The organism is Nocardiopsis sp. NPDC101807 (assembly GCF_044766605.1).
In the GTDB taxonomy this organism is placed as follows: Bacteria; Actinomycetota; Actinomycetes; order Streptosporangiales; family Streptosporangiaceae; genus Nocardiopsis; species Nocardiopsis tropica.
The window spans coordinates 50,849-164,583 of the sequence record NZ_JBIWMK010000005.1 but is presented as its reverse complement, the minus strand read 5'-3'; the positions used below and the strand labels follow the sequence as shown (position 1 = coordinate 164,583).

The following is a 113,735-nucleotide window of genomic DNA, read 5'->3' as shown; positions in this document are numbered from 1 at the left end:
CGGTCCGCCGGCCCGGCGCAGGGCGACCCCCTCGGGCGGGGCCTGGGAGGAGACCACGTCGGTGCGGCCGATCAGCACGGTCTCCCGCTCCTCGGGCGCGAACCCGGCGGCGCGGAGGCGGTCGGGGAGGTCCTCAGGCCGGTCGTGCCCGTGGGTCTTCCACTCCACCGCCTCGCCGCGCGCCGCGAAGCGCTCCCGCTGCCGGGCGATCAGCCGGTCCAGTTCGTCCCCGCGCACGCCCAGGTCGGACGGAGCGGTGACGAGCCCCCGGCGCTGCCCGACCAACCGCGTCACCGGTCCGTCCCGTTCCACCGCCACCCCGCCGGGGAGGTCCGCGGGGGCGCCGCGCAACTGCTCGTCATAGGCCGCGAGCAGGCCTTCGATGTTCGTCACAGGCCATGACACCACGGGGCCGGCGGGCGCGGTCAACCCGTTTTCCGACGGGGACCCGGTCCACGGCGCCGCCCGGACGCACGTGTACGGAAGCACCGACCGGGTAGCCGGGACCCCGAGCGCGTGCGCCCGGGCGGGCGCAGGGGACGAGGGGGTGCGCAGCCATGGAGCGACGACGTGACGACGCCCGCGTGGACGGGGTGAGCGAGTTCGACGGCTACGACCGCGTGGCGGTGGTGACCGGCGCGGACAGCGGGATCGGGCGGTCGACGGCGGTCCGCCTGGCGCGCGAGGGCTTCGACCTCGGCATCACGTACCACTCGGACGAAGAGGGCGTCCGCCGGACGGCGTCCGAGATCGGGGAGGCCGGACGCCGGGCGGTGGTGCGCAGGCACGACCTCTCCGACCCGGTGGCCGGGTCCGAGGCCGTCGCCGAGCTGATCGGGGAGCTCGGGGGCGTCGGGGTCCTGGTCAACAACGCCGGGACCGGGTCGGACGAACCCCTGCTGGAGACGGATGACGAGCGCTGGCGCGAGGTCCTGGCCGTCGACCTGGACGGCCCGTTCCTCTGCTCCCGGATCGCGGCGACCCACATGCGCGACGCGGGACGCGGCGGACGCATCGTCAACATCACCAGCGTGCACGAGGAGTTCCCCCGGGTGAACGCCGGGGCCTACTGCGCCGCCAAGGGCGGCCTCAAGCTCCTGACCCGGGTGCTCGCCCTCGAACTGGGGCTGTACGGCATCACCGTGAACGCGGTGGCGCCGGGCGAGATCGCCACGCCCATGACCGGACAGCACGAGGAGCCGCCGGGGCTGGACACGCGGGGCGGCTACCCGATCTCCCGCCCCGGCCACGCCGACGAGGTGGCGGACGCCGTGGCCTTCCTCGCCGGGCGGGGGTCGTCCTACGTCACCGGGGCCTCGCTCTTCGTGGACGGGGGGCTCTCGCTGATGGGGCCCCAGGCGGGAGGGGCTCTCCAGGACGGCACCTGGCGCGCGGGCTGACGGCCCCGGGCCCGGCTCCTCGGCGCCCTCCCCGGCACGTGCCGGGGAGGGCGCCGTGCGTGGCGCCCGGACACGCCCCCGGAGGGCTCCACGGGACCGGACACCGGCGTCGCCCGACCGGACCGGAGGCGGGGACGGTGACCGCCCGCCCCTCTTCGTCCCGGCCCTTCCGGGAGGGAGGGCAGCCGTCGTCGGAGCATCCCCCGGACCGGAACAGGAAAAGACCTTCCGCGGAACGGGCACTCCGCACCGACGGCGCGAATAAGGACGGGGTAAAACCGAAAACAGGCGCGGACGGCATCCTGCCCACTCCTTCCAAACCATTGTAAGAACGGCATAAAAAGCGCTTCCTCCGGCGAGCGAAACACTTCCCACGACGGGAAGCACTGCCCTCCACCCCCCCTGGAGCAGGGAAGCAGTGTGCGCCACGCCACGAAAAACACCACTCCGAACACCGGAGGAAAACACGGAGCGTGACTTTGACGACCTTTACCAGGGAAAGCGCAAAAAATTTCGGTCCGCACTTTTAAACGCCGCTCCGGGGGAAGGAAGAAGGTCCACGAGGTTTTCCTCCAACCCTTCCGATCACCCGCCCGAACTGAATTCCCCACCGAAGCCGCCGGCGTTCTGTCCGGACCCGCCAGACAACCGGGAGCTCTCTTGCCGAACACCGTCACCGCCCCGAAGACGCCCCGAGCCGCCCGCAAGCGGACCCGTCCGCTCTCCCGCCCTCGCACGCGCACCCCCGGTGAGAACGCCTCCGCCGAGGAGCTGCTGGCCGCGGCGAGGCGCCTGGGCGAGGGCGACCCCCGCGCGGACCGGCTCCGAGAGCGCGTCGTGCTGCTCCACCAGCCCCTGGCCAAGAAGATCGCGCGCCGCTACCAGGGCCGCGGCGAACCGCTGGAGGACCTGTACCAGGCTGCCATGGTCGGCTTCACCAAGGCCATGCGCGGCTACGACCCCGCCTACGGCAAGCCGTTCGTCGCCTACCTGGTTCCCACGGTCACCGGAGAGGTCAAGCGCCACTTCCGCGACCACACCTGGGCCATGCGCGTCACCCGGACACAGCAGGAGGAGCGCAGCAAGCTGCGCAGAGTGTCCTCCGAGCTGCAGCAGGAGCACGCGCGCACGCCCACGACCGCGGAACTGGCCGAGAGGATGGACATGACGGAGGAGGAGGTGCACCAGCTCGTCCAGGCGTCCAACGCCTACCAGTGCCTGTCCCTGGAGGCGCCGGACACCTCCGGATCCGAGGAGGAGCCCATGCGCCTGGAGGACCACCTGGGCAGCGAGGACCACGGCCTGGAACTGGTGAACCAGCGCGAGAGCCTCAAGCCGGCCCTCGCACGCCTTCCCGAGCGCGACCGGCGGCTCCTGGGCCTGCGCTTCTTCTGCGACCACACCCAGACCGAGATCGCCGACCGGATGGGCTGCTCGCAGATGCACGTCTCCCGGCTCCTGTCCGGGGTGCTGGACCGGCTCCGCGCAGAGATGGGCGAGACGGCGCGGGCCCGCGCCTGAGCTCCGGGGCGCGGGCGGTGGCCGGGGGCGCGCGGGGGCCGCGCCCGGCCCCGCCCACGGCCCGGGGCGGCTCCCCGGACGGCCTCTCCGCGCGCACGGCGGGCCCGGCTCCGCCACGGCCTTCCGAGCGGTGGTTCCGCGCCGCTTCCGCGCACGCACGGACCAAGGACCGTGACCGTCTCGCCGGAGCCGTCCGCGCACCTCTCCCGCGCGCACGGCGGGCCCGGAGCACGGTCCCCGGCGTCCACGCCCCTCCCCCGCGCACGCGCAGCCGGCAGATCGCGGCGCGACACGCGTCCCCTCGCGCGCGTGCGCACGCGCGCGAGGAGGAGAGGAGGCGGGGGCCTTCGGGCCCGCGCCGCTTCCGGCCCGGCCTCCCCTCAGGCCCGTGGTCCTACGCCCGGGGGCGGGACAGCACGAAGAAGTACAGCAGCGCGGTCGCGGCGACCGTCGTCACGCACATCGGCACGAACGCGATCTGGTAGGACTCCGGCTCGTCCGGAAGCGCCTGGAGGATCGCACCCGCGGCGACCGTGCACAGCACAGCGGTCGTGAAGCCGCTCATGTTGACCAGGCCGGAGGCGACACCGGTGCGGCTGGCGGGGATGCCGTCGCGGGCGAAGTCGAAGGAGATCGTCGGCGCGAGGGTCTGGCCCACCGCGCTCACCGCCATCACCGCCAGCCCGGCCGCGACGGGCGCTCCCCCGGGCCACACGACCAGCAGCACCCAGCCCGCGCTCAGCACCGCCCCCAGGGTCAGGGCCAGCCACCGGCGCGCGCGGGGGCGCCGGCCGACCAGGAGGCCGACGAACGGGGCCACCCACAGACCTCCCGCCGCCAGAACGGTCAGGGTCAGCGCCGCGGTGCCCTCGGCCAGGCCGAGCCCGTTCACGAGGTACGGGTATCCCCACAGCACCATCATCATCGTGAAGGGCGCCATCACCGCCGCGTGGTGCGCCATGCCGATGAGCGGGCCGCGCGCGCGGAGGGCCTCCTTGAGCGCCTCCCACACGGAGATCGGGTCGGCGACGGTGGACCGTCCGGCCGCGTCGGCGGGGCGGTCGCGCACGACCAGCAGCACGAGGAGCGCCATCAGCGCGGTCAGGGCCGTGGTGGAGAGGAAGGCGGCCACCCAGCCGACCTGTCCGAGGGCCCACGCGAGGGGCGCCGCGCTCGCCACCTGGCCGATGCCGCCGACGACGCCGGTGAGGCCGCTGACGAGGGCGTAGCGCGCACGCGGGAACCACAGGGCGGCCAGCCTGATGACGTTGAGGAAGACGAGGGCGTCGCCGAGGCCGATGAGGAACCGTCCGGCGACCGCGGCCTCGATGCCGGGCGCGAGCGCGAACAGGCAGGACCCGGCCACCATCGCCACCATGCCCATGGCGAGCGTGTAGCGGGGGCCGAGCCGGTCGGCGAGGAGGCCCGCCGGGACCTGGAGGAGGACGTACACCAGGAGTTGGAGCATCGGCAGCAGGGACAGCAGCGCGGGGCCGACGTCGAACCGGGCCTGGGCCTCCAGCGCTGCGACGCCGAGACCGTTGCGGTGCAGCATCGCCAGGAAGTACCCGGCGACGGCGACCGCCCACACGATCCACGCGCGGGCGCCGCCCGCGGGTTCGGCGGGCGCGGTGCTCCCGTCCGGGGTAGTCCGGTCACCGGATGTCTGGGTCTGTGTCACTGGACGACTTCTCTCCGTTTTGTACGACCTTCCCAGTGTCCTCCAGAGACCGGGGCACCCCTTACACCGGGGTGACGGGGTGCGCAAAACCGGCCGATGCCCGCGTGCGCCGTGGAACCCGGCATCGGCAAGACCCGCGCTCGGGAGAGTCAAGAACGCGTAACCAGCAGGAAGTCACCATGAGTCACCAAAAGCACGCCATGAGTTGCCAAAACGGGTGAGACTCGCGACAGCCGGAACGGGACTCAGGGGCCTTCGCCCACCCCCCGCCAATCGAACTCATGTACAGAAAAACCCTTCTGACCAGGGAGTTCTTGGTTTTGCCCAGTCGATACGGTTTCGTTAATTGTGACATTGGTCACTCGTAGAAGCCTCGACTGCAAGGGGTGAGTTGCTGCTAGCATCCGGAGCGCAAAGAATAACTACGAGGTAACGACACCGTTCACACCTCACCAACTTTGTGGAGGGAACCCGCCAAGGTCCCAGGACGGGCGGAAACCCTCGAACCGCGGCGACTGTGGCCGCACCGAGCACACGGTCAGCACCGCGGCAACCGAGACCCACTGGAGACGACCTTGAGTCACTGGCGCCTGAACAATCCCCGGGCCTCCCGGGCGAAGTCGGCTCTCGCCAGACGAATCAAGCACAAGCCCCGCCACGCCTTCTGCGCCGAGCGCGCGATCACGGCACTCCTGGGCGAACTCGTCTCGGCCACACAGCGCCAGTTCTACTGGTCGGGCACCACCGAGATGGCCGTCATGTCGGTCCAGCGCGACGTCAACGTCTGGTGTCGCGACGGCCGCTTCTTCTGGAACGACCTGTTCCACGGCGGCACGGTCTCCCATCCCGCGAGCGACCCGGTCGGCGCCGCCGAGCTCCTCAACCCCTTCGCCAGGGGACCCGAGCCCGTCTACAGCCACGGTTTCGGCGCCGCACGCCAGCCGGTCGCCGCCTGACACCGCGCCCCCTCTCCCGCTCCGCCACCGCCCGGCCCTGGTCAGCCGTGCGTTCCTCACCCGCGGCGCTCTGGAAGACTGGGGCGGGGGGACACCTCGTGTCGCCCCGCGCAGTGAACAGAGCACAGTGAGGAGACCGGGAACCATGATCCTGATCGTCGTCAAGTACAGGGTCAGGCCGGAGGCCGTCGACCGCTTCCTCGACGAGGTCGCCGACTTCACCGCCGCCACCCGGGCCGAGCCCGGGAACCTGTGGTTCGAGTGGTCCCGCAGCGTCGAGCGCGACGACGAGTTCGTCCTGGTCGAGGCGTTCCGGGACGGCACGGGCGAGGCCCACGTCAACAGCGACCACTTCCGTGAGGGCCTGGCCCGGATGAAGCCGCTGCTCGCCGAGACCCCGCTCATCGTCAGCCGCTCCGTGGAGGGCGAGGGCTGGGACCGCATGGGCGAGCTCACCGTCGACGCCTAGGCGTGTCGGCCCCCCGCCCCCTCGGGCGGGCCGCCGGGCGGGTTAGTCTGCCGGTCGGTCATCCGACGAGGGGAAGGCGGTCCGTGGGCACCTACGTGGCGAGCGAGGATCGGTACGAGACGACGGAATACCGCAGGAGCGGTGACAGCGGGCTCCACCTGCCCCGCCTGTCACTGGGCCTGTGGCAGAACTTCGGCGCGGACCGCGACCAGGAGAACCAGCGCCGCATCCTGCGCAGGGCGTTCGACCTGGGCGTGTTCCACTTCGACCTCGCGAACAACTACGGACCGCCGCCCGGCGCCGCCGAGGAGAACCTCGGCCGCGCCCTGGCCGAGGACTTCGCCCCCTACCGGGACGAACTGGTCATCACCACGAAGGCCGGGTGGGTCATGGGCCCCGGCCCCCACCAGCGGGGCGGGTCGCGCAAGTACCTGCTCTCGTCGCTGGACCGGTCCCTGGCCAGGATGGGCCTCGACCACGTGGACGTCTTCTACAGCCACCGGCCCGACCCGGACACGCCGCTGGAGGAGACCATGGGGGCCCTCCACCACGCCGTGGTGTCCGGCCGGGCGCTGTACGCCGGCATCTCGTCGTACGGCCCCGCCGCGACCAGGGAGGCCGCCCGGATCATGCGGGAGCTGGGCACCCCGCTGACCGTGCACCAGCCGTCGTACTCGATGCTCAACCGGTGGGTGGAGGGCGGCCTGCTGGAGGCGGCTGCCGACGAGGGCATGGGCGTGGTGGCGTTCTCCCCGCTGGCCCAGGGCGTGCTGACAGCGCGCTACCTCGGCGGCGAGGTGCCACCGGACTCCCGCGCGGGCGTGGGCCGCCCGAGCTGGCGCGACAACATGCTGTCCGAGGAGGTCCTGGAGCGGGCGCGCGCCCTGGACGCCATCGCCTCGGAGCGCGGCCAGACGCTCGCCCAGATGGCGATCTCCTGGGTACTGCGGGACCAGGGCCCGCGCACGGTGACGACCGCGCTCATCGGGGCGTCGAGCGTGGAGCAGCTCGAACAGAACCTCGCCGCGCTGGACTCCCCCGGGTTCAGCGACGAGGAGCTGCGACGCATCGACGAGTGGGCCGTGGACTCCGACGTCAACATCTGGTCCGGGGCCACCGACTCCCGCCCGTAGGACGCGGGCCGGAGCCGGGCGGGGACGCCGCACCGTCCGGCCTCCCGGGGTGGCCCGGGAGGCCGGACGGGGCACGCGGTTCCCCGGGGGGACTCCCACTACGGCCCGTCCCCCGGCGGGGTCCCGGACGGTCCCTTTCCCGGCGTCGGGGAGCGGGCGCGCGCGTTCACCGGGTTTCGCGGCGAAATCGGACGCAACAGATCTTCGGATCCGCACCACCAAAGGGTGACATAAGTACACACACCCCCTGCGAACCGGTCGGAATCGTGCTCTATCAGCGATCTTCTCGGGTTACGGTGACTCCTGAGAAACCCCCGGCAGACGCACCGGACCGTCCTGGCGGACCCCGAGGCGTCCTCCGCCCCTGGCCCCCCAGAGGACCCATGCGCCCCCTCAACCCCGACGAGCCCACCCAGCTCGGGGAGTTCCGCCTCCTCGCCCACCTCGGCTCCTGCGGCATGGGCCGCGTGTACCTGGGCGCGGACACGCACGGGCGCCCCGCCGCCGTCACGGTCGTCCGCGCCGCGTACGCCGTCGACCTGGACTTCCGCGCCCGCTTCGCCCGCGAGGCCGCCCTCGCCCACCGGACGGTCAGCCGCTTCGCCCCGCCCCTCCTCGGCCACGACCTGTCCGCCCCCGTCCCCTGGACCGCGACCGCGTACGTCCCCGGGCCCACCCTGCGCGAGCTGGTGGAACGCACCGGCCCCCTCCCCCAGGCGGCGGCGGCCGTCCTCGCCCGGGGGATCGCCGAGGCCCTGGACACGGCCCACGGCGCGGGCGCCGTGCACCGGGGCCTCACGCCCTCAACCGTCCTGGTGGACGCGCACGGCCCCCGGCTCATCGACTTCGGCGTCTCCAGGGCCGTGGACGAGGCACGGCTCACCCGCCCCGGCGAGGGCGTCGGCTCCCCGGCCTACACGGCGCCCGAGCTCCTCTCCGGCGGCAGGGCCGCCGCAGCCGGAGACCTGTTCTCCCTCGGCGGAGCCCTGCTGTTCGCGACCACGGGGGCCGATCCCTTCGGGGAGGGGCATCCGTCGACCCTGCTGTACCGGGTCCTGCGCGAGCCGCCCTCCCTGGACGGGGTCCCGGGACCCCTGCGCCCGCTCGTGGCCGCGTGCCTGGACAAGCTCCCCGAGAACCGGCCGACCGCGCAGGAGGTCCTCGACCACCTCGGCGGACCGCTCCCCGAGGGGCCTCCCTCCGCCCCGTGGCTGCCGGCGCGGGCCCGCGCCGCGGTCGCCGCGGCCGAGGAGTCCTACCGCTCCGCGATCGGTCCCCGGGAGGACGGCCCCCCGGCCGCCGACCCCTGGGCCGCGCTCGCTCCGGGCGCCCGGCCCGCGCCCCCCGCACGCACCGCTCCCCGGCGGCGGGGCAGGGCCGTGCTGCGCGTCGCGGCCCTCCTGGGCGTGGCGGTCCTCCTCGCGGGCGCGGGCCTGTTCGCCGTCGCGGCCCCGGCGTGGGAGGCGGCCGGGGGGACCGGCGCCGCCCGCGACTGCTCCGCGTCCGGGAGCCTGGCCGCGAACCTCGCCCTCCCCGGACCGCCGCAGGTCATGTTCCCCCCGGGCGTGCCCCTCGAACTCTCGTTCTCCCCCGACGGCACCGTCCTGGCCGTCTCCCAGGTCGACCGCGTGACCCTGTGGGACTGGGAGCGGTCACGGCCCCTGGCCCGGATCGACAACGAGGCGGCCACGGTGCCCCCCACCCCGGCCGCGTTCAGCCCGGACGGCTGCCTGCTCGCCTACGGCACCCTCCACGGGACCGCCGTCACCGACCTGGACACCGGCAGGGCGTGGAACGTCGGACCGGAGCAGGCCGTCCAGTCCGTCGCCTTCAGCCCCGACGGCTCCTCGCTGGCCGTGGGCGTGCGGAGCGACCCCGGGGCGCGGTTCCTGCACCTCTACGAGACGGAGCGCTGGAAGCTGACGGCCGCCCTGCCCGGCTCCGGGAGCCTCGGCGCGATCCAGTACTCGCCCGACGGCACCACCGTGGCGGGCGGCGAGGTGGGCGGGGGCGTCGCGGTGTGGCGCGCGGGGGCCGAGGGCCTCGACCGGTTGGGCCTGGTCGACGAGCGCGCCCGGGTGGGCGCGGACGCCTTCGACATCCTCCCGGACGGCTCGGGCGTCCTCCTCATCCGCTCCGACCGCGTCCTGCTGGTCGAGCCGCACAACGAACGGGTCCTGCGCGAGTTCGTGCCCGACGACGAGGACCACTTCCTGGTCGACGTCGCCTACAGCGAGGCGAGCGGCCGGGTCTTCGCCGCCATGCTGGCCCCGGGCGCCGGCTCTGGCAGCACTATGGCGTGGGACTACGGCGACGCGGCCAGCGCCCGGCTCGGCCCGGACCTGCCCCGGCTCTTCCCGCTCGTCCTGTCCCCGGACGGGTCGCGGCTGGCCGGTCTGCGCGCGGACACCGGTGACCTGGCCGTCTACGACACCGACCTGTCGCTGCTCGGGGTGATCGGCGACTGACCGGGGCGGGCCGCCGCCGGCCACCCGTCCGGGCGGTCCGCCCACGGACCGCCGCATCGGCGGAGGAGCCCTCCGGTGGGGCGCTTCCCGGGGCGGGGGCGGGACCGCGCCGTCCGGGACCCGCCGGAAGGACCCGATTCCTCACGGTGCCGCCAGGGCGCTATAGCGTGAAACCCCGTGCCCGTACCCCGAGAGGACCAGAGGCCATGCCGGAAAACGTCAGCAGCCGCATCCGCGAGGCGGCCTCCGGCCGCCGCACCAGCCCCGCGCTGTCCGTCCTGTCCGACCTGGTCCGGAGCACCGGGGCAGCGGCCCGGTCCGCGACCGTCTTCGGAGACCCTGTGGCGTCGGGGGGTTCCACGGTCGTCCCGGTCGCGAGGATCACGTCCCTCACCAGCGTGGGCGGCGGTTCCAGCCGCCTGTTCGCCGCAGGAGGGGACGGCGCGGGTGGCGGCGGGTTCGTGCGCGCCCGGCCGGCGGGGTTCATCGTCCTCGACGAAGCGGGGGCGCGCTTCCACGGCATCCGCCAGCCGGTGACCATGCTCGTCCTCCCGCTCGCCGTGGTCGCCGGCCTCACCGCCGCGCGCATCGTCGGGGTCTCGCTGCGCGAGGCGCGCCGGCGCCGCAGCCTCCGCGCGCGCTGCGAACACGCCGCCGCGCCCCCGGCCGGGGGCCCCGTCCCCGAGGGCTCCGTCTCCGAGGGCTCCGTGGCCGGGGAGGAGCGGAACGCCTGACCGGTTCCGGCCATCTCCCCGCCCCCACGGCCGGCCCCGCGACCGCCGGAGCCGGAGGGACCGTGCCCGGGCGGGCCCCTGCGCCCCCGGGGGCGCGGGGCACGAGACCTCGTGCGGGCGCACCCGGGGCGGCGGCGGTCCGCCGCCCGTGTCCCCCGACCGGCCCCCTCGTCAGGAGCCGTTCACCGCGGCGAGCAGTTCCTCCGCCGCCAGGAGCGCGCCGTCGAGCATCGCGTCCGCGTCGCCCGATCCCGTGCGCGAGTAGTGCACGTCCACGAAGACCTGCCCCTCGACCGCCGTGACCTGCGCACTCCCCGCGTCGTTCTCGGAACCGGCCACGGCGAGGTCGCCGACGCCGAGGTCCGGGTCGGCCTCCTCCGCCGTGAGGTCCGGCGCGGCGCTGTCGGTGTAGGGGCCCTCGTGGATCTCCATGTCGTACCGGAGGGTGAAGCCGCTCAGCGAGAGCAGCATGCAGTTCATCCTCAGGCGCCGGTCGCTCTCGAGCGTCCCGGGGTCGGGCCGCCCGGTCGTGCCCGGTGAGTCGTCGCGCATGTCCTCCGCGCCGAGGAGCTCCTCCAGGACCTCCTCCGGGAGCACCGTGCACAGGTCGTCGGGGGCCATCTCCATCGGGTCGCGCAGCGCGATCTCCGCCTCGGCGGGCTCTTCCCGCACGTCAGCGGGCTCGTCCTGGACTCCGGCGGCGTCCGGGGCCTGCGGCTCCTCCTCTTCGGGGCCTCCGCAGGCGCCCAGCAGGAGCGTGAGGACGAGACCTGCTGCGGCGGCCGGGACGCGCTTCTTCGGTTCGGGCACGGAAGATCCTCTCGGGGCTGTCGGGTCGGCGGACACCCTAGCGTCCGGCGCGCACGTACCGTCACGCACCGTCCCCGAGCCCCGGTCCCGGCCGTCGGCCCGACCCGGGGAGGGGGCCGCGCCCCCGCCCCGGCGGGCGGCGGTCGGCGTCGCCGCAACCGCCTAGCCGGTCATCCGGGCGACGAAGGCGAACAGCCCCATCGCCCACGCGAACACCGCGGACATGCCGATGATGACCAGGATCTCGGTCCAGTTCAGGAGGCGGCGCAGCGAGGCCCGGGGCACGTCGGTCAGCCGCACCCAGCTCAGCACCCCGAGCACGATCCCGGCCAGGAGCACGATCAGCGGCAGCCACGGGCCCATGAACGGGTACTCGCCCACGACCGCGACGCCCGTGGCCCCCACGCCCAGCACCCCGGCCAGCCGCAGCGGCAGCACGTGGCGGATCCGGTCGAACAGCCGTGAGCGCAGCACCAGCAGGACCGAGAGCAGTCCGCCCAGCAGCAGGTCGGGCAGCCCCTGGGCCAGGGCGGCGAGGAGCACGGTGACGGCGCCGCCGCTCACCGCCGCGCCCAGCACGATCCCCAGCAGCAGGCGGTCGGTGTTGCCGTACGTGTCCTCGAACCGCTCCGTGGGCACCTGGCCCGAGCGCCCCACCTCGTAGTCGAGGCCGGACAGGCCGCCCATCACCATGGCGACGCGCGGCAGGGCCCCCACGCACAGCGCCAGGGCGATGCCCATGGACCGCACGCCCTGGACCGGCTCGGTGAAGATCCCCACCACGACGAGGACGGACGCGGCCACCGCGACGACCCCGAGCCCGGCGATGTAGGCCAGACCCGTCTCGTGCATGGCCCAGCCGATCACCGCGACCAGGAGCGCCCCGGAGAGCGCGAAGGCCGCCGTCACCAGGGGGTTCGTGCTCGTCACCAGGGTGGCGGCGAGTACCGCGGTGACGGCGCCCCACACACAGGCCGCCGCGAACAGCACGTGCGCGACGGCGGGCAGGGGCCTGCGCGCGGCGAGCAGCATGACGGCGACCGTGAACAGGGTCCCCACGGCGGCCACGCCCAGGTGTCCCGCCGAGGGGAGGAGCCGCATCATCAGCCCCAGGAGGACCAGGGGGCCGATACTGGCCACGAGAAGGCCGAAGGACAGCGTCGTCGACGGGTTCCAGATGCGCGCGGTGTCGTCGACCCTGTCCTCGACGGCGCCGCGGACGTCGTCCACGTGGGAGGGTCGGCTCGGTGCGGTGCGGCGGTCCAGCAGCAGGACGTCGCCGTCGTAGACCCCGGCGCTCTCCAGGGGTTCGTCAGGGTGCACGGGCGACCCGTCCACCGTGGTCAGGGACCAGGCGGCGGGCTCCGTCCGCTCCTCGTCGGGCGCGCAGACCTCGATGATGCGCGGCATCAGGGTCGCCACGGGGACGGTGCCGGGAAGCGCCAGATCGGCCCAGCGCTCCGGTCCGGTGACGGTGACCCGGCAGTATCCACTCACACCAATGGTTCCTTCTGTCGTCGTCGTGGGCGGCATTCGCCGCGAAGGGGGAGGACGGACGCGAATTAGGTGATTCGCGGGGTTCGCGAGATCATTCCTAGCGTAGTCACCCAGACACCAACCCCCGTAGGTGGACGGAAAGAGATCGCTGTGGCGACGAGACCTGTGCCCCGCCCTGCCCGCAGTGTCCCTCCTGCTCCCGGGAACACTCCCCTCGTCATCGCTGCCCCGCCGCAGCTGCCCGAGAACGCGCCGGCCTCCAGCTCGGGGGCGATGATCATCATGCCGATCATCACCGGTTCGGGTTCGCTCCTGATGTCCATCACCATGGGCCACCGCCCCCTGATGGCCGTCGCCGGCGTCATGATCATGATGGCCAGCGTGGTCGTCGGCATCATCATGTTCGTGGCCCAGCACAACGGCCCCCGCAAGCGGATACGGGAGCAGCGCGAGCGCTACGTCGACTACCTCGACCAGCTCCGCGAGATCGTGCGGGACGTCGCCTCCACCCAGCGCGCCGACAACGCGTTCCGCCACCCCGACCCTTCGCTCCTCACCGAGCCCGCCCGCTCGCGGACGAGGAGGTGGGAGCGGCGCCCCGCCGACCCCGACTTCCTCGACGTGCGCGCTGGCACGGGCACGCGCCCCCTCTCCCGGCGCCTCAGGCTCAAGGTCGACACCTCCTCCCCGCTCATCGAGTACGACCCCGTCTGCCAGGGCGCCGCCGACCAGCTCATCGAGCTGTACGCGGACGTCCCCGAGATGCCGCTCGTCGTCCCGCTGCGGGAGCACGGGGTGGTGTCGGTCGTCGGGGACCGCGAGGCGGGGCGCGGGCTGGTCCGCAGCATGATCGCCCAGATGGCCGCCTTCCACTCCCCGCACGACCTGCGCATCGGCGTGGTCCGGGACACCAAGCTCCGCGACCGGTGGGAATGGCTCAAGTGGCTGCCCCACAACACGTTCGACGACGCCCAGGACGGGCCGATGCCCGCCCGGTTCGTGGCCGCCAACACCGTGCAGGCCGGCGAACTGCTCGCCGACGAGATCGAGCGGCGCACCGTCGACCTCCAGCGGCGGCGCGGCAAGCCGCCGGGGCCCGGAACGCAGCGGCTCGTCGTGGTCCTCGACGGCGAGCACCAGTCGACCCTGTCCGGCCTGAACGCCGAACCCCCCGTCACCTCCCTCGCCGACCTGGGCATCCACGTCATCGCGCTGGTGGCGGACCGGCGCGAGGAGCCGGAGTCGGTGGACCTGCGCCTGAACGTCGACGCCGACGGCGCCCTCGCCGAGGACACCGAGCACCCGGGCGCCGACGACGACCCCGAGCGCACGCCGCTCCGGGGGACCGCCGACCGGTCGGACGTCGCCCACCTGACCAGCCTGGCCCGCATCCTGTCCCCGTACGGGATCACCGCCTCCGACGGCGACGACGCCATGCACGCCACCGTGGGCCTCCCGGAGATCCTGGGAGTGTCCGACGTCGCCCAGCTGGACACACGCCGCACCTGGCGCAAGCGCAGCACCGGCGACTACCTGCGCGTCCCCATCGGCGTGGGCCCCAACGGCAACGCCGTGCTGCTGGACCTGAAGGAGTCGGCGTTCGGCGGCATGGGGCCGCACGGCCTGGTGGTCGGCGCCACCGGTTCCGGCAAGTCGGAGATGCTGCGGACCATGGTGGCGTCGCTGGTCATCAACCACTCCCCCGAGTCCCTGGCGCTGCTCCTGGTCGACTTCAAGGGCGGCGCGACCTTCGCCGACACCGACCGGCTGCCGCACAGCACGGGGCTGATCACCAACCTGGCCGACGACGACTCCCTGGTGATGCGGTTCCGGGAGGCCACCTTCGGCGAGCTGACACGGCGCCAGCAGATCCTCAAGGACGCGGGCAACCTGCCCAACCTGCACGCCTACGAGGCGGCCCGGGAGGAGGACCCGGGCATGGAGCCGCTGCCGCACCTGCTGATCATCATCGACGAGTTCTCCGAGCTGCTCACCGCGCACCCGGACTTCGCCGAGCTGTTCGTGGCCATCGGCCGGATCGGCCGGTCCATCGGCGTGCACCTCCTCCTGGCCACGCAGCGGCTGGAGTCGGGCAAGCTCAAGGGCCTGGAGTCGCACCTGTCCTACCGGGTGGGCCTGCGCACGTTCTCGGAGGCGGAGAGCCGCGAGGCCATCGGCGTCGGCGACGCCTACCACCTGCCGCCCGAGCCCGGCTCGGGCTACCTCAAGGTGGACACCTCCGTCTTCGAGCGGTTCAAGGCCGCCATGGTCTCCCAGCCCTACGAGCCCCCGGCCGAGGAGGAGAAGGAGGAGCACGAACCCGTCCTCCCCCTGCTGTCCTACAACGGCCTCGGCAAGGTGACCGGCGAGGGCTCGCTGGTGGAGTCGCTCATGGCGTCGGTCCGCGCCAAGGGCGAGGAGCCCGGGCCCAGGAAGGACAAGCGCACCACCCTGCAGGTGACGGTGGACCGGCTGGTGGCCTCGGGGGCGGAGAAGGTGCGGCCGATCTGGCTGGAGCCGCTGCCCGAACTGCTCACCCTGGACACCGTCCTCACCGACCTGGGCGAGGGCGACGACCTGGAGGGCCCCGGGACCGAGCCCCCCGCCGCGGAGATGCGGGCGGTCCTCGGCCTGACCGACATCCCCCGCGAGCAGCGGGTCGTCCCCGCCGAGATGGACTTCACCGGGGCCGAGGGCAACGTCATCGTCCTGGGCGGGCCCCAGTCCGGCAAGTCCACGATGCTCCGCACGCTCATCGCGAGCCTGGCGTGGCGGTACCCGCCGGGCCGGGTGGGCGTGTACGCCATCGACTTCGGCGGCGGCGCGCTCCAGGCCATGGAGGACCTGCCCCACGTGGCGGGCGTGGCGGGCCGGGCCGACCCCGAGAAGGTGCAGCGGGTCCTGGTGGACGTGCGCGCCCAGCTCGACCGCCGCCAGCGGGTGTTCCGCAAGTACAAGCTGGACTCCCCCGCGGCGCTGCGCCAGGCGCGCGCGGACGGGAGGGTGGCCGGGAACGTGGTCGGCGACCTGTTCCTGATGATCGACGGCTGGTCGTCGGTGCGCGACACCTTCGACGAGGCCGACGAGGTCCTGATGGACATCGCGACCCGGGGGCCCTCCCTCGGCGTGCACACGGTGCTGACCGGCGCGGCGACCTCGCAGGTCCGGTCCCGGCTCCAGGCCCTGTTCGGCGGCCGGTTCGAGCTGCGGCTGAGCGACCCGATGGACTCGGGGATCGGCCGCAAGGTCGCCGACGAGATCCCCAAGGACACCCCCGGCCGCGGCATGACCTCGGCGGAGCACCACACGCACGTGGCGCTGCCCCGGGTGGACGGGGTCGCCTCGGACGAGGACGTCACCGACGGCATCCGGGACCTGGTCAAGCGGGTCGGCGAGCGGTGGCCGCAGAAGGCCGTCCAGGGTGTCAAGACCCTGCCCGCCAAGGTCGAGCTGGACGAACTGCTCAAGGGGCGCCGCGCCCCCCGGGGCCGCCGCGACGCCGAACTCGTGCTGGGCATGGCCGAGAGCACGCTCGCCCCCGTGGCCACGAACCTGGACCGGGACCCCCACCTGGTCGTGTACGGGGACCCGCAGACCGGCAAGACCGCCCTGCTGCGCGGGCTGGTCAGGCAGATCGTGCGCCGGCCGGCCGACCAGGTCGGCGTGGTCATGGTGGACTTCCGCCGCAGCCACCTGGAGCTGGTCCCGGAGGAGCACCTGCTGGCGTACTGCACGAGCGCGGAGCAGACCAAGGCGGTCGCGGCGAACCTGGCCGGGTCGCTCAAGGAGCGGATGCCGGGACCGGACGTCACCCCCAAGCAGCTGCGCGAGCGCAGCTGGTGGAAGGGCCTGGACCTGTTCATCGTGGTGGACGACATGGACATGCTGGGGGCGCGGTCGAACCCGCTCGCACCGCTGGCCCCGTTCATCCCGCAGGGCGCCGACCTGGGCCTGCACGTCATCGCGGCCAGGCGTACGGGCGGTTCGGCGCGGGCGATGTTCGAGCCGGTGCTCCAGGCGCTGACCGACATGGCCACGCCCGGCATGCTGTTCTCCGGCGACCGGATGGAGGGGCGCCTGGCCAACGGCACGGCGTCCAAGCAGCTCCCGGTCGGCCGCGCCCAGCTGGCGCGTCGGGGACAGCGCCCCGATCTGGTGCAGGTCGGCTGGAGCGAGTCCCCGGCGTAGGCCCCAGGAGCCCGTGCCCCGGGCCGCGCCGTGCGCGGCCCGGGCACGCGTGGCCGGATGCGGCCACCGTCACAGACCCGCCGCCGACCTGCGGGTTCGCCGACCCGGTGTGCCCGGCCGCGCACCTGTCGTGACATTCGTCCGGTTCAATGTCCCTCGCCCCTGGAACCGTGTGCCGGTACGGGCGCCACCGTTTCCACACGGCGGTGGAAGACCCGGAGGCCGAGCGGGGAGTGCTCCCGGCCTGCGATCGTGGCCGCATCCCCCAGGACGGCGAGAAGACACCTGAGAGCGACCTGGTTGACCATGAACAGAAGAACCGGCTGGTCCGCCGCGGCGGCGACCGCCGTGCTCCTCCTCGGGACGCCCGGATGCGGGATCCTCTCCGGCTCCGGCCAGCAGGCCCGGGAGCTGGCCGGACACGAGGTCGTCCACGAGATGTCGGGGGACGACCTGGAGGAGCTCGCGGTGCCGGCCACGGTCTCCGAGGCGTCGTGGGTCTGGGAGGGCCCGCGGGACGGAGAGCTCGTGGGGGTCCACCCCGTGCCCACCGGAGCGGTCCTGCACCTGAACGACGGCGTGGTGGGCCTGGACACCAGGACGGGGAAAGAGGTGTGGAGCTACCGCCTCCTGGGCTCCGAGGCCGAGGCCGCCGTCTCCCCCGACGGGACGTTCGTGGCCGTGAGCGCGGGCGGCTACCTCGTGCTGCTGGACTCCGGCACCGGGGTGGAGACGCTCGTGCTCGAACACGGCGGCGCCGGAACGGACCGGCTGGCGGTCCAGCACGCCGGCCTCGTGACCGACGACGGCCTGGTGACGGCGGGGGCCCGGGACGGAGGAGGGGTCGCCGTCTCCTTCGCCCCCTGGGACGACGAACCGGGATGGCGCGGCGAGCGCCTGCGGTGCCCCGGGGGCGCCGGGGACGCACGGGTCGAGGACGGCTTCCTGACGCCCAGCGGCGTCGTGGTGGTCTACGCGTGCGGCGGCTCCGACCTGCGCATGACGAGCCTCGACACCGCCACCGGGGAGGAGCAGTGGAGCCTGGTGCGGGGGCAGGACTTCGACGACGCGGCCGAGCACCCCGAACAGCTCGACGAGGAGACGTTCGCCGCCGCGGGCGACGTGGCCGTGCTCCAGAACATGGCGCTCATGCGCGGCACCCTCGTGATCGACACGGTACGGGGGGAGGTCCTGTCCGAGGCGCTCCCCTCCGGGCCGGAGGACACCGTGCTGCGCGTCCTGCCCCACGGCTACCTGGCGGTCCGCTCGGAGCGCCTGGAGAACGGGCAGTGGGAGGACCGCTTCGAGGTCAGGGACTTCTCGGGCTCGGTGAAGGACACCGTCGTCACGGACGAGAACAGTGTGGGAAGCACCGTCTCCGGCCAGCTCCCCCTCAAGGACTCCCTGCTCAAGCCGAGGTGGTCCGAGGAGGAGGACAACATGGAGGTCGCCGTCTTCGACTGGGACGCGGAAGGCCCCGGGGAGACGATCGCGCTTCCCGTCGAGGTCGACCTCGGCGGGATCGACAGCGTCTGGGAGGTCGAGGAGGCCCTGGGCCCGGGGACCTTCCAGGAGGTCCCCGGCGCCGTGCTCGTGCGCGAACACACACGCGGGGAGCCGGTCCCCCGTGTGGCGGGGCTGACGTGAACGCGCCGGAAGCGCGCGCCCGCGCACGCCCGGCGGCCGGCCGCGCCGTACGGCCCTCGCCGGGAATCGGCCACCCCTGCCCACCCCGTCCAGGACCGGCCCCGAGAGCCTGTTCCCACCACGGCTGGGCCGTCTCCCCCGCTTCACCGACATGACGTTGTACAGCAGCTGACACCGGCCGGGCTCCGACCACTTCTGAGCCGCTCCCCCGTCGCACGAGAAGGAGATCCACATGAGTACCGAGGCAGGCGCGAACCCGATCGAGGCGCAGCAGGGCGGTGAACTCGCCGAGACACTCGCCGAGGCGATGGCGGGCATCGCCGACATGTACGACCACCTTCTGGACGACGCCAGGGCCAGAACGAAGAACAGCGATGTGTCCAACGGGTTCAATGTGTTCAAGAATTCGACCTACCAATCATTTATCGACGTCCAGAACCACGGCATCCAAGTTGCCAACAACATCCAGAGCGGGGCCGGCAGCATCGCAGAAGCCGACTGGGAAAACGCAGAGGATTTCTCCCAGACCTGGCACGGGCACCGAGACATCAACTTCGACTAGGTTTCACAGTTTCAGTCCCCCGAACTCGAGATGAGCGATGAGCGTATTCACCATCGGCTTCACCCAGGACAAAATCGATGACTACACCCACACCGCCGATTCCCTGAAGGAAGAATTCGAGGTCCTGGAGGCCCGCCTCCTGGGACGGGCAAACGACCTGAGTGGAAGCTTCGACTCCGCAGCACAGCAGTTCACCGACATCATCGCCTGGAACATATCCTTCGCGGGCCAGGAAGACTACCAACTCTGGGTCGACGCCTCCACCAACATCAGATTCCTGGTCGGCGTGGCCGACAGGTGGTCCGAGTGCATCCAGGATTTTTGGGACGAGTACAACGCCATCTACGAGGCCTGGAGAGAGGCCAAGAGCTCAGCAGAAGGACGAGTCCCGGAAGGCATTACCTACATCAGCGCCCACAATCCCGAAAGGTCTCTTATCGATTGGGATGCCAACAGGGCCCGTGACCTGTATGACGAACTCTCCGAGACCCGGTCGAGTCTCCGAGAGCGGGCTCGACTGAACATGAGTCGACACGAAGAGCGCGCAGAAGAAATCGCGACCATGCTCAGCGAGGGCCCAACGGAAATCAACGTCCAAAAACTTGTGGACGGCGGGAACGCTGACTGGGGGTTCGCGAGCATCAACCCGTCGGAGTACCTGGACATCAACCAAGATCTCACTCCGGAGAGCGCAGAAGAAACCGCAGAGGAGTTGGCCCCTTACTGGTCCGGCGACAAGCCCCTGGACGACCGTTACCACGAACTCATGCTCACACTGAGCATGATCAGCCTCAATGCCAGGCATTCTCAGAACGAAGGCGAGAGGCTCGACAACGAGACCATCGATTTCCTTGAAACATTCTACACCCAGTTGGAACTGGAGGGGGGTGGGAGCCAGGCCGGAGTTCTTTCTGTCCCGGGGTGGATGGAGGGCGGCCACATGACCGACGAAGAGCGGGAGCATGCCCTCGGGATGCTCGGAGACGGTCTGCTCGTACTCTCCGACAACGAGCTAGGGGGCGGCTACGAACTCCTTCCCGAGAGCGTGAGAACGGCTTCCGAAGGGCCATTCCTCAGCACCGACCCGAACGACCCGGTCTACCACATGTCCACTTATCAGGAGGACGCCCAGGCACTGGCGCAATTCCTTTCCCACACCAGTGATGAACTCGAGGGTGGTTACACCCTCTCAACCAACCTCACCATGTCCACCGGCTCCTACAACTACTTCTGGGGCAGTCAGGTGGAAGGTGGTTGGCTGACTTCCGAGGAGCTCGCCGCGCTCGTCGACGTGGGGACCCGGAACGAGGACTCGAACTATTACGTGCTCACCGGAGACCACCCCCAACCCGTCCCGGAGCTCGGACTCGACCACCATGACTCCTTCCGGGAACAGGCAGTCCAAGGACTTCTCTCCTATGAGTGGCACGACCAGGGAGCCACCGCACGCCAGCTGACCAACTGGATCGCTGAAGACTTCACGAGCACCGACGAAGAAAAGGTCATACGAGCAGGGAACGGTTTTGCCGGTTTCATGGAGATCATGACCGACCCCGACGTGTACGAGGCTCTCACCAAAACCGGCGTGAACGTCACCGAAGGGGAAAACGACTACGCCGACGCCTCCTTCACCCAGTTCAACGGGGAACTCGCGGACAGCCTGGCGGACGTCTTCGACGCCCACATCTACAGCTTCGCCAACGGCGACATCTACGACATCGAACGCGAACCTGTCGAGGGCATCGGCCAGTACGAGCACGACACCGGTCTGGTACAAATGGGTCCCCAGGAGCGTGCGATGTACATGCAGTACCTCATGGGCAACGATGAGTCGGCCGGCCATGTGGTCAACTCGGTGGACTTCTACCAGCAGATCGAATCCATCGCCTATCTGGAGTCCGGCGACTCTCCCAGCAGCGCTCGCGGCACCGGCCAGCTGCAGGCTCTTTTGGAGCAGGCGCTCGAAATGGAATCCCAGAAACGCACCGAAGACCTCGATTACCAAATCGAACGCAGGACTCAGATCGCGGATTTCATCGTCGGTGAGGCCGGCAGCCTCTCGGAGAAGATCCCCGTCATCGGCACTGCCGTGGCCAAGGGCATGGAACTGGGTCAGGAAAGCATCGTACAGGCCATCATCGATGGCGAATACGAGGTCTCTCCGCGCTTCCCCACCTACACCACGGACGAGCACATCGAACGCACCTTCAGTCTGGAGACGTTCGACTTCGTCAGCCGAACCCACCCGGGGGAACTGAACAAAATTACAGACCTCGACGACCTGCGCACACTGGTGGACGGCGGCGCATTGACCATCGAAAACAACGGGGGACCCGTCGACTCTGATGATATCGACGATGATTTCTTCTTCGATGATTCCGTCACACTCAGAATCGAGAAGGACCCCAGCGAGTGGTCAGCCAATGAAATGGTAGAACTCGACACCATGGACAGTGCCATCAGGAACGTTCTGAAGAAGGTCGACATAACGGTCGGCGACGAGGAGGCCAGCGGCGCCTCGTACGTCGCTGAGTTCGTTCCCGACTACACGGGCGCTTACAATGCAACCCGAGATTTCTTTGCCAGCCAGGCACCGGAGGAGGAAGCCAACTGAAGTTTGGCGAAATCCGACCGTCCCGCCGATCCCCTGTCCTGGCTCGACACACCACGGAGTACCCGTTGTCCCACCGCAAACACCGGTTGCCCATCTTGTCGGCGGCCGTTCTGTCCTCCCTGATCCTCGCCGCGTGCACGCCGGGGGACGCCGAAGCACCCCCCGGCGAGCCCGCCCCCGAGGAGAGCTCGTCCCCCGAGTACATCCCCTACTTCTGGGTCGAACGTGAGGTACGGGTGCGCACTCTCGACCGCATGATGACCGAAGGCGACCCGCAGGAGGTCGTGGACAACACCGGCGACCTCGTCGAGCGGCTGTTCGCCACCGGCATCGTCCAGGAGGGAGAGGACGGGTACCGCGTGGAGTTGGACAAGGACGAGTGGACACCCGAGGCCGTCACCCTCGTCAACCGCTTGGACTCCGCTCTGGCCGCAGCTATGGAGGGCAATGAGGTCGCCTGGTGCGGAGAGCCCGTCGCAGGGGACGAGTTCGTCGAGGGCTACACCGACGAGTTCTGGGAGGCCTACGAAACGGCTGAAGAGTACGAGGAGAGCATCACCGACTACGTCGACTGCGGCACAGGCGAGTTGAACTGATGACGGGGCCTCTTTCGACGACACCTCGTCAGGGCGGGAGGGTCGGTCGCCAGCGGCCTCGGACGAACGGATCCGGCCATGGACCGCGCCCCCGTGACGCCGACCACCGCGTCGGCGGCCGCTCCGGGGGGCGCTGCCGCCCCGGCGCCCGTGTCCCGGGCGAACCCGGTCCTGGATGCGCTGTCGGGAAACGAACCATGACACCCTCGGAGTGATCCCACCCTTCTGCCACCGCCCCCGTGCACCTTCCCCGACCTCCGCCACCGACCTTCCCCGAAAGGCAGCTCCATGCGGCGTTCCCCCGCCCTGACCCCGGCCGTGTGCCTGCTCGCCCTCGCCGCCCTCACCGCCTGCACGAACACGTCCGGCGGCGCCGACGGTCCCGCCGAGACGGTCGAGGACCTGGCCGAGGAGGGGCTGACCGGGCTGGCCCTGCTGCACCGGGGGTTCGAGGGCGGCGACCCGGAGACCGACCAGGTCCTCGTGTTCCACGACCCCGCGACGGGGCAGCCGCTGCACCGGATCGCTCTCCCCGACGGGGCGGTCGACCCCATGGCCCCGTCGGTCCCCGTGCACGCGCAGTTCTCCGAGGACTGGGCGTTCTTCGCGTACGCGACCACGGAGCCCAACGCCGTGAACGTCGCCGTGCTCACCGACCCGGAGGACGCCGGGCAGGCCGACGTGGAGGAGGTCTCCTACCAGCCGGTCGAGACCGTCGCCCCGGCCGCCGGCGAGGTCCTGTCGCAGCCGGTCATCCACGGCGACCGGCTCTGGTTCGTGTCCGACAACGAGCAGGACGGGGCCCCGCCCCAGGTCCTGTCGGTGCCGTTGGACGCCCCCACCGGCACCCCCAACCAGGAGGGGAGCCTCGCCCTGGGCGAGGCCCAGCGGCCCAGTGACTGGACCCTCACCCCCGAGGGGGCCCTGCACATCCGCAACAGCGTGCAGACGCAGCAGATGAACGCCTCGGGCGGGGGCAGCCTCGTGGTGCGGCAGACCGACGGCAGCGTGGTGAACGCGACCCTCAACGCCGACGGCGGCCAGTGGCAGACCTTCGACGGGGCCCCGGTGTGGGGCGAGGGCACCGCCCTCCTGCGCCCGGACACCGCGGGCGGCGCCGACACGCCGCCGGGGGCGTACCTGGTGACGGTCGAGGGCCAGGGCCACCGGGCGACACGGCTGCTGGAGGAGGCCGACGGCCCGGTCGAGCAGTACGCGCCCGCCCCCGGGCGGGAGGCCGTCCTGCTCCAGACCGGTGAGTCCTGGTACCGGGTGGATCTCGCGGACGGCTCCGTGGAGGGGACCGCCGAGGCCTTCCCGCGCTTCCACGACGCGTCCATGGACGGGTGGCCCCTCGCGGTCCGCTGGGCGACGGAGCCGGCGGCCGGCGAACCCGGCGCCGCCCCCTCCGAGTCCCCCTCCTCCTGAGGCCCCCAGCGCATCCCCGCACGTGGCCGGAAGCGGCCAGCCGCCTCCGCCTCCGCCCCCGGTCGGACCGGGGCGGGGGGCCGGGAAACCCCCGTCCGGGGTGGATCGATGCGCCTCCGGTCCGCCGGGCCCCGCGGGAGCAGGGTTCCCCTGCCCGCCGCCCGAGGTCACGAGACGCGCACCTCCGTTGACCGAGAGGTGAGATCCTTACTATCGTCCGTATCCTCCCCTTCCTCCTGTGACCACACGCTTCCCCGTGCGAACAGGGGCCGGAGGGCGAACCCCACCCGACTTTCCGGAAAGGTCCAGATGTCGCACGTCGGTCTTGAAAACGTCAACAGCCTCTCCACCGGCGGTGAGCAGCTCGGGCAGGAGTCCGACGGCCTCCGCACCCAGATGAACCAGCTCATCCAGGACATGGTCAACGACGCCGACTCCCTCCAGGGCCAGGCGCTCACCGACTTCCGCCTGGCCCGCGAACAGCTGACCGAGCGCTTCGACGAGCTCATGACCTGGTGCAGCCAGAACGGCATCAAGCTCAACGAGGGCCAGCAGGAGTTCAACGTCACCGACACGGACTCCAGCGCCGAGTACTCGCAGGCCGGGAACGACCTCGGCGGCCTCAGCCGCCCGGTCAACGTCTGAGCCCCCGTACCTCTCCCCGCTCCTCCCTCCAGAAAGGCTTTCCCCCATGGGTTCCCAGTTCGACGTGTACGGCGACGTCGCCGGCCTCCAGGGCCTGGCCGAGGACCAGCAGGCCCACCTGGGCCGCTTCTCCGCGATCATGAGCCAGATCAACGAGCAGTCGGAGTCGACGGTCAGCCAGTGGGAGGGCTCCGGCAGCGCCCAGTTCCAGGCCAAGGCGTCGGAGTTCGACACCCAGTTCTCCGAGGTCAACTCGGCCTTCGCGAAGGTGATCGCGGCCACCAGCAACACCGCGGACAACTACGGTCGGCTGACCAAGTACCTCGACGGTCTGTTCTAGTAGGCTGAGCGGCGATGTCCTCCCCGACCCCGACGTCCCCGCCGGCCTCCCCCGATCCGGACCCGCAGCTCCCCGAGGCGTTCCACTACACGCCCAACGAGGAGAAGTACGTCCTCCAGGCGGACGCCCTGCGGCACCGGCAGCTGCGGTCGGCACTGCTGTACGGGTCGAGCCGCTACTGGCGCCGCAGGCAGCAGGTGTGGCCGGCGGTGATCGGCGGCCTGATCCTGGTCGCGCTGATCTGCGGGGTCATCGCCCTCGTCGGGGCCTTCGGCCGGCAGCAGGAGGTCAACGAGGAACGCGGGTGGGGCAACACCACCCGTCAGCAGATGATCCAGAGCCCCCTCACCGACGTGTCCCCCATCCCGTAGCACCCGTGACACCGGTGCCTCCGGGCCCAGCCCCCCTCCGCCCGAGAGGCGGGGGAAACCCTCCACCACGAACGCCACAAGGGGGTCGCCCTCCCGTGTCCGGCTCCGAGCACGCCCCCTGGGCGCCCGGGTACGACACGTCCGCACTGCTCCACCAGGGGCGGCGCGCCCGGATCGTCCGGGCGACGCGCTCCACCAGCGGTGCCGACGTCGTGCTCAAGGTCCTCCCCGAGGCCCTGGGCCGTGCCGAGCTGAACCAGCTCCGCGACCTCGCCGGGGTGCCCGGCGTGGTGCCGCTGCTGGACGCGGGGACCACCGCCGACGGCGACGTGTTCGTGGTCCTGCCGTTCTACCCGGACGGCTCCTTCGGCGACATGCTCGTCCGCAGGGGGCCCGCGCCGGTGCAGGAGGCCGCGGCCGTCGCCCGGAGCGCGGCGGCGGCGCTGGGGGCGATGCACGGGCGGGGCCTGCTGCACAACGACGTCTGCCCGGGGAACATCCTCCGGGCGGGGCGGACGCCGGTCCTGACCGGTTTCGGCTCGGTCCAGCGGTCCGGTGAGGCCCTGCCCCCGCCCGCCCCCGGCACGGAGGCCTTCCTGCACGCGGCGCCGGAGGTGCTGCGCGGCGAGGCCCGCACGCCCGCGACCGACGTCTACCAGCTGGCCTCCACCGTCTGGACGATGCTCGCCGGGCACGCGCCGTTCTCTCCGACGGACGGCGGCCCGTTCGACGCCCGGACGTACGCGGAGCGGGTCCTCTCGGAGGAGCCGAGCCCGGTCCCCCGGCAGGACGTCTCCCGCAAGCTGCGCGGCGTGCTCACCCGTGCCCTGGCCAAGCTCCCCGAGGAGCGCTTCCCGAACGCGTCGGCGTTCGCCGCGGCGTTCGAGCAGGCGCGCACGGCCCGGTCCGCCGCGCCGTCGGCCGGTTCCACCGGCGGCCAGGCCCCCCTCCCGGGGACGCGGGAGCCGGCGGGCGGCGCGGCCGTCCCGGCGACCGGACCCCAGGCGCCCCCGTCGGGACCGCAGCCCCCGGCCGCGCAGTGGTTCCCCAGCGGCCCCCAGACCTCGCACGCTCCGGTGGCCCCGTGGACCACCGGGCCGAACACCCCTCCGCACGCCCCTGCGGTCCCGCACACCGGCCCGCAGGGCTCCCACGGCGCACGGCAGGCGCCCCCCGCCTCCCCCGGGTCGGACCCGGCCCCGCCCAAGGCCCCCGAGGCTCCACCGTCCGGCCCACAGGTCCCCGCCACGGGACCGCGTGCCCCCCTCTCCGCGCCCGGCGGAGCACAGAACCCCTATTCCGTGCCCTCCGGACCCCAGGCCCCTCCTGAGGTCCCCTGGGCCCCAGGCGACCCGACGGCCCACCGCGCACCCTCCGGACCGCACACCCCGCCGAACGCCGCGCCCACCGGTCCACGGGCACCGCAGGCCGACGCCGGGCAGACCCCGTACCCCGCGTACGCACCGTCCGGCCCACAGACCCCCCACGGTGTGCCCTCCGGGCCCCAGGCCCCTCCTGAGGCCCCCTGGGCCCCAGGCGACCCGACGGCCCGCCGCGCACCCACCGGGCCCCAGGCCCCGCCGGCCGCCCAGCACGGACCCGCGGCGCTTCCCGTCGCTCCCCCGCCGGCCACGGGCCCGCACGGCACGCCTCCGGGCGGCGCCCGCCCCGCCACCGGCCCCCAGTCCCCTCCGGAGCGGCGTGCGCCGCTGCGCCGCCCCACCGGCCTGGAGGGGAGCAGGCTCCCGGCCCTCGACGCCGGCGGCACGGCCGAGATCATGATGGCCAAGATGCGCGGCGAGGAGATCTCCCCGCTGCGCGCCTGGTCCCGGCTGGAGGGGTGGACCGGCACCGCCGAGTCCTCCTTCCTCCCCGTGGACCGGGCCCCGGACGAGAAGGACGACGTCCCCGTGTGGTCCCCCTCCCAGGACGGGGAACGGAGCCAGGGGCGCTGGCGCCGCCACCTCCACATCGGCGTCACCGTCTGCGGCATCCTGCTCGCCACCAGCGTCTCCGGCGTGTTCGCCGCGACCGGCCCCGAGGAGCCCGCGGTGACGGCGGCGGCCGAGGAGCCCGAGCCGGAGGCCCCGGCCGAGGACCCCGCCGCGGACGAGGTCGTCGCGCCCGAGGCGCCGCCGGAGGTCTCCGCGCCGTCGCAGGTGCTGTTGTCCGACAACTACGGCTCCGTCGAGCTGGCCTGGACGGACAACAGCGGGGGCACCGCCTCGTTCTTCGTGTTGGGCGGCCCCCGGGACCACCCCCCGGCCACCCTGGCCAGGACCGGTCCCGGCGTGGTGTCCGCCCAGGTCGTCACGGCCGTCGCCGCGGTCGAGTACTGCTTCACCGTGGTCGCCGTGGACGGCGCGTCCGCCCCCTCCGACGAGGTGTGCACGACCCGCGCCGCGGACCGGGCGGAGGCCGAACGCCTGGAGGAGGAAGAGGAGGAGCGGCAGCGCGAGGAGGAGGAGCGGGAGGCGGAGGAGGAGGCCGAACCGTCGCCCTCGCCCAGCCCCCCTGCCGCCGACTGACCCCCCGTCCCGGCGGGTCCGGCGGCACCGCGCCGCCCTGCCCGACCGTCCGCCTGTGACGGGGGGCATACCGGGCGAGAACGTCCTCGGATAGCGTTTGCTGACTTCAGCCGCGCGTCTACTCTGGGAGCCGTCCCTTGTCCGGGGTCATCATCGGGTTCGGCGTCATCGCCAGCATCGTCGTCATCGGCTACATGCTGGGACGTCTGCCCATCCTGGGCCCGGGGGCCAAGGAGGTCCTCAGCAAGCTGGCCTTCTTCGTGGCCGGCCCCGCGCTGATGTTCACCATCCTGGCCGACACCGACCTGTCCCTCCTCGCTTCCGGTCCGGTCCTGGTCAGCGCGCTCAGCGTCGCCCTGGTCGCCGTCCTCTTCATCGCCGTGGGCGCGGTGCGGCGCTGGGGCGTCGGTCTGACCACGGTCGGCACCCTGTCCGCCGTCTACGTGAACGCGGGGAACCTGGGCATCCCCATCGCCGCGTACGTCCTCGACGACGCCTCGCTGGTCGCGCCCATCCTGCTCATGCAGCTCCTCTTCCTGGCTCCGGTGGCCCTCACCGTCATGGACCTGAGCCGGGGCGAGGTCCGCGGGTTCGGCCCGGTGCTCCGCCGCGCGCTGGGCACCCCCTTCCGGAACCCGGTGGTGATCGCCTCCCTCGCGGGCGTGCTGCTGTCCCTGTCCGGCTGGGAGCCGCCCGAGCCCCTGTTGGAGCCCTTCGAGCTCCTCGGCGGCATGGCGGTCCCGGCGATGCTGCTGGCGTTCGGCATCTCCCTGCACGGCGGGGGCCTGCCGGGCCGGGGACCCGACCGGGCGAAGGTCCTGTTCGGGGTCGTCCTGAAGTCGGTGGTCCTGCCCCTGACCGCGTGGGCCCTGGGCGCCCTGGCGTTCGGGCTGACCGGGCCGTCGCTCTTCGCCGTGGTGGTGCTGGCGTCGCTGCCCACCGCCCAGAACGTGTTCACGTACTCGGTCCAGTACGAGGTCGGCGAGAACATGGTGCGCGAAGTGGTGCTGCTGTCCACCTTCCTCACCGTCCCCGTCCTGATCGCGGTCGCGTTCCTGCTCGGCTGAGCCTCCCCGCCGGGCCCGGCGGCCGTCCGCGCGGTGCGCCCGGCCGGACGCCGGCGTGAGGCGCCGCGGCTCGGCCCGGCCGCCCGGAGCGGCGTCCGCGGGCCCCGCCACCGCGTGGGCCGCGCGGTGCGCACGCCGTCCCGGCGCCTGCCGCCCCCTCCCCGGTAGTGCTGGCTGTAGTACGGGAACGCCCGGACGCACCAGTGTTCCCGGGAGCCCGGAAACCTAGGTTCGAGGGGTAGGAAGACCACCTCCCGGGAGCACACATGCAACGAGTCCCCCGCGCCCTCCCCCTTCTGGCCGCGCCCCTGATGATCGCCGCCGCGCTCCTGCCCGGCGCGGCCCCCGCCGCCGCCGCGGTCGGAGCCGTTCCCGCGGCCGAGCCCGTCCCGCTGACCGCCGAGAGTGCCCGGGAGTTCGTCGACACCCGTGTCGCCGAGCTCCTGGAGGAGCACGGCGCCCCCGGGGTGGCCGTCACCGTCGTCGGCGGCGGGGAGCAGCTTGCCTCCGCCTCCCACGGCTACTCCGACCTGGCCGAGCGCACCCCCCTCGACCACACCGCCCAGGTCTTCCCCCTCGCCTCGGTCTCCAAGTCCCTGACGGCCGCGGCGGTCCTCACCCTGGTGGACAGCGGGGAGATCGACCTCCACGAGGACGTCAACGCCTACCTGCCCGAGGACGCCCGGCTCGCCACCGACGGCATCACCATGCACCACCTGCTCACCCACACCGCCGGCTTCGAGGAGCTGGTCGACATCCCGTTCGCGAGCGACACCGCCGCGCACCTCACCCTGGACGGGGTCGCCCGCACCAGGGAGCCGGAACAGCTCTACGAGCCGGGCCGGTTCCCCGCGTACTCCAACCACGGGTCGGGGCTGGCCGGGTTCATCGCCCAGGAGGTGAGCGGGGTCCCCTTCGACGAGTTCGTGGAGCAGGCCGTCCTGGGGCCGCTCGGCATGGCCGACAGCGGGTTCGTCCAGGTCCACGAGGCCCGGGGGTCCCTCGACCTGCCCTCGTTCCACCTGGCGGACGGCTCGGTCCCCGAGGACCTGCACGTGTCCGCGACCCCCGCCGGCGCCGCCCTCGCCACGACCGACGACATGGCCCGGTTCATGCTCGCCCTGCTCGGCGGGGGTGAGCTCGACGGCGAACGGGTCCTGCCGGAGAGCGTCCCCGCTCTGATGACGGACCGGCAGTTCGAGGTCCACCCCGAGCTGGCGTCGATCGGCTACGGCACGTACCAGTGGCGCGGCGGGGACTCCCCCGTCGTCGGCCACGGCGGGGACCTGGTGGGCATGCACACCGGCTACACGCTGGTCCCCGCCATCGGCGCGGGCCTGTTCGTCGCCGTCAACGGCGACGACACCTCGCCGGAGACACAGGCCAACCCGATGCTGGACCTGCGCATGGCCGTGTCCTCCGCGTTCTCCGAGACGTTCGCCCCGCAGGCCCCTCCGGCCGGCGAGGCCGACCCGGGGGCCGACCTCGGCCCGTACACGGGCAGCTACATCACCAGTCGGCGCGCCGGGAGCGGACCGGCCCGGCTCAGCGTCCTCCTCGACAACATGGTCGTGCGGGACGGCGGGGACGGGACGCTCTCGGTCGGCGGCGGGATGGCCCTCGACGACCGCTGGCTCCCCGCGGGGGAGGGCCGCTTCGTCGCGGAGAACGGCGGGGACGAGCTGGTCTTCCTGGAGGAGGACGGCGAGGTCGTCGCCCTCGCCACCGGCTCCAACCCCACGCAGGTCTACGAGCGGACCACGTTCCTGACCAGCCCCCTCACGCACGGCGTCGCCGCGGCGGCCTCCCTGCTGGTCCTGTTCACCGCGTTCGTCCAGTTCCGCCGGGCCCGCGACCGGTTCACCGTCGTCGCCCGGGTGCTGGGGTCGCTGACCGCCCTGGCCTGCTACGCCGGCGTCGGGATCCTCGCGTACGGCCTGTTCGTCGCCCCCCACAAGGTGGAGGAGTGGATCTTCGGTGGGTCCCTCATGCTGACCGCGCCCCTGGCCGCCGCCGTCCCGCTGGCCCTGGCCACCGCCGCCGTGGCCGCGACCGCCTGGGCGCGGGGGCGGCTGAGCACGGCCGGACGGGTCCACCTCTCCCTGGTCGCGGTGGCCGCCGCCGTGTTCGTCGCGGTGGGCGCCCAGTACGGCTTCGTGTGGGGCCTGTCCTGACCCGGCCCGGGCCGCGGGGCCGCCGGACCGGCGCCCGGCTACCGGGATCCCGCGTGTCGGCGGGCCTCCCGGGGGAATACTGACGGTGCGGGCCCGCCCCCTCCCCCTTGGGGGGCGGGTCCTCCTCGCGGGAAGGGGCCGGTGCGCTCGCGCGCACCGGCCCCTCACCTGTGCCGTGTGCCCGCGGCCGGATGCCTTGCCTCCCGGGGGGCGGCCGCGACCGTCCGGTCCCGGGGCGCCCGAACCGGCCGGGGGCCGGGTCGGGCGCCGCGCGGGGGCGGAGCCTAGCCCCAGGCCAGAGCGGTCAGCTCGGGGTCCTCCAGCGCGGTGCCGATGTCCCGCAGCACCTTGGAGCCCAGCTCGCCGTCGACCAGCCGGTGGTCGAAGGACAGCGACAGCGTCGTCACCTTGCGGATCTTGAGCTCACCCTTGTGCACCCACGGCATGTCCCGGATCTGGCCGAAGGCGAGGATCGCGGCCTCGCCCGGGTTGAGGATCGGGGTGCCCGCGTCCACGCCGAACACGCCGACGTTGGTGATGGTGACGGTACCGCCGGACATGTCGGCCGGACTGGTCTTCCCCGCCCGCGCCGTGTCCGTCAGCCGCTTGAGCCCCGCCGCCAGCTCCGGCAGCGTCATGGCGTCGGCGTCCTTGACGTTGGGCACCACCAGTCCGCGCTCGGTGGCGGCCGCGATCCCCAGGTTCACGTAGTCCTTGACCACGATCTCCTGGTTCTCCTCGTCCCAGGCGGCGTTGATCTCCGGGTGGCGGCGGACCGCCATGAGGAGCGCCTTGGCGACCAGCAGCAGAGGCGACACGCGCACGTCGGCGAAGTCGGGCCGCGCCCGCAGGCGCGCGACCGCCTTCATCGTCTTCGTGACGTCCACCTGGAGGAACTCGGTGACGTGCGGCGCCGTGAACGCGCTGCCGACCATCGCGGCGGCCGTGTGCTTGCGCACCCCCTTGACGGGGATGCGCCGCTCGCGGGCCGACCGGTCCGCGGGGGCCGCCGGAGCGGCCTCCGGCTGCGGCTCGGCCGGCGCCGGGGCCCGGACGGCCTCAGCCGCGGCGCGGACGTCGTCACGGGTGACGATCCCGCCGTCGCCGGTGGGCGCGACGGACCCCAGGTCCACTCCGAGGTCCTTGGCGAGCTTGCGCACCGGGGGCTTGGCCAGCGGACGGCCCGCGGGGCCGGACACCGGGGCCGGGGCCGGGGCCGGGGCCTCGACCGCGGCGGGGGCGGGCGCCGGAGGCGCCGCCGACGGCGGCGGGGGCGGTGACGACGGGGCGGGCGGGGACGGGCGCCGGCGGGCGCGGCGCTGTGTGGGGGCCGCCTTCTCGCCGTAGCCGACCAGAGGCTTCTCCCGCACCTCCGTGTCCTCGCCGTCCTCCGCACCGGACGCGGAGCCGCCGGTGCCGTCGTCCACGGTGATGATCACCGCGCCGACGTCCACCGTCTGGCCCTCCTCGGCCAACAGCTCCCGCACCGTGCCCGCGAACGGGCTCGGCAGCTCGACGACCGCCTTGGCCGTCTCGATCTCGCAGATCATCTGGTTGACCTTGATCTCGTCACCCGGCTTGACGTACCAGCTGAGGAGTTCGGCCTCGATCAGCCCCTCGCCGACGTCCGGCAGCCTGAACGACTGCACGCCGTCGACGGCGGGCGCACTCTTCTGAATCGCCATGTGCTTCGGTTTCCCCGATCCCTAGTACGCGAACGCCCGGTCGACCCCGTCCAGAACCCGGTCGAGGTCCGGGAGGTAGTACTCCTCCAGACGCGACTGCGGGTAGGGGGTGTCGAAGGCGGCGACGCGGATGACCGGCGATTCCAGGTGGTAGAAGCACTCCTCGGTGACGCGGGCCGCGATCTCCGCGCCGGGGCCGCCGGTGAGGACCGCCTCGTGGGCGACGACCAGGCGCCCGGTCCGGCGCACCGACTCGACCACGGTCGGGTAGTCCACCGGGGAGAGGGAGCGCAGGTCGATGACCTCGATGGAGTGCTCGGTGTCGGCCTCGGCCGCCTGGAGGGCGGTCTTGACCATCGGGCCGTAGGCGAGCAGGGTCACGTCGGTTCCGGGCCGGGCCACGCGCGCGGCGCCCATGGGGACGGCCTCGGCGATGGAGGCCCCGGTGTCGACCTCGGACTTCTCGTAGTAGCGCCGCTTGGGCTCCAGGAAGACGACCGGGTCGTCGGAGCGGACGGCCTGCTGGATCATCCAGTAGGCGTCCTCGGGGTTGGCCACCGAGACCACGCGCAGGCCGGAGGTGTGCGTGAAGTACGCCTCCGGGGACTCGCTGTGGTGCTCGACGGCGCCGATGCCGCCGCCGTAGGGGATCCGCATGACCACGGGCATGCTAAGCGTGCCCGCCGAACGCCTGCGCATCTTGGCCAGCTGGGTGAAGGTCTGGTTCGCCGCCGGGAAGAAGAACCCGTCGAACTGGATCTCGACCACGGGGCGGTAGCCGCGCATGGCCATGCCGATCGCGGTGCCGACGATGCCGGACTCGGCGAGCGGGGTGTCGATGACCCGGTCGGCGCCGAAGTCCTTGTACAGGCCGTCGGTGACCCGGAAGACGCCGCCGAGCCTGCCGACGTCCTCGCCCATGACGAGGACCTTGGGGTCGTGCTCCATGGACGCGCGCAGGCCGGCGTTGATGGCCTTGCCGATCGTGAGGCTGGTTCCCATGGCCTAGCGGCCCCCTTCCGCGCCGGCGCTCTCGAAGGAGGCCAGGTAGTCGGCGAACTCGGACCGCTGCCGGTCGATGTGGACGTTGGGCTCGGCGTACACCTCGTGGAAGATGTCGAGCGGTTCCGGGTCGGGCAGCGCGCGGCACTCGGTGCGCACCTGCTCGCCGATGGCCTCGGCCTCGGCGTCGACGGAGGCGAAGAACTCCTCGTCCGCGAGGCCGTTGAGCTCGAGGTGGCGGCGGACGCGCAGGATCGGGTCCTTGGCCTTCCACTCGTCGAGTTCGGCGGAGGCCCGGTAGCGGCTGGGGTCGTCGTTGGTGGTGTGGGCGCCCATCCGGTAGGTGAACGCCTCCACCAGTGTGGGGCCGTTGCCCTCGCGGGCGTTGTCCAGGGCCGCGCGGGTGACGGCGAGGACGGCGAGGACGTCGTTGCCGTCCACGCGCACGCCCGGGAAGCCGAACCCGGCGGCGCGCCGGTAGATCGGCACACGGGACTGGCGCTCCAGGGGCTCGGAGATCGCCCACTGGTTGTTCTGGCAGAAGAACACGACCGGGGCGTTGTTCACGGAGGCGAAGTTGAACGCCTCGTTGGTGTCGCCCTGGCTGGTGGCCCCGTCGCCGAAGTAGGAGATGACGGCGGTGCCGTCCTCGCCGAGGGCGCCGTCGCGCTGGACGCCCATGGCGTAGCCGGTGGCGTGCAGGGTCTGGCTGCCGATGACGATCGTGTACAGGTGGAAGCCGTGCTCGTGGGGGTCCCAGCCGCCGTTGGTGACGCCGCGGAACATGCCGAGCAGTTCCTTGGGCTCGATGCCGCGGCACCAGGCGACGCCGTGCTCGCGGTAGGAGGGGAACGCCATGTCGTGGGGGCGCAGCGCCCGGCCGGAGCCGATCTGCGCGGCCTCCTGGCCGAGCAGTGAGGCCCACAGGCCCAGTTCTCCCTGGCGCTGGAGGGAGACGGCCTCGCTGTCGACCCTGCGTACGAGGACGAGGTCTCGGTAGAGCGCGCGGATCTCCTCCGCGCCGATGTCCAGGGGGTAGTCGGGGTGCCCCGTGAGCTCCCCTTCCGGTGTCAGGAGCTGGATGAGCTCCGGTTCCTCGTGCGCGGTGGTGTCCGACACGTCGCTCCTCGGGTTCTCGGGGCCGGGTTCGCGTGGGTGAACGCTGATCGGCCGTTTCACGGTCCGTCTCACCCGGGGGTGGTGGGTGAGGGCGGACAGCCCTCCCCATATCGTGACAGACCTCACTATGGAGAGCGCAAGCCCTCGGCGTCACCTTTTACGCTGTGGGCCCCATGATCCACGACGGCCGGCCGACCCGATTACCAGGGCTTCCTAGCATGTACAAGGTCTTCCAACAACTTTGTGGACGCTTGTCGGAGCGGGGCGCGCGAGGCCCGGACGGGTCCTCCGTTCGGGTGTGTCGGAAGAGGCGGTACGGACCGGTCGGGGCTCGGACGGCGCCGCAGAGGCCCGTGGGCGACCGGCGCGGGGCGACAGCGGAGGGAACGCAGGCCGGCGGGGCGCGGGGTGGTCGGCGCAGGGGGCGCGGGGCGCGGGCCTCCGGAGCGTGGAGAGGGCGCGCGGGCGGGTCCGCGGGAGCGGCGGTCCGAAGGTCGCCTGGGGGGCCGGGGCCGTTCGGGGCCCGGCTCGCCGGCCGGCGGGGACGGCTCGTCGGCGGCCGTCGGCGGTCGTCGGCGGTCGGGCGACGGGTCGGTCCGCCCGGCGACGGCGGCGCCCCGGCGGGCATGCGCGCCGACGGGGCTCGGACCGGGCGGCTCACGGCCGGGACCGGCCACGGGTGACGGGTACGGGGGACCGAAAAGACCTCGGGGCGGGTTTGCCGGCCCGCCCCCGACCAGGGTCCTCGGTGCCGCGCGCGGCCTAGTCGGCGGCCTGCGCCGGAACGCGCATGCCGCGGTCGCGGGCGTAGTCGGAGAGCATCTCGCGGAGCTGGCGGCGGGCCCGGTGCAGGCGCGACATCACCGTCCCCAGCGGGGTCCCCATGCGCTCGGCCACCTCCTTGTAGGCGTAGCCCTCGATGTCGACGAGGTAGATGACCTCCTGGAACTCCTCCGGCAGGCGGGCGAGCGCCTGCTTGATGGCGGAGTCCGGCAGGTGGTCCAGGACCTCGTTCTCGGCGGACCGCATGCCCGAGGACGTGTGCGCCTCGGCGGCGGCCAGCTGCCAGTCCTTGATCTCGTCGGTCGTGTCCTGGCGCGGTTCGCGCTGCTTCTTGCGGTAGCTGTTGATAAAGGTGTTGGTCAAGATCCGGTACAGCCAGGCACGCAGATTCGTACCCGCACGGAACTGGTGGAAATTGGCGAACGCCTTCGCGAAGGTCTCCTGCACGAGATCCTCGGCGTCCGCCGGGTTGCGGGTCATCCGCAGCGCCGTGGGATAGAGCTGGTCGGCGAACGGCGTGACCTCGGTGGCGAAGTCCAGCGTCTGGTCCTCGCTCCCGGGTCCGCCGGTCGTGGAGGCCTGGTCCATTTCGATAGTCGTCAAGATTCCCCCTCCGTGACGACCGGACGATTACTTCCACACTGTTAGACGCCACCACGTGCTCTCAATGATGACATCAATGCGCGTGATACGAGTCACGAACGTACCGAAAACGTCCCCGGCACTGTTAAGCGTGCGGTAAAAGCCCGGCGTGCCGCCTGGTCAGAACCTGGTCCCGAGCCATACCCGTTCCCGCGTGCCGTACGCTTGCGTCGCCCCCTCCGGCCGGTCCGGTGGGTGTGGCCCGCCAGCCGCAGGCACATGCGGCACAACCGTTTCCTTGTGGAGGACCCTGTGGCCCGCGTCGTTGTGGACGTCATGCTCAAGCCCGAGATCCTGGACCCCCAGGGCCAGGCCATCGCCGGGGCCTGCCCCCGTCTCGGCTTCGAGGGGATCGGCCAGGTCCGCCAGGGCAAGCGCTTCGAGGTGGAGGTCGAGGGCGAGGTGGACGACGCCAGGCTCGCGGACGTCCGCCGCCTGGCCGAGACCCTCCTCGCGAACACCGTCATCGAGGACTTCGAGGTCCGCGTCGAGGCCTGAGCCCCCGGCCCGCCTCCCGTGAGATCCGGCACACCGGACACCGGCGTCACGCCGGCGACCGGCCCGGACCTCGGAAAACGGGTGGCACCGAGCAGGCCCCGAGTGTCCCGGGTGTCGGAAGTGTCCATAAACCACCAGTCGCGTCCCCAGGGGGCGCGGCTGTTCGTTTTACTCCGGCCGCCCTCGGGAAGGTTCTTTACCGTGCCGGGCTGCATACGACAACGGAGTACGAGAGGTTTACGGATGGACACCGTTTTCTCGATCTCCCTGCCAAGGCAGGCGTACACGGTCTCCGTGGTACGCGACGTCCTCGGCACCTTGCTCGACAGGGCCGGCCTCTGCCGGAGCTGTGCCGACGACGTCCTGCTGGCCGTCTCCGAGGCCAGCGCCAACGCCATCGACCACGGCGGGCCCGCCCGCGACTACGTGGTCGAGGCGGAGCTGGGGGGACACTGGTGTGAACTGCGGATATCCCACACCGGCAGGGCGCCGGACCCCGAGGCCGTCGCCGAGCGGTTCACCACGGACAACATGCCCCTTCCGGGTCTGGACTCAGAATCCGGAAGGGGCATCCTACTGATGCGGTTCCTGATGGACGAGGTCGCCTTCGAGGGGGAGCCCCGCACGACGGTCCTGCTGCGCAAGCGGGTCGCCCTGTGCGACGAGGCGTCGGCCGCGGGCCACGTCCCGGAGGCGAGGTTCGCCCTGCTCTGAACCAGCCGCACCCCGCGCACCGTCCGCGCGGGGTCCGGTGCGTCCGGAGCCGATCCCCGGGCCCGTCGGATGTGTCGCACACCACGCCGCGGTCCCGCCCCCGCGCCCCGCGTCGCGGTCGGCGCGGGAAGCCCCCCGCCGTCCCCGCACGGGGCCGGTTCCTGTGGGGTCGCACACGCGGACCCCCGTCCCGGTGGTTCCCACTGGGAGGATCACACAGGAGCGGGCCGCCCGGAGGGGGTGACCGTCGTACCCGAGCACAGGTGAGCGGGTACGCTGCGGAGTGCGGAAGCCCCCGCCCCCGGTTGGCGGGGCCAGGCACCGGCATCTCCTCGCCGAACGCTCCCCGTGTACGCGGGGGCGGATCCCAACCTCTCGGAGTGTGCTCATGACAGCCCGTGTGGGCGTCGTCACCTTCCCCGGCTCCCTCGACGACAAGGACGCCGCGCGCGCCGTCGCGCTGGCGGGCGCCGAACCCGTCTCGCTCTGGCACGCGGACGCCGACCTCAAGGGCGTGGACGCGGTCGTCCTGCCCGGCGGCTTCTCCTACGGCGATTACCTGCGCTGCGGCGCCATCGCCCGGTTCGCGCCGCTGATGTCCGAACTGGTCCCGGCCGCCCGCTCGGGCGCGCTGCCGGTCCTGGGCATCTGCAACGGCTTCCAGATCCTCTGCGAGAGCCACCTGCTCCCCGGGGCCCTCACCCGCAACGCCTCGCTGCGGTTCGTCAACCGCGACCAGGTGCTCCGGGTCGAGAACGCCGGCACCGCGTGGACCGGCGACTACACCGAGGGCCGGGAGATCCTGGTCGTCCTGAAGAGCGGCGAGGGGAGCTACGTCGCCGACGAGGCCACCCTGGACGAGCTGGAGGCCACCGGCCGCGTCGTGGTCCGCTACGTCGGCGGCAACCCGAACGGGTCCCGCCGGGACATCGCCGGGATCACCAACGAGCACGGGAACGTCGTCGGCCTGATGCCGCACCCCGAGCACGCCGTCGAGGCCCTCACCGGTCCCTCGACCGAGGGTCTCGGCTTCTTCACCTCGATCCTCAGCCACATGGCCGCCGGTTCGCCGGTGAACGCCTGACCCGCACACCGAACAGGGGACGGTCCTCGCGATGATGGCGCTGCTGCGCTCCCGAAACACGATGTTCATCCTCGCCGCCGTGGTCATCGTCGGCCTGGTGGTCTCGGCGGGGCTCGGCCTCTTCAACGCGATCGGCTCCGCCCCCACCGCTCCCGCGGCCCCGCCGCAGGGCCAGGGGCAGGAGGGGCAGGGCGGACAGGGCCCCGCCCCCGACGCCCCGCCGGACGTGGACGTGCTCGGACAGGCCCCGGCGGGCCTGTCCTACGTCTCCGACCCCGAGGCCGACGTGTACTGCGAGCAGAGCGAGTGCGTCCGCCTCGTGATGGTCCTGACCGAGGACGGCGAGCTGCCCGAGGACTCCCGCGAGTCCGTCGAGACGGTCCTCGCCCACCTCGCCGAACACGGGTGGGAGGAGCAGAGCCCGCAGGAGGCTCCCGAGGGCCAGGCGTTCCTCACCGACGGCGACCACCTGCTGGCCGACACCTCCTCCCACGACACGGCCGACGCCTCCGCGATGCTGATGCTCGGCGACGCCGAACAGGCTCCGGCCACCCCCTGACCACGACCTCCCGCGCCGGTCGGCGGACGCCGCGGCCCGGCCCACATCCGCACATCCCGAACGGAACCACGCATGTCTGAAGTACCTGGCCTCGACACCGTCGCCGTGGCGCACGAGAACCCGGACACCCCGCAGCCGTACGCCGAGCTGGGCATGGCCAAGGACGAGTACGAGCGGGTCAGGGAGATCCTGGGACGCAGGCCGACCTCCGCCGAGCTGGCGATCTACTCGGTCATGTGGAGCGAGCACTGCTCGTACAAGTCGTCCAAGGTGCACCTGCGCCAGTTCGGCGAGAAGGCCCCCGAGAACGACGCCCTCCTCGTCGGCATGGGCGAGAACGCGGGCGTGGTGGACGTCGGCGACGGCCGCGCGGTCACGTTCAAGATCGAGTCGCACAACCACCCCTCGTACGTGGAGCCGCACCAGGGCGCGGCCACCGGCGTGGGCGGCATCGTCCGCGACATCCTCACGATGGGCGCCCGCCCCGTGGCGGTGATGGACGCGCTGCGGTTCGGTCCCGCCGACGCCGAGGACACCAAGCGGGTCCTGCCCGGCGTGGTCTCCGGCATCTCCTTCTACGGCAACTGCCTGGGCCTGCCCAACATCGGCGGGGAGATCGGCTTCGGGGCCGGCTACATCGGCAACCCCCTGGTCAACGCCCTGTGCGTGGGCGTCATGAAGCACGAGGACATCAAGCTGGCGCAGGCGCCGGGACCGGGCAACAAGGTCGTGCTGTTCGGCTCCACGACCGGCCCCGACGGGATCGGCGGCGCCTCGGTGCTGGCCAGCGCCACGTTCGACGACGAGTCCCACGCCAAGCGGCCCAGCGTCCAGGTCGGCGACCCGTTCATGGAGAAGCTCCTCATCGAGTGCAGCCTGGAGCTGTTCGAGAAGGACATGGTCGTCGGCATCCAGGACCTCGGCGCGGCCGGCGTCTCCTGCGCCACCACCGAGCTCGCCGCGGGCGGCACCGGCGGCATGAACATCCGGTTGGACCGCGTGCCGCTGCGCGACCACCGGCTCACCCCCGAGGAGATCCTCATGAGTGAGTCGCAGGAGCGCATGATGGCGATCGTCGAGCCCTCCAAGATGGAGGAGTTCCTGGCGGTCTGCGACAAGTGGCAGATCCTGGCGACCGAGATCGGCGAGGTCACCGACGTCACGGCCGAGGAGGCCGCGCGCGGCGGCCGCCTCGTGATGACCTGGCACGGGGAGACCGTGGTGGACATGCCGCCCCGGACCGCCTCCGACGAGGGCCCCGTCTACGAGCGCCCGTACGCGCGCCCCGCCTCGCAGGACGCGCTGCAGGCCGACGACGCCGCCGGCCTGGCCCGGCCCGGCACGGACGCCGAGCTGCGCGAGCAGCTGCTGCGCGTCCTGGGCGCCCCCGGCGTGGGCGACCCGACGTGGGTCACCCAGCAGTACGACAGCTACGTGCGCGGCGACACGGTGGTCTCCACGCCCCACGACGCCGGGATGATCCGCATCGCCGACGACTCGCACCGGGGCGTGGCCCTGTCCACCGACGGCAACGGCCGCTTCACCCGCCTCGACCCGTACGCGGGCACGCAGCTGGCGTACGCGGAGGCGTACCGCAACGTCGCGGCGACGGGCGCCCGCCCGCTGGCCGTGACCAACTGCCTCAACTTCGGCTCGCCGGAGGACCCCGGGGTGATGTGGCAGTTCGCCGAGTCCACCCGGGGCCTGGCCGACGCCTGCCTCCAGCTGGGCACCCCGGTCACCGGCGGCAACGTGAGCTTCTACAACCAGACGGGCGACGTGGCCATCAACCCGACGCCGGTCATCGGCGTGCTCGGCGTGATCGACGACGTGCGCTCCCGGCTGCGGACCGCCTTCGGCTCCGAGGGCGCCCGGGTGTTCCTGCTGGGTGAGACCCGGCCCGAGTTCGGCGGGTCCGCGTGGGCCGACACGATCCACGACCACCTGGGCGGGCTGCCGCCCCGGGTGGACCTGGCCGCCGAGGCCGCGCTGGGCGAGGTGCTGGCCACCGCCGCCGAGAGCGGACTGGCCGACGCCGCGCACGACCTGTCGGACGGCGGCCTCGGGGTCGCCCTCGCCGAGTCGGCGATGCGCGGCGGCCACGGCGTGCGGGTGACCGTGGACGGCGACGTCTTCACGGCCCTGTTCAGCGAGTCCGGCGCCCGGGCGGTCGTCGCGGTCCGGCCCGGCGAGGAGGAGGCGTTCGTGGCGCTCGCCGGCTCGCACGGCGTCCCGGTCGAGCAGATCGGCGTGGTGGGCGGCGACTCCCTGTCGGTCACCCACCCCGGCGGCGCCGTGGAGGTCCCGCTGGCCGAGCTCCGCGAGGCCTACGAGGCGGCGCTGCCCGCCCTGATGAGCGGCGTGTAGCCACGGTTCCGCGGAGGCGGGGGCGCCTGTCGGGCGTCCCCGCCTCCGCGTCCCGGCCGACCTTCGGTCACCGGCTCCCAAGGAAATCCTCCAGGGGTCTGCTCGTGCGTGTACGGGCTTCCCGACAGTCGGCGGCGCGTCCGGAAGTGCCGGGTCGGGGGAGGGACCCGGCGGTCCTGGGGTAGGACTGGTGGAGGGGGGTGGTGCGATATGCGACGAGGCAGGTTGAAGGGCCCGCTCGGCAGCCCCGAGCGCCCTGCGAGCGCGCTGGGGTTCCGGCTGGTCCTGGCCGTGTTCGGCGCCCTGGTGATGCTGGTCGGCCTGGTCCTGGCCCTGGCCTGGGACGCCGAGGCGTGGCTGGTCGTCCTGCTGGTCGCGGGGTTCGTCGGCACCTGCGTGAACGTGTACTGGGTGGACCGGCGCCTGAGGTACGAGCGGCCGCGCTCCTGACCGTCAGCCCCGGGCGCCCTGCGCCGGGGAGAGGGTGACGGCCACCGGACGGTGGTCGGAGTGGGGCAGGTCCGGGTTGGCGGGGTCGGCCGCCTCCAGGTCCCCCGTGTGCAGGATGTGGTCGATCTGCCGGTCGGAGCCGGTCTCCCCGGAGAGCGTGGGGAAGGGCCGCGCGCCGGCGAACGCGTCGGTGAGCCCGTGTTCCGTGAGCAGGGGCCAGGCGGTGCTGCCGGGTTCGACGTTGAGGTCTCCGGCGACCACGACGGGGGCGCCCCGGTTCCGGGCGTCGAGGGCGATCCGGGCGATGTCGCGCAACTGCTGCCGCGAGCCGTCGTCCCCGAAGCCGTGATCGCGGGGCTGGACGTGGGTGGAGACCACCGTGACCTCGGCGCCCTCCCAGTCCACGGTCACCTCCAGGGCCTGCGCCCCCGTGGGGCCGCCGGGCGTGAGGCGGTGCGTCCTCTGCCGGGAGACCGGCAGGGAGGTGAGCACGGCGTCCCCCCAGAACGGCCCGTCGGCGGGCCCCCAGTAGGCGGTCATGCCGAGTTCCGCGGCGAGCATCGACAGCCCGTCGTGGCCGCCGTTGAGCATCCACCCCCGGTCCACCTCGCTCAGGGCGACGATGTCGGGGGCGAGGCCGCGCAGGGCCTCGGCCTGCTCGCGGACGGCGAGGCGGCCGTCCATGCCGTAGCCCATGCGCACGTTGTAGGCCGCGACCCGGAGGCCGTCGCCCGGGGCGTCGACCGCGGGCGCGGGCGCCGCGGTCAGGGGGTGCAGGGCCGTGGTCGCCAGGGTGAGCGCGCCCACCCCGGCGACGGCGGCGAGCGGGCGCCGGGCCGGGGCCCGCCGGGGCTCCGCGGCTGCCCTGCGGGGGGAGGCCGCGGCGGCGGCGAGCACGGCCAGCGCGACGAACGGGACGTACCCGTTGGGGGCGTACAGGTCGTAGGAGGCGTAGAACGCGAAGACCAGGACCGCCAGCAGCAGGAGGCCCGTCGCGGCGGACAGCCCGGTGCGCGTGGCCGTGGCGCCCGCCGCGACGGGGCGCACCGCCCAGCCCGCGCACGCGGCCAGGGCCCACTGGCCGACGAGCACCGCGACCAGGGCGGGTGCGGCCCCCGTGCCGGGCGCCCCCGGGGAGGAGGCCGCCCACCAGAGGCAGAGCAGGGCGGCCAGGAGGACCGCGAGCACCGTCCACGGGCGGCCGGAGAGGGCACGGGGATGCAGTGCGGCGGCGACCGACAGCACGGCGGCGGTGGCCACGGCGGCCGCCCCCAGGGGCGACTCCGCGAGGGCCTGGCCGACCGCCGGGTTGGCCGTGTGGAGGCCGCTGAGGAAGAGGAGCGGGCCGAGGGCGAGCCAGGCGCGGGCCGGGGCCGGGCGGGCCGGGGAGGGCGCGGTCCCGCGGACGCGGAAGAGGAGGAGGGCGAAGAGGGCGACCTCCGCGGCGGCCGGCCCCCACGCCACGGGGGCCGGCCGCCACACGAGGTCGACCGTGCCGACGAGGGTGTGGACGACCGCGCTCGCGGCGACGCCCGCCACCACGCCGGTCATCACCCCGGCGCCGCGCAGGCGGCCGTCGACGGCCGACGCCGCCGCCGTGCACGCCAGCCACACGGTTCCGGCGCCGACCGTGGCGGAGGCGGCGTAGAGCTGGGCGTCCCCGCCGTCGGTCGCCTGGAGTGCGAGGCGGCCCGCCGCCATCAGGCCGGCGGCGGCGAAGGCCGTGGTCGCGGGCGGCACCACGCGCGCGAGGAGCACGAAGGGGAACGGCGCCAGGAACCAGGCCAGCGCGTACGCGCCCATCAGCGCGGGGCTGGTGGATCCGGCCTGCCCGAACAGGGTGATCAGCGACGGCAGGAACACCCGGAGGGCGTCCAGGAACAGGACCGTCCCCACCGCCGTGGCGACCCGGTCCTGGCGCATAGCCCTCCGCTCCTCGACGAACATGAGCGATTCTCATGTCTTGCGCCCGGCGGGGCAAGGGGGGCGGAGCGGATCTCCGCGGACCGGCACGCGCGGCGCCGCCGGGCGGGGCGGCGGGCCGGGGCCCGTCCCGGTGAGGGCGGACCGACGGGGCGGGGGCGCCCCCCCCCCCCCCGGGGGCCCGGCGCCCGGCGGGCAGCGGGCCGCCCCGCCCCACCGGAGGCACGGGAACCACCCCTCGCCGGTACCCAGCAACAACAGACCGGCGGCCTCGGTGGGGTCGAGCCCCTCCTCGGCGATCATCCGGGCGACCTCGTTCTGCTGCCCGTTGGTCCACGTCCAGTTGTCGAGGAACTGGTAGGAGGGCTCGTCCGCCTCCACGAACCCGGTCCGGAAGATCTTGTTCATGTCGTAGACCGGGTAGTCGCAGGGCACCCACTCCAGGTCCTCGTCGCACCCGGGCTCCCACGCGGGGAAGTCGACGCGGACCAGTTCCAGCTCCTCCTGGAGCCACTGCGGGTCGTAGAAGTAGAAGAGCACGGGCTCCTCCTCGGCGTAGCGCCGCCGGACCTCGGTGATCTGCGAGGCCTCCGATCCCGCGAAGACGATCTCCAGGTCCAGGCCGAAGGCGTTGATCATCCCCTGGTCCTGGGTGACGAACCCGGGGGCCCCGCCCAGGAACTCCCCCCGGTCCCCGGTCTCGGCGGTCCGGAAGAGGTCCGTGTGCTCCTTCAGCCCGTCGACGGCAGCGATCTCGGGGTACTCGTCCACCACGTAGCCGGGGACGTACCAGCCGATGCCGCCGACGTTGCCGTTGGGACCGCCGTCGACCACGGTGCCGTTGCCGTCGGGCCCGTAGAGGTCCATGAGGTCCTCGTGGCCCCAGTTCTCGACGATCACGTCCAACACGCCCTGGTCCAGGGCCTGCCACGACGGCTGCTCGTCCGTCCGGACCAGCTGGACGTCGTAGCCCATCTCCTCGCGGAGGATGTACGCCAGCACCTCGGCGCTGGCCTCGTAGCCCACCCAGCCGTTGAGGGCCATGCGGACGACGCCCGGGTCCCGGGCGATCTGGTCGGTGCGCACCGCGCACGAACCCGTCGCGGCCAGGGCGAGGCCGACCGCGATCCCCCTCACGAGGAGGGAGGCGCGGCGCGGCGCGCCCGGTCCCCGCCGAGCGGACCGGGAAGCGGTGCGGGCTCCCGTCCCGAACAGCTCCCGGACACGGGCGGCGAGCGGGCCCCGGGGCTCCTGTCTAGGCACGGGGTGTCCTCCTTCCCTGCGTCAGGCGGTCCAGGAACAGGCCCAGGCAGACGATCGCCAGCCCGGACGCCAGGCCGAGGCCGAGCTGGTTCTGCGCCAGGCCGAACACCACGTCGAAGCCGAGCGAACCGGCCCCGACGAGGGCGCCCATGACCACCATGGACAGCACCAGGATGATCCCCTGGTTGACGGCGAGCAGCATCGAGCCGCGCGCCATGGGCAGCTCCACCTTCGTGAGGAGCTGCCACCTGGTGGACCCCTGGGAGCGGGCCGCCTCCAGGGTCGGGGCGGGTACGCCCCGGATGCCGTCGTCGACCAGGCGGATCACCGGCGGCAGGGCGAAGACGACCGCCGCCACCAGGGCCGGGACGCGGCCGATCGTGAACAGCGCCACCGCCGGGATCAGGTAGACGAACGGCGGCAGGGTCTGCATGGCGTCGAGGACCGGCTTGAGGATCACGGCGAACAGGTCGCTGCGGGACATCAGCACGCCGATCACCACGCCGAGCGCGATGGTCAGGGCGGACGCCACCAGCACCTGCGAGAGCGTGTCCATGGCGTTGTTCCACACGCCCAGCAGGCCGACCACCACGAAGGCCAGGCCGGACACGACGCCCGCCCCGAAGCCGGAGAAGATCCACGCCAGGGCCGCCGCGGCGAGCGTCACCAGCCACCAGGGCGACCCCGTCAGGAGCGCGCCCAGCGGGCCCAGGACCCAGTCGAGGGTCCACGTCCCCAGCGCGGCGGTGGCCGGACCGATCGTCGCCTGGACGGCCTCGTAGGCGGCGTTGACCGGGGCCGCGACGTCGACCGCGGCCTCGCGCGGCCACCCGCGCACGCCCATGAGCCGCGCGACGGCGACCACGGCGACCGTCAGCGCGAGCCCGCCGCCGAGGAGGAGCGGACGGAGCCGCTCGGGGACCTCCGGGGCGCGCGCGCCGTGGCCGACCGCGCCCGTCACACGGTCCAGGGCGATGGCGAGCATGACGATCGCCAGGCCCGCCTGGAACGCCTGGCCGACGTTCACCTTGGAGAGCGCCTGGTAGATCGCGTCTCCCAGACCGCCCGCGCCGATGACCGACGCGATGACGACCATGGACACGGCGAGCATGATGGTCTGGTTGACGCCGAGCAGGATGGTGCGCCTGGCCAGGGGCAGTTGCACCTTGGTGAGGACCTGCCACGGTGTGGACCCCAGCGACGTGGTCGCCTCGACCGCGCCCCCGGGCACCTCGCGGATCGCCAGCGCCGTAATCCGGACCACCGGCGGGAACGCGTACACGGCGGTCACCACGGCCGCGGCCGGGTTGCCGATGCCGAACAGCAGCACGAACGGCAGCAGGTACGCGAACGCGGGCATGATCTGCATGAAGTCCAGCACCGGGCGGACGCCCCGGTGGAACCGGTCGCTGCGGCCCGCCAGGATGCCGAGCGGGATGCCGAACAGCAGGGCGATGAACACCGACGTGATGATCAGCGCCAGGGTGGTCATCGATTCGTTCCACAGCCCGGTCAGCGCGAACACCCCGAAGGCGGCGAGCACCAGGAGCGCCACGCGCCACCCGGCGACCCGCCAGGCGGTGAGCACTCCGAGGACCGTCACGCCCGGCCAGGTGAGGAAGTCGAGGAACTGGTCGATCAGCACGACGGCCGACCCCAGCCCCACGGACACGTAGTTGAGGAAGTACAGGAACAGCGGGCTGTCGTTGCGGTTGACGACGATCCACCCGTACACGCCGTCGAGCCACGCCATGAAGGCGTCCCCGACGACGGTCGGGAAGGGGCCCGCCCACGCGGGGCCGCCCAGCGCCCGGGTCGCCCAGTACCCGGCCACGAGGACGGCGACGACCGCGGCGGCCTGCGCCCACGTGTTCCGCAGGAGGGAGGGCCCTCCTCGCCCGGCACCGCCCGGGGCGGCCTTCCCCGCGCCGGCGGCGGGACGGGTCACGGCGGCCATGTCACCCACCGCTCCCGGCCGCGCCCGGCCCGCCGTCGCCGCCGAGGTCCGCGACGTGGCTCGCCGACGCCGGGTCGGTGGCCCCCTCGGACAGCTCCTCCGACGTCTCCCCCTCGATGGCGGCGGCCGCCGCGGCGTTCTCCAGCTGGTCCTCCGCGATGGCGCGCAGCACGTCGTCCCGGCCCACGTAGCCCAGGAGGGTGTCGCCCTCCACGACCCGGACCGGCGCGGTGCTCGCGGCGAGCATCGGCAGGACCTCCGCCAGAACGGTGCCGGGTTCCGTGGCCGGTCCGTCCGTGCGCTCCCCCGGGAAGGGCTCGCGCACCAGCCACCGGGCCGTCAGCACGGTGGTGCGGGCGACGTCGGCGGTGAAGTCGGCGACGTAGGCGTTGGCGGGGCGCCCCACCACCTCCTCCGGGGTGCCGACCTGGACGAGCTCGCCGTCGCGCATGATGGCGATGCGGTCGCCCAGCTTGAGCGCCTCCTGGAGGTCGTGGGTGATGAACACCGAGGTCTTGTCCAGCTCCCGCTGGAGGCGCACGACCTCGTTCTGCATGTCCCGGCGGATCAGCGGGTCCAGGGCGCTGAAGGGCTCGTCGAACAGCAGGACCTGCGGGTCGACGGCGAGCGCGCGGGCCAGGCCGACCCGCTGCTGCATACCGCCGGAGAGTTCGCCGGGCCGGGAGTTCTCGTAGCCCCCCAGGCCGACCATGTCGATCATCTCGCGGGCCCGCGCGTAGCGGTCGGGGCGCGGCATGCCCCGCACCTCCAGGCCGTAGGCCACGTTGTCGATGATCCTGCGGTTGGGCAGCAGCCCGAAGTGCTGGAAGACCATCGCCATCCTGTGGCGGCGCAGCTCGCGCAGCCGCTGCGGTCCCGCCTCCCCGATGTCCTCGCCGTCGAGGAGCACCTGCCCGGAGGTGGGCTCGATCAGCCGGGTCAGGCACCGGATCAGCGTGGACTTGCCGGAGCCGGACAGGCCCATGACCACGAAGGTCTCCCCGGTCCGCACGTCGAAGGAGACGTCGCGCACCGCCACGGTGCAGCCCGTCTCGTCCTTGACGCGGTCGCGGTCCGCGTGCTCCAGGTCCGTGCCGATGACGCTGTCGGCGTTCTTGCCGAAGATCTTCCACAGGTGGCGCACCGAGAAGGTGGTGTCGGGGGCGCCCTCCGGCGGGACGGCCGCCTCCTCCGCCCGCGTGCTCATCGGCCCTCCCCTTCCCCGGCCCGCCCGTCCTGCCGGATCAGGTCGGCGGCCCGCTCCCCGAGCGCCAGGACCATGACCATGGGGTTGGGGGTGGGGAGGGTCGGGAACACCGAGGCGTCGGCGACGCGCAGTCCGCGCAGCCCCCGGACGCGCAGGCGCGGGTCGACCACGGCGGTGTCGTCGGAGGCCGCTCCCATGCGGCACGTTCCCGCGGGGTGGTAGACGGTGTGGGCCGCGCGGCGGCCGTACTCGGACAGCTCCTCGTCGGTCGTGACGGCGGGGCCGGGGGCGACCTCGCGTCTGATCCAGGAGCGGAACGGCTCCGCGGCGGCCACCTCGCGGGCGATCCTCAGGCCGTCCACGATGGTCTTCTCGTCGTATCCCTCGGGGTCGGTGAAGTACCGGAAGTCCAGGGCGGGCGGGACCGCGGGGTCCGCGCTGGTGAGGGAGAGCTTGCCGCGCGAGCGCGAGCGGGGGACGTTCGGCGTCATGCACACCGCCCAGCCGTCGGGCGGCGACTCGTAGCCCAGCCGCTTCGTGTTGTCGTCGAAGGGGATCTGGTAGATGTGGAACATCAGGTCCGGACGCGGGTCGCCGTCGTCGCGCCGCACGAACAGGGCCGCGTCCGAGTGCATCACCGTGTTCTGCGGGACCGGCCGGTCGGTCTCCCACATGATGATCGACTCGGGGTGGTCGAGGAGGTTCTCTCCCACGCCGGGCAGGTCGTGGACGGGTTCGACCCCGACGGCGCGCAGCTCCTCGGCGTTGCCGATCCCGGAGAGCATGAGCAGGCGTGGCGTGTCGACCGCCCCGGCGCACAGGACGACCTCGCGGCGGGCGTTCACGGTGAGGCGCGTGCCGTCCGCGGCGGCGGCGCGGACCCCGGTGGCGCGGTCGCCGTCGAGGATCAGCCGGTCGACCCAGGTCTCCAGCATGACGGTGAGGTTCTCCCGCACGTCCATGATCGGGTGCAGGTAGGCCACCGACGCCGACGAGCGGTGGCCGGTGTAGGGGTCGTAGGCGATGGACAGGAACCCCGCGCCCTCGGCGAAGCCGCCGCCGTGGGAGGTGAGCGCGTTGAAGTCCTCGACGACCGGGACGTCCGCGGCCTCGGCGGCCGAGGCGACCCAGTCCCGGACCATGGCGTTGCGGTCCTTCTCGGCGATCGGGACGATGTTGCACCTGATGCGGTCGGCGTAGGACTGCACGGTGGCGTTGTCCCAGCCCTCGGCGCCCGCCGCGACCCAGTCGTCCAGGTCCTCGGCGAAGGGCCGGAAGCTGATGAGCGTGTTGTGCGAGGAGCACCCGCCGAGCACGCGGGCCCGGGAGTGCAGGATGTGGGAGTTGCCGCGCGGCTGCTCGACGGTCGTGTACCGCATGTCGAGGTCGCCGCCGAGGACGCTCAGCCAGTCGCGGAGCCGGAGCACGTGGTCCAGGTCGCGGTCGTCGGGACCGCCCTCGATGAGGCACACGGTGGTGCCGGGGTCCTCGGTGAGGCGGTTGGCGATCACCGAGCCCGCCGTGCCTCCGCCGACGATCACGTAGTCGTAGGTGGTCTCTGTGGCCACGGTCCGATTCCTCTCGTTGTCTCTGGCCCGGGGGATGCCGGGGAAACCGACCCGTGCGGGTTCCGTCGTCGTGCGGACGCGGGGCGGGACAGCTCTGCGGGGGTGGGGCCCGCCGGCGCCGAGGACGGAACGGCGCCGGCGGGCGTCGGGCGCCCCGGGGGGCCGGGGCAGGGGCGCCTCAGCCGAACCAGCGCTGCGGTTCGGGCGCCAGGTTGCGGTAGATGTGCTTGGCCTCGCGGTACTCGTCCAGGCCGGCCGGACCCAGCTCCCGGCCGACGCCGCTGCGGCCGAAACCGCCCCACTCGGCTCCGGGGAAGTAGGGGCCGTAGTCGTTGATCCAGACGGTGCCGTGGCGCAGGGCCGCGGCGACGCGCTCGCCGCGGGCGGTGTCACCGGTCCACACGCCCCCGGAGAGCCCGTAGTCGGTGTCGTTGCCGAGCTCGACCGCCTGGGCCTCCGTCTCGAACCGCTCCACGGTGACGACCGGGCCGAACACCTCGGTCTGGACGATGTCCATGGACCTGTCGCAGTCCACGAACACGGTGGGCCGGTAGAAGTAGCCGTCGGCGAGCCCGGGGTCGTCGGGCCGCCTGCCCCCGGCGATGATCCTGGCGCCCTCCTCGACACCGCGCGCGACGGCGGCCTCGACCTTGGCGCGGTGCTCGGCCGACACCAGCGGGCCGCAGCGCACCCCCTCGTCCTGTCCCCGGCCGATGCGGATGGCCTCGGCCCGGCGGGCCAGCTCGGCGGTGAAGGCGTCGTGGATCGTGTTGTGCACGATGAGCCGCGCGCCGGCGGAGCACACCTGCCCGGAGTGGAAGAACGCGGCGCTGAGCGCGTAGTCCACGGCGGTGTCGAGGTCGACGTCCGGGAAGACGATGTTGGGGTTCTTGCCGCCCAGTTCGAGGGCGATCTTCTTGACGGTCCCGGAGGCCGCCGCCATGACCCGCCTGCCGGTGGCCAGGCCGCCGGTGAAGGAGACGAGGTCCACGTCGGGGTGCTCGGAGAGCGGTGCGCCCGCGTCGGGGCCGCTCCCCGTGACCAGGTTGACCACGCCCGGGGGGACGCCCGCCTCGGTCGTGAGCTCGACCAGCTTGGCGGTGGTGACGGGGGTGATCTCGCTGGGCTTGACCACCATGGTGTTGCCCGCGGCGAGGGCGGGGGCCATCTTCCAGGAGAGCTGGAGCAGCGGGTAGTTCCAGGGGGTGATCATGCCGCAGACGCCGACGGGCTCGTGGACGACCTTGCTGTGCACCCCCTCGGGCGCGGAGACGAGGCGGCCCGCGTTCTTGTCCGCGAGTCCGGCGTAGTAGCGGAAGACGGCGGTGACGTCGTCGACGTCGATCCCGCCCTCCTCGATGGTCTTGCCGGTGTCGAGCGACTCCATGACCGCGATCTCCGCGCGGTCGCGCTGGAGGAGGTCGGCGATGCGGTCGAGGACGCGCCCCCGCTCCCCTGCCGTGGTGCGGCGCCACTCCCCCGTGTCGAAGGCGCGCCGCGCGGCGGCGATGGCGTCCTCGGCGTCGGCCCGGCCGGCCTCGCTGACGATGGTCAGGACGGAGGCGTCCGCCGGGTCCAGGACCTCCCGGACCCGGCCGTTCCGCGCCGCGCGCCACTCGCCGTCGATGTACAGGCTCGTGGCCGTCGCCGAGCCCGGTTCGGACAGGTACGGCACGGAAGGCAAGGTTACGTAGGGTTCGTTCACGGATCCGGTTTGCCCAAGATGCGTACTCACAAACTGCCTCGTCTCATAAGACGCACACGTCACCACGCCCCTACACCCCCGACTGGGCTGGAAGAACTCCCCAGCCTTCGGGGACGGCCGTCGGCACGCCTCGCGCCACCCACAGGCAAGTAACTACGCCGCGTGACGGCAGTCCTCGCGACGAACACCCGGACCTGGGGAATACCGGCCACAGTCTTTGACGTACATTGAGGTGTACCTAAGTGGGTTCGTCCGCACTTCGGCGCTCTCACGACACGGCCCGCACCGGAGCCGCGCCCCACCGCGCAACCCGTGAGGAAGCATGCTGCTCGAACAGGAACGCCGCGACGTCTGCCTGACCGCCCGCGCCCTCGCCGGCGGTTCCGGCACCGCCCCCGGGGAGGCGGGAACCGTCAGCGTCCGCAGCGGCGACCTCGTCGTGGTCACCCCCCACGGAGTCCCCCTCGACCGGATCCAGCCCGCCGACTGCCCGGTGATGTCGCTCGACGACCGGGTCCTGGAGGGGCGCCGCGACCCCGCGGCCGAGGCCACCCTGCACATCGGCGTCCACCGCCGCGCCGCCGAGGGCGGGCGCGACGTGACGGCCGTCGTGAACGCGTTCACCGCCGACACCGTCGCCGTGTCCTCCGTGCTCGCGGAACTGCCGCCGATCCACCACCGCGCCGCCGCCCTGGGCGGGGCGATCACCGTGACCCCCTACACGACCTACGGCAGCGGCGAGATCGGCGACCTCGCGGCCAAGGCGCTCAAGGGCCGCGACGCCGCCCTCCTGGCCGACCACGGCGGGCTCGCCCTGGGCCGCGACCTGGCGCACGCCCTGGAGAACCTCCGACTCCTCGACTGGCTGTGCGCCGCCTACGTCAGGGCCCGCCGGATCGGCGAGCCCCGTGTGCTCTCCGAGGACGAGCTCGCCCAGGTGCGCCGACGCGACGCCTACGGGTGGGCCGGCCCCGACGTCTGGTAGCCGCCGCGCCCTCCGGGCACCGCCGTCGCCGGGACCGGACCCCCTGGGGGGACGGTGCGCATCGGCCGCCGGAGCCGGTCCTGTCGCCGCTTCGGCGGGGCCGCGCCGTGACCGGGCCCACGCGAACCCGGTGCGGATACTCCGTGACATGCCGCCCGGAAACGCCACAATGGTGGGGACGACCAACCCCGGCCGGTGGGAGGCTCCATGCGCTGCAGCTACATCAGGCTCCTCGTCAACGACTACGAGGCCTGTTTCCACTTCTACTCCGAGGTCCTCAGGCTCCCCGTCCTCCGAGGGGACGAGACCAGCCGCTACGCCGAGTTCGACGTGGAGTCGGGGACCCGGCTCGCCATCAACCAGCGCGAGGTGATGGCCGAGGCCCTGGAGACCGACACCGCCGACCCCGCCCTCCCCCACCAGGACCGGATCGCGGTGATCTTCGAGGTGGACGACGTCGACACGACCGCCGCCAAGCTGGTCGCGGACGGCGCCCGCCAGGCGATGGAACCGCGGGACTGGACGGCCTGGGGCGTCCGCGCGGCGCACTTCCGCGACCCCGACGGCTACCTGCTGGAGATCAACCAGCCGCTCCTGCCCGACCTGGCGCTCTGACCCCGGACGCCGGTCCCCCGGGAACGGCGTCCGCCGGAACCGGACCCGCGACCGGCGTGCGGCGCCGGACCGGCCCCTCGGGGGCTGCCGGCCCGCCCCCTCAGCGGACGATGTGCTCCGTCAGCAGCTCGTTGACCCGGTCCGCGCGCTCCACCCCCAGGAGGTGCGCGGCTCCGGGGACCACCTCGAACCGGGCGTCTGCGAGCCCGTCGGCGAGCCTGCGCCCGTGGCCCGGGGGCAGCAGCGGGTCGTGGGCGGCCGACACGACCAGGGTGGGCACCCGCACGGCGGAGGCCAGGTGGCGCTGGTCCAGCTTCGCGACCGCGTCGCACACCGAGGCGAACCCGCCGGGGTCGAGCCGGCCGAAGTCCTCGGTGAACCTGGCCACGACCTCGGGGCGGTCCTCGGCCATGTCGGGGGTGAACCACGGCCGCATGACGTCGGCGGCCACCGACTCCAGGCCGACCTCCCGCACCCGTGAGGCGATCCGGTCCCACCTGTGCATGACGGGCGTGCGCGGGGCCGGCGCGAGCAGCGCCAGGCGGTCCAGGCTCCGCGGGGAGTTCGCCGCGATCCACACCAGCAGCGCGGACCCCAGCCCCGCGCCGACGGCCGACACCCGTGGGAAGCCCCTGTCCTCGAGGAGGCCGAGCAGGTCCAGGGCCAGGTCCGCCACCGTGCAGGGCCCCGCCGGGGCCGGTGAGGAGCCGTGGCCGCGGTGGTTGACCCGCAGGACCTGGAGGTCGCGGGTGAGCTCCGGCATCTGCGGCTCCCAGACCGACATCGTCGTGCCGAAGGGCGGCACGAGCAGGACGACGGGCGCGTGCCTGGGGCCGTCGATTCGGTACTGGAGCGGGATCAGGGCCATGGAACCTCCGGGTCGCCAGAACGCCAGGTTATCCGGTGTCCTCCCGAGGGGCCCAGGAAAGCCCCCGCCTACCGCGGCAAGTGGAGGACAGTACTTGACCTCCATGGTTCCTAGGGTGATGACCACGAGCTCCGGTGCTACGGAAAGCGGTGGTCATGATGGTGACGGCGACGAAGACGGTCCTGGACGCCGAGCGCGCGTCCCTCCTGCGCACCCTGGGGGAGCAGCGCGACTTCCTGCGCTTCGCCCTCCGGGGGCTGGACGACGAGCAGGCGGCGCGCCGCACCACGGTGAGCGAGCTGACCCTCGGGGGGCTGCTCAAGCACGTGGTGTCGACGGAGCGCAGCTGGGTCGACTTCATCCGGAACGGCCCCGCGCCGACGGAGGTGGACTACGAGGACCCGTCCACCTGGCAGGAGCACGCGGACAGCTTCCGGCTGCTGGACGGCGAGACCCTCGCCGGCGTCCTGGAGGACTACGAGCGGGCGGCCGGGGAGACGGAGCGGCTGGTGGCCGACCTGCCCGACCTGGAGGTCTCGCACCCGCTCCCGAGCGCGCCGTGGTTCCCGGAGGGGGCCTCATGGTCGGCCCGCGACGTGCTGCTGCACATCATCCGCGAGACCGCGCAGCACTGCGGCCACGCCGACATCGTCCGCGAGGGCCTGGACGGCCAGAAGACCATGGGCTGACCCCCGGCCCCAACCGGCCGCGGACACGCGACACGCCCTTTCATGGTGATGTACATGGTCTATGCTCAACATGTACATCACCATGAAACGGAGTCCGACATGAGCCTGACCCAGGTCGACATCGACGACGAGGCCCTGCGTGAGGCCATGAGACTCTCCGGCGCCTCGACCAAGAAGGAGACGGTCAACCTCGCCCTCAGGGAATACGCGGCCAGACACCGCCGCATAGCCGCCCTGGAGCACTTCTCCGCCCTCTCACAGGACTGGGACTACGAGAGCTGGCAGAAGAGGCGCTCCGCGGAGAAGGGGGGCGGGGAGTGATCAGGTACCTGATCGACTCGTCCGCCCTGTGGCGGATCCTGAGGGACCCGAAACACCGGGACGCCTGGCGCGACGTCGTCGTCGAGGGGGCGGTGGGGTCCTGTGCCGTCCAACGTACGGAATTCCGCCGCTCCGCACGCAATCTCGACGAGTACGAGCAGTTCAACGAGATGTTCGGGATCCTGCACCCGGACGTGCCCACGCCGAAGAGCGCCTGGCAGTGGGTGGAGTCCGCGCAGTACCGGCTCCTCCGGGGCGGCGCGCACCGGGCGATGTCCTCGGTGGACCTGCTCGTCGCCGCGACGGCGGCGCACCACGGTCTCGTCGTCCTGCACGACGACAACGACTTCGCGACGGCGGCACACCACCTCACCGACCTGCGCGAGCGATCCGTCCGGAACACACCCTGAGACCGGCCGCCGACACGCGACGGGGCGGGACCGCCGATCGGCGGTCCCGCCCCGGAAGAAAGGTGGCGAGGGTCGCTCCCGCATCCCCCCTCAAAGTACGGAAGCGACCCTCGCCTGGGAAGCGGCCAGCGACTCCTCCCCCCGGGAGTCGCGGCCTGTAAGGTCTGCCGCGGATCGATCCTGTCGTTCCGCGTTGATGACGACACTACCCACCGCAACCTCGAAGAACAACCCTCAGTCACGAGAAACTACTTAAAGTGATCGTCATTGCTGGGCAGGCCGCAGCCCAAGGGGGCCGGGGCATCGTCAACCAGGGGTCATGACGGCCGACCCGGAGGCCGCGCATAGCCTGGACCGGTGAGATCTCCGCTCCTCAGCCCTCGCTGGCTCGGCATCCACCTGGTCGCCCTGCTGGTCGTCCTGGTGTGCGCCACCGGCACCTCGTGGCAGTTCGTCCGCGCCTTCGAGCCCGACCGGGAGGTGATCACCAACCCGGTCGAGGACCTGGCCTCCGCGCGGCCCGTCGAGGACCTGCTGGAACCCGGCGCGTACATGCACCCGGACTCCTTCGCGAACCAGGCGGTCGAGGCCACGGGCCGCTACGACACGGCCGAGCAGCTCCTGGTGCCCCGGGTCGTGGACGGGGTCCTGGGGCACGACGTCATCCTGCCGCTGGTCACCTCGGACGGCAGCGCCGTCACCGTCAACCGGGGCTGGGCCGAGGAGGGGCAGGACGTCCCCGAAGCGCCCGGCGGCGAGGTCACCGTCACGGGCTGGCTGCTGCCGCCCGTCGGGGCCGAGGGGGTCGTCCCCGTCGAGGTGTCCGAGGGGCAGGTCGAGCGCATCGCGGCGTCCGTCCTGGTCCAGGAGTGGGACCACCCCCTCTACGAGGGCTACGTCACCCTGCCGGGGCAGGACCCGGCCACGGACTCCCTCGTCCCGGTGCCGCCGCCCGAGCCGCCCACCGAGGTCGAGGTCAACTGGCGCAGCCTCAGCTACACGGTGCAGTGGGCGATGTTCGGCGTCTCCGCCGTGGTCTTCTGGTTCATCCTCGTGCGCCGGGAACTGGCGGAGGCCCGCTCCCGGCGGGAACGGGCCTCCGACGGGGAGGAGCAGGAGGCTCAGCCGGCGGTCGCGGGCTCCTGATCCCGCTCGCCCGCGGCGGCCTCCTTGGCCTGCTCGGACCTGACGATCTTGTGCTCGACGACGAACCCGACCACGGGGACGGTGCCGGCCAGGGCCACGCCGAGGGTGCGGGCGGCGCTCCAGCGCCGGTCCAGCGCGACCCACAGCACCGCGAACACGTACACCATGTAGATGTAGCCGTGCGGCATGGCAATGAAGAGCATCAGCGGCGACTCCGGGCCGAACCAGTGCTCCAGCCCCTGCGGCGCCGGCATCAGGGAGAAGCGGGCCGTCTCACCGACCAGGTACTTGGCGGGCATGGCCACGAAGGTCAGCCCGATCAGGAAAACGCCGGTCACGTACGCGAGCACCCTGTACAGCCCGAACGACACACGCCTCTTGTCCACCGCTACCTCACACGCTTCGTCAGACTTCCGCCCCGAGGAGGGTCGGGGTCCCTCCTCGAGGCTAAACGCTGTCCGCGGCCACGGGCCCCCGGGGTGGGCGAGGCCGGACAATCTCACATCGCCGCAGGTCAGCTCTTGTTGGACGTGCGGTCCGGGCTGCTCCACCGGCCGTCGGAGTCGGTGGTCCACGCCTTGGAGACCATGCGCAGCGACAGGTAGGCGTCCACCAGCCTGATGGGGAAGAAGAACAGGCCGTACAGCAGGTAGGACGGCCGCCGCCGGATCACGGTCAGCAGGCAGGTGAGCATGTAGTCCGGGACGAAGAGGCCGATCGCGAGAGCCGTCAGCGGCAGGAGCGCCGACACCGCCGTGAAGGCCTCTCCGAAGAACGGCAGCGTCCCGAAGGGCTCACCGCCGAGCGTTCCCACGAGCACGAACACCCCGAGCAGCGCGGTGAGCAGCAGGACCAGGGAGACCAGCACGACCTCGACGACGTAGAGCGCGAGGAACGCCCAGAAGACGCTCGGCCAGACCCCGTGCCTGCGGATGGTCTGCCAGAAGCCGAGCGTCCACCGGCCGACCTGCTTGTAGTAGTCCCCGAACGTGAAGGGGTCCTGGCTGTAGGCCTTGGTGTCGGGGTTCATCGAGATGCGTCCGAGGCGCTTGTGGTGGACCTCGAAGGTCATGTTGAAGTCCTCGATCACCAGCCCCGGGGGGTTGACGTCGATCTCCCGCAGAGCCTCGCTGCGGTAGACGCTGGCGAAGCCCGGCACGATGAACGCCGTGTTGGCGTGCCGCCAGGTCTGCCCGAACCGCATGAGGTACTGGAGCATGAAGTACAGGCGGTCCCGGTAGGCGGAGATGGTCCTGCCGACGAGGGTCCGCTCCTGCGGCTTCCACTCCGAGACGACGAAGCCCGCGACGGCGGCGACCGACGGGTCCTCCAGCTGGCGCCTGGCGCCCTCCACGTACCCCGGGTCGAGCTCGGTGTCGGCGTCCAGGATGAGGACCCCGCCGTAGTTCTCGGTCAGGGAGAACTCCTCGATGACCGCCTCGATGGCACCGGCCTTGCCCCGGTTGGTGAGCAGTTCGAGCACGTTGACGCCGGTCCTGGCGGCGATCTCCGCCGTGGCGTCCTTGGAGGAGTCCGAGACCACGTAGACGTCCCAGCGGTCGAACAGGCTCAGCGCCGATCCGATGGCCGCGTGGATGACGGGTTCCTCGTTGTGCGCGGGGATGACGACCGCCAGGGAGATACCGGGGTCGTCGCCCGGCGCGGCCCCGGGCCGCCCGGGGTCGCGGCGCCCCGCCGGGCGGAGGGGGCCGCCCGGTCCGGGGGGACCGGAGTCGGGGGCGCCCCCCTCGGAGGCGCCCGCGCCGACCAGGACCCGCTCCGGCGGCGCGGCCCCGACCGCCCGGTCCCGGCGGGCGCGCGGCCGCACCACCGCGCGGACCGAGTCCTCGCCCAGGCGCAGGAGGCCGGCGGCGGTCCACAGGAGGAGGTTGGCGCCGAACGCCAGCCACAGGAACACGTAGCCGAACGCGCCCAGCCCCGCGGCGGCCGCCATGTCCGCGGCGAAGGCGAACCAGTAGACGAAGAGTGCGACGGCGAGGACCAGGGCGATCAACCCGGTCAACAGGCCACCGATGAAACGCGCGATACGCACAGCCCTAGGACCCCTCCGAGAGATATCGGTTTTCGGACCGACATTAACCCGCAAATCCAGCGTTAGGTTGACGCCCTACGGCACTGAGGGGTTGACCCTGGTTCGCGTCCTATGTAGGCCACGCAAATCGTATACACGGGCTTGCGTGAGGTGGTACCCATTAGAGGATATTTGCGAGGAGGACCGGGGCGGCACGGTACGCACTCCGGTTTATACCGAGCTACCCGAAAACTCGGACAATCCTCACCAAAGGTGCCCTCGGAGAGAAGGAGAACGCTCGGCGTGATCGGCGGCTTACCCTCCCCCTCGCCTGATCCGACCCGCGGCAAGCAGGACAGCAGGCCCAGGAACAACACTGCCAACAGCAATAACACCGAGGCATCCGACCCGGTCATGCGCGTGTCCCTCCACCAGCCGCACTACCTTCCCTGGCTGGGCCTCCTCGACAAGATCGACCGTTCCGACCTTTTCGTCGTCCTGGACACGGTTCAGTTTGAACGACGTGGTTGGCAGAACCGAAACTACGTCGCGGGACGTGACAAGCCCGTCCTGCTCACCGTGCCGGTCAACCAGGGCAACCGCGATGATCGCATACTGGACAAGCGCATTGACAACGGGCGCCAATGGCGGATCAAGCACTACAAGGCACTCTCGGAACACTGTTACCGCAGAGCGCCGTACTGGCGCGAATACCGCGACGAGATCGCCCAACTGTACGAAACGGAGTGGGACGGCCTCGCGGAGCTCGCCACGGAGACGACCCGCATGCTGATGCGCTGCTTCGGGATCGACACCCCGGTGCTGCTCGCCAGCGAGATCGGGGACTTCCCGGGGCGCAAGAGCGAGCTGCTCGCCCAGATCTGCGCCAAGACCGGCGCGGACATCATGCTCTCGGGGGACGGCGCCAGGGACTACCTGGACACCGGGGCCCTGCGCCGCTACGGGATCGGCGTCGAATGGCAGGACTTCCGGCATCCGGTGTACCCGCAGCACCTTCCCGCCGGAGCCGGCTTCGTGCCGCGCCTGTCGGCGATCGACCTCCTCCTCAACGCCGGTCCGGACGCCCTCCACGTGCTCCGGCGGGCACGGACCCGGAGCTGACCGCGTGTCGGCACGCGGGTCGGCGCCGCTCCCGCGACCGCGGGCACGGGACCGCTCCACGGGTTCGGGACAACCACGATCGCCCCCACCTCGGCAAAGGACGGCACACCGGCATGACGACGGACTGGTCCCAGGAGCGGATCCTGGTCTACGCCCCCCACCCGGACGACGAGACGCTCGGTTGCGGCGGCCTCATGAGCAAGGCCAAGAGCGCCGGAGCCGAGGTGTTCGTCCAGTTCCTCACGGTCGGGGACACCGCCGACCAGTCGCCGAAGGGCTTCTCCACCGCCGAGGAGCGCTACGCGGAGATCAAGAAGGTCTCGGACCACTTCCGCTGGGACGACTGGCACATGGCCCTCCCCGGCGACGCCCACCACCTGCGGCTCGACACGGTCGCCCGGGTGGACCTCACCCGGCTGATCGAGCGGGAGAGCCCCCTGTCGGTCGAACGGCTCCGGCCGACCGTGGTGCTCGCGCCGCACCGCACCAGCTACAACCAGGACCACCAGGCCACCGCCGAGGCCGTGCACACCGCCCTGCGCCCCTCCGACACCGCCCTGCGCCACCACCCGCGCCTGGTGCTGGCCTACGAGGAGGCCGCCGACCAGTGGCGGTCGGAGCCGGTGGCGCCGCCGAACCTCGTCGTCGAACTCGACGAGTCCCAGCTGGCGGACAAGCTCCACGCCATGGAGCTGTACGGCTCGCAGAGCCACAGGCACCCGCACACGCGCTCCGAACCGACCCTGCGCAGCCTCGCCGTGCTCCGCGGCATGCAGGCCGGGGTCGCGCTCGGGGAGGGGTTCCACGTGCTCCGCTGCCTGGCCTGACCGACCGGGCCCCGGCCCGGTCCACGCACTTCTCCGACACGCGCCCCGCTCGCGCAACGCTGGAAGCACCTCAACGCACACCGCTCGTAGTGGAGGGGAAACCATGAAGGCTGTAGTGACCGGAGGGGCCGGGTTCATCGGCTCTCACCTGTGCGACCACCTGGTCGCGCAGGGACACCGGGTGACGGTCCTGGACGACCTGTCGACCGGTTCCGCCGCGAACCTCTCCCGGGTGGAGGGCTCGCCCGGGTTCCGCTTCGTGCGCGGGGACGTCCTGGACAGGGAGCTGGTCGACGCGCTGGTCGCGGAGGCGGACACCGTGTTCCACTTCGCCGCGGCCGTCGGCGTCTACAACATCGTCGACAACCCGCTGCGCTCCCTGCGGATCAACCTGCACGGGACGGAGAACGTGGTGGAGGCGGCCGTCGCGCACCGCGTGCCGTACATGATCGCGTCCACCAGCGAGGTCTACGGCAAGAACGACGCCGACGGGCTCAAGGAGAACGACGACCGGATCTACGGCTCCGCGACCAAGAGCCGGTGGTCCTACGCCGCGGCCAAGGGGCTGGACGAGCTGATCGCCTACGTGCACGGGACCGAGTCCGGCGTCCCGTGCGTCATCGCCCGCTTCTTCAACGTGGTCGGCCCCCGCCAGACCGGCCGCTACGGCATGGTCGTCCCCCGCTTCGTCGACCAGGCGATGGCCGGGGAGCCGATCACCGTGTACGGCACCGGGACGCAGCGCCGCTGCTTCGGCTCGGTGTTCGACGTGGTGCCGGGCCTCCTGAGACTGATGGAGACCCCCGAGGCCTACAACCAGGCCGTCAACCTGGGGGGCCACGAGGAGATCTCGATCAAGGGGCTGGCCGACCGGGTCGTCGAGCTCACCGGTTCCGCGAGCCCGATCACCTACATCGACTACGAGGAGGCGTACGGGGAGGGCTACGAGGACATGCAGCGCCGCTACCCCGACACCTCCCTGGCCGGACGCCTGGTCGGCTACCGGCCCGAGCGCGACCTCAACGACATCATCCGGTCGATCGTGGAGCACCGGAGCACGGCGCCGCCCGTGCCCGCCCCCGCGTAGGAACCCGGCCGACCCGGCACGGGGCGCCTCCCCGCCCCAGCCGGCTCCGACGCAGGACCCCGGACACCGCGCCCGGGAGGGGTGGCCGCCCGCTCCGGCGGACCCCCGGCGCGCAGCGCGCCCGCGGAGGGATCAGGAGTGACGGCGCCGGACCCCCGCCGACCAGCCCGACCAGGGCATAGGGACAGGACGCCGGGACAGGCCCCTCAGGAGCCCGCCAGCACCGTCAGCACCAGGACCGCGCTCAGTGCGAGCACCGACGAGCACAGGAGCGCCATCGCCCACGGCCTGGCGACGGACAGCGGGGGCCCGCCCGTCCCCGGGTCCCGGGTGCCGTAGCCGGTCCGGCGCCAGCGCCACCACAGGTGGAGGCCGAGCACGGCGCACATGAGCAGCAGCGCGGCCGCCGTGGCCACGCGCACCGGCGGGGACGCCTGGAGGACGCTGTCGACCTCGTTCGTGAGCGAGCCGCGCATGAACAGCAGGCCCACCACGGCGAGAAGGATGAGCGTCCGCTGCCACGACAACAGGGTGCGTTCGGGCTGCAGCCCGGGGTCGTCGCGGTCGACGGGCGCGTTCACAGGAGGTTGCCCAGCAGGACGAGGGCGCACACCAGTCCCACCGCGAACGCGGTGACCAGGGGGAGCAGGCTCAGCCGCAGGGTCCCGCCACGGCTCATGATCCTCTGCACGCGGTACCAGCGCAGCGGCGCGTAGACCGTGATGACCCCGGCGAGCGCCGCGAGCAGCAGGCCGACCGCGGTGCGGGGCCACTCCGCCCATCCCAGGGGAAGCAGGTGCAGCACCGCGACGGCTCCGGCGAGGAGGGCCAGGGACGTCCTGACCCAGGCGAGGAAGGTGCGCTCGTTCGCGAGGGTGAACCGGTAGTCGACGTCCCGCTCCCGGGCGCCGCCCCCGGGCGCCGCATCGTCCATGACGGCCACCCCCGTCCACCTGGCGCTCAGCGCGCTCCGTCCCCGTCAGGACACGGCTCCCCGCGAGGGATCCGCGCCTCTCCGACCGACCCTAGCCGCCGAGCTCCTTTCCTCCCAAACAGGTATGCAACACGTGTTGTGTCGGAAACCTCTTGTCATGGACACGGGTCCGTGGCCCCGGCGACGCATGCGGAACAAACGAGTGGGCACGACCGCTGTAGGACTGAGAGATGGCGGTTGGCCGACGGTCGACACCAACCAACGAAGAGATCAGGAGACCACGTGCCCACGGTCGAGCTCACCAAGGACAACTTCGCGGAGACGCTGAAGGACAACGACTTCGTCCTCATCGACTTCTGGGCGGACTGGTGCGGTCCCTGCCGGCAGTTCGCCCCGGTCTTCGAGAAGTCCGCGGACACCCACACCGACATCGTGCACGCCAAGGTGGACACCGAGGCGCAGCGCGAGCTGGCTTTCGAGTTCAAGATCCAGTCCATCCCGACGCTGATGATCGTGCGCGAGCGCACCGTCATCTACAACGAGCCCGGCGCTCTGCCCTCCGAGGCGTTGGAGAGCCTGATCACCCAGGCCAAGGAGCTGGACATGGACGAGGTGCGCCAGAAGATCACCGAGCAGGGCGGCGACGCCCCGGAGTAACCGGGCGGCACCGGGAAGACCCCGCGCCCGGCCCTCCCGCGACGGCGGGAGGGCCGGGCGTTCGCGTGCCCGGGCACGGGACCGCCACGCGCACGCCCTCCTTCGGTGACGGGAGGGCAACGTTCCGCGTTCGGAACGCCTCCGAGTTCACCGCCCACGTTCACCTTCGCCACGAGGATCGTTCACTCGGCCTTCATGTGGACGGATTTGCATGGTATTCGACCGCGCTCCGCCGGTTCTGCCCCCCATGACCGCGCAAGCACCGTCCGACCCGGAAGTGGACCCATGTCTGTCAGCAACACCGCGTCCCCTCGCGGCACCGATCGCGGCACCGAGTCCGGTCGCGGCGTCGCACCCGACACCGTCCGTTACAACCGCGAGGTCCCCGGTCTCGGAGACCCCGTCTTCGACGTCTCCGGCCTCTCGATCCACTACGGGTCCAACAAGGCCGTGCGCGACGTGAACCTCAAGGTCGGACCGCGCCAGATCACCGCGATGATCGGCCCGTCCGGCTGCGGCAAGAGCACCGTCCTGCGGACCCTCAACCGGATGAACGACCTCATCCCCGGCGCCCGCATCGAGGGGCGGGTGACCTACCACGGCGAGGACCTGTACGCCTCGGAGGTCGACCCGATCGAGGTGCGCCGCCGGATCGGCATGGTCTTCCAGAAGCCCAACCCGTTCCCGAAGTCGATCTACGACAACGTGGCCTACGGTCCGCGCATCAACGGCGCCCGCGGCAACATGGACGACCTGGTCGAGGAGACGCTGACCAAGGCCGCTCTGTGGGACGAGGTCAAGGACAAGCTCAAGGAGAGCGCGTTCGCCCTCTCCGGCGGCCAGCAGCAGCGCCTGTGCATCGCGCGCACGATCGCGGTGAACCCCGAGGTGATCCTGATGGACGAGCCGTGCTCCGCGCTCGACCCCATCGCGACCCTCAAGATCGAGGACCTGATGTACCAGCTGGCCAGTGAGTACACCATCGTCATCGTGACCCACAACATGCAGCAGGCCGCGCGCGTGTCCGACCGGACCGCGTTCTTCACCGCGGGGGTGGACGACGCGGGCGACCGCTACGGCAGCCTCGTCGAGTACGACGAGACCACCACGATCTTCAGCAAGCCGTCCGACCAGAGGACCGAGGACTATATCGCTGGTCGCTTCGGCTGATCGGCCCCGGCCCCGGCCCCCAACGGCGCGACCAGCGATGGTGGGCCGCTTCGGCTGATCGGCCCCGGCCCCGGCCCCCAACGGCGCGACCAGCGATGGTGGGTCGCTTCGGCTGATCACCCTTGGCCACCCGACCAGCGATGGTGGGTCGCTTCGGCTGATCGGCCCCGGCCCCCCCAATGGCGCGGCCAGCGACGGCGGGCCGCTCCGGCTGACGGCCCCGGCCGTCCGCGCCGGGGACGGCCGGCGATCGCGGTCCGCCCGGGCGGCCGGCGACGGGACGGCCGGACCGGCCGCGACGGGGCCGCCCCTCTCCCGCACCTTCGACGAAGTGGACCCCCATGCCCGCGCTCACGCCCTCCGCGTCCGTCCCCTCCCCCACCCCGGGTGCCCTGGGCGAGGCGGACCCGGTCGAGCGCCCGGACCGGTGGGAGGGCCCGCTCCGGGTCCTGCTGGTCGAACCGGAGTCGGAGCAGTCCCACCAGCTGGTGCTGTCGCTGAGCGGCCACGACGTGGACATCACGGTGTGCGTGGACGGTGCGGAGGCACTGCTGCGGGTGGGGATGATGCGTCCGGACACGCTGGTGACCAGCGCGACCCCGCCCGAGGTGGACCTGGAGACGCTGGTGCGGGTCACCCGCCGGGCGACCGAGATCCCGATACTCATCGGGGTGGGGCCGGGTGACTCCCAGCGGGCGATGAGGGCGCTGGCGGCCGGTGCGACGGCGTGCGTGAGCCGCCCCTACCGGATCCCCGAGCTGGCGGCCCTGCTGCGCGGTTCGCTCCCCGGCGCGGACGGGGGCGGGCCGGACAGCGGGGCGTCTCCGTCCGCGCTCCGCTCGGGGGCTCTGGAGCTCGACGCCCTGGGACACCGGCTGTTCGTGGACGGCAACCCGGTCAACCTGGCCCTGCGCGAGTTCGGGATCATGGACTTCCTGCTGCGCAACAACGGGCGGGTGGTCAGCCGCGAGGAGCTGTGGGCCGAGGTGTGGCACAAGCCCCTGCCTCCGGTGAACAACACGATCGCCGTGCACATCCGCCGCCTGAGACACAAGCTGGGCGACTCCGAGGCCCAGCCCCGGTTCATCCACACGGTGCGCGGAATCGGCTACCGACTCGATACCGCGAATGGTGGCTGACCAAAGACAAAAAGTTACCGAAGAACAACCAGGGTCCTCCAGCAGGCGCCGGAGCGACCCATTGTTCATGTAGGCGTCACTTCGCCGATCGACACACGCGAAGGTGAACCCGGGGGCAACCGGACACGTCACCTTCCTTGCCGGTCGGCCACGGCGGAACCCGCGCAAGAGTCGGCATACCCGCAGGTCATCACCGTGAGTCTCGGGTACATGACAGAACCCGACAACCACGGAAACACCCCGCCGTTATTAAATGGTTACCCCCATTCACTCCGCATTCACCCTCCTTCTACCAACCGGCCTCCATTTCGATGTCAGCGCGACTTTCTGCGCGCTTACTGTCGTTTCACGTCAGCCCCGACAGCGGTGATTCAACGAGGAGAACTACGACATGCGCAACGGGCGTTCCAAGCTCGCCGTCCTGGCGGCCATCCCCCTGCTCGCCACGGCGTGCGGTGGCGGCGGCGACGCGGCAGGCGACGGTGCAGACGGTGGTGGCGGCGATCTCAGCGCGCAGCTGACCGGCGCCGGTGCCAGCTTCCCCGACCCCCTGTTCCAGGACTGGATCTACGAGTACTCCAACGGCGTCCAGCCCGGGGTCAGCGTCAACTACCAGAGCGTCGGCTCCGGTGCGGGCGTCGAGCAGTTCCTGGAGCAGACCGTCGACTTCGGCTCCTCCGAGGAGTTCCTGGGCGAGGAGGACCTCGCGGCCGCCGCCGAGGCCCGCGGCTGTGAGGCCGTGCAGTTCCCCGTCGTGTTCGGCGCGGTCGTCATCGCCCTGAGCAACCCCGACCTGGACGGCCTCGTCCTGGACGCGGAGACCCTCGCGGGGATCTACTCCACCGAGATCACCACGTTCGACGACCCGGCGATCGCCGAGCTCAACCCGGACATGGACCTGCCGGGCGACGAGATCATCCCGGTCCACCGCTCCGACAGCTCCGGCACCACCTACGTGTTCTCGCACTACCTGACCACCGAGGTCGAGTCGTGGGCGGACGAGTACGGCGAGGGCAAGGAGCTGGACTGGGCCGACGGCCTGGTCGGCGGCCAGCAGAACGACGGCGTCGCGCAGGGCATCACCCAGAACCCGGGCGGCCTGGGCTACGTGAACCAGTCCTTCGCCCAGGAGGCCGACCTGGCCGTCGCCCACATCGTCAACGAGGACGGCACCCCGATCGAGCCGACCCTGGAGTCGACGATCGCCGCCACCGGCGAGGCCGAGATCCCGGACAACTTCCAGTTCTCGATCGACAACATCGGCGGCGAGGGCTACCCGATCGCCGGATCCAACTGGATCTTCACCTACACCTGCGGCTACGACCAGGCCAACGCCGACGCGATCATCGACTTCTGGACCTGGGCCCTGACCGACCAGGGCGCCCAGGACCTGGCCGGCGAGCTGGGCTACGCCCCGCTCAACGAGGAGCTGACCGAGCGCGTCATCACCGAGCTGGAGAAGACCAACTCCGAGAACGGCGGCGGCGACGCCGGCGCCGAGGAGGAGGCCGACGCCGGCGCTGACGAGAACGCCGACGCCGGCGCCGAAGAGGACGCCGAAGCGACGGAGTAACCCTCCGGCGGGGCCGGGGTACCCGTTACCCCGGCCCCGCCCCTCATCCCCTCCGTCCCGAGGCGCCGGGGCGGGCCGCTCTCCACTCCCACGAAAGCCACAGAGGAGAAGCACATGTCCACCGAGGCCCCCGAGGCCCCGCAGGCCCCCGAGGACCCCCGGCGGGGGACGCTCACGTCCGGCAAGGGGCGCCTGGCAGACCCGATCTTCAAGTGGGTCGTCGCGGCCTGCGGCACCATCGTGCTGGTCATCCTGGCGCTGATGGTCATCCGGACCACGACCGAGGCCTGGCCCGTCTTCGCGAAGGAGGGGTTCTTCGGCTTCCTCATCGGGGAGGAGTGGACGGCCGGCGGCTCCCGCACGGAGATCACCGGCACCTACGGCGCCTGGCCGTTCATCTACGGCACCCTGATCACGTCGGTGATCGCGATCGCCATCGCGCTGCCGCTGTCGATCATGGTCGCCGTCTACCTCACCCACCTGGCGCCGCGCCGCATCGCCAAGCCGCTCTCCTACACGGTCGAGCTGCTCGCCGCGGTGCCCAGCGTCATCTTCGGCCTGTGGGGCCTGCACTGGTTCCTGCCCAACGTCATGCGGCCGTTCTTCGAATGGCTCGAAGGCACGATGGGCTGGTTCTTCCTCTTCGAGGGCCCGGTGCGCGGCGTCGGCTACCTGCCCGCCGGCATCGTCCTCGCCATCATGATCCTGCCGATCATGACCGCCATCATCCGCGAGGTCGTCGCCGTCCAGCCGCTGGAGCAGCAGATGGCGGCCTACGCGCTGGGGTCGACCCGGTGGGAGGTCATCACCAAGGTGGTCCTGCCCGCCAGCTTCTCGGGCATCGTGGCCGCCGCGATGCTGGGCCTGGGCCGCGCCCTGGGCGAGACCATCGCCGTGCTGATGCTGATCGGCGGGTCCCAGGGATGGGGCGCGAGCCTGTTCGGCACCGGCAGCAGCATGGCGTCGCACATCGCCGCGACCTTCGGCGAGTCCTCGCCGGAGACCAGGACCGGGCTGATGGCGATCGGCGTCGCCCTGTTCCTCGTCACGATGATCGTCAACATCCTGGCCCGCGTCATCGTGTGGCGCCTGGGACAGTTCACGGGAGACGCCGCCGTATGAGCACCACGACCACCACCCCTCCGGCCGCACGGCCCGCCCCGCTGAGCCAGCGCCCCCCCGGCTCCGGGTTCCGCAGGTTCAAGAACCGCTCCGCGACGGTGGTCCTGACCGCCGCGATGGTCCTCGCCATGATCCCGCTGGTCCTCATCATCTTCGAGGTCACCCGGCGCGGCATCGGCGTGGTCAACCTGGACTTCTTCACCCAGACCGAGCCCCCGCCCCGCCGCGAGGGCGGCGGCTACGCGGCCGGTTTCGTCGGCACGCTGTACATCATGGCGCTGGCGGTCCTGATGTCGATCCCGTTCGGCATCGCGACGGCGGTGTACATCGTGGAGTACGGCCCGAACAGGCTGACCTCCTCGATCCGCTTCTTCACCGACGTGATGACGGGCATCCCCTCGATCTTCGTCGGCCTCTTCGTGTACGGCCTGCTGGTGATCGGCTGGGGCGGGATGGGCTTCGGCACGTTCGTGGGCGCCGTGGCGATCGCGGTGATGATGCTGCCGATCGTGACGCGCTCGGCGGAGGAGATGCTCCGCCTGGTGCCCAACGAGCTCCGCAACGCCAGCTACGGCCTCGGCGCGCGCAAGTGGCAGACCATCGTGCACACGGTGCTGCCCGCCGCCGCGCCCGGCCTGACCACCGGCTCGATGCTGGCGATCGCCCGCGGCATCGGTGAGACGGCTCCGCTGCTGCTGACGGCCTTCGGTTCGGGCCTGATCGTGACGGCCGTGCAGGGCTCGCCGCAGGGCGCCGTGCCGATGCAGCTGTACCGGGGCGCCGCCCAGCCGTTCGAGGCCGGCGTCGACCGCGCCTGGGGCGCGGCGCTGTGCCTGTTCGTCCTGGTCGTGCTGTTCACCATCGTCGCGCGGTGGATCGGCTCGCGGGCGTCCGTGGGCTCCCGGTAGGCCGGGGGACAGGGATCCAGGGGCCGCGCCGGTGTGCGCGGCCCCTTCCCGTGTCCGGGGCGTCCGGCGCTTCCCCGGAGCGCCGGGCCCCCGGTAGCCTTTCGCCGAACACACCCCGACCCCTGGAGCCACCGATGCCCACCACCGAGTACGCGGCCACGTTCGCCCTCGTCGACACCGACGGCGACGGGCGCATCTCCGCCCAGGAGCTGGCGTCCCTCATGCACAACCTCGGCGACGAGTGCACCGAGGAGCAGGCCGCCGAGGTGGTCCGCTCCATGGACGGCGACGGCGACTCCCGCATCTCCCTGGAGGAGTTCGCCCGCTACATGGCGCGGAACAAGGCCTGAGCCCCCTCGCCGCCGGGGCCGGCGCGGGCCGCGCCGGCCCCGGCGGACCGGTCACGGGGCCTTGGGCCCGCTGACCAGGTAGACCACGTCCGGCACGCTGTGCGAGACCGTCACCTCCATGACCTCGACCTCCGCGAAGTGCCCCCGCAGCAGGACCTCGAAGCTCTCCACCTCGTTGGCGCTCCAGAAGGCCAGGACCCCGCCGGGCGCCATCAGGCGGGCGAGCTGCTCCAGGCCCGCCGCCTCGTAGAGGCGGTTGTTGTTCTCGACCACCGTCCAGTCGGGCCCGTTGTCGGTGTCCAGGCAGATCACGTCGTAGCGCGGGGGCTTCTCCTTCGCCGACGCCGCCGCCAGCCACGCCACGATGTCGGCGTTGTGCACGCGGCACCGCGGGTCCCGGTGGACGTACTCGGCGGCCTCCCCCAGTTCGCCGTCGTGCCAGGCGATCACCTGGGGTTCGAGTTCGACGACGTCCACGAGCGCCACCTTGGGGTTCTCCAGGGCCTCCCTCGCAGAGAAGCCCACGCCCAGCCCCCCGATGAGGACGCGGGCACGGGAGCGACCGTCAGGGAGGGCCGCCAGGCCGGCGCGCACCATCTCCCTCTCGGAGGTGCCGTCGCGGGTGTCCATGAGGAACACCCCGTTGCTGTAGATCTCGTAGTGGGCCCCCACGCGGCGGAGCACGAGGTCGCCCCCGGTCTCGCCGGTCACCCTCGCGAGGGTGACGGCACCGTCTTCCAGTGCGGAGAAGTCCGTGGAGGGGGCGGTGTCCGGGATTCGCTGGTTCATCTCCACATTGTGCCCGTGCCGCCCCCGCCGCCGTACTCCTCCGCACCGGTGAAGGCCCGGGCGCCCGGAAACACGTGTGACGGGAAAGTTCCCCCGGTGTTGAATCCGTGATCCAATCGGTGTCTTTGTGACGCCGGTTACAACGCCTCCCCTGGGCACGATGGTCGCTACCAGACCACCGGATCCTCCCTGGTGGTTGCCAGTCAGAAGAGGAGAATGATCGGATGTCCTCTGTTCCGATCAGTAGGCGGGCGGCGCAGCCGCCCAAGCCGAAATGGACACCCCGGAGCATCGCCCTCTGGATCGCCGTCGCCCTCGTGGGAGCACTCGCGTGGGGTGTCATCGCGATCAACCGGGGCGAGGAGATCTCGGCCGCCTGGCTGATCTTCGCCGCGCTCTCGTCCTACGCGATCGGGTACCGGTTCTACGCGCGGTTCATCCAGTACAAGGTGCTGATGACCGACGACACCCGGGCCACCCCCGCGGAGCGCCTCAACAACGGGGCGGACTTCCACCCGACCGACCGCCGGGTCCTGTTCGGCCACCACTTCGCGGCCATCGCGGGCGCCGGCCCCCTGGTCGGTCCCGTCCTGGCCGCCCAGATGGGCTACCTGCCGGGCACGATCTGGATCATCCTCGGCGTCATCTTCGCCGGCGCCGTGCAGGACATGGTGGTGCTGTTCTTCTCCACCCGGCGCAACGGCCGCTCGCTCGGCCAGATGGCCCGCGAGGAGATCGGCCCGGTCGGCGGCATCGCCGCGCTGGTCGCCGTCATGGCGATCATGGTCATCCTGCTCGCCGTGCTCGCCATGGTCGTGGTCAACGCGCTCGCGGAATCCCCGTGGGGCTCGTTCTCCTTGATCATGACGATCCCGATCGCCCTGTTCATGGGGGTCTACCTCCGCTATCTGCGGCCGGGCAAGGTCATGGAGACCTCCGCCATCGGCGTGGTGCTGCTCCTGCTCTCCATCGTCGGCGGCGGCTGGGTGGCCGAGCACGCGGTGCTGCGCGAGGTCTTCCTGTTCACGCCGAACGAGCTGACCTTCGGCCTGATCGTCTACGGCTTCGTCGCCTCGGTCCTGCCGGTGTGGCTGCTGCTGGCCCCGCGCGACTACCTGTCGACCTTCATGAAGGTCGGCGTGGTCGTGCTGCTCGCGGTGTCGATCCTCGTCGCGATGCCGAAGCTCCAGCTCCCGCAGTTCACCGAGTTCGCGTTCAACGGCCAGGGCCCGGTGTTCGCCGGTTCGCTGTTCCCGTTCGTGTTCATCACCATCGCCTGCGGCGCCCTCTCCGGCTTCCACGCCCTCATCTCGTCGGGGACCACCCCGAAGCTCATCGAGAAGGAGGGCCAGGTCAGGATGATCGGCTACGGCTCGATGCTGACCGAGTCCTTCGTGGCGATCATGGCCCTGATCGCGGCCTGCATCATCGACCCGGGCGTGTACTTCTCGATGAACATGCCCGCGACCGCCCTGGGCGACAGCGTGGAGAGCGCCGCGCAGGTGGTGAGCCAGCTCGGCTTCACCATCGACGCCGCGACGCTCCAGCACACGGCGGACCTGATCGAGGAGGACTCGATCCTCGCGCGCACCGGCGGTGCGCCGACGTTCGCCCTCGGCGCCGCGTACATCTTCTCGGAGGTGTTCGGCGGGGACGCCATGATGGCGTTCTGGTACCACTTCGCGGTCATGTTCGAGGCGCTGTTCATCCTCACCACCGTGGACGCCGGCACCCGGGTGGGCCGCTTCATGCTCCAGGACACCCTGGGCAACGTGTACAAGCCCATGCGCGACCCGAGCTGGAAGCCCGGGGCGTGGTTCTGCAGCGCGGTGATCGTGGCCGCGTGGGGCTACTTCCTGTGGGCGGGCGTCAACGACCCGCTCGGCGGCATCAACCAGCTGTTCCCGCTGTTCGGCATCGCCAACCAGCTGCTGGCGGCGGTCGCCCTGGCGGTGTGCACGACGCTGCTGATCAAGTCGGGCCGCGCCAAGTACGCGTGGGTGACGCTGGTTCCGCTGGCGTGGGACGCGGTGGTCACGCTGACCGCCAGCTACCAGAAGGTGTTCTCGGCCGACCCGAAGATCGGCTTCTTCGCCCAGCGTCAGCAGTTCTCCGACGCCCTCGCCAACGGGGAGACGAGCGTCGGCGCCATCCAGGGGGAGGAGGCGATGCGCCAGGTCGTGGTGAACACGACCGTGGACGGCGTCCTGTCGGCCCTGTTCGCGCTGCTGATCGTCATCATCCTGGTCGACTCGGTCCGGGTGTGGATCAAGGCGCTGCGGGCCCCCGACGGTACGCTGCCCCTCACCGAGGCCCCCTACGAGGAGTCGAAGATCTGGGCGCCGTCGGGCCTCATCCCCACCAGGGAGGAGAAGGAGTTCTCCGAGCGGCTCGCCGCCGTGGGCGCCGAGGGGACGGACGGGGACGCCGGGGGCGGGTCCCCGGAAGCGAAGAAGGAGTAGGGCATGCGGGCACGCTCGGAGTTCGGGGCGAACCTGGCGCGCGGCCTCCGGGAGGCGTGGCAGATCGCCCGGGGCGTCGTGGGCGAGAGGGCCTACGAGATCTACCTGGAGCACCACGCCCGGGAGCACCCGGGCGAGGAGCCGATGACCGAGCGCGTCTTCTGGCGCCACCACACGGACAAGGGCGACACCGACCCCGGTGCGCGCTGCTGCTGAGGCGCCGGTCCCGTGAGGGCCCCGGAACCCCCTGCGGGTTCCGGGGCCCTCGGCGTCGGGAGGAGGGCCCTCACCGGCGCGGCCGGGATCCGGGCGGGCGGGGGCACGGAGGTCCGGCGCCCCGCGGGCGCCGGGGTCAGTCCTTCCAGGAGGGGCCCCAGCCGGAGCTGTCCGAGACGCCCTCGGGGAGCGGGTCCATGTGGACGGCGCCGGGGGGCGCGGCCGCCGCGTGCGCGGGGACGGTCCGGGCGCTCCGGTCCTCGTCCCCCTCCCACGGCGGAACGGACGCCGGGGACCCGCCCGCGACGTCCTCACCGGGCCCCTGGGGGTCACCCCACGACCCGTGCGGGGCGGGGACCGTGCGCTCGTCCGCCGACGCGGCCCCCTCCCACCCGTCGTCCCGCGAGTGCCGCGCGGCGCGGGCCGGGGCAGCCGTCCCCGGGGCCCCGGCACCCGGAGCGCGGTCGGGCCCCCCGTGCTCCGGGAGGGGCGGGGGCGCGAAGTCGTGCTGGTACGCCTGGGGCACGCCCCACGGCTCCGCCGGGCTCGGCGGAGCTCCCGGCCCCGGTGAGGGCGCGGGCGGCGGGGCGGGGAGCAACGGGTGCACCACGCCGCCGGGCGGGTGCGCCCGTTTCCACCACTCCGCCCCCTCCTCCGGGGACAGCTCCTCCTCGACCCGAAGCCAGCCGTCGATGTGCGGGTGGCGGCGGCCGGTCCGCCAGCTGTGCGGGAGCGAGATCGGCTCCAGCACCACGGCGCGCTCGCCGTCCACGACGGGGACCGCGCCCGGGGCCGCCTCGCGGTCGACCCAGGTACCGCCGACGCCGACCAGGTCCCACTGGCCCTCGACGATCGAGGTGCGCGGGTCGTCACGGAGGTCGGTGGCGGAGGCCACCCACTCCGGGAGCGGGCGGCGCCCGGGAACGGCGAGCCCCTGGTCCCCGATCAGCGCGTCCTCCAGCAGGGTGTGCAGCTGGAAGTTGTCCGAGACCCCGTCGAACCGGACCCGGAAGACGCGGGCGGACTGCCGGTGGAGGACCACCATGCGGTCGGCCTCGGCCATGTGCAGCAGTTCGGCGATCTCGCCGTACTCCTCGACGTGCGGACGCAGCTGACCGGCGATGACGATCAGCTCCCCCAGCGTCCGGGGGTCCTCGCGCAGGGCGGCGCGCACGCCGGGGTCGCACAGCATCGTCTTGGCGGCCAGGCCGTAGCGGTGCGACACCCACCAGCCGGTGGTGGCGAGGGGCGCCAGCTGTTCGAGCTCGGGCGTGACGCGCTCCTCCGAGGCCTCGCTGACCTCGCTGGGGTGGGGCGGGGCGTCGTCCCCGGTCTTCTGCCACACGTGCAGGAAGACCCCCGCCAGCTTGCCGTACTCGGCGAGCTGGCGCATGACCTCGACCCCGGCGGGCCCGGCGGGGACACCGCTCTCCACCAGCGCCCCGCAGAGCAGGGCGATGTCGGCGGCGACGCCCGCCGACCACTGGTGGGCGCGCAGGGTCTCGGTCAGCACGGCGAGGCCCTCGACCCGGGCTTCGGCGGGAACCCGGTCGGCCAGTCGGAAGACCGCGCTGACGGCGGCGCGCAGCTGGGAGGGCTGGTTCTCGGCGGCTTCGGCCACGGCGCTGACGGCACCGCGGAAGTCTTCGATCATTCGGGCATCCTGACACAGACCACCGTCAAGCAGACTCGGCGGCCTCCACCGTCGCGCCCGCGCGGCGTCCCGCCGCCGCTCAGGGGGTCCGGCTCACGCACCGGGCCCCGCGACGGCCGTCGCGGGGCCCGTGTCGGACGTGTGCCGCCGGAGGGCTCAGAGCCGGCAGGCGTATATGTCCGTGACCAGGATGGCGCGGGCGCCGAGCGTCCACAGGTCGTCCATGATCTGCTGGGCGGCCTTGCGCGGCACCATCGACCGGACGGCGACCCAGCCCTCCCGGTGCAGCGGGGAGACCGTCGGCCCCTCCATGCCCGGGGTGAGCGCGACCGCGTCCTCCAGGTGCTCGGCGTGCACGTCGTAGTCCATCATCACGTAGTCGCGGGCGACCAGGACGCCCTTCAGGCGGCGGATCAGCGTCTCGATCTTGGGGTCGTCCCCGGCGCCGGTCGGCCGGATGACGACCGCCTCGGACACCAGGATCGGCTCGCCGAAGGTCTCCATGCCGGCCTGGCGCAGGGTGGTCCCGGTGGAGACCACGTCCGCGACGGCGTCCGCCACGCCCAGCTGGACGGAGCTCTCGACCGCGCCGTCCAGGTGGATGACACGGGCGTCGACGCCCTTCTCCGCGAGGTGGGCGCGCAGCAGTTCGTCGAAGGAGGTCGCGATGCGCTTGCCGTTGAGGTCGGCCAGCGTCATGCCCGCGCCGTTGGGGGCGGCGAACCGGAACGTGGAGCCGCCGAAGCCCAGCGCCAGGACCTCGTCCACGGGCGCGCCGGAGTCCAGCAGCATGTCGCGGCCGGTGATCCCGGCCTGGAGGATGCCCTCGCCGACGTAGACGGCGATGTCCTTGGGGCGGAGGAAGAAGAACTCGGTGTCGTTCTCCGGGTCGACCATGACCAGGTCGCGGCTGCTCTTGCGCTGCCGGTACCCGGCCTCGCGGAGCATCTCGACGGCGGGTTCGGAGAGCTGGCCCTTGTTGGGCACGGCGATTCTCAACATGTCGGGCATGTTCATGGCTTTCTGTGGGCTGTGCGTACGGGTGCGGAGACGTCCGGGCCGGTACGCGCCGCGGCGGGCGCGAGGACCGACCTACAGATGCTTGTAGACGTCCTCGAGCCGCAGGCCACGGGCCAGCATCAGAACCTGGAGGTGGTAGAGGAGCTGGGAGATCTCTTCGGCGGCCTGCTCGTCCGATTCGTACTCGGCGGCCATCCAGACCTCTGCGGCCTCCTCGACGACCTTCTTGCCGATGGCATGGACGCCGGCGTCGAGCTGGGCGACGGTCCCGGACCCCTCGGGGCGGGAGCGCGCCTTCTCGGACAGCTCGGCGAACAGCTCTTCGAAGGTCTTCATGGTGTCTTTCCTCGACCGACAGATGCGGTACCAGGGTAGGCGCTCCGGAGGCCCGGCGCCGCACCGGCCCGGGGATGTCTCAGCATGTGGGCGGCGGTTTTCGCCACACCGCACGCCGGCCGCCCCCGCCGCCGCCTCACGAGACGCGCCGGGCGGTGGCGCGTACGAGCGGTTTGGGCAGGAATCGGAGGATGCCGCTCGCGGCCTTGTACTGTCCGCCGGGAACGACGCTGGGGCGGCCCGCCGCCCAGGCGACGAGCGACTCGCGGACGACCTGGTCCTTGGGGACGAACGCGAACGCGGGCAGACCGCTCTTCTGGACGCCCAGGGTCATGTCGGTGCGGACGAAGCCCGGCAGGACGACGGTGACGTGCACGTCGTGCCGGGAGACCTCGGCCGCCACGCTCTCGCTCCACAGGGTGACGAACTTCTTGCCCGCGCCGTAGACGGATCCGCCGGGGTTCGCGGCGATCTCGCCCGCGAGGGAGGACACGTTGATGACGCCGAGCTTGGTCCGGGTGTCGCCGGCCTCGCGGCGGGCGATCTGTACCGGCAGGACCGCGCGGGCCAGGTGGAGGACGGCGCGCACGTTGAGGTCGAGCATGGAGTCGATCTCGTCGGGCTCCTGCTCGGCGAAGGTCCCGCCGTCCCCGCGCCCGGCGTTGTTGACCAGCAGGTCGACGGGGGGCTCGGCCCCGCTGCCGTCGGCCCGGAGCCGGGCGACGACGGGGGCGAGGCCCTCGTCGGTGCCGAGGTCGGCGGCGAGCGGCCGGGCCTCCACGCCGTAGCGGTCGGTGATCTCCGCGGCGAGCGCGTCGAGGAGGTCTCCGCGCCTGGCCACCAGGACGAGGGAGTAGCCGCGTTCGGCCAGCCTGCGGGCGTACTCCTCACCGATGCCGGTGGAGGCTCCCGTCACCAGGGCGGTCCGGGTGCGGGCGGGGGGCTCGGGGGACTTCACCGGTTCGCTCATACCCCCAGGGTAGGGCGTTGCGGCGCGGGGCCCCGGGGCCCGGTCCGGGTCGCGCGCGCACGTGCGGGGCGGGCGGCCGGGGGGTTCCCGGTTCCCCGGTGTGGTTCCGCACACCCCTGCCTGACCTGGCATTCCTCCGGAAGGCGGTCGCGTCGCCTCCCCCTCGGGGCGCCGGAGGCGTTAGCGTTCGGGTATGTCCGAAATCCAGAGCCCTGCCGGACCACTTTCCTCTCTCAGGCTGGAGGAGCGCCTGCGCGACACCAGGCTGTTCTTCAGCCAAGCGCTACGCACGTTCCACGCGACCGGTTCGATCCTTCCCAGCAGTGCCGCGCTGGCGCACTCGATGGCGGAGTACGTCCGCAGCCGCCCCGTCCCCGACAAGCCCGTGCGCATCCTGGAGGCGGGCGCCGGGACCGGTGCGATCAGCCGGGGCATCGCGGCCGCGATGATCCCCGGCGACACCCTGGACCTGGTCGAGGCCAACCCCGAGTTCGCCGCCCATGTCGAGGAGCTGCTGAAGAGCGACCCGGTCATGTCGCCGGTCGCCGACGCCGCGACGGTGCACGCCAAGCTCGTCAACGACATGGGGAAGGACCGCAGGTACGACGTGATCGTGTCGGGCCTGCCCTTCGCCAACTTCACGGCGGACGCGGTCCGGGAGATCCTCGACTACTACTTCGAGGTCCTCGAACCGGGGGGCACCCTCTCCTTCTACGGCTACCTGTACACGAAGGAGGTCAAGGCGGTCATCGCCCGGCGCGAGGACTACCTCCGCCAGGCCCGCACGAGCTGGCTGGTCCAGGACTGGATCGACCGGTACGGCATCCGCTCCGACAAGGTGTTCGCGAACGTCCCGCCCGCGTGGGTGCACCACCTGCGCAAGCCCGGGAAGACCGGCTGACCCCTTCCCGACCGCTCCGTCCACCGGGTCCGCCGCAGCCGCGGCGGGCCCGCTTCCTTGTGCGGGGCCGCCCGCGGCGGAGGCCGCACGGGGGATCCGGTGGCGCGGCGGGGCGGTCACCCGCCCCCGATCCGCCCGACGGCCTCCCGCACGTCGTCCACGAGCCGCCGGTCCCTCAGGGCGTCGCGCCAGCCCGCGTCGGTCCAGCTCGGCAGCGCGCTGCGCCCGGAGTCCCGGAGCGCGCGCAGCAGCGGCAGCGCCTCGGCCGCAGGCGGCCCGATCCGGCCCAGCAGCCGCACCGCCGGAGGGCCGACGCGGGTGGCCGCCCACGTCGTCAGGACACGGTTGCGCGGGGAGAGCAGGCACCGGAGGGCGAAGGGGGTGTCCCCGGTGGTGCTCCACAGGGCGCTCAGGGCGCGCGTCTCCCTCAGGCAGCCCGTTCTCAGGTGGTCCTCCAGGTGGTCGCGCAGGAGGGGGGCGAAGCCGTCCGCCGGAGGGCCGATCCCGTCCAGGAGCGCCTGGACCCGCTCGTCCCGCACGAGCCGCCGGCTCGGGGGCCCGAGAAGGTCGAGGGCGGCTCCCGCGTCGCCCGTGAGCCGGTGGTGGGCGCGCGCCGCCTCCACCCCGCCCGAGGCCGGGACCCGGTCCGCGTGGGCGGCTGCGGCCGGACCGATCCCGGCCAGCACCCGCAGGGCCGCGTCGGCGAGCCCGCGGTCGTCGAGGAGGGCGGCCACGTCGTCGGCCAGCGGCGCCGCGGCCTCCCCCCACCCCGCCAGGGAGCGGAGCACGGCCTCCGTGTCCGCGCCCCCGCTGCGGAGCCGCTCGCGCAGGAGCGGCAGCAGGACGTCCGCGTGCGCCGGGAGCCGGCCGAGGACGTCCTCCAGGCCGGGCCCGGAGGTGTGGTGCGGTCCGCCCCGGCCGAACCCGAAGCGGGGCCGGTCGGCGCGCGCCAGGAGCAGCGCGGCGGCGCGGGCGTCGCCGACGAGCGCGAGGGTGAGCAGCGCCGTGTCGGCACCCTCCCCGTCCGCCTCGGCGAGCGCGGCCAGGCGGTCCGCGCAGGGCCCGGCCGCACCGCCGGCCACGGCCAGGAGCCGGAGGCTCCAGGTGCGGACGCCGGGGTCGGGATCGTCGAGCAGCGCGCCCGCCGGCCCGGCCCACCGCTCCCCGGCCGAGCGGTACTCGGCGACGAGGTCGCGCGCGAGCCGCACGGCGCCGAGGCGCACCGGGGCGCTCGGGTGGTCGATCAGGGCGTCGACGATCCGCTCCCTGCCCGGCCGGTCCCCGGCGAGGGCCTGCGCGACGAGACGGAGCCCGTACCTGACCCGGAGGGCGTCGCCCGTCGGGGCGAGGGCGGCGACCTCCAGCCACAGCTGCCTCCCGGCGGCGGGGCCGCTCCCCTCACCGGCGACGCCCTCCAGGACCAGGGGCAGGGGGTCCTCCGGGACGAGGGCCGGGGACGCGAACGCCACCACCATGCGCTCGTCCAGGTCCCCGCGCTCCCCGCGGTCGAGGAGCCAGGACCTGATGTCCGGCGGGGTCGGCCCGGGGTGGTCGCCCGACAGCCGGACGGCGCGCGTCAGCAGCCGGAGGCGGGTCCGCCGGTCGGCCGGCCCCCCGGCCCCGGTGTCCGCGCCGTCGCGTCCCGGTGGCGCCCCGGGGCCCCCGGCGGGGTCCTGTGCGCCGTCCGCGCCGTGCCCTCCCTCCCCACCGCCCCCGACGGCCTCCCAGCGGTCGCGCAGCGCCCGGAGCAGGCGGGGCGCCGCCCGGGGCTCACGGGCGAGCGCGTCCACGGCGAGCAGGAGCACGGACGGACGGGGGTCGCCGAGGAGGGCTTCGACGCGCGGCCCCTGGTCGGCCCACGCCGCCGGCCACGCGGGGTCCAGGTGCTCCGGCCGGACCCTGTGGGCGAGGTCCGCCAGGTCGGCCACCAGGTTCAGCGCGGCCACGCGTGCCCCGTCCGGACGGTCGCGGTCGGAGGCGATCCGGACGAGGAAGGGCAGCAGCGCGGGGACGGACGAGGTGAGCACGTCGGGTTCGGGGACGGCGACCCACAGCCGCACCGTGGTGTCGACGCGGTCCGCGATCTCCTCGACGGCGTCGACGGCCTCCTGCTCCGAGGGGTCGAACGCCTGGACCAGCAGGTCCGCGATCCCGGTCGCGGCCCCGTCGAGGTCCTCCAACGTGTCCCACGGCACGCCGTGCACGTCGGCGGCCCAGGTGAGGGGGTCGGTCATGGCGGTTTCCTCCGTGGCGGGGGCTGGTCGGGGGAGCGCGCGCCCCGGTCGCGCGGCGTCCCGCACGACAGAGTGACACATTTGTGACCTGCCCCACTTAATCGTCATGCACGCAGACCCTTGGTGCGCGGGTAGTCTCGCGTTGACTTCCCAAGGGGCGGATCTTTGCGACTGGCATGACCAGATTGCCCGCACACAGGCTAAAAGTTCCTGAAATCCGGCTCAAGACCCTTGAAGTTCATTCCGCGCCACAAGCCCCGGATCTACCTTCATCACACCAGTCACGTGTGAACCGGAAGCATGCTCGCGGAGCCCTACATTTCACCCATTTCCCCAGGTCATCGTGGACCGACGGAGGAGGCAGCGTGACGCTCACCCAGGCGGTGGAGACGGCCCAGGAGACGCCTGAGGGCGGCAACGTCCCCGAAGGCATGTCCGTGGACGTCCGGCAACGCGTCTCAGCCCTGGCCAGAACCTCACGCCTCCTGGTCGCCTGCGACTACGACGGCGCCCTGGCCCCGTTCGACCCCTCCGACGGCGCGGGCGCCGCCAGGCGCCGCCCCGTCCCCGAGGCCGTCCGCGCGCTGCGCGACCTCGCCGACCTGCCCGGCACGGTGTGCGCGGTCATCTCCGCCCGCCCCCTGCGCGACCTCGCCGCCCTGTCCCGGCTGCCCGCCGAGATCCGCCTGGTGGGCGCCTACGGCACCGAGTTCGACACCGACCTCACCATCGAGCCCGACAGCCTGGAGACCGGCCCCGGCGCCCCTCCGGCCGACAAGGCCGCCGCCCTCGGCCTGCTCCGCGAGCAGGTCGAGGCCACCGCCACCCTGTACATCGGGGGCGGCGAGGGCGAGGAGCCCGTGTTCATGCAGCTGACCGGCGCCGACGCGGGCGTGCGGGTCGGCGCGGAGCCCACGGTGGCCTCCCACCGGGTGGCCGACACCCCGGCCGCCGCGTCCCTGCTGTCCGCGCTCGCGGCCGAGCGCCGCTCCTGGGTGTTCGGCGAGCGGCCCACGCCCATCGAGCGCATGTCGATGCTGTCCAACCAGGCCTCCGTGGCCCTGGTCGGCCCCGACGCGCGCCTGCTGTGGTTCTGCCACCCCGAGCCCGACTCCAACGCCCTGTTCGCGGAGGTCCTGGGCGGGCGGTCGGCGGGCGTGTTCGCCATCGCGCCCGCCCACGGCGGGCGCCCTCTCGGCCAGCGCTACCTGCCCGGCACCATGACGGTGCGCACCCGCTGGTCGCGGATGGACGTCACCGACTACCTCGCGCACGGCACCCCGCGGGGCCGCACCGACCTGGTCCGGGTGATCAGCGGCGTCACCCCGGCCACCGTGGAGTTCGCTCCCCGCCCCGACTTCGGCAGGGCCCCGGTGAGCATGTCCGTCCAGGAGAACGGCCTCCTCGTGGAGGGCGCCGACTTCCCGATGGCGCTGTACTCCCCCGGCGTCGAGTGGGAGATCGACCAGGACGACGCGGGCGACATCGCCCGGGCCGTCGTGCACCCCCGCTCGGAGAGCCCCGTGGTGCTGGAGCTGCGCTGCGGCACCGACTCGCTCGTGCCGGGCACGCTGCCCGAGTCCGAGATCCAGCGCGCGTCCGGCGAGCACTGGTCCGCGTGGCTCGACGGCCTCAGCCTCCCCGAGACCGCCCGGCAGCTGTCGGCGCGCTCCGCGCTGACGCTGCGCGGCCTGTGCACGCCCACCGGCGGTGTGATGGCCGCAGCGACCACGTCGCTGCCGGAGGAGATCGGCGGCGTCCGCAACTGGGACTACCGGTACTGCTGGCTGCGCGACGGCGCGCTGACCGTGCAGGCGCTGGTGTCCCTGGGCTCGACCGCCGAGGCCGAGGGCTTCCTGGACTGGGTGCACGGGGTCGTGGACTCGCTGCCGAGCCCCGAACTGCTCGCGCCCCTGTACTCGCTGCGCGGCACCTCGCTGGGACCGGAGGAGGTCATCGAGTCGCTGTCCGGCTACGCGGGATCGCGGCCGGTCCGGATCGGCAACCTCGCCGACCGGCAGGTGCAGCTGGACGTGTTCGGCCCCGTCGTGGAGCTCATCACGCGGCTGTCGTCGGTGCGCGGCGCCCTCGCGGACCGGGACTGGAACCTGGTGCGGGCGATGGCCGAGGCGGTGGCCCGGCGCTGGTTCGAGCCCGACCACGGCATCTGGGAGGAGCGGGACGAGCCCCGCCAGCGCGTGTACTCCAAGGTGATGTGCTGGGTGACGCTGGACCGCGCCCTCTCCCTGGCCGGTGCGTACGGCCGCGAGGCGGACCCCTCCTGGCGCGAGCTGCGCGACGAGATCGCGGCCGAGGTGCTGGAGAAGGGCTGGAACGAGGAGGCGGAGGCCTTCACGACCGCCTACGACGGCACCGACCTCGACGCGGCGTCGCTGCACATCGGCCTGTCGGGGCTGATCGACCCGGCCGACGAGCGGTTCCAGGCGACCGTGACGGCGGTGGAGGCGGAGCTGCGCAGCGGCCCGACCGTGTACCGGTACCACCGCGAGGACGGCCTGCCCGGCGGCGAGGGCGGCTTCCACCTGTGCACCACGTGGCTCATCGAGGCCTACCTGCTGACCGGGCGGCGCGCCGAGGCCGAGGAGCTGTTCAAGCACCTCGTGGACGCCGCCGGCCCGACCGGGCTGATCCCGGAGGAGTTCGACCCGGTCACCGAGAGGGCCCTGGGGAACCACCCGCAGGCGTACTCGCACCTGGGCCTGATCCGCTGCGCCCAGCTGCTCGACCGCCTGTAGGCGGACGACGCGCGTACGAGGGGGCCCGACGGCCGACTGTCGGGCCCCCTCGCTATGTTCCGGCCATGGCGGAATTCGTGTCGGCGGCAGGGGCGTGGCCGGGCTCGTGGGCCCGGGACGAGGCCGTCCCGGGGTCGCGCGCGGCCGCGCACGGCGCGCACCCCCTGCCCCCGGCCGTACTCGCGGAGGGCCGCGGCGCGAGGGCCGGACGGCGCGTCCGCGTCCGGGGCGTCGTGGGCGGGCGCCCGGACCCGCGCGGCGCGGCCCCGGTCGGCGCGGCGCCCGGCGCCTGAGGGGCGTCCGCTCCGCCCGCCCCGGGGCGGGGCACGACAGGGGCGCGCCCGCGCCCCCCGGGGAACGCGGCGGAGCGGCGGGGCCTGCCGGCGGGAGCGCCCCCGGCCCCGCGCGCCGCATCCGCGGACGCGCCCGCGGGAACCCCCGGCCCGCGCGCGGGACCGCCGCCCCCACCCCGATCCCACCCCGGCTCCGCGCGCACCCGTCGCGCGGACGGAGAACCTGGAGGACGACGATGTACGCGATTTCCCTGGACGGCGAGGGCTCGGAACTGCGCCCGCTGGAGCCGTGGCGGGCCGAGGAGTTCCTGGAGCACATCGACCGGGGCCGGGAGTTCATCGGCCGGTTCGTCGGGCTGGCGGACGCCGTCACGGACCTGGATTCGAGCCGGAGGTTCCTCCAGGGGTACGCCCACAAGGCCGCCAACGACACCGGGCGCCTCTACGGCATCTGGACCGGCGGCGAGCTGGTCGGCGGGGTGCTCTTCCGGACGTTCGACACGAGATTCGGCGTGGCCGAGGCCGGCTGCTGGCTGGAGCCGTCGGCGGCGGGTCGGGGGCTGGTGACCCGCGCCTGCCGCGTGATCATCGACTGGGCGATCGAGGAGCGCGGCATCCACCGCGTGGAGTGGCACGCCGCCTCCGGGAACGCGGCCAGCATCGCCGTGGCCCGCCGGCTCGGGATGACGAGGGACGGCGTGCTCCGGGAGAGCTACCCGTACAGGGGCGAGCGGCACGACATGGAGGTCTGGTCCGTGCTCGCCCCGGAGTGGCGGGCGGCCGGCCGGACCCCGTGAGCGGCGCCCGGGGCGGCGTACGGCGTGGTCCGGGCCGCGACGGAGCCTCCGCCGGGGGCACGACGCGGCCGGGGGCCGGTCGGTCCCCCGCCGGCGCCGGGGCGGGCGCGGCTCAGACGAGGAGCACGGCGAGCAGGGCCACGGCCAGGAGCACGACGTAGGCCGCCGCGTGGACGCGGTCGGGGATGCGGCCCACGACCCGCCGCGCGAGGGCGATGGTCGGCAGCGACCCGGCCAGGAGCGCGGCGACGGCCACCGCGTCCACGTAGCCGACCTGCCCGGACGCGCCCCCCGCCGCGTCCGCGCCGCCCGCCAGGGCGTACACGGCCGTGCCGACGACGGCGACCGGGAGGCTGAGCGGGTTGGCCATCGCGGTGGCGTAGGCCATGGGCAGCCCCCGGCGGCGCAGGAGCGGGACCGTCAGCACGCTTCCGCCCACGCCCAGACAGCCGGCCGCGGCGCCGATGCCGACCCCGCCGACCGTGGTGGTGACCGGCCCCAAGCCGCGCGGCTCGGCGCCCGGCCCCGTGAGGAAGCCCTTCCGGACCACGCTGTCCGCGATCGTCACGGCGAGGTAGGCGGCGAAGAGGAACCGCTGCACGGTGTCTCCGACGGCGAGGGCCCCGGCCGAGCCGAGGAGCGCCCCGAGGCCCACGTAGAGCGCCAGCGGCCACAGGTACTCGCGTCTGAGTCGGCCCGCCCGGTACTGGGCCACGGTCGCGCCGAGGGAGTTCACGACCATGACCGCGGTCGAGGTGGCGACGGCGACGTGCATGGGGTCTGCGTCCGCCCCGCTCTGCGCCTGGGCGAACGCGTACACGACCGGCACGGTGACGAAGCCGCCGCCGAACCCGAAGAGCACGGTGGTCAGACCGGTCAGGACGCCGAACGCGAGGAGGGGGAGGACGTGGTCGATCACCCGCTCCACGCTAGGGGCGCGAGCGCTGTCCGGCATTCGACGGAACGACGTGTTCCTTCGCGGAACGGACGACGCGGGTAGACTCGCCCGCGTGCGGAACACCCCTGTGGACGAGGTGGACGGGATCGACCGCCCCGTCCTGGCCCTGGGCACCGACTACCCCACCGGCCACGTACTGGAGTTCCACCGGCACCGCCGTGTCCAGTTCCTGTACGGGGCGACGGGGGTGATGCGGGTGGAGACGGCGGACGGCTCCTGGACGGTTCCGCCCCACCGCGCCGTCCTCATCCCCGCGGGGACCGGGCACCGGGTCACCATGACGGGTGTCAGCACCCGGAGCCTGTACGTGGAGCCGGAGGCCGTGCCGTGGTTCCCCAGGACGTGCCAGGTCGTGGACGTCTCGCCGCTGCTCCGCGCGCTGCTCCTGTCGGCGGTGGACATGCCGCCGAGGTACGACCCGCACGGCCGCGACGGTGCCCTGGCGACGCTGCTGCTGCACGAGATCAGGGGGCTCGTGCCGCTTCCGCTGGACCTTCCGCTCCCGGGGCACGCGGGGCTCCGGTCGCTCTGCGAGCGGTTCGCGGCGGCACCGGTGATCCACGAGCCGCCCGCACGCTGGGCGGAACTGCTGCACGTGAGCGAGCGCACCCTGCACCGGATGTTCCTGGCCGGGACGGGGATGGGGTTCGCGCGGTGGCGACAGCGCGCCTGCGTGCTGCACGCCCTGCCGCTCCTGGCGCGGGGCGTGCCGGTCGCCAGGGTCGCCTCCGACCTGGGGTACGCGAGCCCGGCGGCGTTCGCGACGATGTTCTCGCGCGTTCTCGGGGCGCGTCCGCGGGACTTCCGCCCCGCGCCCGGGTGAGCGGAACGCCCCGCACCTCCCGGGCCGGCGCTCGGTGGGCCCCGTCCGGGCGGGGGTTCGAGCCGCCCGGATCCGAAGTCCTGCTGCGGTGCCGGCCTTCGGTACCGGACGGCTCGGGCCCGCCCGTCGGCCCCTGCGGGGACGGTGCTCCCGCAGGGAAGAAACCTGGTCATCCAGGTGCGGAAATGCGGGGGCACGAGGGTTCCGGGGCGTCTGGAGAGGAAACATCCTAGGCGGCCACGTCGGGTGATGACCGTGGCGCTCACGGTCCCCCACGCCTCGGAAGGAAGCCCCCCATGCCCCCTCCGGTCCGCGGCGCACGGCGCCGGCGGTCGCCGCCGCCCCCACGGGCACGCTGCTCTCCCCCGCACCGGCGTCCGCCGCGGTGCCCGGCCGCGACGCGTACACACACGCGGACGCCCCTGGCGTCGGGATCGCCGCCTGCGGCAACCCCGTCGGCCAGGGGCAGACCCTCCGCGCCGCCGCCCCCTGCGGCCGGGCACCGGCCGTGAAGGGCGCGTGGGCCCCGGTGGGACCGGGCGGCCGCGAGGCGTCCCGGGGCAGGCGCACCCGGTTCAGCAGCGGTGTCGGCGCGATCGGCGTGGACGAGCGCCCGACCTGAGAGACAGGGCCGCGCCACCGGACGGGGCAGTCTGGCCGACCACCTGACCAGTGAGGTGCCAGCCGCCCGGAGGACGTCCGGAGTGCGGTCCGGCGGGTCGGCCCCTACTGGGGCGGGGGCCGACCCGCCACCCCGGCCTCACCCGTGCCCGGGCGGGCACGGCTGAGGCCGGGCGGGCACGGCTGAGGCCGGGGCCCGCACGGACGCGCTGCGCGGCACGACGCGCGATCGGCGGGGGCGGTACGGAGGCGGCGCGAGGCCGATGGAACATCACCGGACAAGGCCGCGTATAGGGTGCGGCCATGCATCAATGGCCCCCTCATCACCAGTACCAACACGGCTACCACCAGGGGCCGCCACCCCCGGCCGGGCTCGCCGGGACCCCGGTCTGGTTCGACGCCCGCCCGTTCCAGCAGGTCAAGGAGAACGTGTGGGTCGACGCCGCGGGCGACGCCGTCGTCCTCGACCGCTTCGACACGGCGCCGAACCTCCCCGCGCCCCTGGAGGACGTGGCGGCCCTGCGTGCCCGGACGAGCGCCAACACGGCGCAGGCCGGGATGGGGCTGGTGGACCTCGACGTGATCGGGCTGGACGGGATGGCCGCCATCCGGCAGATGGTCAAGGGCGCCCACCCCCATCAGGAGCGCGGCACGGCCTATCTCGGGACGTACACGATCCCGAGGGCGGGCTCCAGTGTCGTCGTGAAGGTCCAGTGCCTGGAGGGGCAGCCCACGGGCGTGCGGGAGGCGTCCGTGCTGCCGGGGTTCCTTCAGCGGTACAGGGGCGGCGCGGCCTCGCCGGACGAGGCGATGGCGGCCTGGGCCCAGCACCCCTACGCCCACGGGGTCACGGGCGGGCTTCCGCGCAACCACGCCGACGACCCCGCGTGGGACCCCCACTTCCCCGGACACCCGCTCTCGCGGGCCCGGCGACTCCTGGGATCGCTGGCGTACTCGATCAGGATCGACGCGGCCTTCAAGGCCCAGCCCGCGTTCTGGCCCCCGTACTGACGGACGGCCGTCCGGCGCCGGGCACGGGGACGGCCCCGTCGCGCGAAGGCGCGAAGGAACCGCCGGTTGATCACCCAAAGGGACCTTCTGGACACACCGGGTGGTCTACAGTGCTGTGTGCCCCCTGCCGCGGTGACGCGTCCGACGGCCCGCCTCCGCACGCTCCCGGCGTCGCACCTCGTCCACGGGCGGTCCCCCCGCCGTGCCGGACCGGTGCCTGCGGGCGCCCGGCCCGCAGGTCGGCCTGGACGCCCCGTCCGGTCGCCGGGGCCGCGGAACGATCGAGGAGGACGAGGATGCACGTGATCGGGGCGGGTCTCCCGCGCACCGGGACGACGTCGATGAAGGCCGCGCTGGAGCGGCTCGGCCTCGGACCCTGCCACCACATGTTCGAGGTGCTGGCCTCGCCGGAGCTGGCCCGGCGCTGGGCCGGCACCGTGCCGCCCGCGCCCGAGGGCATCGACTGGGAGCACGTGCTGGAGGGGTGGCCGTCCGGGGTGGACTGGCCGCTGTCGTTCTTCTGGCGCGAACTGGCGGAGGCCTACCCCGACGCGAAGTTCGTGCTCACCGTCCGCGACCCGCACCGGTGGTACACGAGCATGCTCACCACCATTTTCGAGCTGACGCGCAAGGCCTGCGCGGAGGACGCCGACGCCCGGGTCCCCCTGGAGTTCCGGCGGATCCGGCCCCTGCTGGACCACATGTGGCAGGCGACCTTCGGCGTCCCCTGCGGTGCGGTGCCCTCGGAGGAGGTCGCCGTCGCCGCCTTCGAGCGGCACGCGGAGCAGGTGAGGGCCGGACTCCCGGCCGACCGGCTCCTGGTGTACCGGGCCGGGGAGGGGTGGGAGCGGTTGTGCGCGTTCCTGGGGACAGAGGTCCCGGACGGGCCCTTCCCCCACCTCAACGACACCGAGGCGATGCTCAGGCAGCACGAGACGTGGTTCGGCGGCGCCACCGCCGTCTGATCGCACGGAGAGGGGCGGGGCGGCGACCCCCGGCGGAAGCCGCCCCGCGTCCGGGGCCGGGCTACGCGGAAGGCTCGGCGATGGCCGCGACGAGACCGCCGTCGATGACGAGGTCCTGGCCGTTGACGTAGGCCGCGTCCTCGGAGGCGAGGAACGCGACCGTCTTCGCGACGTCCTCCGAGGTACCGAGGCGGCCCGCCGACACGGCGGCCACGACGTCGTCGTGCTCGTCCTCGGGGATGGCCTCGTGGAACATCGGGGTGTCGATGTAGCCGGGGCTCACGGAGTTGACCCGGATGCCCTTCGGGCCGAGCTCCGCGGCGAGGGTGTGCGAGAGGTTGTGCACCGCCGCCTTGGTGGCCGCGTACAGGGAGGCGCCGGCCATGCCGCGGTGCAGCGTCCACGACGCGTTGATGACGATCGCCCCGCCCTCCGCGAGCAGGGGCAGGGTCTTCTGGACGGTGAAGAACACGCCCTTGAAGTTGATGTCCGCGACCCGGTCGAACTCGGCCTCGGTGATGTCGCCGATCGGCATGAACGAGCCGACGCCCGCGTTGGCGAAGACCACGTCCAGCCGCCCGAACCGGACCTTGACGGCGGCGGTCAGCGTATCGAGGTCGTCGAGGTCCGCCGCGTCGCCGCGCACCGCGAGCACGCGGTCGCCGCCGTCGAGCTCCTTCACCGCGGCGTCGAGACGTCCCTGGTCGCGCCCGGTGATGACCACCCGCGCCCCCTCGTCCAGGAACCTGCGCGCCGCCGCCCGGCCCATGCCGCTCGTGCCGCCGGTGATGAGTACGGTCTTGCCGTCGAATCGTGCAGTGTGGTTCGTCATGGGTACGAGCGTTCCAGTACCCGTGCGAAGCGAACAGGGCTCGTTTATCCGGGGTGTGCGACCACCAGGCTCGGTCCCCCGCCCGGCCCCGCGCCCCGGGACGGCGCGGCGCGCGTGGACACCGCGTCCGTCCCCGTGCCGCCACCCCCGGAGCCTGATGTTTCCCTGCAAGGAAATGCTACGTTGCATAACCACATCCGGAAAAACTGGCGTCGCGAAACACTCGAATTTTTCACGGGCTTTTCCGCGAGACCGTTGCCTTGGGCCGACATCCAACGCAACACCCCCCGTCGTACGCGTTGCAACGAATGAGCACCGGGCGCTAGGGTGGGCACCCCCACGGACCACGGAGGAGCCCGCGATGCCGGGAGGCAGACTCACCCAGCAGGAACGCCGGCAGATCGCCCTGGGGCTGGCCGAGAACCTGGCCTACGCCGAGATCGCCAGGGGCCTGGACCGCCCGACCTCGACCGTCACGCGCGAGGTGATGCGCAACGGGGGCCCCACCGCCTACCGCGCCGACCTGGCCCAGCGCGCCACCGAGCAGCGCACCCGCCGCCGCAGGAGGACCGCGTCCCCGGGGGCGCAGGCGCCCCCGCAGGCCCACGGACGCGACGCCGATGCGGTGCGCGCGTACGAGGAGGCGTTCGCCACCGTCTTCATGGAGGCGGGTCTGCCCAAGATGACGGCCCGGGTACTGGTCAGCCTCCACACCGCCGACTCGGGCAGCCTCACCGCCGCCGAACTCGTCCAGCGCCTCCAGATCAGCCCGGCCTCGGTCTCCAAGGCGGTCACGTACCTGGAGGGCCAGGGCCTGCTCCGCCGTGAACGCGACGAGCGCCGCGAGCGCTACGTCGTCGACGCCGACGTCTGGTACCAGTCGATGATCGCCACCGCCCAGGCGCACACACACCTCATCGCCGTCGCGCGCCAGGGCGTCGGCGTCCTGGGCCCCGACACCCCGGCCGCCGCACGCCTGGAGAACATCGCCCGCTTCGTCGACTTCGTCCGCGAGAACATCATCCGCGCCGCGGAGCAGGCCCGCGAGGTCCTGCACACCAAACCCGAAGCGGACACCTCCGACGGCGCCGCCGCGCCGGCCCCGGGCCGCGACTAGAAGGCCCCGTCACCGGCCGGCGGCGGGGCCGGGGGTCAGGTCGAGGTGTTGACCGGGGCACGCTCCAGCAGGGCGAGCCGTTCCTCCGTCCCGGTGCCCGGACGCGGGTTGTGCAGCTCCAGGGTCCAGTCCGGGCGGTCGGCCACCGTCAGGGTCGTCTTGTCGAAGACCAGGTCACCGGCCTCGGGGTGCAGCACCGCCTTCACCGTCTGGACGTGGTCGCCGACGTCGTGGCGCGCCCACAGTTCGGCGAAGTCGGGGCTCACGGTGCTGAGGTCGTCCACGATCCGGCCGAACTCCGCGTCGTCGGGGAACCGGGCCGCGTCGGCGCGGAAGGCGGCGACGACGTCCGGCGCGACCGACGCCCAGTGGACGTGCATGGCGCGGTAACGGGCGTTGGTGAAGAACGTGACGAGGCAGTTGTGGTCGGTGTCGCCGTAGCCGAACGCCGTCCGGGCCGCGCCGTTGAGGACGAGCAGGTTCCAGTAGCGGTCCCGCAGCATCGCCGGGCGCGGCGTCCACGCCTCGATCAGGTTGCGCAGCTCGGGGGTGACGGAGGTGGCCCGGGGCCCGTCGTCGCGCGGCGGGTTGACCCCGGCGAGCGTGTACAGGTGGATGCGCTCGGGGCCGTTCAGGCGCAGCGCCCCGCTGATCGCGTCGAGCACCTCGACGGAGACGTTGATGTCACGGCCCTGTTCGAGCCACGTGTACCAGGAGACCCCGACCCCGGCGAGGACGGCGACCTCCTCGCGCCGCAGACCGGGTGTCCGGCGTCGGCCACCGGCCGCCATGCCGACGTCCTCGGGGGTGAGCCTGGCCCTGCGGGTACGCAGAAAGTCGCGGAGCTGGTCGCGGCGGGTCCGGGCCGCTGCGGGGGTTTCGCTGGCCATGCGTCATGGTAACCGGGCCGTTCCGGGCCGTTCCGGGCAGTGCCGGTCGGCCGGTGGCCGGGGAGCGGGGGCGGGGCGGCCGTGGGCTCGCGCCCACGGCCGGTGCGGGTGCGGGGGCGGGGGTCAGTCGAAGAGCTGCTCGGGGCTCCGGACACGGACAGCCTTGGTCACCCAGCTCTCCAGGGCGGCCAGATCGGAGCAGGACTCGATCCGCTCACGGACCTCGTCGGAGACCGTGAAACCGCGCGCGACCAGAACGGTGATCACGCTCTGGGCGACACCCTCCTCCCGGCCCTCTTCACGGCCCTCCTCCCGGCCCTCCTCGCGGCCGAGACCGACGTACTTCCGGGCGAAGTCGCTCTGCCATTCGTAGGTGTCCACGGACATCAAGCCCTCCAGGTCCTTACGGGCGGCCTCGTTCAGACCGGCCAGTACGTCGTCGAGCACGGGCCCACGGCCGATGCGGGCGTCCACCCGACCGTCAGTCGAAGAGCTGCTCGGGGCTCCGGACACGGACGGCCTTGGTCACCCAGTTCTCCAGGACGGCCAGATCGGAGCAGGACTCGATCCGCTCACGGACCTCGTCGGAGACCGTGAAACCGCGCGCGACCAGAACGGTGATCACGCTCTGGGCGACACCCTCCTCGCGGCCCTCCTCCCGGCCCTCCTCCCGGCCGAGACCGACGTACTTCCGGGCGAAGTCGCTCTGCCATTCGTAGGTGTCCACGGACATCAAGCCCTCCAGGTCCTTACGGGCGGCCTCGTTCAGACCGGCCAGTACGTAGTCATAGTAGAACGCGCGGTGTTCGGGAGCGGTGGATTCCAACGCCTCCACCACGGCTTTCAGGGTTCCCGGCTGGGTGTTGCCGTGCGCGTAGGCGGAGAGCACGGCCAGCTCGGGCAGTGCGCGGGCCTGTTCCAGGTCGGTGACCACGGGGGTGGCGCCGGGGCCGATGACCAGCGGGGTCAGCACGAACCCGGGGTGCCCGACCTCGATGGGTGTGGCGCACCAGCGCACCATGGCCTCGTCGGGGCACAGGACCACGAGCACGGCCGGGCACTTGAGGCGGAGGTTGAGGGTGGTCAGGTAGGCGGGCCAGCTCGCCCGCTTGCCGGAGTCGCGTCCGTGCTGTCGCTCCACCACCACCGCGAGGACGTGGCGGGCGCCGTCACGGAGCAGGGTGGCGCCGTCGCTGTTGAGTTCCTTGGGGTCGCAGTTGGTCAGGACCGAACTGGTGGAGACGGCCTCCGTGTGGTGGGGGACGTCGATGCCCAGGGACTCCCGGAGGAGCACGGGGACCATCGCGGGCTGGTTCTGGATGATCCGCAGGGGGATCTCGTGGGCTCGGCTCGGCATGTGTTTCCTTCGCCATCGGAGGAGCTGGAAGGGGTGGAGGGCCGGGGAGGGTCTCCCCGGCCCGGCGGGCGGGTCAGGCGGTGAAGGTGGCCCGGACGAGGGTTCCGAGACCCGACCCGGGGGGCCAGGAGTAGTGGCCCCAGGCGGCGGCCAGACGGGTGACGAGGAGGAGGCCGCGCTGGCCCTCGGCCCGGTCCCATTCGGTGGTGGTGCGCTCCACGGGCACCCTGGGCACGGGCGGGGCGGCGCCGGGGGCGTGCCTGTTGTGGACGGTCAGGGTCAGGGCTCCGTCGTGGGCGCGGGACAGGTGGCGGACGACGGGCGCGTGCGGGTGGCCGTACTTGCAGGCGTTGGCGTGGAGTTCGTGCAGGCACAGGCGCAGGGTGTCGACCAGGTCGGGGTCCAGGCCGGGGGCCAGGGCGTCGAGGTCGCGGAGCAGGTCGCGGCGGGCGGTGGACAGGTCGGCGAGCGCGCGGGTGTAGGTGCGGGTGAGCATGCGGGTGGTCAGGGAGATCACGCGGCCGCCCCCGCGCTCCGGTGCCGCGCCTCGTCCCGGGGCCGGGCCCGGCGGTGGTGTTCCCGCTGGGCGAGCCAGGTGCGGGTCAGACGGGTGAAGGTGCGCCAGTCGTCGGGGTCCTCACAGTCGGGGTGCGGCGCCCGCGGGGCGGGGACCGCTACGGGTGTCGGGTCGGGGGCCAGGAGGTCGCCGCAGGGCGGGGCCTCGCGGTGGGCCCATGCGCGGAGGCGGGCGGTGGCGGCAGCCTGGATACGGTCGTGCTCGCGTTCGCGCGCGGTGGTGTCCCGGTGCTCCCACACGGAGTAGTAGGGCCTGACCAGGACGGGGTCGTCGGCCGGAGGCGGTGCGGGAGCGGGGGCCAGGCGGGGCGCCGGGACCCGGACGGGGTCGGGGTCGGGCGCGGGGGGAGGGGACGCGGTCTCGCGCGTCACGGCCTGGGGGAGCGGGGCGTAGCGTCGCACCCGGGTCGAGCGGTGGCGGCGGGCGTGGCGACCACGGGGTGCGAGGAGGAGGGCCTTCAGGAGGCCCAGGGCAGGGCTGAGGAAGGCGGCGCTATACTGGCGCATGCTGGCAATTCCTTTGGTTAAAGGGGTGAAGTTGCTGGCCACGGCCCCGAACGGATCTAACCGTTGCGGGGCCATCGTGTGGATTGAGTTGTGTGAGTGGGATAAATGCTAGGGCATGGGTGGGGTGGGTGTGTGCGTTACCGGTAGGTAATGTGATCGGGTTTTCGAGTTGCCGCGTTCCACCAGGTCGAACCCGCGACGCCCACCCTTTTCACTTCGGTGGAATTAGTGGCTTTTGGCCGAATTAATAGATTTTTCCGGGCTCTCTGAACGTCGGAAAAGGCCGCCCCGTTTCCGTACTCCGATCCGCCCCGAAACCCCCTCCCGGGGCGGCGAACCGGTCGACGGATCTTGCGCGCCGCCGCCGGACCTGCCTAGCCTGGAGGGCCGCGCGCGGGCGGATCCCGTACGGGCCCCGCTCCCGGGCCCCAGGAACGGCCCGGAGCCGGACCGCCCCCGGCGCGACGCCCCCGCCGGAGGTCGGCGGACGACCCGAGGAGAGTGACGTGATGGGCCTGCCAACCTAGCCGCCCGCCCGGAGAGACCGGGAGCACGGGCGGCGGTTCGGGTGAGGAAACCATGTCCCGTACGGACAAGACGAAGCCGGTGTGGGTCCGCTGTGCCGAGCACGACCCCCGGCCCGTCCACGACCACCGCCACGGCGGCTGCGACCTGCCTCCCGCTCCGGCCCGGGAGGACTCCGGCACCCGCTGCCGGTGGGAGCACAGCGCCGGCATCACCTGCTGCATGGGCCCCAACGGCCGTGCGGCCAAGAGGGAGATGGGCGAGATGAACCGGGCCGAGAACCGCAGGAACCGCCAGGCGGCCCGTCGCGAGGCCCGCCGCCGCGCCGCGGACGAGAACGGCGGCTGATTCTCCGGCCGCGTTCCGGAGGGCCCGTTCCGAAGGGTCCGGGCCGGAGCCCCGCCGGGGCCGCGGGCCGCCGCCTCCGGGCGGCGGCCCCCTTCGTCCGCACGGAGGGCCCCGGAGGTCCGCGCAGGCCCGGGGCCCTGCGCGCGAAGGACGCCCGCCATGCGCGGACCCCCGGCCGGTAGCCTGGCCCCATGCCGGCACCACCTCCCTTCAGTCCCACCGTCGCCCTGCTCACGGTCGGCCGCGTGTGGGAGGACTCCTTCAACCGGGCCCTGAAGCCCCTCGGACTGACCACCCGCAAGTACGGGCTCCTGGGACACGTCCGCGGGACCCCGGGCATCTCCTTCAGCGAGCTGGCCCGGCGCTCGCGGATCACCGTGCAGAGCGCCCACTCCGCCGTCGCCGCGTTCGTCCGAGCCGGTCTCGTCGACGACGGGACCGCGCACGCCGGCTCCGCGTCGAGCCTGCGGGTCACGGCCGAGGGGGAGGCCCTGCTGGCCCGGGCCGCCGAGGAGGTGTCCCGGCTCGACGCGGAGTTCGCCGAGCGGCACCCCGAACTGGCCGAGGCGCTGCGCGTCCAGATGGCACGGGCGGTGTCGGGCTCCGACTGACCTTCAGGTAACCTGAAGGTTATGGAAGCCTTCTTGCTGTCCGTCCATGTCGTGGCGGGCATCCTCTTCGTCGGCCCCGTGGCCGTGACCACCAGCCTGTTCCCCAGGTACGCGCCCGTGACCGCCGCCCCCGCGGCGGCGGACCGGGCGGAGCGGAGCACCGACACCGCCCGGCTGCTGTACCGCATCACCCGCGTCTACGGGGTCCTGGCGCTCACGGTCCCGGTCGTCGGCCTCGTCCTCGCCTTCGTCCAGGACCGCACGTCCGAGATCTGGATCGTCGTCGCGATGGTGCTCACCGCCGTCGCCGGCGCCCTGCTCGCCCTCCGGATCGCGCCGCTCCAGCGGGAGGCGCTCGGCTCCCCCGACGACGGCGCCCGCCTGCGGCGCCTGGGCATGCTGACCGGCCTGTTCAACCTGTTGTGGGTGGTCGTCGTCGTGCTCATGATCGTGCGCCCCGGATCGAGCTACCCGTGACCCCCCTGCTGCGCACGCTCTCCGTGCTCTCGGCACTCGAACTCGTCAGCGTCCTCGGGCTGCTGCTGAACCTCGCCACCGTGCACCACGAGGCGGTCGCGAGCGTCCTCGGCCCGACCCACGGCGCGCTCTACCTGGCCACCGCCGTCACGGCGCTCCTCGGCGGCGGCCTGGCGACGCGGACCCGCGTCGGCGCGCTCGTGCCGGTGCTGAGCGGCCCGCTCACCATGGTCAACGTGCGACGGGAGGCCCGGAACCCATGAGCCTGCGACACTACCTGCGCCGTCCCCCGGCCGTCACCGCCGCCGAAGCGGTCCGCCTCGTCGCGGAGGGCGCGCTCGTCGTGGACGTGCGCCGCGAGTTCGAGTGGAACCGGACCCACGTCCCGGGGGCCGTGCACGTGCCCCTGGAGCAGCTGCCCGAACGCTCCGTGGAACTCCCCGAGGACCGCCTGCTCATCACCTTCTGCACCGGAGGCATCCGGTCGGCCGGAGCGGCGAACCTGCTGGTGGAGTACGGCTTCGACGCGGTCAACATGAGCCGCGGCCTCGTGGACTGGCGCGCCGCCGGCGGACCGCTCACCGACCGGTGAGCGGTCGTGTCCCCGGGGTCCGCCCCTCTCCCGCAAGGACACGGAAGGATATCGAAGCGCTCCGCGACGGAACCGACGCCGCTTTCACCAGGTCTGTTCCCCCGTCAGGTCCCCCAACCTTCAGGAGGCCGCGATGCGGCAGACCAGACGTCAGCGAGTCGTCACCGGAGCGGTTCTGGGCGCCCTGCCCCTGCTCCTGTCCACCGGCTGTTCCTTCAGCTTCGGCGGCCCCGGCGCCGTCGACGCCGAGGAGGTCGCCCAGAGGTCCAGCGAGATGCTCGCCGAGCAGGTCGGCCAGACCCCCGACGACCTCACATGCCCCGAGGACCTCCCCGCCGAAGTGGGAGCCGAGATCCGCTGCGAGCTGACCAACGGCGGCGAGACCCTCGGCGTGACCGTCACGACGACGGCGGTGGACGGCTCCGACGTCCAGTGGGACGTCCAGGTCGACGAGCAGGCGGCCGACGGCGCCTCCGGTGAGGAGGAGGCCGCGGAGGAGACCCCGGCCGCCGGGGCGGGCGGTGGCGCCGTCGACGCCGCCCAGGTCGCCCAGAGGTCCAGCGAGATGCTCGCCGAGCAGGTCGGCCACGCCCCGGAGGACTTCACCTGTTCCCAGGACCTCCCCGCCGAGGTGGGGGCCGAGATCCGCTGCAACCTCGTGGACGGAGGCATGAACTACGGCGTGACCGTCACGACGACGGCGGTCGAGGGCTCCGACGTCCAGTGGGACATCCAGGTGGACGACGCGCCCCTGTAGGGAGGCGGAAGGGCGGCCCCGGTCGGAGCCGCCCGGGGACCGGTCTCCTCACGGCCACCGCGGTTGACCGCCTCACCGGTCAGCCGCGGTGATCCAGGCCCCGGGAGACCCCGCTCCTCACACATCGCAGGAAGTCGGACCAGGCGCCGACGGTGTACTCGACGTGGCCGAGAGGTCGGTGCCGGGTGTCACGCACCAGCACCCGTTCCCCCTCCGCCACCTCCACACAGCTGCCCTGACCCGAGCTGTGGCTGTTCTTGTGCCACACGTGCCCGTCGAGACCGTGTTCCGTGGTACTCCCGCAGCTCCGCAACCCGCTGTTCGATTTCGGGTACCTTCTCGTACCACTTCGGGATATTTCAGGCTTTTCTGCATTCTCGTACGCCCGAACGGGGCGGCCGTTCGCGTCGAGCACGCGGTCGAGTGCGAGCACCTGCGCCTCGCTCATTCCCCGGATGCCGTCCTCCCACGCCGACACCTGGGCGGGAACCACCCCGGCGTAGGGCGCCACGTCCTTCTGCCGCAGGTGCGCACCCGTGCGCAGGGCCCGCAGCTCACCGCCCACCCTGCGCCATTTCGCCTTGCCGCGCTTCTTCTCCATGCCCGCCCGATCGCCCGAGGAGGAACCAGCAGGACCGCACTGCCGCGGACCTGCGGCCGGCAACAATCGATTCCCTGATCGCGCACCAACCTGGTTGTTTCCCTTTCCCTCCCGGCCGGGACGGTCCATTGTGTTTCCTATGGGCCGGACCCCATCCGCACCGCCGACATCCGGGCAGCTCACCACCGGCCCTCCACCAGTCGGGAACTCTCGGGCCCCGCATTTCGGAGGCCCCGAAACGGGGATTCAAGTGGGATCAGTGATCCGTATGGAGCAACGGCGGGACAACCAGGTGGAGGCCAGCGCCCCTCCCCGCCTCCCCCGGAGGACCACCGATCCCCGCGACCGCGCGGCCATCCTGGTGGAACCGGACCCCGTGGGCATCGGCCACTCCCTCACCCTCGCGGGGGTCCCGGAGACGGCCTCGATCCTGCGCCGGCGGCTCGCCTCGCTCGCCTCGCTCCCGCCCCGGTCGACCGAACTGCTCCAGTGCCTCGCCTCGGAGCTGTTCAACAACGCGATCACCCACTCGCTGAGCGGCGCCGAGGGCGGCGAGGTCGTCGTCACCCTGCACCGCCTCCGGGGCCGGGTCCAGGTCAGGGTCACCGACCAGGGACCGCGCACCGAGGGCGCCGCCTCCCCGCACGTGCGCCCCCTGGCCCCGGACCGGGTCGGCGGCCGGGGCCTGCGCCTGGTCGCGCTGCAGTCCGACCGGTGGGGCACGCTGCACGAGGACGGACGGACCACCGTGTGGTTCGAGCTGGACCGCCCCGGAGCCCCCGCCGCGCGCCACCCCTCCGCCCCCGGGGCCGCGGAGGCCCACGGGGCCGTCAGGGTCGCCGGACCGGTAGGAGCCGCGCCTCCCGGACCCGCGTCCCCCGCCTCCGACAGCGGTGGCGGCCGGTGAGCACGGGCGGCGGCCGCGCCCCCGGGACGGGCCCCCGGTAGGCGGGACGCCGGGAAACGGGGAGGCGGGCGGGGACCGGCGTGGTCGCCGGGCGCGAGCACCGCCGCACCCCGCCCCGGCGGGGGACCGCTCCGACCGGGACACCGCCGAGCCCCGGGGGCGCACCCGCGGCCGGCCGGCGACGACCGGGGCGAACAAAAAAACCACTGTGTTCAAAACGACCAAAAGTCATCCTGCCAGGCAATCCGTAGGACATGCTCACGCAACCGATGCGAAATGCGACCGGCGACACGTAGAGATGTAACGGCCGCCACTGCCCGCCTCGGAAGGTCCGCCGGCCCGCGAGCGCCCGCACGCACCGCGGACCGGTAGCAACGGAGAGAGCCAACCCATGAGCATGCAGCGCATCCTGCGCGTCGGCGGCGCGGTCGCCGCGGCCGTCGTCATCGGCGCCGCGGCGGTCAACGCCTCGTCGACCGGCGGCGACGGCGGCGAGGCCGTACGCAGCCGACTCACCACCATCGTGCCCGCCGCTCCGGGCGGGGGCTGGGACCTGGTGGGACGCGAGGGGCAGAACGCCCTCCGCGAGGGCGGCATCGTCGCCAACAACCAGGTGGTCAACGTGCCCGGCGCGGGAGGCACCATCGGGCTCGCGCAGGCGGTCCGCCAGGAGGGCCGCGCCAACACGCTGATGGTGACCGGCACGGTCATGATCGGCAGCATCATCGTCAACAACTCCTCGCACGACCTCCAGGACGTCACCCCCATCGCCCGGTTGGCCGACGACTACGAGGTGATCGTGGTCCCCGCCGACTCCCCCCACCAGGACATGGGCGACCTGGCCGAGGCCTGGCGCGACGACCCGGGCGGCGTGGCGATCGGCGGCGGCTCCCTGGGCGGCACCGACCACCTCCTGGCCGGTCTCGTCGCCTCCGAGGTCGGCGTCGACCCCCGCGACGTCAACTACATCGCCTTCTCCGGCGGCGGCGAGGCGCTGACCTCCCTGCTGTCGGGCAGCGTCGACGTCGGCATCAGCGGCTTCAACGAGTTCAGCGACCAGATCGAGGCGGGCAACGTGCGCGCCCTGGGCGTCTCCGCGCACGAGCGCGTCGAGGGCATCGACGTCCCGACGCTGGCCGAGCAGGACATCGACGCGGTCCTGCCCAACTGGCGCGGCCTCGTGGCCCCGCCCGGCATCACCGAGGCCGAGCGGGCCGAGCTGACCGAGATCGTCACCGAGATGCACGACACCCCGGAGTGGGCGCAGACCCTGGAGCGCAACCGCTGGGACGACACCTTCCAGACCGGCGCGGAGTTCGAGGAGTTCCTCGCCCTGGAGACCGAGCGCATCAACACCATCACCGAAGAACTGGGCCTGTCTTGAGTACCGACGCCACCATCCCCGCACGGGCTCCGGAGCCCGAAGCCCCACCCCGCCCGTCCTGGTGGCGGGGCAGGTCCGAACTGCTGGTCGCCGCCCTGGTGCTGGGCATCGCCGGGTTCATCGCCGTGCAGACCGCCGCCATGCCCGTGCCGACCGGCACCGAGCCCCCCGGCCCGCGCTTCTTCCCGACCCTGGTCGCGATCTTCATGGGCGTCGTCGGCCTCGCCCTGGCCGTGCAGGTCGTCCTGCGGCCGGCCCGCCCGGCGCAGGCCGCCGAGCCGGCCCCGGGCGCCGACGCCGCCGGGTCCGACGGGACCGGGGAGGAGACGCCCGTACGCATCGACTGGCGCTGCCTGGGCATCGTCGTCGCCACGATGACGGTGTTCATCGCCATCCTCCAGCCGGTGGGCTGGCTCCTGTCCGCGGCGCTGCTGTTCTTCGGGGTCGCCTACGCGCTGGGCAGCCGCCGCCTCCTGTTCGACGCGGTGCTGTCCCTGACGTTCTCCTCCCTCATCCAGCTCGCCTTCGTCGCCGGCCTCGGCCTGAACCTGCCGGCCGGAATCCTCGGAGGCATCTTCTAGATGGACGTCGTCAACAACCTCATGACGGGGTTCGCCAACGCGCTGAGCCCCGAGTACCTCTTCCTGGCGCTGGTGGGCGTCGTCCTCGGCACCGCCGTGGGCGTGGTGCCCGGCCTGGGCTCCTCCATGGCCGTCGCGCTGCTGCTCCCGGTCACCTTCCACCTCGACCCCACCGGCGCGTTCATCATGTTCGCCGGCGTCTACTACGGCGGGCTGTTCGGCGACTCGACCGCCGCCATCCTCATGAACACGCCCGGGCAGGCCTCGGCCATCGCCACCGCCATCGAGGGGCACAAGATGGCGCGGCGCGGACGGGCGCCGCAGGCGCTGGCCACGGCGGCGATCGGAGCCTTCATCGGCGCGATCGTGTCCACGGCGCTGGTGGCGTTCTTCTCCCCGGTCATCGTGGAGCTGGCGCTCCGGTTCGGCCCGGCCGAGTACTTCGCGCTGACGGTCTTCGCGTTCGTCGCCACCTCCGCCGTGGTCTCGGACTCGGCCGTGCGCGGCCTGATCGCCCTGGGCATCGGCCTGGCCATCTCGATGGTGGGCATCGACAGCCTCAGCGGGGCCGAGCGCTTCACCCTGGGCGTCCCCCAGCTCTTCGAGGGCTTCAGCATCATCACCGTGACCGTGGCGCTGCTGGCCATCGGCGAGGTGTTCCACGTGGCCGCCACCGCCCACGCGGGCGGCGGGGTCGGCGGCTCCCTCCGGCGCACCGGCACCCCCTGGCTGGGCCGCGGCGACCTGCGGCGCACCTTCCCGGCCTGGTTGCGCGGCACCCTGTTCGGCCTGCCGTTCGGGTCGATCCCGGCGGGCGGCTCGGAGATCCCGACGTTCCTGGCCTTCGGCACCGAGCGTAAGCTCGCCGCGCGGCGCGCCCGGCGCGGCACCGGCGAGGACGAGTTCGGCGACGGGGCGATCGAGGGCGTGGCCGCCCCGGAGGCCGCCGCGAGCGCGACCGCCGGAACCGCCATGGGCACCCTGCTGGGGCTGGGCCTGCCCACCTCGGCCACGGCGGCGATCATGCTGGCCGCCTTCCAGCAGTACGGCATGCAGCCCGGCCCGCTCCTCTTCGAGCGCAACGCCGACCTGGTGTGGGCGCTCCTGGCCAGCCTGTTCATCGGCAGCGTCATGCTGCTCATCCTCAACCTGCCCTTCGCACCGCTGTGGGCGAAGCTGCTGCTGGTCCCCAAGCCGTACATGTACGCCGGTATCGCCGTGTTCTCGTCCCTGGGCGTGTACGCGGCCGCCTCCTCCATGGTGGATCTGTGGCTGATGCTGATCCTGGGTCTGGTGGCGCTGATGATGCGCCGCTTCGACATCCCGTTGGCCCCGGTGCTGATCGCGGTCGTCCTGGGGCCGGTGGCCGAGACCGAACTCCGCCGCGCACTGGCCGTGGGCCAGGGTGACGTGTCGGTGCTCGTGGACGGCGGGATCACCCTGGGGATCTACGGGCTGCTCCTGGCGATCGGCCTGACCGTGGCCGTCGGCCGGCTCCGCGCCCGGCGGGCCGCGGGCAGGGCCGCCGCCCCGGTGAAGGCCGAACGCGGCTGACCCCGCCCCCTCCGGGGGGGGGGGGGGGGGGGCGCCCGGGGGGGGGGGGCCGCCCCCCGCCGGGGGGGGGCCGCCCCCCCCCCCCGCGCCGCGCCCCCCCCCCCCCCCCGCCCGGCCCCCCGCCGCGGCCGGGGGGGCGGGCCGCCCCCCCCGGCGCGGCCCCCGGGCGCCGCCCCCCCCCGGGGGGGGGGCGCGCGGGGGCCCCCCCCCCCCCCCCCCCCCCCGCGCCCTGTTCCGGGGCCCTCCGGCAGCGCCCACGCGGCGCCACGGCCACGCCCACGCTCCGCCTCCCCGCGCGCCCCGGCCGCGGGGCCCGGAGGACCTACCGGACACGCGGACCGACCGGGCACGCGGGCCGACCGGGCACACGGGCCGACGGGAACCGCCGACCGGAGGACCTACCGGGCGCGCGGGCCCTCCTCCAGGCGGGCGCGCACGTCCGGCCACTCGGCGCGCAGCACCGAGTAGTACACGGCGTCGCGCCTCCGCCCGCCCGGCATGACGTTGTACGAGCGCAGCACGCCCTCCTCCGTCGCGCCGATCGCGCGCAGGCCCCGGCGGGCCCGCTCGTTGAGCACGTCGGTCTTGAACTCCACCCGCTCCGCGCCCATCCCCTCGAACGCGTGCCGCATGAGCAGGAACTTCGCCCAGTGGTTCACGCCCCGGCCGCGGAAGTCGCGGCCCAGCCACGAACTGCCGATCTCCAGGCGCAGGTCCTTCTCCGCGAGGTTGCCGTAGCTCATGCTGCCCGCGACGCGCCCGCTCGCCAGGTCGGTGACCGTGAACGTCGTACGCCTGCCGGCCCCGCTCGCGGCCAGGTAGGAGTCGAAGAACTCCTCGAAGCCCGCCTCGTCGTCCACCCTGGTCACGAAGTACGTCCAGATGTCGGGGTCGAGCGCCTGCGCGCGCCACCCCGCCCTGTCGGCCTCCGCGACCGGCGCGAGCGACACGCGCCCGTTCTCCAGCCGCGCCCTCGACCTCTCGGTCCACGACATGCGCCCTCCCCGCTCCGACCGGTATGTCCGTGCCGGATTGTAGTGTTCGACCACCAACCGGACCCCGGAGGAGCCGAGCGATGGCCACCACCCGCACCGTCATCTCCCGGCGGGCGCTCAACCGCGCCACCCTGGACCGCCAGCTCCTCCTGCGGCGGGTGGACCTGCCGGTCACCGACGTGGTCACCCGCCTGGGGGGCCTCCAGGCGCAGACCACCCACACCTGGTACGCCGGGCTGGAGAACCGGATCGAGGGCCTGGTCCCCGAGACGGTCGGCCGCCTCCTCACCGACGGCGCGCTCGTCCGCGTCACGCTCATGCGCGGCACCCTCCACCTGGTCACCCCCGAGGACTGCCGGTTCCTCCGCCCGACCGTCCAACCCGCCATCGACCAGGTCGTCGCGCACAGCGCGCACGGCCGGGCCACACGGGGGCTGGACCCCGACGAGATCGCGGCGGCCGGGTACGAGATCCTCACCCGCGCCCCGCTCGACCTGCGCGCGCTCGGCGCCCGGCTCAACGAGCGGTGGCCGGATGTGGAGGGCTCCCACCTGGCACAGGTCGTCAAGGGCCGCCTGCCCGTGCTCCAGATCCCGCCGCGCGGCGTGTGGGGAGCCTCCGGCCCGGCCGCGCTCGCACCCGCCGACACCTGGACGGGGCTGCCCATGGACGCCGCGCCGGACCCGGAGGGGATGGTGCTGCGCTACCTGGCCGCGTTCGGCCCCGCCGGGGTGATGGACGCGCAGGCGTGGTCCGGGCTGACCCGGCTGGGCGAGGTGTTCGACCGCCTGCGCGACAGGCTCGTGGTCCTGCGGGGGGAGGACGGCAAGGAGCTGTTCGACCTCCCCGACGCCCCGCGCCCGGACGGGGACACCGCCGCGCCGGTCCGCCTGCTGTACGACTTCGACAACCTGCTGCGCGGGCACGCCGACCGCAGCCGGGTCGTCTCCGGCGAAGTCCTCGGCCGGCTCGCCTCCCGCAACGGGATGCCGCCCGCGACCGTGCTGGTCGACGGGGTGGTGCGCGGCTCCTGGAAGGTCCTGCGGACCGGTCGGGACGCCGCCGTCGAGGTGGTCCCGTTCGCGCCGATCAGCGGGGCCGAACGCGAGGAGGTGGAGGCGGAGGGGCTGCGGATGCTGCGGTTCCTCGCCGCGGACCGGGACGGGCACGAGGTGCGGTTCGCCCCGACGGCCTGAGCGTTTTCGGCCACCCTCCGAACACCCTCCGCGCGACCCTCCGGCAGCCTCCGAACGGACCCGCGCGGAGAGTACCGCCTCCGATCCGAGCGGTCACCGCGCGACCGCCGCACGAACCAGCGGGGACGGGCCGCGAAGCCCGCCGTCCACGCACGTGGGCGGCCACGGACACAACGTGCGGGTATGGAAGGATTCACGGGTGACTGATGAGTTCCGCGCCGCGTTCCAACGGGTGCTCGACACCGCCGCCAGCCAGGCCCCCGGGTTCCCGGCGGCCGTGCACGACGTGTTCCGGCTGTCCTCGCAGGTGTCCAAGGAGGAACTCGCGATCGCGCTGGAGGCGCTCGCCCCCGTGCTCGGCGACTCCGAACGGGTCGCGGGCATCGCCGCCGACCTCTCCGTCCTGGCGGGGGCCCTGGTCGAGTCCGGCGCCCCCGCGGGAGAGGTGGGGCTGGAGGTACTCCGGCAGCTCGGAAGTTACGGTCAGGCCGCGGTGGCGTTCATGCACGCCTGGGACAAGACCGGCGGCGGCCCCCTCCCCTCCCCCACCGAGGTGTCCGAACCCGAGGAGCGGCGCGTCGAGGAGGTCCTCGGCGACAACGCGCCCCTGGCCACCATCGGCTGGTGGACCTCCCTCCGCTACGGCCTGGCGGCCAAGGCCATGCTCGGCGACCCCGGGGTGCGCGCCGCCGTGCGCGCCGACACCAGCGCCCTGGACGGGCTCAGCCAGATCACGCGGGCCCTCTCCACCCAGCTCACCGAGTTCGCCGAGGTGAGCGAACTCCTGCGGATGGCCGAGGCCGACACCGTGCTCGTGCTCGACCGCGCCTCGTGGCGCGGCTTCCGGGTGCGCTTCGACGGCATCGGCGACAACTTCCAGCTGCACACCCTCCTCGCGGACGCGCTCATCGGCAAGGAGGGCCGCCTCGTCCCCGGCACCCGGCCCGACCCGCGGTGGACCTCCGCGTGCCTGGACACCCCCGCCGACCCCCTCGCGGACGTCGTGCGCGGCGAGTGGGACCTGGTCGGCGGCAACGGCGAGTGGGTCGGCAACGAGGCCCTGCCCGGCGACATCCCGGTGGTCGACGGCGAACGCGTGCTGGTCCTGGAGCCCCAGACGCTCACGCACTCGTGGAGGGCGGGGCGCAGGCACCCGCACATCCCCGGCTCGCTGGAGGTCGTGGCGGAGCTGCCCCACGACGAGGCCGCGGCCTGGTGGGCGCGGACGCACCCGGCGGGGTCGGTGCGCCACCCGCTGGCGCCGCCGATCGAGAACGAGGACACCGGCACGCACCGCAGGCCCCCGCGCCACTTCGGGGTGGCCGCGCACTACGCCGAGGTGGACTCCGGACCGATGTCGGCGGCGTTCGCCGCCCTGGACGCGGAGAGCCTGCGGGCGGACCCCTTCGCCGCGGAAGCCCCCGGCCCCGCCGGCACGGGGGACGAGGACGGCGGCGTCCGCCCGGCGCGGGCGGGCGACCCGGCCGGGGACGCTGCCCCCTTCGGGGGCGGGGACCCGCTCTGGCCCGAAGATCCGTCGTCCGCGCCCGCTCCGCTCCCGGAGGACCGGTGGGAGCTGCCGCCGGAGTTCCGCGACGACTACGGCCGCGACGTCTCCCCGGAGCCCGACCACGGGGAGGACGACGACCCGCTGTTCGGTTCGCCGCCGAGCACGCCGACCTCGGCCGACCCCCGGGAGGCGCCGCGGGGGCGCACGGGCGGGTTCGACGGCGGCGTGTTCGCGGACCCGCCCGGGGCCCGCGACGAACTGGGGCTGCGCGACGAGTCCGCCGACCGGTTCGAGCCGGGCGAGGGCGACCGCTTCGGGTTCCGCAACGGCTCCTCGTACGACGGTGCTCCCGACGCCCCGGAACCGGCCGGGGCCCCCGACGGTTCCGAGCCGTTCGGGTGGGCCGCCGATCCACTGCCGTCCGTTGATCCGCTGCCGCACGCCGATCCCGGCCGCCCGGAGGCGCCCGGGGCGCAGGAGGCGTTCGATCCCCGTCCGTGGGAGTCGGACCCGCCGCCGCCCGCCCCCGACCCTGCCGGGGACGGGCCCCGGGCCGGGCAGGACGGCTCCCGCCGCCCTCCGGGAGCGCACCTGCTGCCGCCGATGCCCCCGGGCGTCTCGGACAGCTGGTCGTGGGCTCCCGGCTGGAAGTGGCCCACGCCGCCCGAGCGCTGAGGGCGGCGTCCCGGACCCTCGCCGGCGCCGACCCCGTCGGCCGGGACGGTGGGGTCCCGGGCCCTCGGCGGCTGCGGCGTGCGCTCTGACGGTGCCGCCGACGGGGACCCGCCGGACGGGGGGCCGTCGCCGTGTCCGCGACCGCCGGCGGGACCCGGCACCGCGCATGACACTTGTCATCGGCGACCGGTTGCAGCTCTCACACGGACGCCGTGACTCCTACGACTTCCGGGCCGCCCGCACGGCAGGGGATCCTTGGTCCATGGCGACCACGCAGAAGCACACCTCCGGGAACCCGGACCGCCCCGCCTCCGGCACGGCGGCGGAAGCACCCGGCGCGACCCCCGGCGCGGGTTCCGACGGGGCCGACGGCAGAACCGCCGAGCAGATCGAGAAGGAGCGCAAGCAGGAGGAGGCGATGGAGGCCCTGCGCGCCATGAAGCCCTGGAAGGGCAAGGCGACCCGCCAGGACAAGGCCCTGCTGTTCACGGTCGTCGCGATCCCCCTGTTCTTCATGGCGCTGACCCCGCTGAAGCCCTTCCTGATCGCCGAGCACCCCGTCGGCCTCGCGTTCGTGACCGGCAGCAACGCGGCGATCGGCGCGGCCTCCGCCTTCGCCCGCATCGGGGAGATCCCCCTGTGGCTCGTGGTGCTCGCGGGCGTCGTCGGCAAGCTCAAGGTCGACTGGCTCTTCTGGTGGGTGGGCAGGCGCTGGGGCCGGGGCTTCGTCGACCTCATCGCCCAGGGCGACAAGGCGCAGCGGTTCGCGGACCGCGCCGAGGACATGAACCCCTGGATCCTCCGGGCCGCGATGCCGCTCTCCTACCTCCCGGGCGTGCCCGCCCTCTTCGTGTACGTCGTCGCGGGCTGGACCGGCATGCGCCTGCGGACCTTCCTGCTGCTGGACGCCCTGGGCGCGCTGCTCCTGACGGCCACGGTCGCCGGCATCGGCTACGCGGCCGGGCAGACCGGGGTGGACATCGTCCTGGCGGTGGACAGGTACGCCCTGTGGGTCACGCTCGCGATCGTCTTCGTGATGGCGTTCCTGCCGGTCGTCAAGCAGATGCGCCAGGCCAAGGCCGAGGAGGCCGCGAGGGCGGCCGGGGCCGCCGGGGAGCGGGCCGGGGAGCCCGCCGCCGGAGCCGGGGACGGCCCCGCCGCGGCCCCCGCGGGCGGGGAGCGCGTCGGCGCAGGGAACCCCGCACCCCGCGCCTGAAAGGCGGACGGGGTCCGGAGCCGCTCCTGTGACCAGCCGCGACGCCCGAACGCCCGACCAGTCCCGACCTGGTCACACACCCGGTGGCCTCACGCGACTAGGCTGGCGTTCGGCAATCGGACACCCCGGGCAAGCCGTCTGCGCTGGGTGCGTCACAAACACACTCAAGGAGATCCCGTCATGGGACAACGACACTTCGATCTGGTGGTCCTCGGCGCGGGGCCGGGTGGTTACGTGGCGGCGATCCGCGCCGCCCAGCTCGGCCTCAAGACCGCCGTCATCGAGGAGAAGTACTGGGGCGGCGTCTGCCTCAACGTGGGCTGCATCCCCTCCAAGGCTCTCCTGCGCAACGCCGAACTGGCCCACCTCTTCAACAACGAGGCCGACTTCTTCGGCATCAAGGTCGACGGCAAGGTCGAGTTCGACTACGGCAAGGCGCACAGCCGCAGCCGTGAGGTGGCCGACGGGCGCGTCAAGGGCGTCCACTTCCTCATGAAGAAGAACAAGATCACCGAGATCGACGGCCGCGGCACCTTCACCGACGACCACACGGTCGAGGTGCGCGGCGACGACGGCTCCACCGAGACCGTCACCTTCGACCACGCCGTGATCGCGTCGGGCTCCTCCACCAAGCTGCTGCCCGGCACGGAGCTGTCCGAGCGGGTCGTCACCTACGAGCAGCAGATCCTCGACGAGAACCTGCCCGGGAGCATCGTCATCGCGGGCGCGGGCGCCATCGGCGTCGAGTTCGCGTACGTCCTGGCCAACTACGGCGTGGACGTCACGATCGTGGAGTTCCTGGACCGCCTCGTCCCCCTGGAGGACGAAGAGGTCTCCAAGGAGCTCGCCCGCGCCTACAAGAAGCTCGGCGTGAAGGTCATGACCTCCACCCGCGTGGAGTCGGTCGAGGACACCGGCGAGGGCGTCCGCGTCCACGTCACCGGCACCGGCACCGACGACAAGAAGCAGACCCTGGAGGCCGACAAGCTCCTCCAGGCCATCGGCTTCGCCCCCAACGTCGAGGGCTTCGGCCTCGACAAGACCGGCGTGGAGCTCACCGAGCGCGGCGCCGTCGCCATCGACGGCCGGGGCCGCACCAACGTCCCGCACATCTTCGCGATCGGCGACGTCACCGCCAAGCTCATGCTGGCCCACACCGCCGAGGCCATGGGCATCGTCGCCGTCGAGACCATCGCGGGCGCGGAGACGCAGGAGATCGACTACAAGTTCATCCCCCGCGCCACCTACTGCCAGCCGCAGATCGCCAGCTTCGGCTACACCGAGAACGAGGCGCGCGAGGCCGGATACGACGTCCAGGTCGCCAAGTTCCCGTTCATGGCCAACGGCAAGTCGCACGGGCTCGGCGACACCCGCGGCTTCGTCAAGGTGCTCTCCGACGCCAAGTACGGGGAGATCATCGGCGCCCACATGGTGGGACCGGACGTCACCGAGCTGCTGCCCGAGCTGACCCTGGCCCAGCAGTGGGACCTGACCGTCCACGAGGTGTCGCGCAACATCCACGCGCACCCGACGCTCAGCGAGGCCGTCAAGGAGGCCGTGCACGGCCTCTCCGGGCACATGATCAACCTGTAGCCCCGGCCCCGCAGAGGCCCCCCGCCGCGCCCCCGGGCGGCGGCGGGGGACCCTGCCGCGCGGTCAGCGGATCAGGTCGTCGACGACGTTGCCCAGGCCCACGCTCTCGTAGTGCGCGCGCGCCATCTCGATCTTGGTGAACACGTCCTCGTAGCCGGTCTGGACGCCGTCGTCGTCCACGTAGACCATGGCCCCGCTGATGTTGAAGAACGTGACCATGTAGTCGCAGTCCTCGGGGACCGCGAGCGTGTGGATCTCGCCCGGCGGCTCGTACACGAAGTGCCCGGCCTCGGCCACCCAGGGGTGCTCGTGGTAGTGCCACTTGCCCTCGATGACGTAGCCGAACACGGCCCCGGGGTGCCGGTGCCGGGACACGATCCCGGACGCGGTGACCTTGAGCAGGTTGCACCACTGGCCCGTGACGGTGTTGAGCATCAGCGGACGGAACCAGACGTTCGGCGCCTGCGGGACCCACATGCGCGGGTCCTCGGGGACCGCGGGGATCGCGATCTCGGCGGGGATGCCCGGCGACGGTGCGATGCGCACGGGCTCGTTGGCGGATGCGGCGTTCGGTGACACGGTGTCCTCCCTGGTGTGCCGTCCGGCCCTGGGGCCGGCGCGGCTCGGTGTGGCCGGTCCTGCTCTGCTGCGCCTCGTCGCGGCGCCTGCCGTTCTTCCTTCGTGGAAGGCACCTGAGGAGCTGTCCGCCCCGCCCCACCGGGTGACCGGTGACGGTGGGAGCTCCCCAGGGCGTCTGTGGGGCGCGGGCGCGGGGCCGCGCCGTCCCGTGGGGCGCGGGCGCGTGCGCCCGCGATCCGGTTGGTCTTGTGGGGTCCGCGAGGCCGGTAGGGGCGGTGGGGCCGTGGCCCGGTGGGCGCCCGTCCCGGTCAGGCCGCCAGGTACCCCCCGTCCACGGGCACGACCGCGCCCGTCACGAACCCCGCGTCGGGTCCGCACAGGAAGTCCACGGCGCCCGCGACCTCGCTCGGACGCCCCCAGCGGCCCATCGGCGTCCGGTCGAGGATGCGCGCCTGGGCCTCGTCGTTCTCGCGGATCCCGGCGGTCAGGTCGGTGCTGATCCACCCCGGCGCGACCGCGTTGACGCGGATGCCCTCCGGCGCCCACGCGACGGCGAGCGACCGTGTGAGCTGCGAGATGCCGCCCTTGCTCGCGCTGTAGCCGGGGACCAGCGGTCCGCCGAAGTAGCTCAGCATCGACGCGATGTTGACCACGCACCCGCCCGAGGCGGCCAGCGCCGGGCGGGCCGCCACGCACGAGCGCATCACGGACGTCAGGTTGACCTCCACAACGCGCGCGAACACGGCCGGGTCGAACTCGTCGCCGCGCCGGATGATCCCGACCGCGTTGACCAGCGCGTCGATCTCCGGGAACCCGCCCAGGTAGTCCTCCAGGGCGTCGCCGCCGGTCACGTCGACCTCGGTGACCGCGGCCCTCCCCCGGAGCGCCGGCGGGGCGTCGGCGGCCCGCAGTCCGCCGACGGCGACCCGGTCGCCGCGTTCGACGAACCGCTCCGCTATCGCCGCGCCGATACCGCTCGTGCCGCCGACGACGACGACCGTGCGGGGGCGGTGCGCGTCGCCCCGGCTCCCTGCGGGGCCCGGCTGCTGGCCTTCCATGGCTCCTCCGACTCTGCGGCCGGCGGGTGACCGCCGGCGTGGGGTGTGGACTCGGTCTCTGGTTCTGGACGGGAGGTCCCCGGGGTCCCGCCGAGGGGGAGCCCCCCGCGGCAGCGGTCCACTGGGAGCCCGGTACCGCCTCGGGTACCGGGTGTCTCTCGACGTCGATGCGGTTGTGGTCGTGGCGGGGACGGGCGCGGGCCGGCGGCCCGCGCCCGCCGGGGCCGCCGGCGTGGACGGTGCCGGCGGTTCGCGGGGGCCTACTCGGGCTCGGGGGCGACCAGGGCCTCGATCCAGTACTCGCGCGCCAGGGCGTCCACCCCCGCGGGCGAGACGCCGCGCAGGTGGACGACGGTGTCGTCGGTGCCCGCGATGCGCCCGTGGTTCTGGAGCTGGAGGATGTGGTACCGCTCGGGAACGAACCCGAGGACCACGTCCACGTCGAACCTGCCGCGCTCGTCGGGGGCGTCCCCCAGCCCCGGCTCGGCCTTGCCGATCGCCTGGAACCCGAGCCACCCCTGGTAGAGGAGCACCGCGAGGACCACCACGGCGATCCTGCGCAGGGTCGCGCTCCTGAGGGCCCTAGACCACGTCGACGGGGCTGTCCGAGTCGACACGGGCCCCACCCCCCGTCCCGGCCCCGCCGGAGAGCAGGTCGTTGATCCGGGCGACCTTGTCCCGGAACTCCGGGAGGTCCACCGCCTCGCGCCAGGTGCGCGGACGGGGGAGGTCCACCGTGACGATCTCCTGGACCGTGCTCGGCCGGCCGGAGAGGACCACCACCCGGTCGGAGAGGAACACCGCCTCGTCGATGTCGTGCGTCACGAAGAACACCGTCGGCCTCCGCTCCTCGAAGATCCGGGTCAGGTCCTCCTGGAGCCTGCGCCGGGTCTGCGCGTCGATGCTCGCGAACGGCTCGTCCATGAGCATCACCGCGGGCTCGTTCGCGAGGACCCGGGCGACGCCGAGCCGCTGCTGCATGCCGCCGGACAGCTCGTGCGGGTACTTGCGCTCGAACCCGCCCAGCCCGACCAGCTCCAGGTACTCCCGGCCCCGGCGCTCGCGCTCGGCGCGCGGCACGCCCTTCATGCGCAGGCCGAACACGGCGTTGCCGAGCACGGTCTTCCACGGGAAGAGGGCGTGGCTCTGGAACACCACCCCGCGGTCGGGCCCCGGGGCGGAGACCGGGCTCCCGTCCACCTCGACCACGCCGCCGGTCGGCTGGACGAAGCCCGCGACGGTGTTCAGGACCGTGGTCTTGCCGCAGCCGCTGGGGCCGAGGACGGAGACGAACTCACCGCGCTCCACGGTGAAGGACACGTCACCGATCGCGGTGACCTCCTCCCCCGAGTAGGCGTCGGTGTAGACCTTGTTCAGGTTCTCGATCACCAGTGCGGTCATCCGTCACCCTCCATGCTTCGCACCATCCCCCACCGTTCGACGGTGGCCTTCTCGAACGGCGCCAGGATGAGCGCGTCGAGCATGTACCAGAGGACCCCGAGCACGATCATGCCGAGGAAGACCTGGCTGACGTCGCCGACCCTGCGGGCGTCGAACATCATGAATCCGATACCGCTGGTGCCCACGATGATCTCCGCGGCCACGAGCGCGCGCCATCCGTAGCCGAGCCCGGTGCGGACACCGCTCGCGACCGCGGGCAGCGCCCCGGGGAGGATGACCTCCACGAACACCCGGACACGGCCGGCGCCCAGGCTGCGGGCCGCGCGGATCAGCTCTCCCGGCACCTGCTCGACCCCCGCCACCACGCTGAGCATGAGCGGGAAGACGATCGTGTACACGATGACGAAGGTGACGGAGGTCAGGCTGAAGCCGAACCACACGATCACGATCGGCAGCCAGGCGATGTCCGCGATGGCCTGGAAGAACAGCAGGATCGGCCAGACGGCCTTGCGGACCCTCAGGGACATCGCGGTCAGGAACCCCATCGGCAGGCCGATGAGGAGGCCGAACCCGACGCCGTAGCCGAGCCGGGTCAGGGAGTCCGACAGGTAGCCGGGCAGGACACCCTTGCGGAGCAGGTCGCCGACCTCGGCGACGACCCTGTCGGGGCCGACGAAGAAGGCGTCCGGGAAGACGCCGGCTTCGGCGACCAGCCACCACAGGGCCACGACGGGCACGAACGGCCCGAGGGTGCGGAACGCGCCGTTGCGGGACAGCCTGGCCCAGAACCGCCTGGCCAGGGGTGCGCGGCGGGGCCGCGTCCGGGCTCCCGGCGACGCGTTCCTCTCGCGGGTCGCGGTCATCGCGCACCTCCCGTCATGCCCCAGCGCTCGATGGTGCGCCTCTCCAGCGGTGCCAGGAGGAGCCGGTCCATGATCAGCCACAGGACGCCGATGACGACCATCGAGGCGATGATGACGTCCGTGGAGAAGGTCTTCTGCGCCAGGAAGAGCGCGTATCCGAGCCCGGCGCTGCTCGCGATGATCTCTGCGGCCACCAGGCCGCGCCACCCGTAGCCGAGCCCGATCCGCAGGCCGCTGACGACGCTGGGCAGCGCCCCGGGCAGGAGCACCTCCCAGAACATCCGCCACCGGCTCGCGCCCATGGACCGGGCGGAGCGCAGCAGGGTCGCGGGGATGCGCCGGACCCCCAGCATCGTGTTGTAGGCCAGCGCGAAGAACATGGCGTTCCACACGATGAAGATGACGGCGCCGTCGCCGTAGCCCAGCCACAGGGTGGCGATGGGGATCCACGCGATCCCCGCCAGCGCCACGGAGAACCGCAGCAGCGGGGAGAAGAACGCGGACAGGGCCGGGCTGGCGCCGAGGGCGATGCCGAACGGGAGTCCGGTCGCCACGGCGATGGCGCTTCCCATGAGCACCCGGTACAGGCTCGCGCCGAGGTGCCTGGCGAGCTCACCGCTCGCCGCCATGTCGGCCAGGGCCGCGGCGACGTCGTCCACCTGCGGGAAGATCCGCCTGGGGACGCCGGTGACCTCGACGGTCACGGCCCAGACGGCGACCAGGGCCACGAACGGGAGTGTGAACCAGAGCGTCGCTCCGACGAACCCGGGCCCGGAGCCGCGTCGGGCCCTCCGGGCCGCCCGGGCCCCCGGGGGGGGGGGGCCCCCCGGCCCGCCCCCGGGGGGGGGGGGGCCCCCCCCCCCCCCCCGGGGGGCCCGCCCCCCCCGGTTGTTGGGGGGGGGGGTGGGGCGGGGCCC

General features: G+C 72.8%; 104 protein-coding genes and 1 pseudogene (1 of these 105 cut by a window edge). 65 read left to right on the top strand and 40 right to left on the bottom strand.

Translation table 11 applies throughout. The annotated features are described in order from the left end of the window. Positions 1-393, bottom strand: the 5' portion of a protein-coding gene (locus ACIRPH_RS16960; RefSeq protein WP_402915186.1) for a GNAT family N-acetyltransferase. The gene continues 390 nt to the left of window position 1, outside the view; 393 of the gene's 783 nt are visible here — the first part of the coding sequence; the start codon lies at positions 391-393; its stop codon lies off the left edge, out of view. Positions 394-557: 164 nt separating this feature from the next. Between ACIRPH_RS16960 and ACIRPH_RS16955 the strand changes: the two genes are divergently transcribed. Then, a complete protein-coding gene (locus ACIRPH_RS16955) occupies positions 558-1,400 on the top strand; it encodes an SDR family oxidoreductase (RefSeq protein ID WP_402915183.1) in 843 nt (280 codons plus the stop codon). A gap of 660 nt (positions 1,401-2,060) precedes the next feature. After that, the gene (locus ACIRPH_RS16950) at positions 2,061-2,921 is read left to right on the top strand and encodes a SigB/SigF/SigG family RNA polymerase sigma factor (RefSeq protein ID WP_402915181.1); all 861 of its coding nucleotides are present in this window, start codon (positions 2,061-2,063) and stop codon (positions 2,919-2,921) included. A 394-nt stretch (positions 2,922-3,315) separates the two neighbouring features. On the opposite strand, the gene ACIRPH_RS16945 is transcribed toward ACIRPH_RS16950, so the two are convergent. Further along, positions 3,316-4,602, bottom strand: coding sequence for an MFS transporter (locus ACIRPH_RS16945; RefSeq protein WP_402915178.1), 1,287 nt, complete (start codon positions 4,600-4,602; stop codon positions 3,316-3,318). Between the two features lie 575 nt (positions 4,603-5,177). Between ACIRPH_RS16945 and ACIRPH_RS16940 the strand changes: the two genes are divergently transcribed. The 5 genes from ACIRPH_RS16940 to ACIRPH_RS16920 all read left to right on the top strand — a co-directional run bounded on the left by ACIRPH_RS16940 (position 5,178) and on the right by ACIRPH_RS16920 (position 10,362). Next, complete coding sequence (locus ACIRPH_RS16940; protein ID WP_330160857.1) at positions 5,178-5,558, top strand: hypothetical protein; 381 nt, start codon at positions 5,178-5,180, stop codon at positions 5,556-5,558. A 145-nt stretch (positions 5,559-5,703) separates the two neighbouring features. Continuing rightward, positions 5,704-6,027, top strand: a complete 324-nt coding sequence (locus tag ACIRPH_RS16935) for a putative quinol monooxygenase (RefSeq protein ID WP_267947623.1) — start codon at positions 5,704-5,706, stop codon at positions 6,025-6,027. Between the two features lie 83 nt (positions 6,028-6,110). Further along, positions 6,111-7,160: an aldo/keto reductase gene (locus ACIRPH_RS16930; protein ID WP_402915175.1), complete on the top strand. Its 1,050-nt coding sequence runs from the start codon at positions 6,111-6,113 to the stop codon at positions 7,158-7,160. A 383-nt stretch (positions 7,161-7,543) separates the two neighbouring features. Continuing rightward, positions 7,544-9,628, top strand: coding sequence for a WD40 repeat domain-containing serine/threonine protein kinase (locus tag ACIRPH_RS16925; protein ID WP_402915172.1), 2,085 nt, complete (start codon positions 7,544-7,546; stop codon positions 9,626-9,628). A gap of 206 nt (positions 9,629-9,834) precedes the next feature. Then, entirely contained in the window at positions 9,835-10,362 is a 528-nt protein-coding gene (locus ACIRPH_RS16920) for a hypothetical protein (protein ID WP_402915170.1), read from the top strand. A gap of 171 nt (positions 10,363-10,533) precedes the next feature. Here ACIRPH_RS16920 and ACIRPH_RS16915 read toward each other — a convergent pair whose 3' ends face one another. Together ACIRPH_RS16915 and eccD are read right to left on the bottom strand one after the other, a co-directional pair. After that, a complete protein-coding gene (locus tag ACIRPH_RS16915) occupies positions 10,534-11,172 on the bottom strand; it encodes a hypothetical protein (protein ID WP_402915167.1) in 639 nt (212 codons plus the stop codon). A gap of 162 nt (positions 11,173-11,334) precedes the next feature. After that, positions 11,335-12,669: a type VII secretion integral membrane protein EccD gene (gene eccD / locus ACIRPH_RS16910; RefSeq protein WP_402915164.1), complete on the bottom strand. Its 1,335-nt coding sequence runs from the start codon at positions 12,667-12,669 to the stop codon at positions 11,335-11,337. 219 nt (positions 12,670-12,888) lie between these two features. Here eccD and eccCa point away from each other — a divergent pair, with 219 nt between their 5' ends. The 12 genes from eccCa (at position 12,889) to ACIRPH_RS16850 (ending at position 30,829) form a co-directional block, all read left to right on the top strand. Then, the gene (eccCa, locus tag ACIRPH_RS16905) at positions 12,889-16,857 is read left to right on the top strand and encodes a type VII secretion protein EccCa (RefSeq protein WP_402915998.1); all 3,969 of its coding nucleotides are present in this window, start codon (positions 12,889-12,891) and stop codon (positions 16,855-16,857) included. Between the two features lie 306 nt (positions 16,858-17,163). Beyond that, complete coding sequence (locus ACIRPH_RS16900) at positions 17,164-18,504, top strand: PQQ-binding-like beta-propeller repeat protein (RefSeq protein WP_402915162.1); 1,341 nt, start codon at positions 17,164-17,166, stop codon at positions 18,502-18,504. Positions 18,505-18,736: 232 nt separating this feature from the next. Beyond that, entirely contained in the window at positions 18,737-19,066 is a 330-nt protein-coding gene (locus ACIRPH_RS16895; protein WP_402915160.1) for a hypothetical protein, read from the top strand. A 37-nt stretch (positions 19,067-19,103) separates the two neighbouring features. Then, the gene (locus ACIRPH_RS16890; protein WP_402915158.1) at positions 19,104-21,680 is read left to right on the top strand and encodes a hypothetical protein; all 2,577 of its coding nucleotides are present in this window, start codon (positions 19,104-19,106) and stop codon (positions 21,678-21,680) included. A gap of 86 nt (positions 21,681-21,766) precedes the next feature. Further along, complete coding sequence (locus ACIRPH_RS16885) at positions 21,767-22,276, top strand: hypothetical protein (RefSeq protein WP_402915155.1); 510 nt, start codon at positions 21,767-21,769, stop codon at positions 22,274-22,276. Between the two features lie 288 nt (positions 22,277-22,564). Then, entirely contained in the window at positions 22,565-23,704 is a 1,140-nt protein-coding gene (locus tag ACIRPH_RS16880; protein ID WP_402915152.1) for a hypothetical protein, read from the top strand. A 309-nt stretch (positions 23,705-24,013) separates the two neighbouring features. After that, entirely contained in the window at positions 24,014-24,349 is a 336-nt protein-coding gene (locus ACIRPH_RS16875) for a hypothetical protein (protein WP_402915150.1), read from the top strand. Positions 24,350-24,395: 46 nt separating this feature from the next. Continuing rightward, positions 24,396-24,689, top strand: a complete 294-nt coding sequence (locus ACIRPH_RS16870) for a WXG100 family type VII secretion target (RefSeq protein ID WP_267947611.1) — start codon at positions 24,396-24,398, stop codon at positions 24,687-24,689. Positions 24,690-24,703: 14 nt separating this feature from the next. Beyond that, positions 24,704-25,060, top strand: coding sequence for a hypothetical protein (locus ACIRPH_RS16865; protein ID WP_402915148.1), 357 nt, complete (start codon positions 24,704-24,706; stop codon positions 25,058-25,060). Positions 25,061-25,155: 95 nt separating this feature from the next. Next, positions 25,156-27,588 (top strand): protein kinase, encoded by a 2,433-nt coding sequence (locus ACIRPH_RS16860; protein WP_402915146.1) that lies wholly within the window; start codon positions 25,156-25,158, stop codon positions 27,586-27,588. A 137-nt stretch (positions 27,589-27,725) separates the two neighbouring features. Beyond that, complete coding sequence (locus ACIRPH_RS16855) at positions 27,726-28,655, top strand: AEC family transporter (RefSeq protein ID WP_402915143.1); 930 nt, start codon at positions 27,726-27,728, stop codon at positions 28,653-28,655. A 266-nt stretch (positions 28,656-28,921) separates the two neighbouring features. Beyond that, positions 28,922-30,829, top strand: a complete 1,908-nt coding sequence (locus ACIRPH_RS16850) for a serine hydrolase domain-containing protein (RefSeq protein WP_402915141.1) — start codon at positions 28,922-28,924, stop codon at positions 30,827-30,829. 284 nt (positions 30,830-31,113) lie between these two features. Here the strand turns inward: ACIRPH_RS16850 and ACIRPH_RS16845 are convergent, their stop codons facing one another. The 4 genes from ACIRPH_RS16845 to ACIRPH_RS16830 form a co-directional block, all read right to left on the bottom strand. Continuing rightward, entirely contained in the window at positions 31,114-32,514 is a 1,401-nt protein-coding gene (locus ACIRPH_RS16845) for a dihydrolipoamide acetyltransferase family protein (RefSeq protein ID WP_402915139.1), read from the bottom strand. Between the two features lie 21 nt (positions 32,515-32,535). Further along, positions 32,536-33,516, bottom strand: a complete 981-nt coding sequence (locus ACIRPH_RS16840; RefSeq protein ID WP_402915138.1) for an alpha-ketoacid dehydrogenase subunit beta — start codon at positions 33,514-33,516, stop codon at positions 32,536-32,538. A gap of 3 nt (positions 33,517-33,519) precedes the next feature. Beyond that, positions 33,520-34,635: a pyruvate dehydrogenase (acetyl-transferring) E1 component subunit alpha gene (gene pdhA / locus ACIRPH_RS16835; RefSeq protein ID WP_402915137.1), complete on the bottom strand. Its 1,116-nt coding sequence runs from the start codon at positions 34,633-34,635 to the stop codon at positions 33,520-33,522. A 762-nt stretch (positions 34,636-35,397) separates the two neighbouring features. Further along, positions 35,398-36,021, bottom strand: coding sequence for a sigma-70 family RNA polymerase sigma factor (locus ACIRPH_RS16830; RefSeq protein WP_402915134.1), 624 nt, complete (start codon positions 36,019-36,021; stop codon positions 35,398-35,400). A gap of 291 nt (positions 36,022-36,312) precedes the next feature. Here ACIRPH_RS16830 and purS point away from each other — a divergent pair, with 291 nt between their 5' ends. From purS to ACIRPH_RS16800, 6 genes are all read left to right on the top strand, one after another. Then, positions 36,313-36,558: a phosphoribosylformylglycinamidine synthase subunit PurS gene (purS, locus tag ACIRPH_RS16825; protein WP_267947602.1), complete on the top strand. Its 246-nt coding sequence runs from the start codon at positions 36,313-36,315 to the stop codon at positions 36,556-36,558. 243 nt (positions 36,559-36,801) lie between these two features. After that, complete coding sequence (locus ACIRPH_RS16820; RefSeq protein ID WP_402915132.1) at positions 36,802-37,272, top strand: ATP-binding protein; 471 nt, start codon at positions 36,802-36,804, stop codon at positions 37,270-37,272. Between the two features lie 388 nt (positions 37,273-37,660). Beyond that, complete coding sequence (gene purQ / locus ACIRPH_RS16815) at positions 37,661-38,356, top strand: phosphoribosylformylglycinamidine synthase subunit PurQ (protein WP_267947600.1); 696 nt, start codon at positions 37,661-37,663, stop codon at positions 38,354-38,356. Between the two features lie 31 nt (positions 38,357-38,387). Beyond that, entirely contained in the window at positions 38,388-38,915 is a 528-nt protein-coding gene (locus ACIRPH_RS16810; protein ID WP_402915129.1) for a hypothetical protein, read from the top strand. A gap of 72 nt (positions 38,916-38,987) precedes the next feature. After that, positions 38,988-41,282 (top strand): phosphoribosylformylglycinamidine synthase subunit PurL, encoded by a 2,295-nt coding sequence (gene purL, locus ACIRPH_RS16805; protein ID WP_402915126.1) that lies wholly within the window; start codon positions 38,988-38,990, stop codon positions 41,280-41,282. Between the two features lie 210 nt (positions 41,283-41,492). Then, complete coding sequence (locus ACIRPH_RS16800; protein WP_402915124.1) at positions 41,493-41,732, top strand: hypothetical protein; 240 nt, start codon at positions 41,493-41,495, stop codon at positions 41,730-41,732. A 3-nt stretch (positions 41,733-41,735) separates the two neighbouring features. Here ACIRPH_RS16800 and ACIRPH_RS16795 read toward each other — a convergent pair whose 3' ends face one another. The 6 genes and pseudogenes from ACIRPH_RS16795 to ACIRPH_RS16770 all read right to left on the bottom strand — a co-directional run bounded on the left by ACIRPH_RS16795 (position 41,736) and on the right by ACIRPH_RS16770 (position 51,355). Continuing rightward, positions 41,736-43,655 (bottom strand): endonuclease/exonuclease/phosphatase family protein, encoded by a 1,920-nt coding sequence (locus ACIRPH_RS16795; RefSeq protein WP_402915121.1) that lies wholly within the window; start codon positions 43,653-43,655, stop codon positions 41,736-41,738. Between the two features lie 231 nt (positions 43,656-43,886). Further along, positions 43,887-44,792, bottom strand: a pseudogene (locus ACIRPH_RS16790) (glycine betaine ABC transporter substrate-binding protein); the annotation flags it as partial. A gap of 118 nt (positions 44,793-44,910) precedes the next feature. Further along, a complete protein-coding gene (locus ACIRPH_RS16785) occupies positions 44,911-46,875 on the bottom strand; it encodes an ABC transporter permease (RefSeq protein WP_402915118.1) in 1,965 nt (654 codons plus the stop codon). Position 46,876: 1 nt separating this feature from the next. Further along, the gene (locus ACIRPH_RS16780) at positions 46,877-48,082 is read right to left on the bottom strand and encodes a glycine betaine/L-proline ABC transporter ATP-binding protein (protein ID WP_402915115.1); all 1,206 of its coding nucleotides are present in this window, start codon (positions 48,080-48,082) and stop codon (positions 46,877-46,879) included. Further along, positions 48,079-49,650: a GMC family oxidoreductase gene (locus ACIRPH_RS16775; protein ID WP_402915113.1), complete on the bottom strand. Its 1,572-nt coding sequence runs from the start codon at positions 49,648-49,650 to the stop codon at positions 48,079-48,081. The genes ACIRPH_RS16780 and ACIRPH_RS16775 overlap by 4 nt, the downstream gene beginning before the upstream one ends. A 178-nt stretch (positions 49,651-49,828) precedes the next feature. Further along, positions 49,829-51,355, bottom strand: a complete 1,527-nt coding sequence (locus ACIRPH_RS16770; protein WP_402915110.1) for an aldehyde dehydrogenase family protein — start codon at positions 51,353-51,355, stop codon at positions 49,829-49,831. A gap of 322 nt (positions 51,356-51,677) precedes the next feature. Here ACIRPH_RS16770 and ACIRPH_RS16765 point away from each other — a divergent pair, with 322 nt between their 5' ends. Next, positions 51,678-52,340, top strand: a complete 663-nt coding sequence (locus ACIRPH_RS16765; RefSeq protein ID WP_402915108.1) for a class II aldolase/adducin family protein — start codon at positions 51,678-51,680, stop codon at positions 52,338-52,340. Between the two features lie 207 nt (positions 52,341-52,547). Next, complete coding sequence (locus ACIRPH_RS16760) at positions 52,548-52,955, top strand: VOC family protein (protein ID WP_402915105.1); 408 nt, start codon at positions 52,548-52,550, stop codon at positions 52,953-52,955. A gap of 100 nt (positions 52,956-53,055) precedes the next feature. On the opposite strand, the gene ACIRPH_RS16755 is transcribed toward ACIRPH_RS16760, so the two are convergent. Then, the gene (locus ACIRPH_RS16755) at positions 53,056-53,823 is read right to left on the bottom strand and encodes an alpha/beta fold hydrolase (RefSeq protein ID WP_402915102.1); all 768 of its coding nucleotides are present in this window, start codon (positions 53,821-53,823) and stop codon (positions 53,056-53,058) included. A gap of 149 nt (positions 53,824-53,972) precedes the next feature. On the opposite strand from ACIRPH_RS16755, the gene ACIRPH_RS16750 reads away from it, so the two are divergent. From ACIRPH_RS16750 to ACIRPH_RS16735, 4 genes are all read left to right on the top strand, one after another. Further along, complete coding sequence (locus ACIRPH_RS16750) at positions 53,973-54,512, top strand: DinB family protein (protein ID WP_402915996.1); 540 nt, start codon at positions 53,973-53,975, stop codon at positions 54,510-54,512. Between the two features lie 99 nt (positions 54,513-54,611). Beyond that, positions 54,612-54,833, top strand: a complete 222-nt coding sequence (locus tag ACIRPH_RS16745) for a type II toxin-antitoxin system VapB family antitoxin (RefSeq protein WP_402915099.1) — start codon at positions 54,612-54,614, stop codon at positions 54,831-54,833. Continuing rightward, positions 54,830-55,243, top strand: coding sequence for a PIN domain-containing protein (locus tag ACIRPH_RS16740; RefSeq protein WP_402915096.1), 414 nt, complete (start codon positions 54,830-54,832; stop codon positions 55,241-55,243). Before ACIRPH_RS16745 ends, ACIRPH_RS16740 begins: the two co-directional genes overlap by 4 nt. Before the next feature lie 357 nt (positions 55,244-55,600). Continuing rightward, positions 55,601-56,389: an SURF1 family protein gene (locus ACIRPH_RS16735; RefSeq protein WP_402915093.1), complete on the top strand. Its 789-nt coding sequence runs from the start codon at positions 55,601-55,603 to the stop codon at positions 56,387-56,389. On the opposite strand, the gene ACIRPH_RS16730 is transcribed toward ACIRPH_RS16735, so the two are convergent. Together ACIRPH_RS16730 and ACIRPH_RS16725 are read right to left on the bottom strand one after the other, a co-directional pair. Further along, on the bottom strand, positions 56,365-56,775 hold the full coding sequence (locus ACIRPH_RS16730) for a DUF3817 domain-containing protein (RefSeq protein WP_402915091.1): 411 nt from the start codon (positions 56,773-56,775) through the stop codon (positions 56,365-56,367). The genes ACIRPH_RS16735 and ACIRPH_RS16730 overlap by 25 nt on opposite strands. 128 nt (positions 56,776-56,903) lie before the next feature. Next, positions 56,904-58,442 (bottom strand): glycosyltransferase, encoded by a 1,539-nt coding sequence (locus ACIRPH_RS16725; RefSeq protein ID WP_402915089.1) that lies wholly within the window; start codon positions 58,440-58,442, stop codon positions 56,904-56,906. 393 nt (positions 58,443-58,835) lie between these two features. Between ACIRPH_RS16725 and ACIRPH_RS16720 the strand changes: the two genes are divergently transcribed. The 3 genes from ACIRPH_RS16720 to ACIRPH_RS16710 all read left to right on the top strand — a co-directional run bounded on the left by ACIRPH_RS16720 (position 58,836) and on the right by ACIRPH_RS16710 (position 61,457). After that, positions 58,836-59,543, top strand: coding sequence for a WbqC family protein (locus ACIRPH_RS16720; protein ID WP_402915994.1), 708 nt, complete (start codon positions 58,836-58,838; stop codon positions 59,541-59,543). Between the two features lie 113 nt (positions 59,544-59,656). Further along, positions 59,657-60,370 (top strand): PIG-L deacetylase family protein, encoded by a 714-nt coding sequence (locus ACIRPH_RS16715; protein WP_267947582.1) that lies wholly within the window; start codon positions 59,657-59,659, stop codon positions 60,368-60,370. Between the two features lie 103 nt (positions 60,371-60,473). Then, positions 60,474-61,457 (top strand): NAD-dependent epimerase/dehydratase family protein, encoded by a 984-nt coding sequence (locus ACIRPH_RS16710; protein WP_402915086.1) that lies wholly within the window; start codon positions 60,474-60,476, stop codon positions 61,455-61,457. Between the two features lie 206 nt (positions 61,458-61,663). Here the strand turns inward: ACIRPH_RS16710 and ACIRPH_RS16705 are convergent, their stop codons facing one another. After that, positions 61,664-62,038 carry a DUF202 domain-containing protein gene (locus ACIRPH_RS16705; protein WP_402915083.1) on the bottom strand — a complete coding sequence of 125 codons (375 nt, stop codon included), beginning with the start codon at positions 62,036-62,038 and terminating at the stop codon, positions 61,664-61,666. After that, a complete protein-coding gene (locus ACIRPH_RS16700; RefSeq protein ID WP_402915081.1) occupies positions 62,035-62,391 on the bottom strand; it encodes a YidH family protein in 357 nt (118 codons plus the stop codon). Before ACIRPH_RS16700 ends, ACIRPH_RS16705 begins: the two co-directional genes overlap by 4 nt. Before the next feature lie 282 nt (positions 62,392-62,673). Between ACIRPH_RS16700 and trxA the strand changes: the two genes are divergently transcribed. The 7 genes from trxA (at position 62,674) to ACIRPH_RS16665 (ending at position 69,310) form a co-directional block, all read left to right on the top strand. Then, positions 62,674-63,048 (top strand): thioredoxin, encoded by a 375-nt coding sequence (trxA, locus tag ACIRPH_RS16695; RefSeq protein WP_267947578.1) that lies wholly within the window; start codon positions 62,674-62,676, stop codon positions 63,046-63,048. Between the two features lie 285 nt (positions 63,049-63,333). Continuing rightward, complete coding sequence (pstB, locus tag ACIRPH_RS16690) at positions 63,334-64,218, top strand: phosphate ABC transporter ATP-binding protein PstB (RefSeq protein WP_402915077.1); 885 nt, start codon at positions 63,334-63,336, stop codon at positions 64,216-64,218. A 341-nt stretch (positions 64,219-64,559) separates the two neighbouring features. After that, positions 64,560-65,357, top strand: coding sequence for a response regulator transcription factor (locus ACIRPH_RS16685; RefSeq protein ID WP_402915074.1), 798 nt, complete (start codon positions 64,560-64,562; stop codon positions 65,355-65,357). Between the two features lie 391 nt (positions 65,358-65,748). Then, positions 65,749-66,930 (top strand): phosphate ABC transporter substrate-binding protein PstS, encoded by a 1,182-nt coding sequence (pstS, locus tag ACIRPH_RS16680; RefSeq protein ID WP_402915071.1) that lies wholly within the window; start codon positions 65,749-65,751, stop codon positions 66,928-66,930. 114 nt (positions 66,931-67,044) lie between these two features. Next, the gene (gene pstC, locus ACIRPH_RS16675) at positions 67,045-68,052 is read left to right on the top strand and encodes a phosphate ABC transporter permease subunit PstC (protein ID WP_402915069.1); all 1,008 of its coding nucleotides are present in this window, start codon (positions 67,045-67,047) and stop codon (positions 68,050-68,052) included. Then, complete coding sequence (pstA, locus tag ACIRPH_RS16670; protein WP_402915067.1) at positions 68,049-68,960, top strand: phosphate ABC transporter permease PstA; 912 nt, start codon at positions 68,049-68,051, stop codon at positions 68,958-68,960. Before pstC ends, pstA begins: the two co-directional genes overlap by 4 nt. A gap of 134 nt (positions 68,961-69,094) precedes the next feature. Next, positions 69,095-69,310 carry an EF-hand domain-containing protein gene (locus ACIRPH_RS16665; RefSeq protein ID WP_402915065.1) on the top strand — a complete coding sequence of 72 codons (216 nt, stop codon included), beginning with the start codon at positions 69,095-69,097 and terminating at the stop codon, positions 69,308-69,310. Positions 69,311-69,361: 51 nt separating this feature from the next. On the opposite strand, the gene ACIRPH_RS16660 is transcribed toward ACIRPH_RS16665, so the two are convergent. Continuing rightward, positions 69,362-70,099: a spermidine synthase gene (locus tag ACIRPH_RS16660; protein ID WP_402915063.1), complete on the bottom strand. Its 738-nt coding sequence runs from the start codon at positions 70,097-70,099 to the stop codon at positions 69,362-69,364. 224 nt (positions 70,100-70,323) lie between these two features. Between ACIRPH_RS16660 and ACIRPH_RS16655 the strand changes: the two genes are divergently transcribed. Together ACIRPH_RS16655 and ACIRPH_RS16650 are read left to right on the top strand one after the other, a co-directional pair. Continuing rightward, entirely contained in the window at positions 70,324-72,561 is a 2,238-nt protein-coding gene (locus tag ACIRPH_RS16655; RefSeq protein ID WP_402915060.1) for a carbon starvation CstA family protein, read from the top strand. Positions 72,562-72,564: 3 nt separating this feature from the next. Beyond that, complete coding sequence (locus ACIRPH_RS16650) at positions 72,565-72,777, top strand: YbdD/YjiX family protein (RefSeq protein WP_402915058.1); 213 nt, start codon at positions 72,565-72,567, stop codon at positions 72,775-72,777. Positions 72,778-72,913: 136 nt separating this feature from the next. Here ACIRPH_RS16650 and ACIRPH_RS16645 read toward each other — a convergent pair whose 3' ends face one another. From ACIRPH_RS16645 to ACIRPH_RS16630, 4 genes are all read right to left on the bottom strand, one after another. Then, positions 72,914-74,431 (bottom strand): hypothetical protein, encoded by a 1,518-nt coding sequence (locus ACIRPH_RS16645; protein ID WP_402915056.1) that lies wholly within the window; start codon positions 74,429-74,431, stop codon positions 72,914-72,916. A 156-nt stretch (positions 74,432-74,587) separates the two neighbouring features. Beyond that, positions 74,588-75,442, bottom strand: coding sequence for an ATP phosphoribosyltransferase (gene hisG / locus ACIRPH_RS16640; RefSeq protein WP_402915053.1), 855 nt, complete (start codon positions 75,440-75,442; stop codon positions 74,588-74,590). Between the two features lie 81 nt (positions 75,443-75,523). Next, the gene (locus tag ACIRPH_RS16635; RefSeq protein WP_014913038.1) at positions 75,524-75,787 is read right to left on the bottom strand and encodes a phosphoribosyl-ATP diphosphatase; all 264 of its coding nucleotides are present in this window, start codon (positions 75,785-75,787) and stop codon (positions 75,524-75,526) included. A 136-nt stretch (positions 75,788-75,923) separates the two neighbouring features. After that, a complete protein-coding gene (locus ACIRPH_RS16630) occupies positions 75,924-76,757 on the bottom strand; it encodes an SDR family NAD(P)-dependent oxidoreductase (RefSeq protein ID WP_402915050.1) in 834 nt (277 codons plus the stop codon). Between the two features lie 193 nt (positions 76,758-76,950). Here ACIRPH_RS16630 and ACIRPH_RS16625 point away from each other — a divergent pair, with 193 nt between their 5' ends. Then, the gene (locus ACIRPH_RS16625) at positions 76,951-77,658 is read left to right on the top strand and encodes a class I SAM-dependent methyltransferase (RefSeq protein ID WP_402915047.1); all 708 of its coding nucleotides are present in this window, start codon (positions 76,951-76,953) and stop codon (positions 77,656-77,658) included. A gap of 116 nt (positions 77,659-77,774) precedes the next feature. Here the strand turns inward: ACIRPH_RS16625 and ACIRPH_RS16620 are convergent, their stop codons facing one another. Continuing rightward, on the bottom strand, positions 77,775-79,892 hold the full coding sequence (locus ACIRPH_RS16620) for a hypothetical protein (protein ID WP_402915045.1): 2,118 nt from the start codon (positions 79,890-79,892) through the stop codon (positions 77,775-77,777). A gap of 365 nt (positions 79,893-80,257) precedes the next feature. Between ACIRPH_RS16620 and ACIRPH_RS16615 the strand changes: the two genes are divergently transcribed. From ACIRPH_RS16615 to ACIRPH_RS16605, 3 genes are all read left to right on the top strand, one after another. Then, the gene (locus tag ACIRPH_RS16615) at positions 80,258-82,648 is read left to right on the top strand and encodes a trehalase-like domain-containing protein (protein ID WP_402915043.1); all 2,391 of its coding nucleotides are present in this window, start codon (positions 80,258-80,260) and stop codon (positions 82,646-82,648) included. 65 nt (positions 82,649-82,713) lie between these two features. Continuing rightward, the gene (locus ACIRPH_RS16610) at positions 82,714-82,941 is read left to right on the top strand and encodes a hypothetical protein (RefSeq protein ID WP_402915040.1); all 228 of its coding nucleotides are present in this window, start codon (positions 82,714-82,716) and stop codon (positions 82,939-82,941) included. A 236-nt stretch (positions 82,942-83,177) separates the two neighbouring features. Then, a complete protein-coding gene (locus ACIRPH_RS16605) occupies positions 83,178-83,738 on the top strand; it encodes a GNAT family N-acetyltransferase (protein WP_402915038.1) in 561 nt (186 codons plus the stop codon). A 112-nt stretch (positions 83,739-83,850) separates the two neighbouring features. Here the strand turns inward: ACIRPH_RS16605 and ACIRPH_RS16600 are convergent, their stop codons facing one another. Beyond that, positions 83,851-84,657 carry a sulfite exporter TauE/SafE family protein gene (locus tag ACIRPH_RS16600; RefSeq protein WP_402915035.1) on the bottom strand — a complete coding sequence of 269 codons (807 nt, stop codon included), beginning with the start codon at positions 84,655-84,657 and terminating at the stop codon, positions 83,851-83,853. Positions 84,658-84,748: 91 nt separating this feature from the next. Here ACIRPH_RS16600 and ACIRPH_RS16595 point away from each other — a divergent pair, with 91 nt between their 5' ends. The 3 genes from ACIRPH_RS16595 to ACIRPH_RS16585 all read left to right on the top strand — a co-directional run bounded on the left by ACIRPH_RS16595 (position 84,749) and on the right by ACIRPH_RS16585 (position 88,116). Next, positions 84,749-85,519, top strand: coding sequence for an AraC family transcriptional regulator (locus ACIRPH_RS16595; protein ID WP_402915032.1), 771 nt, complete (start codon positions 84,749-84,751; stop codon positions 85,517-85,519). A 924-nt stretch (positions 85,520-86,443) separates the two neighbouring features. Next, on the top strand, positions 86,444-87,151 hold the full coding sequence (locus ACIRPH_RS16590; protein WP_402915030.1) for a hypothetical protein: 708 nt from the start codon (positions 86,444-86,446) through the stop codon (positions 87,149-87,151). A gap of 296 nt (positions 87,152-87,447) precedes the next feature. Beyond that, on the top strand, positions 87,448-88,116 hold the full coding sequence (locus tag ACIRPH_RS16585; protein WP_402915028.1) for a sulfotransferase family protein: 669 nt from the start codon (positions 87,448-87,450) through the stop codon (positions 88,114-88,116). 61 nt (positions 88,117-88,177) lie between these two features. Here ACIRPH_RS16585 and ACIRPH_RS16580 read toward each other — a convergent pair whose 3' ends face one another. Beyond that, on the bottom strand, positions 88,178-88,948 hold the full coding sequence (locus ACIRPH_RS16580; RefSeq protein WP_402915026.1) for a glucose 1-dehydrogenase: 771 nt from the start codon (positions 88,946-88,948) through the stop codon (positions 88,178-88,180). Positions 88,949-89,309: 361 nt separating this feature from the next. Here ACIRPH_RS16580 and ACIRPH_RS16575 point away from each other — a divergent pair, with 361 nt between their 5' ends. Further along, a complete protein-coding gene (locus ACIRPH_RS16575; protein ID WP_402915024.1) occupies positions 89,310-90,065 on the top strand; it encodes a MarR family transcriptional regulator in 756 nt (251 codons plus the stop codon). A 35-nt stretch (positions 90,066-90,100) separates the two neighbouring features. Here the strand turns inward: ACIRPH_RS16575 and ACIRPH_RS16570 are convergent, their stop codons facing one another. From ACIRPH_RS16570 to ACIRPH_RS16550, 5 genes are all read right to left on the bottom strand, one after another. Next, positions 90,101-90,955 carry a helix-turn-helix transcriptional regulator gene (locus ACIRPH_RS16570; protein ID WP_402915022.1) on the bottom strand — a complete coding sequence of 285 codons (855 nt, stop codon included), beginning with the start codon at positions 90,953-90,955 and terminating at the stop codon, positions 90,101-90,103. 123 nt (positions 90,956-91,078) lie between these two features. Beyond that, the gene (locus ACIRPH_RS16565; RefSeq protein ID WP_402915020.1) at positions 91,079-91,402 is read right to left on the bottom strand and encodes a hypothetical protein; all 324 of its coding nucleotides are present in this window, start codon (positions 91,400-91,402) and stop codon (positions 91,079-91,081) included. A gap of 34 nt (positions 91,403-91,436) precedes the next feature. Beyond that, positions 91,437-92,312, bottom strand: a complete 876-nt coding sequence (locus ACIRPH_RS16560; RefSeq protein WP_402915017.1) for a hypothetical protein — start codon at positions 92,310-92,312, stop codon at positions 91,437-91,439. A gap of 73 nt (positions 92,313-92,385) precedes the next feature. Next, positions 92,386-92,829: an ATP-binding protein gene (locus tag ACIRPH_RS16555; protein ID WP_402915015.1), complete on the bottom strand. Its 444-nt coding sequence runs from the start codon at positions 92,827-92,829 to the stop codon at positions 92,386-92,388. Continuing rightward, positions 92,826-93,395, bottom strand: coding sequence for a hypothetical protein (locus tag ACIRPH_RS16550; RefSeq protein ID WP_402915013.1), 570 nt, complete (start codon positions 93,393-93,395; stop codon positions 92,826-92,828). Before ACIRPH_RS16550 ends, ACIRPH_RS16555 begins: the two co-directional genes overlap by 4 nt. A 579-nt stretch (positions 93,396-93,974) precedes the next feature. Between ACIRPH_RS16550 and ACIRPH_RS16545 the strand changes: the two genes are divergently transcribed. The 6 genes from ACIRPH_RS16545 to ACIRPH_RS16520 all read left to right on the top strand — a co-directional run bounded on the left by ACIRPH_RS16545 (position 93,975) and on the right by ACIRPH_RS16520 (position 96,705). Further along, positions 93,975-94,268 (top strand): hypothetical protein, encoded by a 294-nt coding sequence (locus ACIRPH_RS16545; RefSeq protein ID WP_402915011.1) that lies wholly within the window; start codon positions 93,975-93,977, stop codon positions 94,266-94,268. 191 nt (positions 94,269-94,459) lie between these two features. After that, positions 94,460-94,879 carry a MarR family winged helix-turn-helix transcriptional regulator gene (locus tag ACIRPH_RS16540; RefSeq protein ID WP_402915008.1) on the top strand — a complete coding sequence of 140 codons (420 nt, stop codon included), beginning with the start codon at positions 94,460-94,462 and terminating at the stop codon, positions 94,877-94,879. A gap of 21 nt (positions 94,880-94,900) precedes the next feature. After that, the gene (locus ACIRPH_RS16535; RefSeq protein ID WP_402915006.1) at positions 94,901-95,356 is read left to right on the top strand and encodes a hypothetical protein; all 456 of its coding nucleotides are present in this window, start codon (positions 94,901-94,903) and stop codon (positions 95,354-95,356) included. Continuing rightward, positions 95,353-95,619, top strand: coding sequence for a hypothetical protein (locus ACIRPH_RS16530; protein ID WP_402915003.1), 267 nt, complete (start codon positions 95,353-95,355; stop codon positions 95,617-95,619). The genes ACIRPH_RS16535 and ACIRPH_RS16530 overlap by 4 nt, the downstream gene beginning before the upstream one ends. Then, positions 95,616-95,948, top strand: a complete 333-nt coding sequence (locus ACIRPH_RS16525) for a rhodanese-like domain-containing protein (protein ID WP_402915000.1) — start codon at positions 95,616-95,618, stop codon at positions 95,946-95,948. The genes ACIRPH_RS16530 and ACIRPH_RS16525 overlap by 4 nt, the downstream gene beginning before the upstream one ends. Positions 95,949-96,081: 133 nt before the next feature. Then, on the top strand, positions 96,082-96,705 hold the full coding sequence (locus tag ACIRPH_RS16520) for a DUF4333 domain-containing protein (protein WP_402914998.1): 624 nt from the start codon (positions 96,082-96,084) through the stop codon (positions 96,703-96,705). 79 nt (positions 96,706-96,784) lie between these two features. Here the strand turns inward: ACIRPH_RS16520 and ACIRPH_RS16515 are convergent, their stop codons facing one another. Beyond that, positions 96,785-97,306, bottom strand: coding sequence for a DUF397 domain-containing protein (locus tag ACIRPH_RS16515; protein WP_402914995.1), 522 nt, complete (start codon positions 97,304-97,306; stop codon positions 96,785-96,787). 268 nt (positions 97,307-97,574) lie between these two features. Between ACIRPH_RS16515 and ACIRPH_RS16510 the strand changes: the two genes are divergently transcribed. From ACIRPH_RS16510 to ACIRPH_RS16495, 4 genes are all read left to right on the top strand, one after another. Further along, complete coding sequence (locus ACIRPH_RS16510) at positions 97,575-98,213, top strand: ATP-binding protein (protein WP_402914992.1); 639 nt, start codon at positions 97,575-97,577, stop codon at positions 98,211-98,213. 391 nt (positions 98,214-98,604) lie between these two features. Then, positions 98,605-99,597, top strand: a complete 993-nt coding sequence (locus tag ACIRPH_RS16505; RefSeq protein WP_402914990.1) for a Bug family tripartite tricarboxylate transporter substrate binding protein — start codon at positions 98,605-98,607, stop codon at positions 99,595-99,597. After that, positions 99,594-100,178 (top strand): tripartite tricarboxylate transporter TctB family protein, encoded by a 585-nt coding sequence (locus tag ACIRPH_RS16500; protein WP_402914988.1) that lies wholly within the window; start codon positions 99,594-99,596, stop codon positions 100,176-100,178. Before ACIRPH_RS16505 ends, ACIRPH_RS16500 begins: the two co-directional genes overlap by 4 nt. Beyond that, positions 100,179-101,732, top strand: coding sequence for a tripartite tricarboxylate transporter permease (locus tag ACIRPH_RS16495; protein ID WP_402914986.1), 1,554 nt, complete (start codon positions 100,179-100,181; stop codon positions 101,730-101,732). Between the two features lie 398 nt (positions 101,733-102,130). On the opposite strand, the gene ACIRPH_RS16490 is transcribed toward ACIRPH_RS16495, so the two are convergent. Next, positions 102,131-102,727: a GNAT family N-acetyltransferase gene (locus tag ACIRPH_RS16490; protein ID WP_402914985.1), complete on the bottom strand. Its 597-nt coding sequence runs from the start codon at positions 102,725-102,727 to the stop codon at positions 102,131-102,133. Between the two features lie 80 nt (positions 102,728-102,807). Here ACIRPH_RS16490 and ACIRPH_RS16485 point away from each other — a divergent pair, with 80 nt between their 5' ends. From ACIRPH_RS16485 to lpdA, 4 genes are all read left to right on the top strand, one after another. Continuing rightward, positions 102,808-103,923 (top strand): winged helix DNA-binding domain-containing protein, encoded by a 1,116-nt coding sequence (locus ACIRPH_RS16485; protein ID WP_402914983.1) that lies wholly within the window; start codon positions 102,808-102,810, stop codon positions 103,921-103,923. Between the two features lie 199 nt (positions 103,924-104,122). Then, positions 104,123-106,108 (top strand): hypothetical protein, encoded by a 1,986-nt coding sequence (locus ACIRPH_RS16480; RefSeq protein WP_402914980.1) that lies wholly within the window; start codon positions 104,123-104,125, stop codon positions 106,106-106,108. A gap of 262 nt (positions 106,109-106,370) precedes the next feature. Further along, positions 106,371-107,324, top strand: a complete 954-nt coding sequence (locus ACIRPH_RS16475) for a DedA family protein (protein WP_402914978.1) — start codon at positions 106,371-106,373, stop codon at positions 107,322-107,324. 180 nt (positions 107,325-107,504) lie between these two features. Next, positions 107,505-108,917 carry a dihydrolipoyl dehydrogenase gene (gene lpdA, locus ACIRPH_RS16470; RefSeq protein WP_402914975.1) on the top strand — a complete coding sequence of 471 codons (1,413 nt, stop codon included), beginning with the start codon at positions 107,505-107,507 and terminating at the stop codon, positions 108,915-108,917. Positions 108,918-108,980: 63 nt separating this feature from the next. Here lpdA and ACIRPH_RS16465 read toward each other — a convergent pair whose 3' ends face one another. From ACIRPH_RS16465 to ACIRPH_RS16440, 6 genes are all read right to left on the bottom strand, one after another. Then, positions 108,981-109,496 (bottom strand): 2,4'-dihydroxyacetophenone dioxygenase family protein, encoded by a 516-nt coding sequence (locus ACIRPH_RS16465; protein WP_330092835.1) that lies wholly within the window; start codon positions 109,494-109,496, stop codon positions 108,981-108,983. 308 nt (positions 109,497-109,804) lie between these two features. Continuing rightward, positions 109,805-110,554 (bottom strand): SDR family NAD(P)-dependent oxidoreductase, encoded by a 750-nt coding sequence (locus ACIRPH_RS16460; RefSeq protein WP_402914972.1) that lies wholly within the window; start codon positions 110,552-110,554, stop codon positions 109,805-109,807. Between the two features lie 260 nt (positions 110,555-110,814). Continuing rightward, positions 110,815-111,171, bottom strand: a complete 357-nt coding sequence (locus tag ACIRPH_RS16455) for a hypothetical protein (RefSeq protein ID WP_352983287.1) — start codon at positions 111,169-111,171, stop codon at positions 110,815-110,817. Beyond that, positions 111,137-111,955 carry an ABC transporter ATP-binding protein gene (locus ACIRPH_RS16450; RefSeq protein ID WP_402914967.1) on the bottom strand — a complete coding sequence of 273 codons (819 nt, stop codon included), beginning with the start codon at positions 111,953-111,955 and terminating at the stop codon, positions 111,137-111,139. Before ACIRPH_RS16450 ends, ACIRPH_RS16455 begins: the two co-directional genes overlap by 35 nt. Further along, positions 111,952-112,818 carry an ABC transporter permease gene (locus ACIRPH_RS16445; protein WP_402914965.1) on the bottom strand — a complete coding sequence of 289 codons (867 nt, stop codon included), beginning with the start codon at positions 112,816-112,818 and terminating at the stop codon, positions 111,952-111,954. The genes ACIRPH_RS16450 and ACIRPH_RS16445 overlap by 4 nt, the downstream gene beginning before the upstream one ends. Beyond that, the gene (locus ACIRPH_RS16440) at positions 112,815-113,546 is read right to left on the bottom strand and encodes an ABC transporter permease (RefSeq protein WP_402914963.1); all 732 of its coding nucleotides are present in this window, start codon (positions 113,544-113,546) and stop codon (positions 112,815-112,817) included. Before ACIRPH_RS16440 ends, ACIRPH_RS16445 begins: the two co-directional genes overlap by 4 nt. Positions 113,547-113,735 lie beyond the last annotated feature (189 nt).

Excerpts from the sequence above, each read along its gene's own strand:
- ACIRPH_RS16700 (WP_402915081.1), bottom strand. The coding sequence starts at position 62,391 with ATGGACGATGCGGCGCCCGGGGGCGGCGCCCGGGAGCGGGACGTCGAC.
- ACIRPH_RS16505 (WP_402914990.1), top strand. The coding sequence starts at position 98,605 with ATGAGCATGCAGCGCATCCTGCGCGTCGGCGGCGCGGTCGCCGCGGCC.
- ACIRPH_RS16685 (WP_402915074.1), top strand. The coding sequence starts at position 64,560 with ATGCCCGCGCTCACGCCCTCCGCGTCCGTCCCCTCCCCCACCCCGGGT.
- ACIRPH_RS16955 (WP_402915183.1), top strand. The coding sequence starts at position 558 with ATGGAGCGACGACGTGACGACGCCCGCGTGGACGGGGTGAGCGAGTTC.
- ACIRPH_RS16760 (WP_402915105.1), top strand. The coding sequence starts at position 52,548 with ATGCGCTGCAGCTACATCAGGCTCCTCGTCAACGACTACGAGGCCTGT.
- ACIRPH_RS16660 (WP_402915063.1), bottom strand. The coding sequence starts at position 70,099 with ATGAACCAGCGAATCCCGGACACCGCCCCCTCCACGGACTTCTCCGCA.
- ACIRPH_RS16655 (WP_402915060.1), top strand. The coding sequence starts at position 70,324 with ATGTCCTCTGTTCCGATCAGTAGGCGGGCGGCGCAGCCGCCCAAGCCG.
- ACIRPH_RS16840 (WP_402915138.1), bottom strand. The coding sequence starts at position 33,516 with ATGGGAACCAGCCTCACGATCGGCAAGGCCATCAACGCCGGCCTGCGC.
- ACIRPH_RS16870 (WP_267947611.1), top strand. The coding sequence starts at position 24,396 with ATGGGTTCCCAGTTCGACGTGTACGGCGACGTCGCCGGCCTCCAGGGC.
- ACIRPH_RS16920 (WP_402915170.1), top strand. The coding sequence starts at position 9,835 with ATGCCGGAAAACGTCAGCAGCCGCATCCGCGAGGCGGCCTCCGGCCGC.
- ACIRPH_RS16630 (WP_402915050.1), bottom strand. The coding sequence starts at position 76,757 with ATGAGCGAACCGGTGAAGTCCCCCGAGCCCCCCGCCCGCACCCGGACC.
- ACIRPH_RS16925 (WP_402915172.1), top strand. The coding sequence starts at position 7,544 with ATGCGCCCCCTCAACCCCGACGAGCCCACCCAGCTCGGGGAGTTCCGC.
- ACIRPH_RS16510 (WP_402914992.1), top strand. The coding sequence starts at position 97,575 with ATGGAGCAACGGCGGGACAACCAGGTGGAGGCCAGCGCCCCTCCCCGC.
- ACIRPH_RS16795 (WP_402915121.1), bottom strand. The coding sequence starts at position 43,655 with ATGCGCCAGGACCGGGTCGCCACGGCGGTGGGGACGGTCCTGTTCCTG.
- ACIRPH_RS16570 (WP_402915022.1), bottom strand. The coding sequence starts at position 90,955 with ATGGCCAGCGAAACCCCCGCAGCGGCCCGGACCCGCCGCGACCAGCTC.
- ACIRPH_RS16650 (WP_402915058.1), top strand. The coding sequence starts at position 72,565 with ATGCGGGCACGCTCGGAGTTCGGGGCGAACCTGGCGCGCGGCCTCCGG.
- ACIRPH_RS16545 (WP_402915011.1), top strand. The coding sequence starts at position 93,975 with ATGTCCCGTACGGACAAGACGAAGCCGGTGTGGGTCCGCTGTGCCGAG.
- pstS (WP_402915071.1), top strand. The coding sequence starts at position 65,749 with ATGCGCAACGGGCGTTCCAAGCTCGCCGTCCTGGCGGCCATCCCCCTG.
- ACIRPH_RS16490 (WP_402914985.1), bottom strand. The coding sequence starts at position 102,727 with ATGTCGTGGACCGAGAGGTCGAGGGCGCGGCTGGAGAACGGGCGCGTG.
- ACIRPH_RS16850 (WP_402915141.1), top strand. The coding sequence starts at position 28,922 with ATGCAACGAGTCCCCCGCGCCCTCCCCCTTCTGGCCGCGCCCCTGATG.
- ACIRPH_RS16575 (WP_402915024.1), top strand. The coding sequence starts at position 89,310 with ATGCCGGGAGGCAGACTCACCCAGCAGGAACGCCGGCAGATCGCCCTG.
- ACIRPH_RS16785 (WP_402915118.1), bottom strand. The coding sequence starts at position 46,875 with ATGGCCGCCGTGACCCGTCCCGCCGCCGGCGCGGGGAAGGCCGCCCCG.
- ACIRPH_RS16780 (WP_402915115.1), bottom strand. The coding sequence starts at position 48,082 with ATGAGCACGCGGGCGGAGGAGGCGGCCGTCCCGCCGGAGGGCGCCCCC.
- ACIRPH_RS16865 (WP_402915148.1), top strand. The coding sequence starts at position 24,704 with ATGTCCTCCCCGACCCCGACGTCCCCGCCGGCCTCCCCCGATCCGGAC.
- ACIRPH_RS16635 (WP_014913038.1), bottom strand. The coding sequence starts at position 75,787 with ATGAAGACCTTCGAAGAGCTGTTCGCCGAGCTGTCCGAGAAGGCGCGC.
- ACIRPH_RS16610 (WP_402915040.1), top strand. The coding sequence starts at position 82,714 with ATGGCGGAATTCGTGTCGGCGGCAGGGGCGTGGCCGGGCTCGTGGGCC.
- ACIRPH_RS16495 (WP_402914986.1), top strand. The coding sequence starts at position 100,179 with ATGGACGTCGTCAACAACCTCATGACGGGGTTCGCCAACGCGCTGAGC.
- pstC (WP_402915069.1), top strand. The coding sequence starts at position 67,045 with ATGTCCACCGAGGCCCCCGAGGCCCCGCAGGCCCCCGAGGACCCCCGG.
- pstB (WP_402915077.1), top strand. The coding sequence starts at position 63,334 with ATGTCTGTCAGCAACACCGCGTCCCCTCGCGGCACCGATCGCGGCACC.
- hisG (WP_402915053.1), bottom strand. The coding sequence starts at position 75,442 with ATGCCCGACATGTTGAGAATCGCCGTGCCCAACAAGGGCCAGCTCTCC.
- ACIRPH_RS16525 (WP_402915000.1), top strand. The coding sequence starts at position 95,616 with ATGAGCCTGCGACACTACCTGCGCCGTCCCCCGGCCGTCACCGCCGCC.
- ACIRPH_RS16450 (WP_402914967.1), bottom strand. The coding sequence starts at position 111,955 with ATGACCGCACTGGTGATCGAGAACCTGAACAAGGTCTACACCGACGCC.
- ACIRPH_RS16900 (WP_402915162.1), top strand. The coding sequence starts at position 17,164 with ATGAACAGAAGAACCGGCTGGTCCGCCGCGGCGGCGACCGCCGTGCTC.
- ACIRPH_RS16550 (WP_402915013.1), bottom strand. The coding sequence starts at position 93,395 with ATGCGCCAGTATAGCGCCGCCTTCCTCAGCCCTGCCCTGGGCCTCCTG.
- purL (WP_402915126.1), top strand. The coding sequence starts at position 38,988 with ATGTCTGAAGTACCTGGCCTCGACACCGTCGCCGTGGCGCACGAGAAC.
- ACIRPH_RS16720 (WP_402915994.1), top strand. The coding sequence starts at position 58,836 with ATGCGCGTGTCCCTCCACCAGCCGCACTACCTTCCCTGGCTGGGCCTC.
- ACIRPH_RS16605 (WP_402915038.1), top strand. The coding sequence starts at position 83,178 with ATGTACGCGATTTCCCTGGACGGCGAGGGCTCGGAACTGCGCCCGCTG.
- pstA (WP_402915067.1), top strand. The coding sequence starts at position 68,049 with ATGAGCACCACGACCACCACCCCTCCGGCCGCACGGCCCGCCCCGCTG.
- ACIRPH_RS16475 (WP_402914978.1), top strand. The coding sequence starts at position 106,371 with ATGGCGACCACGCAGAAGCACACCTCCGGGAACCCGGACCGCCCCGCC.
- ACIRPH_RS16715 (WP_267947582.1), top strand. The coding sequence starts at position 59,657 with ATGACGACGGACTGGTCCCAGGAGCGGATCCTGGTCTACGCCCCCCAC.
- ACIRPH_RS16810 (WP_402915129.1), top strand. The coding sequence starts at position 38,388 with ATGATGGCGCTGCTGCGCTCCCGAAACACGATGTTCATCCTCGCCGCC.
- lpdA (WP_402914975.1), top strand. The coding sequence starts at position 107,505 with ATGGGACAACGACACTTCGATCTGGTGGTCCTCGGCGCGGGGCCGGGT.
- ACIRPH_RS16560 (WP_402915017.1), bottom strand. The coding sequence starts at position 92,312 with ATGCCGAGCCGAGCCCACGAGATCCCCCTGCGGATCATCCAGAACCAG.
- ACIRPH_RS16935 (WP_267947623.1), top strand. The coding sequence starts at position 5,704 with ATGATCCTGATCGTCGTCAAGTACAGGGTCAGGCCGGAGGCCGTCGAC.
- ACIRPH_RS16745 (WP_402915099.1), top strand. The coding sequence starts at position 54,612 with ATGAGCCTGACCCAGGTCGACATCGACGACGAGGCCCTGCGTGAGGCC.
- ACIRPH_RS16485 (WP_402914983.1), top strand. The coding sequence starts at position 102,808 with ATGGCCACCACCCGCACCGTCATCTCCCGGCGGGCGCTCAACCGCGCC.
- ACIRPH_RS16585 (WP_402915028.1), top strand. The coding sequence starts at position 87,448 with ATGCACGTGATCGGGGCGGGTCTCCCGCGCACCGGGACGACGTCGATG.
- ACIRPH_RS16875 (WP_402915150.1), top strand. The coding sequence starts at position 24,014 with ATGTCGCACGTCGGTCTTGAAAACGTCAACAGCCTCTCCACCGGCGGT.
- ACIRPH_RS16665 (WP_402915065.1), top strand. The coding sequence starts at position 69,095 with ATGCCCACCACCGAGTACGCGGCCACGTTCGCCCTCGTCGACACCGAC.
- ACIRPH_RS16710 (WP_402915086.1), top strand. The coding sequence starts at position 60,474 with ATGAAGGCTGTAGTGACCGGAGGGGCCGGGTTCATCGGCTCTCACCTG.
- ACIRPH_RS16520 (WP_402914998.1), top strand. The coding sequence starts at position 96,082 with ATGCGGCAGACCAGACGTCAGCGAGTCGTCACCGGAGCGGTTCTGGGC.
- ACIRPH_RS16460 (WP_402914972.1), bottom strand. The coding sequence starts at position 110,554 with ATGGAAGGCCAGCAGCCGGGCCCCGCAGGGAGCCGGGGCGACGCGCAC.
- ACIRPH_RS16895 (WP_402915160.1), top strand. The coding sequence starts at position 18,737 with ATGAGTACCGAGGCAGGCGCGAACCCGATCGAGGCGCAGCAGGGCGGT.
- ACIRPH_RS16890 (WP_402915158.1), top strand. The coding sequence starts at position 19,104 with ATGAGCGTATTCACCATCGGCTTCACCCAGGACAAAATCGATGACTAC.
- ACIRPH_RS16800 (WP_402915124.1), top strand. The coding sequence starts at position 41,493 with ATGCGACGAGGCAGGTTGAAGGGCCCGCTCGGCAGCCCCGAGCGCCCT.
- ACIRPH_RS16515 (WP_402914995.1), bottom strand. The coding sequence starts at position 97,306 with ATGGAGAAGAAGCGCGGCAAGGCGAAATGGCGCAGGGTGGGCGGTGAG.
- purQ (WP_267947600.1), top strand. The coding sequence starts at position 37,661 with ATGACAGCCCGTGTGGGCGTCGTCACCTTCCCCGGCTCCCTCGACGAC.
- ACIRPH_RS16540 (WP_402915008.1), top strand. The coding sequence starts at position 94,460 with ATGCCGGCACCACCTCCCTTCAGTCCCACCGTCGCCCTGCTCACGGTC.
- ACIRPH_RS16625 (WP_402915047.1), top strand. The coding sequence starts at position 76,951 with ATGTCCGAAATCCAGAGCCCTGCCGGACCACTTTCCTCTCTCAGGCTG.
- ACIRPH_RS16845 (WP_402915139.1), bottom strand. The coding sequence starts at position 32,514 with ATGGCGATTCAGAAGAGTGCGCCCGCCGTCGACGGCGTGCAGTCGTTC.
- ACIRPH_RS16580 (WP_402915026.1), bottom strand. The coding sequence starts at position 88,948 with ATGACGAACCACACTGCACGATTCGACGGCAAGACCGTACTCATCACC.
- ACIRPH_RS16620 (WP_402915045.1), bottom strand. The coding sequence starts at position 79,892 with ATGACCGACCCCCTCACCTGGGCCGCCGACGTGCACGGCGTGCCGTGG.
- ACIRPH_RS16880 (WP_402915152.1), top strand. The coding sequence starts at position 22,565 with ATGCGGCGTTCCCCCGCCCTGACCCCGGCCGTGTGCCTGCTCGCCCTC.
- ACIRPH_RS16535 (WP_402915006.1), top strand. The coding sequence starts at position 94,901 with ATGGAAGCCTTCTTGCTGTCCGTCCATGTCGTGGCGGGCATCCTCTTC.
- ACIRPH_RS16445 (WP_402914965.1), bottom strand. The coding sequence starts at position 112,818 with ATGACCGCGACCCGCGAGAGGAACGCGTCGCCGGGAGCCCGGACGCGG.
- ACIRPH_RS16755 (WP_402915102.1), bottom strand. The coding sequence starts at position 53,823 with ATGGCCCTGATCCCGCTCCAGTACCGAATCGACGGCCCCAGGCACGCG.
- ACIRPH_RS16765 (WP_402915108.1), top strand. The coding sequence starts at position 51,678 with ATGCTGCTCGAACAGGAACGCCGCGACGTCTGCCTGACCGCCCGCGCC.
- ACIRPH_RS16820 (WP_402915132.1), top strand. The coding sequence starts at position 36,802 with ATGGACACCGTTTTCTCGATCTCCCTGCCAAGGCAGGCGTACACGGTC.
- ACIRPH_RS16590 (WP_402915030.1), top strand. The coding sequence starts at position 86,444 with ATGCATCAATGGCCCCCTCATCACCAGTACCAACACGGCTACCACCAG.
- ACIRPH_RS16645 (WP_402915056.1), bottom strand. The coding sequence starts at position 74,431 with ATGATCGAAGACTTCCGCGGTGCCGTCAGCGCCGTGGCCGAAGCCGCC.